The 111,978-nt window shown below is 72.0% G+C and carries 102 protein-coding genes and 8 pseudogenes (2 of these 110 cut by a window edge); 49 read left to right on the plus strand and 61 right to left on the minus strand.

Translation table 11 applies throughout. The features are described 5' to 3' along the window. Positions 1 to 417 carry the 3' portion of a DUF1931 family protein gene (locus FHS34_RS05270; RefSeq protein ID WP_184961651.1) on the plus strand. Its footprint begins 33 nt before the window's first position, so only the last 417 of its 450 coding nucleotides appear in the window; its start codon lies beyond the left edge, outside the window; it ends in the stop codon at positions 415 to 417. A 61-nt stretch (positions 418 to 478) separates the two neighbouring features. Then, positions 479 to 1,045: a type 1 glutamine amidotransferase domain-containing protein gene (locus tag FHS34_RS05275; RefSeq protein WP_184961653.1), complete on the plus strand. Its 567-nt coding sequence runs from the start codon at positions 479 to 481 to the stop codon at positions 1,043 to 1,045. 129 nt (positions 1,046 to 1,174) lie between these two features. On the opposite strand, the gene uvrA is transcribed toward FHS34_RS05275, so the two are convergent. Beyond that, positions 1,175 to 3,643: an excinuclease ABC subunit UvrA gene (gene uvrA, locus FHS34_RS05280; protein ID WP_184961655.1), complete on the minus strand. Its 2,469-nt coding sequence runs from the start codon at positions 3,641 to 3,643 to the stop codon at positions 1,175 to 1,177. A 192-nt stretch (positions 3,644 to 3,835) separates the two neighbouring features. On the opposite strand from uvrA, the gene FHS34_RS05285 reads away from it, so the two are divergent. From FHS34_RS05285 to FHS34_RS05320, 8 genes are all read left to right on the plus strand, one after another. Then, positions 3,836 to 4,957 carry a hypothetical protein gene (locus tag FHS34_RS05285; RefSeq protein ID WP_184961657.1) on the plus strand — a complete coding sequence of 374 codons (1,122 nt, stop codon included), beginning with the start codon at positions 3,836 to 3,838 and terminating at the stop codon, positions 4,955 to 4,957. Positions 4,958 to 5,179: 222 nt separating this feature from the next. Then, positions 5,180 to 6,355 carry a glutathione-independent formaldehyde dehydrogenase gene (locus FHS34_RS05290; RefSeq protein WP_184961659.1) on the plus strand — a complete coding sequence of 392 codons (1,176 nt, stop codon included), beginning with the start codon at positions 5,180 to 5,182 and terminating at the stop codon, positions 6,353 to 6,355. 156 nt (positions 6,356 to 6,511) lie between these two features. Continuing rightward, on the plus strand, positions 6,512 to 8,686 hold the full coding sequence (locus tag FHS34_RS05295) for an FUSC family protein (RefSeq protein WP_184961661.1): 2,175 nt from the start codon (positions 6,512 to 6,514) through the stop codon (positions 8,684 to 8,686). A gap of 215 nt (positions 8,687 to 8,901) precedes the next feature. After that, positions 8,902 to 9,330 (plus strand): Tn3 family transposase, encoded by a 429-nt coding sequence (locus tag FHS34_RS41870; RefSeq protein ID WP_221508592.1) that lies wholly within the window; start codon positions 8,902 to 8,904, stop codon positions 9,328 to 9,330. A gap of 40 nt (positions 9,331 to 9,370) precedes the next feature. Next, a complete protein-coding gene (locus FHS34_RS05305) occupies positions 9,371 to 9,580 on the plus strand; it encodes a ferredoxin (protein ID WP_184961663.1) in 210 nt (69 codons plus the stop codon). Beyond that, complete coding sequence (locus FHS34_RS05310; RefSeq protein WP_184961665.1) at positions 9,570 to 10,946, plus strand: NAD(P)/FAD-dependent oxidoreductase; 1,377 nt, start codon at positions 9,570 to 9,572, stop codon at positions 10,944 to 10,946. The genes FHS34_RS05305 and FHS34_RS05310 overlap by 11 nt, the downstream gene beginning before the upstream one ends. Before the next feature lie 35 nt (positions 10,947 to 10,981). Continuing rightward, complete coding sequence (locus FHS34_RS05315; RefSeq protein ID WP_184961667.1) at positions 10,982 to 12,199, plus strand: cytochrome P450; 1,218 nt, start codon at positions 10,982 to 10,984, stop codon at positions 12,197 to 12,199. A 146-nt stretch (positions 12,200 to 12,345) separates the two neighbouring features. Continuing rightward, positions 12,346 to 13,500 (plus strand): Gfo/Idh/MocA family oxidoreductase, encoded by a 1,155-nt coding sequence (locus tag FHS34_RS05320; protein WP_184962828.1) that lies wholly within the window; start codon positions 12,346 to 12,348, stop codon positions 13,498 to 13,500. 81 nt (positions 13,501 to 13,581) lie between these two features. On the opposite strand, the gene FHS34_RS05325 is transcribed toward FHS34_RS05320, so the two are convergent. Beyond that, a complete protein-coding gene (locus tag FHS34_RS05325; RefSeq protein ID WP_184961669.1) occupies positions 13,582 to 14,457 on the minus strand; it encodes an LLM class F420-dependent oxidoreductase in 876 nt (291 codons plus the stop codon). 199 nt (positions 14,458 to 14,656) lie between these two features. Between FHS34_RS05325 and FHS34_RS05330 the strand changes: the two are divergent. From FHS34_RS05330 to FHS34_RS05345, 5 genes and pseudogenes are all read left to right on the plus strand, one after another. After that, a pseudogene (locus FHS34_RS05330) lies at positions 14,657 to 15,163 on the plus strand (zinc-binding dehydrogenase); the annotation flags it as partial. A gap of 77 nt (positions 15,164 to 15,240) precedes the next feature. Continuing rightward, a complete protein-coding gene (locus tag FHS34_RS05335) occupies positions 15,241 to 15,858 on the plus strand; it encodes an NADPH-dependent F420 reductase (RefSeq protein ID WP_184961673.1) in 618 nt (205 codons plus the stop codon). Positions 15,859 to 16,029: 171 nt separating this feature from the next. Next, positions 16,030 to 16,188: pseudogene (locus tag FHS34_RS44030) on the plus strand (zinc-binding dehydrogenase); the annotation flags it as partial. A gap of 27 nt (positions 16,189 to 16,215) precedes the next feature. Further along, complete coding sequence (locus FHS34_RS42220) at positions 16,216 to 16,914, plus strand: zinc-binding dehydrogenase (protein WP_225817530.1); 699 nt, start codon at positions 16,216 to 16,218, stop codon at positions 16,912 to 16,914. A 622-nt stretch (positions 16,915 to 17,536) separates the two neighbouring features. After that, entirely contained in the window at positions 17,537 to 18,208 is a 672-nt protein-coding gene (locus FHS34_RS05345) for a response regulator (protein WP_225817531.1), read from the plus strand. 32 nt (positions 18,209 to 18,240) lie between these two features. Here FHS34_RS05345 and FHS34_RS42225 read toward each other — a convergent pair whose 3' ends face one another. Continuing rightward, positions 18,241 to 19,449 carry a sensor histidine kinase gene (locus FHS34_RS42225; protein WP_184961677.1) on the minus strand — a complete coding sequence of 403 codons (1,209 nt, stop codon included), beginning with the start codon at positions 19,447 to 19,449 and terminating at the stop codon, positions 18,241 to 18,243. Between the two features lie 257 nt (positions 19,450 to 19,706). Between FHS34_RS42225 and FHS34_RS05355 the strand changes: the two genes are divergently transcribed. Further along, positions 19,707 to 21,908: an MMPL family transporter gene (locus FHS34_RS05355; RefSeq protein WP_184961679.1), complete on the plus strand. Its 2,202-nt coding sequence runs from the start codon at positions 19,707 to 19,709 to the stop codon at positions 21,906 to 21,908. Between the two features lie 88 nt (positions 21,909 to 21,996). Then, the gene (locus FHS34_RS05360) at positions 21,997 to 22,320 is read left to right on the plus strand and encodes a hypothetical protein (RefSeq protein WP_184961681.1); all 324 of its coding nucleotides are present in this window, start codon (positions 21,997 to 21,999) and stop codon (positions 22,318 to 22,320) included. Positions 22,321 to 22,354: 34 nt separating this feature from the next. On the opposite strand, the gene FHS34_RS05365 is transcribed toward FHS34_RS05360, so the two are convergent. From FHS34_RS05365 to FHS34_RS05410, 10 genes are all read right to left on the minus strand, one after another. Next, positions 22,355 to 23,014: an alpha/beta fold hydrolase gene (locus FHS34_RS05365; protein ID WP_221508593.1), complete on the minus strand. Its 660-nt coding sequence runs from the start codon at positions 23,012 to 23,014 to the stop codon at positions 22,355 to 22,357. Positions 23,015 to 23,342: 328 nt separating this feature from the next. Beyond that, positions 23,343 to 23,888: a DUF3455 domain-containing protein gene (locus FHS34_RS05370; RefSeq protein ID WP_184961684.1), complete on the minus strand. Its 546-nt coding sequence runs from the start codon at positions 23,886 to 23,888 to the stop codon at positions 23,343 to 23,345. A 211-nt stretch (positions 23,889 to 24,099) separates the two neighbouring features. Continuing rightward, complete coding sequence (locus FHS34_RS05375) at positions 24,100 to 24,900, minus strand: polysaccharide lyase family 7 protein (RefSeq protein WP_184961687.1); 801 nt, start codon at positions 24,898 to 24,900, stop codon at positions 24,100 to 24,102. A gap of 74 nt (positions 24,901 to 24,974) precedes the next feature. Further along, the gene (locus tag FHS34_RS05380) at positions 24,975 to 26,144 is read right to left on the minus strand and encodes a mandelate racemase/muconate lactonizing enzyme family protein (protein ID WP_184961689.1); all 1,170 of its coding nucleotides are present in this window, start codon (positions 26,142 to 26,144) and stop codon (positions 24,975 to 24,977) included. Next, positions 26,135 to 27,112, minus strand: coding sequence for a D-2-hydroxyacid dehydrogenase (locus FHS34_RS05385; RefSeq protein WP_184961691.1), 978 nt, complete (start codon positions 27,110 to 27,112; stop codon positions 26,135 to 26,137). The genes FHS34_RS05380 and FHS34_RS05385 overlap by 10 nt, the downstream gene beginning before the upstream one ends. Continuing rightward, on the minus strand, positions 27,109 to 28,107 hold the full coding sequence (locus FHS34_RS05390; protein WP_225817532.1) for a hydroxyacid dehydrogenase: 999 nt from the start codon (positions 28,105 to 28,107) through the stop codon (positions 27,109 to 27,111). The genes FHS34_RS05385 and FHS34_RS05390 overlap by 4 nt, the downstream gene beginning before the upstream one ends. Next, positions 28,104 to 29,336, minus strand: a complete 1,233-nt coding sequence (locus FHS34_RS05395) for a hypothetical protein (protein WP_184961693.1) — start codon at positions 29,334 to 29,336, stop codon at positions 28,104 to 28,106. Before FHS34_RS05395 ends, FHS34_RS05390 begins: the two co-directional genes overlap by 4 nt. A 5-nt stretch (positions 29,337 to 29,341) precedes the next feature. Continuing rightward, a complete protein-coding gene (locus tag FHS34_RS05400) occupies positions 29,342 to 30,220 on the minus strand; it encodes a carbohydrate ABC transporter permease (protein ID WP_184961696.1) in 879 nt (292 codons plus the stop codon). Next, positions 30,220 to 31,098, minus strand: a complete 879-nt coding sequence (locus tag FHS34_RS43335) for a carbohydrate ABC transporter permease (protein WP_184961698.1) — start codon at positions 31,096 to 31,098, stop codon at positions 30,220 to 30,222. Before FHS34_RS43335 ends, FHS34_RS05400 begins: the two co-directional genes overlap by 1 nt. A 195-nt stretch (positions 31,099 to 31,293) precedes the next feature. Beyond that, positions 31,294 to 32,757, minus strand: coding sequence for an ABC transporter substrate-binding protein (locus FHS34_RS05410; RefSeq protein ID WP_184961700.1), 1,464 nt, complete (start codon positions 32,755 to 32,757; stop codon positions 31,294 to 31,296). 290 nt (positions 32,758 to 33,047) lie between these two features. Here FHS34_RS05410 and FHS34_RS05415 point away from each other — a divergent pair, with 290 nt between their 5' ends. Together FHS34_RS05415 and FHS34_RS05420 are read left to right on the plus strand one after the other, a co-directional pair. Further along, on the plus strand, positions 33,048 to 33,863 hold the full coding sequence (locus FHS34_RS05415) for a sugar phosphate isomerase/epimerase family protein (protein WP_184961702.1): 816 nt from the start codon (positions 33,048 to 33,050) through the stop codon (positions 33,861 to 33,863). A gap of 131 nt (positions 33,864 to 33,994) precedes the next feature. Then, positions 33,995 to 35,086 carry a LacI family DNA-binding transcriptional regulator gene (locus FHS34_RS05420; protein WP_184961703.1) on the plus strand — a complete coding sequence of 364 codons (1,092 nt, stop codon included), beginning with the start codon at positions 33,995 to 33,997 and terminating at the stop codon, positions 35,084 to 35,086. 50 nt (positions 35,087 to 35,136) lie between these two features. Here FHS34_RS05420 and FHS34_RS05425 read toward each other — a convergent pair whose 3' ends face one another. Continuing rightward, positions 35,137 to 35,808: a TetR/AcrR family transcriptional regulator gene (locus FHS34_RS05425; RefSeq protein ID WP_184961705.1), complete on the minus strand. Its 672-nt coding sequence runs from the start codon at positions 35,806 to 35,808 to the stop codon at positions 35,137 to 35,139. A gap of 180 nt (positions 35,809 to 35,988) precedes the next feature. On the opposite strand from FHS34_RS05425, the gene FHS34_RS05430 reads away from it, so the two are divergent. From FHS34_RS05430 to FHS34_RS05460, 7 genes are all read left to right on the plus strand, one after another. Beyond that, on the plus strand, positions 35,989 to 38,271 hold the full coding sequence (locus FHS34_RS05430; protein ID WP_184961707.1) for a glycoside hydrolase family 3 C-terminal domain-containing protein: 2,283 nt from the start codon (positions 35,989 to 35,991) through the stop codon (positions 38,269 to 38,271). Beyond that, complete coding sequence (locus FHS34_RS05435) at positions 38,268 to 39,695, plus strand: MFS transporter (RefSeq protein ID WP_184961709.1); 1,428 nt, start codon at positions 38,268 to 38,270, stop codon at positions 39,693 to 39,695. The genes FHS34_RS05430 and FHS34_RS05435 overlap by 4 nt, the downstream gene beginning before the upstream one ends. A 50-nt stretch (positions 39,696 to 39,745) precedes the next feature. Further along, the gene (locus FHS34_RS05440; RefSeq protein ID WP_184961711.1) at positions 39,746 to 41,755 is read left to right on the plus strand and encodes a glycoside hydrolase family 3 protein; all 2,010 of its coding nucleotides are present in this window, start codon (positions 39,746 to 39,748) and stop codon (positions 41,753 to 41,755) included. Positions 41,756 to 41,834: 79 nt separating this feature from the next. Then, positions 41,835 to 42,659, plus strand: coding sequence for an SGNH/GDSL hydrolase family protein (locus tag FHS34_RS05445; protein WP_184961713.1), 825 nt, complete (start codon positions 41,835 to 41,837; stop codon positions 42,657 to 42,659). 147 nt (positions 42,660 to 42,806) lie between these two features. Continuing rightward, positions 42,807 to 44,438, plus strand: coding sequence for a beta-N-acetylhexosaminidase (locus FHS34_RS05450; RefSeq protein ID WP_184961715.1), 1,632 nt, complete (start codon positions 42,807 to 42,809; stop codon positions 44,436 to 44,438). Between the two features lie 184 nt (positions 44,439 to 44,622). Then, positions 44,623 to 45,375, plus strand: a complete 753-nt coding sequence (locus FHS34_RS05455; RefSeq protein ID WP_225817533.1) for a cation:proton antiporter domain-containing protein — start codon at positions 44,623 to 44,625, stop codon at positions 45,373 to 45,375. Between the two features lie 131 nt (positions 45,376 to 45,506). Beyond that, positions 45,507 to 46,394: a helix-turn-helix transcriptional regulator gene (locus FHS34_RS05460; RefSeq protein ID WP_184961717.1), complete on the plus strand. Its 888-nt coding sequence runs from the start codon at positions 45,507 to 45,509 to the stop codon at positions 46,392 to 46,394. 110 nt (positions 46,395 to 46,504) lie between these two features. On the opposite strand, the gene FHS34_RS05465 is transcribed toward FHS34_RS05460, so the two are convergent. From FHS34_RS05465 to FHS34_RS05490, 6 genes and pseudogenes are all read right to left on the minus strand, one after another. Further along, entirely contained in the window at positions 46,505 to 47,491 is a 987-nt protein-coding gene (locus FHS34_RS05465) for an SDR family NAD(P)-dependent oxidoreductase (protein WP_184961719.1), read from the minus strand. Between the two features lie 103 nt (positions 47,492 to 47,594). Further along, on the minus strand, positions 47,595 to 47,798 hold the full coding sequence (locus FHS34_RS42230) for a hypothetical protein (protein WP_225817558.1): 204 nt from the start codon (positions 47,796 to 47,798) through the stop codon (positions 47,595 to 47,597). Between the two features lie 160 nt (positions 47,799 to 47,958). Beyond that, a pseudogene (locus tag FHS34_RS42235) lies at positions 47,959 to 48,137 on the minus strand (NADP-dependent oxidoreductase); the annotation flags it as partial. A 99-nt stretch (positions 48,138 to 48,236) separates the two neighbouring features. Then, entirely contained in the window at positions 48,237 to 48,641 is a 405-nt protein-coding gene (locus tag FHS34_RS05480) for a nuclear transport factor 2 family protein (protein ID WP_184961723.1), read from the minus strand. 43 nt (positions 48,642 to 48,684) lie between these two features. Further along, positions 48,685 to 49,599 carry an LLM class F420-dependent oxidoreductase gene (locus FHS34_RS05485; RefSeq protein WP_184961724.1) on the minus strand — a complete coding sequence of 305 codons (915 nt, stop codon included), beginning with the start codon at positions 49,597 to 49,599 and terminating at the stop codon, positions 48,685 to 48,687. A 229-nt stretch (positions 49,600 to 49,828) separates the two neighbouring features. Beyond that, positions 49,829 to 50,731 (minus strand): helix-turn-helix transcriptional regulator, encoded by a 903-nt coding sequence (locus FHS34_RS05490; RefSeq protein ID WP_184961727.1) that lies wholly within the window; start codon positions 50,729 to 50,731, stop codon positions 49,829 to 49,831. Between the two features lie 337 nt (positions 50,732 to 51,068). Between FHS34_RS05490 and FHS34_RS05495 the strand changes: the two genes are divergently transcribed. Beyond that, the gene (locus FHS34_RS05495; protein ID WP_184961729.1) at positions 51,069 to 51,977 is read left to right on the plus strand and encodes an MBL fold metallo-hydrolase; all 909 of its coding nucleotides are present in this window, start codon (positions 51,069 to 51,071) and stop codon (positions 51,975 to 51,977) included. A gap of 149 nt (positions 51,978 to 52,126) precedes the next feature. Then, positions 52,127 to 52,702 (plus strand): annotated as a pseudogene (locus FHS34_RS42240) (TIGR03086 family metal-binding protein); the annotation flags it as partial. On the opposite strand, the pseudogene FHS34_RS42245 reads toward FHS34_RS42240, so the two are convergent. Further along, a pseudogene (locus FHS34_RS42245) lies at positions 52,640 to 53,011 on the minus strand (DNA helicase); the annotation flags it as partial. The pseudogenes FHS34_RS42240 and FHS34_RS42245 sit on opposite strands and share 63 nt — an antisense overlap. Here FHS34_RS42245 and FHS34_RS05505 point away from each other — a divergent pair. Continuing rightward, positions 52,966 to 53,613, plus strand: coding sequence for a hypothetical protein (locus FHS34_RS05505; RefSeq protein ID WP_184961733.1), 648 nt, complete (start codon positions 52,966 to 52,968; stop codon positions 53,611 to 53,613). The pseudogene FHS34_RS42245 and the gene FHS34_RS05505 sit on opposite strands and share 46 nt — an antisense overlap. A 235-nt stretch (positions 53,614 to 53,848) precedes the next feature. Next, a complete protein-coding gene (locus FHS34_RS05510; protein ID WP_184961735.1) occupies positions 53,849 to 54,283 on the plus strand; it encodes a hypothetical protein in 435 nt (144 codons plus the stop codon). A 478-nt stretch (positions 54,284 to 54,761) separates the two neighbouring features. Here the strand turns inward: FHS34_RS05510 and FHS34_RS05515 are convergent, their stop codons facing one another. Both FHS34_RS05515 and FHS34_RS05520 read right to left on the minus strand, forming a co-directional pair. Then, positions 54,762 to 55,940, minus strand: a complete 1,179-nt coding sequence (locus tag FHS34_RS05515; RefSeq protein ID WP_184961737.1) for an acyl-CoA dehydrogenase family protein — start codon at positions 55,938 to 55,940, stop codon at positions 54,762 to 54,764. Between the two features lie 126 nt (positions 55,941 to 56,066). Then, positions 56,067 to 56,438: a four-helix bundle copper-binding protein gene (locus FHS34_RS05520; protein ID WP_184961739.1), complete on the minus strand. Its 372-nt coding sequence runs from the start codon at positions 56,436 to 56,438 to the stop codon at positions 56,067 to 56,069. 155 nt (positions 56,439 to 56,593) lie between these two features. Here FHS34_RS05520 and FHS34_RS05525 point away from each other — a divergent pair, with 155 nt between their 5' ends. Next, entirely contained in the window at positions 56,594 to 56,959 is a 366-nt protein-coding gene (locus tag FHS34_RS05525; protein WP_225817534.1) for a DUF6479 family protein, read from the plus strand. A gap of 54 nt (positions 56,960 to 57,013) precedes the next feature. Here FHS34_RS05525 and FHS34_RS05530 read toward each other — a convergent pair whose 3' ends face one another. The 14 genes and pseudogenes from FHS34_RS05530 to FHS34_RS05595 form a co-directional block, all read right to left on the minus strand. Next, positions 57,014 to 57,469, minus strand: coding sequence for an RpiB/LacA/LacB family sugar-phosphate isomerase (locus FHS34_RS05530; RefSeq protein ID WP_184961741.1), 456 nt, complete (start codon positions 57,467 to 57,469; stop codon positions 57,014 to 57,016). Positions 57,470 to 57,580: 111 nt separating this feature from the next. Continuing rightward, a complete protein-coding gene (locus FHS34_RS05535; RefSeq protein WP_184961743.1) occupies positions 57,581 to 57,775 on the minus strand; it encodes a hypothetical protein in 195 nt (64 codons plus the stop codon). Between the two features lie 201 nt (positions 57,776 to 57,976). Continuing rightward, a complete protein-coding gene (locus FHS34_RS05540) occupies positions 57,977 to 59,227 on the minus strand; it encodes an ANTAR domain-containing protein (protein WP_184961745.1) in 1,251 nt (416 codons plus the stop codon). 132 nt (positions 59,228 to 59,359) lie between these two features. Then, positions 59,360 to 59,809, minus strand: coding sequence for an STAS domain-containing protein (locus FHS34_RS05545; RefSeq protein WP_184961748.1), 450 nt, complete (start codon positions 59,807 to 59,809; stop codon positions 59,360 to 59,362). Between the two features lie 342 nt (positions 59,810 to 60,151). Continuing rightward, positions 60,152 to 61,162 (minus strand): glycosyltransferase family 9 protein, encoded by a 1,011-nt coding sequence (locus tag FHS34_RS05550; protein WP_184962833.1) that lies wholly within the window; start codon positions 61,160 to 61,162, stop codon positions 60,152 to 60,154. Between the two features lie 509 nt (positions 61,163 to 61,671). Beyond that, positions 61,672 to 63,096 (minus strand): PfkB family carbohydrate kinase, encoded by a 1,425-nt coding sequence (locus FHS34_RS05555; protein ID WP_184961750.1) that lies wholly within the window; start codon positions 63,094 to 63,096, stop codon positions 61,672 to 61,674. A 365-nt stretch (positions 63,097 to 63,461) separates the two neighbouring features. Then, positions 63,462 to 64,106, minus strand: a pseudogene (locus FHS34_RS05560) (D-sedoheptulose-7-phosphate isomerase); the annotation flags it as partial. After that, positions 64,103 to 65,335, minus strand: a complete 1,233-nt coding sequence (locus FHS34_RS05565; RefSeq protein WP_184961752.1) for a glycosyltransferase — start codon at positions 65,333 to 65,335, stop codon at positions 64,103 to 64,105. The pseudogene FHS34_RS05560 and the gene FHS34_RS05565, both read right to left, overlap by 4 nt. After that, entirely contained in the window at positions 65,332 to 66,294 is a 963-nt protein-coding gene (locus tag FHS34_RS05570; RefSeq protein WP_184961754.1) for a glycosyltransferase, read from the minus strand. Before FHS34_RS05570 ends, FHS34_RS05565 begins: the two co-directional genes overlap by 4 nt. Further along, complete coding sequence (locus FHS34_RS05575) at positions 66,291 to 67,301, minus strand: glycosyltransferase family 9 protein (RefSeq protein ID WP_184961755.1); 1,011 nt, start codon at positions 67,299 to 67,301, stop codon at positions 66,291 to 66,293. Before FHS34_RS05575 ends, FHS34_RS05570 begins: the two co-directional genes overlap by 4 nt. Continuing rightward, positions 67,298 to 67,855: a D-glycero-alpha-D-manno-heptose-1,7-bisphosphate 7-phosphatase gene (locus FHS34_RS05580; RefSeq protein WP_184961756.1), complete on the minus strand. Its 558-nt coding sequence runs from the start codon at positions 67,853 to 67,855 to the stop codon at positions 67,298 to 67,300. The genes FHS34_RS05575 and FHS34_RS05580 overlap by 4 nt, the downstream gene beginning before the upstream one ends. After that, positions 67,852 to 68,847, minus strand: coding sequence for a glycosyltransferase family 2 protein (locus FHS34_RS05585; RefSeq protein ID WP_184962835.1), 996 nt, complete (start codon positions 68,845 to 68,847; stop codon positions 67,852 to 67,854). Before FHS34_RS05585 ends, FHS34_RS05580 begins: the two co-directional genes overlap by 4 nt. Continuing rightward, the gene (locus FHS34_RS05590; RefSeq protein WP_184961757.1) at positions 68,847 to 70,481 is read right to left on the minus strand and encodes a carbamoyltransferase family protein; all 1,635 of its coding nucleotides are present in this window, start codon (positions 70,479 to 70,481) and stop codon (positions 68,847 to 68,849) included. The genes FHS34_RS05585 and FHS34_RS05590 overlap by 1 nt, the downstream gene beginning before the upstream one ends. 32 nt (positions 70,482 to 70,513) lie before the next feature. After that, positions 70,514 to 71,521 carry an NAD-dependent epimerase/dehydratase family protein gene (locus FHS34_RS05595; RefSeq protein WP_184961759.1) on the minus strand — a complete coding sequence of 336 codons (1,008 nt, stop codon included), beginning with the start codon at positions 71,519 to 71,521 and terminating at the stop codon, positions 70,514 to 70,516. 476 nt (positions 71,522 to 71,997) lie between these two features. Here FHS34_RS05595 and FHS34_RS05600 point away from each other — a divergent pair, with 476 nt between their 5' ends. Further along, positions 71,998 to 72,561 (plus strand): hemerythrin domain-containing protein, encoded by a 564-nt coding sequence (locus tag FHS34_RS05600; RefSeq protein ID WP_184961761.1) that lies wholly within the window; start codon positions 71,998 to 72,000, stop codon positions 72,559 to 72,561. A gap of 183 nt (positions 72,562 to 72,744) precedes the next feature. Here FHS34_RS05600 and FHS34_RS05605 read toward each other — a convergent pair whose 3' ends face one another. Then, positions 72,745 to 73,089 carry a DUF3040 domain-containing protein gene (locus FHS34_RS05605; RefSeq protein ID WP_184961763.1) on the minus strand — a complete coding sequence of 115 codons (345 nt, stop codon included), beginning with the start codon at positions 73,087 to 73,089 and terminating at the stop codon, positions 72,745 to 72,747. Positions 73,090 to 73,478: 389 nt separating this feature from the next. After that, positions 73,479 to 74,333 carry a helix-turn-helix domain-containing protein gene (locus FHS34_RS05610; RefSeq protein WP_184961765.1) on the minus strand — a complete coding sequence of 285 codons (855 nt, stop codon included), beginning with the start codon at positions 74,331 to 74,333 and terminating at the stop codon, positions 73,479 to 73,481. Between the two features lie 435 nt (positions 74,334 to 74,768). Here FHS34_RS05610 and dhaK point away from each other — a divergent pair, with 435 nt between their 5' ends. The 3 genes from dhaK (at position 74,769) to FHS34_RS05625 (ending at position 76,835) form a co-directional block, all read left to right on the plus strand. Next, positions 74,769 to 75,761 carry a dihydroxyacetone kinase subunit DhaK gene (gene dhaK / locus FHS34_RS05615; RefSeq protein WP_184961767.1) on the plus strand — a complete coding sequence of 331 codons (993 nt, stop codon included), beginning with the start codon at positions 74,769 to 74,771 and terminating at the stop codon, positions 75,759 to 75,761. Between the two features lie 62 nt (positions 75,762 to 75,823). Then, positions 75,824 to 76,432, plus strand: coding sequence for a dihydroxyacetone kinase subunit DhaL (gene dhaL, locus FHS34_RS05620; protein ID WP_184961769.1), 609 nt, complete (start codon positions 75,824 to 75,826; stop codon positions 76,430 to 76,432). Then, positions 76,425 to 76,835: a PTS-dependent dihydroxyacetone kinase phosphotransferase subunit DhaM gene (locus tag FHS34_RS05625; protein ID WP_184961771.1), complete on the plus strand. Its 411-nt coding sequence runs from the start codon at positions 76,425 to 76,427 to the stop codon at positions 76,833 to 76,835. The genes dhaL and FHS34_RS05625 overlap by 8 nt, the downstream gene beginning before the upstream one ends. Before the next feature lie 115 nt (positions 76,836 to 76,950). Here FHS34_RS05625 and FHS34_RS05630 read toward each other — a convergent pair whose 3' ends face one another. Then, on the minus strand, positions 76,951 to 77,736 hold the full coding sequence (locus FHS34_RS05630) for a glycoside hydrolase family 75 protein (RefSeq protein ID WP_184961773.1): 786 nt from the start codon (positions 77,734 to 77,736) through the stop codon (positions 76,951 to 76,953). A gap of 466 nt (positions 77,737 to 78,202) precedes the next feature. Here FHS34_RS05630 and FHS34_RS05635 point away from each other — a divergent pair, with 466 nt between their 5' ends. Together FHS34_RS05635 and FHS34_RS05640 are read left to right on the plus strand one after the other, a co-directional pair. Continuing rightward, the gene (locus tag FHS34_RS05635; protein ID WP_184961775.1) at positions 78,203 to 79,174 is read left to right on the plus strand and encodes a fibronectin type III domain-containing protein; all 972 of its coding nucleotides are present in this window, start codon (positions 78,203 to 78,205) and stop codon (positions 79,172 to 79,174) included. 300 nt (positions 79,175 to 79,474) lie between these two features. Continuing rightward, positions 79,475 to 80,050, plus strand: coding sequence for a hypothetical protein (locus FHS34_RS05640; protein WP_184961777.1), 576 nt, complete (start codon positions 79,475 to 79,477; stop codon positions 80,048 to 80,050). A 166-nt stretch (positions 80,051 to 80,216) separates the two neighbouring features. On the opposite strand, the gene FHS34_RS05645 is transcribed toward FHS34_RS05640, so the two are convergent. After that, the gene (locus tag FHS34_RS05645; RefSeq protein ID WP_184961779.1) at positions 80,217 to 80,792 is read right to left on the minus strand and encodes a PadR family transcriptional regulator; all 576 of its coding nucleotides are present in this window, start codon (positions 80,790 to 80,792) and stop codon (positions 80,217 to 80,219) included. A gap of 46 nt (positions 80,793 to 80,838) precedes the next feature. Continuing rightward, positions 80,839 to 82,854, minus strand: coding sequence for an NADPH-dependent 2,4-dienoyl-CoA reductase (locus FHS34_RS05650; protein ID WP_184961781.1), 2,016 nt, complete (start codon positions 82,852 to 82,854; stop codon positions 80,839 to 80,841). 161 nt (positions 82,855 to 83,015) lie between these two features. Here FHS34_RS05650 and FHS34_RS05655 point away from each other — a divergent pair, with 161 nt between their 5' ends. Then, positions 83,016 to 83,438 carry a tautomerase family protein gene (locus FHS34_RS05655; protein WP_184961783.1) on the plus strand — a complete coding sequence of 141 codons (423 nt, stop codon included), beginning with the start codon at positions 83,016 to 83,018 and terminating at the stop codon, positions 83,436 to 83,438. A 16-nt stretch (positions 83,439 to 83,454) separates the two neighbouring features. Here the strand turns inward: FHS34_RS05655 and FHS34_RS05660 are convergent, their stop codons facing one another. Continuing rightward, positions 83,455 to 83,829 (minus strand): hypothetical protein, encoded by a 375-nt coding sequence (locus FHS34_RS05660; RefSeq protein ID WP_184961785.1) that lies wholly within the window; start codon positions 83,827 to 83,829, stop codon positions 83,455 to 83,457. Between the two features lie 190 nt (positions 83,830 to 84,019). Then, positions 84,020 to 84,901 (minus strand): hypothetical protein, encoded by an 882-nt coding sequence (locus FHS34_RS05665; RefSeq protein WP_184961787.1) that lies wholly within the window; start codon positions 84,899 to 84,901, stop codon positions 84,020 to 84,022. A gap of 334 nt (positions 84,902 to 85,235) precedes the next feature. Here FHS34_RS05665 and FHS34_RS05670 point away from each other — a divergent pair, with 334 nt between their 5' ends. Further along, positions 85,236 to 87,314, plus strand: a complete 2,079-nt coding sequence (locus tag FHS34_RS05670; RefSeq protein ID WP_184961789.1) for a SpoIIE family protein phosphatase — start codon at positions 85,236 to 85,238, stop codon at positions 87,312 to 87,314. Between the two features lie 19 nt (positions 87,315 to 87,333). On the opposite strand, the gene FHS34_RS05675 is transcribed toward FHS34_RS05670, so the two are convergent. Both FHS34_RS05675 and FHS34_RS05680 read right to left on the minus strand, forming a co-directional pair. Next, a complete protein-coding gene (locus FHS34_RS05675; protein WP_184961791.1) occupies positions 87,334 to 88,125 on the minus strand; it encodes a putative protein N(5)-glutamine methyltransferase in 792 nt (263 codons plus the stop codon). Positions 88,126 to 88,477: 352 nt separating this feature from the next. Beyond that, a complete protein-coding gene (locus FHS34_RS05680) occupies positions 88,478 to 89,539 on the minus strand; it encodes an ABC-2 transporter permease (RefSeq protein WP_184961793.1) in 1,062 nt (353 codons plus the stop codon). Between the two features lie 126 nt (positions 89,540 to 89,665). Between FHS34_RS05680 and FHS34_RS05685 the strand changes: the two genes are divergently transcribed. Beyond that, on the plus strand, positions 89,666 to 90,064 hold the full coding sequence (locus FHS34_RS05685) for a MarR family winged helix-turn-helix transcriptional regulator (protein WP_221508652.1): 399 nt from the start codon (positions 89,666 to 89,668) through the stop codon (positions 90,062 to 90,064). A gap of 4 nt (positions 90,065 to 90,068) precedes the next feature. Here FHS34_RS05685 and FHS34_RS05690 read toward each other — a convergent pair whose 3' ends face one another. Further along, the gene (locus FHS34_RS05690; RefSeq protein ID WP_184961797.1) at positions 90,069 to 90,839 is read right to left on the minus strand and encodes a GNAT family N-acetyltransferase; all 771 of its coding nucleotides are present in this window, start codon (positions 90,837 to 90,839) and stop codon (positions 90,069 to 90,071) included. Between the two features lie 238 nt (positions 90,840 to 91,077). Between FHS34_RS05690 and FHS34_RS05695 the strand changes: the two genes are divergently transcribed. The 6 genes and pseudogenes from FHS34_RS05695 (at position 91,078) to FHS34_RS05720 (ending at position 95,730) form a co-directional block, all read left to right on the plus strand. After that, on the plus strand, positions 91,078 to 91,683 hold the full coding sequence (locus FHS34_RS05695; protein WP_184961799.1) for a sulfite oxidase-like oxidoreductase: 606 nt from the start codon (positions 91,078 to 91,080) through the stop codon (positions 91,681 to 91,683). Beyond that, positions 91,676 to 92,431: a ferredoxin reductase gene (locus FHS34_RS05700; protein WP_184961801.1), complete on the plus strand. Its 756-nt coding sequence runs from the start codon at positions 91,676 to 91,678 to the stop codon at positions 92,429 to 92,431. Before FHS34_RS05695 ends, FHS34_RS05700 begins: the two co-directional genes overlap by 8 nt. Before the next feature lie 442 nt (positions 92,432 to 92,873). Further along, positions 92,874 to 93,458 (plus strand): Rv1733c family protein, encoded by a 585-nt coding sequence (locus FHS34_RS05705; RefSeq protein ID WP_184962837.1) that lies wholly within the window; start codon positions 92,874 to 92,876, stop codon positions 93,456 to 93,458. 204 nt (positions 93,459 to 93,662) lie between these two features. After that, positions 93,663 to 94,631 carry an acetylxylan esterase gene (locus FHS34_RS05710; RefSeq protein WP_184961803.1) on the plus strand — a complete coding sequence of 323 codons (969 nt, stop codon included), beginning with the start codon at positions 93,663 to 93,665 and terminating at the stop codon, positions 94,629 to 94,631. Positions 94,632 to 94,666: 35 nt separating this feature from the next. Next, a pseudogene (locus FHS34_RS05715) lies at positions 94,667 to 94,819 on the plus strand (EstA family serine hydrolase); the annotation flags it as partial. Between the two features lie 155 nt (positions 94,820 to 94,974). Beyond that, positions 94,975 to 95,730, plus strand: a complete 756-nt coding sequence (locus FHS34_RS05720; RefSeq protein WP_184961805.1) for a GntR family transcriptional regulator — start codon at positions 94,975 to 94,977, stop codon at positions 95,728 to 95,730. Here FHS34_RS05720 and FHS34_RS05725 read toward each other — a convergent pair. The 3 genes from FHS34_RS05725 to FHS34_RS05735 all read right to left on the minus strand — a co-directional run bounded on the left by FHS34_RS05725 (position 95,708) and on the right by FHS34_RS05735 (position 97,774). Then, entirely contained in the window at positions 95,708 to 96,472 is a 765-nt protein-coding gene (locus FHS34_RS05725; RefSeq protein WP_184961807.1) for a class I SAM-dependent methyltransferase, read from the minus strand. The two genes, FHS34_RS05720 and FHS34_RS05725, sit on opposite strands and share 23 nt — an antisense overlap. Positions 96,473 to 96,580: 108 nt before the next feature. Beyond that, positions 96,581 to 97,039, minus strand: a complete 459-nt coding sequence (locus tag FHS34_RS05730) for a hypothetical protein (RefSeq protein WP_225817535.1) — start codon at positions 97,037 to 97,039, stop codon at positions 96,581 to 96,583. Positions 97,040 to 97,171: 132 nt separating this feature from the next. After that, positions 97,172 to 97,774, minus strand: a complete 603-nt coding sequence (locus FHS34_RS05735; protein ID WP_184961809.1) for a PadR family transcriptional regulator — start codon at positions 97,772 to 97,774, stop codon at positions 97,172 to 97,174. A gap of 72 nt (positions 97,775 to 97,846) precedes the next feature. On the opposite strand from FHS34_RS05735, the gene FHS34_RS05740 reads away from it, so the two are divergent. Beyond that, positions 97,847 to 98,245 (plus strand): nuclear transport factor 2 family protein, encoded by a 399-nt coding sequence (locus FHS34_RS05740; RefSeq protein ID WP_184961811.1) that lies wholly within the window; start codon positions 97,847 to 97,849, stop codon positions 98,243 to 98,245. 31 nt (positions 98,246 to 98,276) lie between these two features. Here FHS34_RS05740 and FHS34_RS42250 read toward each other — a convergent pair whose 3' ends face one another. Together FHS34_RS42250 and FHS34_RS05750 are read right to left on the minus strand one after the other, a co-directional pair. Then, positions 98,277 to 99,209 carry a hypothetical protein gene (locus FHS34_RS42250; RefSeq protein ID WP_225817536.1) on the minus strand — a complete coding sequence of 311 codons (933 nt, stop codon included), beginning with the start codon at positions 99,207 to 99,209 and terminating at the stop codon, positions 98,277 to 98,279. A gap of 106 nt (positions 99,210 to 99,315) precedes the next feature. Next, positions 99,316 to 100,572, minus strand: a complete 1,257-nt coding sequence (locus FHS34_RS05750) for a cytochrome P450 family protein (RefSeq protein ID WP_184961813.1) — start codon at positions 100,570 to 100,572, stop codon at positions 99,316 to 99,318. A gap of 398 nt (positions 100,573 to 100,970) precedes the next feature. Between FHS34_RS05750 and rho the strand changes: the two genes are divergently transcribed. Together rho and FHS34_RS43720 are read left to right on the plus strand one after the other, a co-directional pair. Continuing rightward, the gene (gene rho / locus FHS34_RS05755) at positions 100,971 to 102,119 is read left to right on the plus strand and encodes a transcription termination factor Rho (RefSeq protein WP_184961815.1); all 1,149 of its coding nucleotides are present in this window, start codon (positions 100,971 to 100,973) and stop codon (positions 102,117 to 102,119) included. A gap of 239 nt (positions 102,120 to 102,358) precedes the next feature. Next, positions 102,359 to 103,102 (plus strand): annotated as a pseudogene (locus FHS34_RS43720) (D-alanyl-D-alanine carboxypeptidase family protein); the annotation flags it as partial. Positions 103,103 to 103,113: 11 nt separating this feature from the next. Here the strand turns inward: FHS34_RS43720 and FHS34_RS43725 are convergent. The 9 genes from FHS34_RS43725 to crcB form a co-directional block, all read right to left on the minus strand. Continuing rightward, the gene (locus tag FHS34_RS43725) at positions 103,114 to 104,577 is read right to left on the minus strand and encodes a glycosyltransferase 87 family protein (RefSeq protein ID WP_308288300.1); all 1,464 of its coding nucleotides are present in this window, start codon (positions 104,575 to 104,577) and stop codon (positions 103,114 to 103,116) included. Between the two features lie 14 nt (positions 104,578 to 104,591). Then, positions 104,592 to 105,983: a polyprenol phosphomannose-dependent alpha 1,6 mannosyltransferase MptB gene (gene mptB / locus FHS34_RS05765; RefSeq protein WP_184961820.1), complete on the minus strand. Its 1,392-nt coding sequence runs from the start codon at positions 105,981 to 105,983 to the stop codon at positions 104,592 to 104,594. A 160-nt stretch (positions 105,984 to 106,143) separates the two neighbouring features. Continuing rightward, positions 106,144 to 107,082, minus strand: coding sequence for a glutaminase (locus FHS34_RS05770; protein ID WP_184961821.1), 939 nt, complete (start codon positions 107,080 to 107,082; stop codon positions 106,144 to 106,146). 50 nt (positions 107,083 to 107,132) lie between these two features. Beyond that, positions 107,133 to 108,542 (minus strand): aspartate ammonia-lyase, encoded by a 1,410-nt coding sequence (gene aspA / locus FHS34_RS05775; protein WP_184961824.1) that lies wholly within the window; start codon positions 108,540 to 108,542, stop codon positions 107,133 to 107,135. Between the two features lie 116 nt (positions 108,543 to 108,658). Further along, positions 108,659 to 109,675 (minus strand): asparaginase, encoded by a 1,017-nt coding sequence (locus FHS34_RS05780; RefSeq protein ID WP_184961826.1) that lies wholly within the window; start codon positions 109,673 to 109,675, stop codon positions 108,659 to 108,661. Between the two features lie 41 nt (positions 109,676 to 109,716). After that, on the minus strand, positions 109,717 to 109,872 hold the full coding sequence (locus tag FHS34_RS05785) for a hypothetical protein (RefSeq protein WP_184961828.1): 156 nt from the start codon (positions 109,870 to 109,872) through the stop codon (positions 109,717 to 109,719). After that, on the minus strand, positions 109,869 to 110,600 hold the full coding sequence (locus FHS34_RS05790) for a FadR/GntR family transcriptional regulator (protein ID WP_184961830.1): 732 nt from the start codon (positions 110,598 to 110,600) through the stop codon (positions 109,869 to 109,871). The genes FHS34_RS05785 and FHS34_RS05790 overlap by 4 nt, the downstream gene beginning before the upstream one ends. Before the next feature lie 114 nt (positions 110,601 to 110,714). Then, positions 110,715 to 111,551: an undecaprenyl-diphosphate phosphatase gene (locus FHS34_RS05795; protein ID WP_184961832.1), complete on the minus strand. Its 837-nt coding sequence runs from the start codon at positions 111,549 to 111,551 to the stop codon at positions 110,715 to 110,717. 75 nt (positions 111,552 to 111,626) lie between these two features. Continuing rightward, positions 111,627 to 111,978, minus strand: partial view of a fluoride efflux transporter CrcB gene (gene crcB / locus FHS34_RS05800; protein WP_184961834.1) — the 3' portion only. It continues 23 nt past the right edge of the window; the window shows 352 of its 375 coding nt (coding positions 24-375); its start codon lies off the right edge, out of view; the stop codon is at positions 111,627 to 111,629.

Raw genomic sequence — 111,978 nt, forward strand, 5'->3', positions numbered from 1 at the left:
TTCTTCCGCGCCGCCGCAAGCCTCGACGTGGACAGGAACGACCTGAAGCGGTACGGCGATTTCGTCGACGCCAAGCTCTACGACCTCCTGGTCGTCGGCCAGGCGTCGGCCAAGGCCAACGGCAGGGACACCGTCGAACCGTGGGATCTACCGATCACCAAGGGCCTCCAGGAGAGCATCCACCGGTTCCGGCGGCTCGACGAGGAGGTCGAGCTGAAGCCGATCCTGGAACAGCTCGCCGCACACCCTCCCCTCGACAGGACGCCCACCCAGGAGGCCGAAGAGCGCTACCCCGAGATCATCGGCGGTCTCAGCGTCGCTCTCGCCGAGACGTTCAAGATCCTTTATCCGGATGTCAAGAACCCGCAGACCAGTCACTGGGAGGCCGTTACAGCGGTGTTCGACCGGCTGCTGTAGCAGTCGCGCCCCGGTGCACCGCGCCGGCTCGCGACCAGCGACTCGTGAAGGGAGCCGTACCATGACACAGGAACTCCTGGGGATGCGGGTGGGGATTCTGGCCACTGACGGCGTCGAGCGCGTGGAGCTCGATCAGCCGCGCGGTGCGCTGCACGGCGCGGGGGCGAAGACCGAGATCGTCTCGCTCCGCCACGGCGAGATCCAGGCCCGCCAGTTCGACCTCAACGCGGCCGGAACCTTCCCCGTGGACCGCCTGGTCGCCGACGCCTCCGTCGACGACTACCACGCCCTGCTTCTGCCCGGCGGCACCATGAACCCTGACCAACTGCGCATGGACCGCGACGCGGTGCAGTTCGTCAAGGACTTCATGGCCAGCGGGAAACCGGTCGCATCCATCTGCCACGGCCCGTGGACCCTGGCGGAGGCCGACGCCGTGCGCGGCCGCCGCCTGACGTCCTGGCCCAGCATCCGCACCGACCTTCGCAACGCCGGCGCGGAGGTCGTCGGCGACCAGGAGGTGGTCGTCGACGGGCAGCTGGTCACCAGCCGCGGTCCGGCAGACCTGCCCGCCTTCTGCGCCGCCGTCGTGGAGCAGTTCGCCCGGGCGCACCACCCCGTGCCCGGCTGACCCGGCGGCCCGGTCGCGGGCGGTGCGAGGTGCGATATGCCCGCCACAAGCGGGAACGCGCCATGGCGACGCGCACGACTCTGCGGCCCCCGGACCCGGCTGCCCCGTGCTCAGCCCCTCGCGCTGTCGTCAGGAGCGCGCCAGCCGGGCCGCGAGATAGGGCGCGGTGGCGCTGCGGCGGGCCTTCGCCACCTTGGCCGGCGGGCCCGCCGCGACCACCCGCCCGCCCGCGTCGCCGCCGCCCGGACCGAGGTCGACGACCCAGTCGGCGGTGGCGATCGTGTCCAGGTCGTGCTCGACGAGGACGACCGTGTTGCCGGCGTCGACGAGCCGGTGCAGCTGTCGCAGCAGCAGCGCGATGTCCGAGGGGTGCAGCCCCGCCGTCGGCTCGTCGAGCAGGTAGAGCGCGTGCCCGCGGCGGGCTCGCTGCAGCTCGGTGGCCAGTTTGATGCGTTGCGCCTCACCGCCGCTGAGTTCCGTCGCGGGCTGGCCCAGCCGCAGGTACCCCAGCCCCACCTCACGCAGCGTCTCCAGACTGCGGGAGGCCGCCGGAACGGCGGACAGGAACTTCGCGGCGGCGTCGACGGACAGCGCCAGTACCTCCGCGATGTTCTTGCCGCGGTAGGTGACTTCCAGCGTTTCGGCGTTGTACCGGGCGCCTTCGCAGGTCGGGCACGGCGCGTAGGTGCCGGGCAGGAACAGCAGTTCCACCGCGACGAATCCTTCGCCCTGGCAGGTCTCGCACCGCCCTTCGGGCACGTTGAAGGAGAACCGCCCGGCCGAGTAGCCGCGCGCCCTGGCTTCGTCCGTCGCCGCGTACAGCTTGCGCACCGCGTCGAACATTCCGGTGTACGTGGCCAGGTTGGACCGGGGAGTCCGGCCGATGGGCCGCTGGTCGACGAGGACCAGCCGGTCGAACGACTCGACCCCCGACGCGTCCTGGACGTCGACCTCCAGCTGTGCCTCGTCGGGCTCCTCGGGGACGAGTCCGAGGTGGCCGCGGACGACCTCGGCGAGCACCTGCGTCACCAGCGTCGACTTCCCGGAACCGGACACGCCCGTCACCGCCGTCAGTACGCAGAGCGGTACGCCGACGGACACGTCGTGCAGATTGTGGCGGGAGACGCCGCGCAGGTGCAGCCAGCCGTGCGGTGTGCGCGGGCGGTGTTCGAGCGGCTGGGCGCGCCCGAACAGGTACTGGCTCGTGGCCGACTCCCCGACCCGCTCAAGACCGGCGACCGGGCCGCTGTACAGCACGCGTCCGCCGCCCTCGCCCGCACCGGGGCCGATGTCGACCACCCAGTCCGCCCGCCGCACGACGTCCATGTCGTGCTCCACGACGAACAGCGAGTTGCCCGCCGCCTTGAGGCGGTCCAGCACCTCCAGCAGCGGTTCCGCGTCAGCCGGGTGCAGGCCCGCGGAGGGTTCGTCGAGGACGTAGACGACGCCGAACAGCCCCGAGCGCAGCTGGGTGGCGATCCGCAGGCGCTGCGCCTCGCCGGGTGACAGGGTCGTCGAGCGGCGCCCGAGGCTGAGATATCCGAGGCCCAGGTCGAGCAGTACGTCGATCCGCGCGACCAGATCGCCGCAGATCCGGACCGCGACCTCGGTCGTCTCCCCGGATCGTGCGGTCGCCGTGGTGGCGTCGGCCTCGGACCGCCCCGCGACGGGCCGCAGCAGCGCCACGAGCTCGGTGAGCGGCATCGCGTTGATCTCCGCGATGGAACGTCCGGCGAAGGTCACCGCGAGCGCCTCGGGCCGCAGTCCGCTGCCGTGACAGGCGGGGCAGGGCACACTCCTGACGAACCGGAGCGCCCGTTCGCGCATCTTCTCGCTCTTGGAGTCGGCGAGGACGTGCATGACGTGCTTGCGGGCGCTCCAGAACTTGCCCTGATAGCCCCAGTCGACGCGGTCCTCCTCCGGCTCGATGTACACCAAGGGCTGCTCGTCCGTGTACAGCAGCCAGTCCCGGTCCTTCTTCCTGAGCCTGCGCCACGGCCGGTCGATGTCGATTCCCAGGCCGCTCACGACACTGCGCAGGTTGGCGCCCTGCCAAGCGCCCGGCCAGGCGGCGATCGCTCCCTCGCGGATGCTCAGCGAGGGGTCCGGGACGAGCAGGTCCTCGGCGACGTCGTGCACGACGCCCAGTCCGTGGCATTCCGGGCAGGCGCCGGCCGCGGTGTTGGGGGAGAACGACTCGGCTTCCAGCCGTGCGGCCCCGGGCGGATAGGTGCCGGCGCGGGAGTACAGCATGCGCAGCAGATTGGACAGCGTGGTGAGGGTGCCGACCGTCGAGCGCGAGCTGGGGGCCCCGCGTCGCTGCTGCAGGGCCACGGCCGGTGGCAGTCCGGTGATCTCCTGCACATGCGGTGCGCCGACCTGTTGCAACAGCCTTCGGGCGTACGGTGCCACGGACTCGAAGTAGCGCCGCTGGGCCTCCGCGTAGAGCGTGCCGAACGCGAGCGAGGACTTGCCCGAACCGGAGACGCCGGTGAAGGCGACCATCGCGTCCCGCGGAACGTCGACATCGACGTTCCGCAGGTTGTTCTCACCGGCGCCCCGGACATGCACGAAGGGGTCGGCCGCGTCCTTGTCCACCGTTCCTGATTACCTGATCGCGCCGCGAACCGCGCGACAGGCGCCGTCACCCGGGCCCCGCTCCCGGGGAACATCCGCCCCTACCGCCTGCACCTGCCGGCAGGGGCCAGCCAGCGTGTCACGCGGCGTCGGCGTCACCTCGGGGGCATCCTGTGGGCACTCGCGATCGCGGGGTGGCCGGCGAGAGGGAGCATGCGGGTGTCGTCTCAGGGCGTTACGGTCGTGGCTCTTCTGGCCGATCCGGACGCGCCCACGGACATCGCGCAGCGCATGGCCCGGACGCTTCCTGACCGGCTCGCGGACAGGTCAGGCCCGGGACGACGGTTCGACGTCGAGGTGGTCAGCGAGCCCTTCACCGCAGGGACCGAGGACCTGGCCACCTTGACGCGCCGGATCATGGACCGCGCAAGTGCGGAGAGCTGGGACATCATCGTGGCCCTCACCGACCTTCCGCTCCACTCGCATGGGCGCAAGCTCGTGGTGGATCTGAGTCACGAACACGGCCTGGCGCTGCTGTCTCTTCCCGCGCTGGGAGGCTTCCGGCTGCAGACAAGGGCCCGGCAGGCCGTGGAAGAAGCCGTGCTCAGCCTGGCGGGCCCGCAGGCCACCGGGCCTGAGGGGCCTTCGGGAAGCCAGCCGCTGCGCGGGCCCTTCACCGGTCGTCTCGCCCCCATCCATCCGGGCCAGGTCGGTGAGGAGGAGATCGCCGATCTGCGGTACGTCGTCAGTGGACCGCGCGGTTACCTGAGGGTGCTCGGCGGTATGGTCCGCGCCAACCGGCCGTGGCGCTTGGTGCCGGGCCTGTCGAAAGCCCTGGCGGCCGCGCTCGCCACGGGAGCGGTCGCCACCGTGAACTCCACCATCTGGAACCTGGCCACGTACCTGAGCACGCCACGCCTGGTGATCGCCATGGTCGGGTCTGTCGCGCTCATGATCGGCTGGCTGATCGTGGACGCGAACCTGTGGCATCGAACGGATGAGGTTTCGCCGGAGGCGAGGAAGAGGGCGCGTCTCTACAACACCTCGACGGTCGCGACCGTGGGCATCGGGGTGATCGTCTGCTACGCGGGACTGGTGGTCATCAACCTGGTGTGGGCGCTGTTCATCCTCAACGGCCGGGTGTTCGCCTCCACGACACGAACCCCGCTGCACGCCGCGGAGTACTGGACGCTGTCCTGGTTCGTCGCTTCGGTCGCCACGGTGGGCGGCGCGCTCGGATCCGGTCTGGAGAGCGACGAGGCGATCCGGGCAGCCGCCTACTCCAAGCGCGAACAGGAGCGTCGCAGCATGCTGGAGGACGACCGCGGTGACTAGCGGGTGTTTCGCCTCGGGGGCCGACGGGGACCCGCACGGCACGCCGCCGGAGCGCCGAAGCTCCGCCCGGCGGGGCCTACAGCAAGACGACGACCGTTCCATCCCCATCCATGTGAACGGCCCCCAGAGGCGTGCCGGAGCACCGGCCCCCGTCGCACTTCCGAGAGTCAGGCTCTCTGCGCCTTCCCATCACCGCCGTACTGCGACATCAGGGAAGCCACCATGAAGGCAGCGGTATACGAAGGCCCGCGAACGGTCACCGTGAAGGACGTACCGGACGCGAAGATCGAACACCCCTGCGACATCATCGTCAAGATCACCACCACCAACATCTGCGGTTCGGACCTGCACATGTACGAGGGCCGCACCTCGTTCGAGTCCGGCCGCACCCTGGGACACGAGAACATGGGCCAGGTCGTGGAGGTCGGCTCGGCCGTCCGCAAGGTCCAGGTCGGCGAGTACGTGGTCCTGCCGTTCAACATCGCCTGCGGCTTCTGCAAGCAGTGCGAGCAGGGCCTGACCAACTACTGCCTGACCATGCAGCCGGAACCGGCCCTCGCGGGAGCCGCCTACGGATTCGCCGACATGGGCCCCTACCAGGGCGGCCAGGCGGAGCTGCTGCGCGTGCCCTACGGCGACTTCAACGCGCTGCGTCTGGGCGAGGACGCCGCCGAGCGGCAGACCGACTACGTGATGCTCGCCGACATCTTCCCGACCGGTTATCACGCCACCGAGATGGCCCATGTCAAGCCGGGCGACCAGACCATCGTCTTCGGGGCCGGTCCCGTCGGCCTGATGGCGACCTACTCCGCCCTCCTCAAGGGCGCAGGGCGCGTCTGGACGGCCGACCACCAGCCCGACCGGCTGCGCAAGGCGGAGGAGATCGGGGCCATCCCGATCAACACCGCCGAGCAGAACCCGGCGGAGGTCGTCAAGGAGGCCACCCTCGGTCTGGGCGCCGACAACGGCTGCGAATGCGTCGGCTACCAGGCACACGACCCCCAGGGACACGAGGACGCCAGCCTCACGCTCAACGGACTGATCGACTCGGTCAGGTTCACGGGCGACATCGGTGTGGTGGGCGTGTTCCTGCCCCAGGACCCCGGCGGCGCGGAGGCCCAGGGCGAGCTGGAGGCCCAGGGCAAGGTCCCGATCGACTTCGGCTTGATGTGGTTCAAGGGCCAGCGCATGGGGACCGGGCAGGCGCCGGTGAAGAGGTACAACCGGGCGCTGCGGGATCTGATCGCCGGCGGGAAGGCGAAGCCGAGCTTCGTCGTCTCCCACGAGCTCAGCCTGGACGAGGCCCCCACCGCCTACGAGCACTTCGACGCCCGTGACGACGGCTGGACCAAGGTCGTCCTGCATCCGAACGGACACGGCAACGGCCATAAGCGGTAGGAGACCCAGGGCCGCCGTGCCCTCTGTTTCCCTCGGACCGGTCCGGGGGACGGGTGGCGATCTGCCCGTCCGCCGGACGGGGCCGGGGGCGATCGCCGCGCCCCGGCCGGGCCTGAACCAACAGCGATTGCCCGCGCTCCGGCCAGGCGGACACGCGTGACGTGGCTGCGGGCCTTCGGGGAGGTCGTGCGATCCGGGCTCACGATCGAGGAGACGCGGCTGGAGCCCCTGCTCGCGCTGCGCACGGCCGCCGGGGTGGCGATCGTCATCGGGCCGACGCTGTGGCTGGTCTCCCCCGCGTATGCCGCGTCCGCCGCGCTCGGCGCCTACTCCGCGGGTGGGGCCACCTTCCAGCGCAGCTGGCGTCCGCGCAAGGTGGTCGCGCTCGGCGCGGGCGCGGGTCTGGCGCTCAGCACCTCCGTGGGCTACCTGGCGGCGGGGCGACTCGTGACGTTCCTGCCTCTGCTGGCCGTATGGGCCTTCGCCGCGGGGATGGCGTGGGCCGTCGGATCGACCGCCGGGATCGTCGCGGCGACGACCGTGGGCAGCATGCTCGTGACCGTCACCTTGCCCACGAGCGTCGGGCGAGCCCTGGAGCACGCCGGGGTCATCGCACTCGGAGGCGTGACGCAGGCCGTGCTGATCCTGCTGTTCCCGATCCGGCGTTGGGGGGCGCATCGTGACGCGCTCGCCGACGCCCTGGCCGCCGTGGCGGACTACGCCCGCCGGTTGCGGCACGACCCGACCGCCCCGTTCGACCCTGAACCGTTGATGACGGCCCGGGACGCGGCCGCCGTGACGCCGTCACAGGCCCGCACCCGTCCCTCCGTCCTCCACGGCCCCCGGGGACTCGCCGAGCGCATTCGGCCGGTCGTCGCCGCACTCGCCGACCCGGACGTCGGCGCCCCGGCGGAGGGACCCGGGCGGGACCGCGCGCGGGAGTTGCTCGACGCGGCCGCCGACGTCCTGGACGCGGCCGCCCGTTCGATCCGCCGCGGCACTCCCGCCGAGGTGCGGCCCGAGAGCATGGACGTCCTGCGGGTCGACGAGGAACACGAGGTGCTGGAGGGCCCCGCGCGGCAGGCCGCCGAGCGGCTCGTGGAACTGCTCGGTGAGGCGTTGGAGATCGCCGGGAGCGGCTGCGCGCGCGGGACGACGCCCACGCCGCCCGGCCCCGCCGGCGCCCGGTTGCTGGTGCGCCCGACCCTGCACCGGCTGGTCCCGGTCGTCGTCCGGGCGGTCCGCCGTGAGACCCGCCGGGACTCCCCCGTGTTCCGGCACGCCGTCCGCCTGGCGGCGGTGGCCACGCTCGGCTATCTGATCGCCGCCCGGCTGCCCCTGGGCCACGGCTACTGGGCGCCCATCGCCTCGGTGATGGTGATGCGGCCGGACTTCCACCGGACGTACGCGCGTGCGGTGGCCCGTCTCGCCGGGACCCTGGCGGGGGTCGCGCTCGCCACCGGGGTGGTGCGGGCCCTGGGCCCGGACGCCCACGTGTCCGCCGCGCTGGCGGTGGTCTCGGCGGGCCTGTCCTACGCGCTGAACCGTACCGGGTACGCCTACTCCCAGTGCTTCACCGCCGCGTACGTCGTCTTCCTGCTCGGCATGGGCGGCCAGGCATGGGAGCAGACGGTCCCGGAGCGGGTGGTGCTCACCCTGCTCGGCGGGGCCCTGGCCATGCTGGCGTACGTGGTGTTCCCCGCATGGGAGACACCCCGGCTGCCGGGCCGGCTCGCGGACTGGCTCGCCGCCAACGGCCGCTACGCGGCCGCGGTGCTCCGCGACTACGCCGAACCGACCCGGGAGCATCACGCCGACATGCGCCGGGCACTGCTGGAGAGCAGGGAGGCACGTGCCGCCTGGCAGGAGGCATACGACCGGGCGAGGCAGGAACCGGTCCGCCCCAGGGGTCTGACGTCGCGCGAGGCGCAGGAGGCGCAGGAGGCGCTCAAGGGGTTCGGCCGGGCGGCGATGCTCATGGAGAGCCACGTCCCGCGGGCCGACAGCCGTTTCGTCCCCGAGGCGGAGCGATTCGCCGAGGCCCTGGAGACGGACACCGCGAAGGCAGCAGTCGCCGTGCGCGAGCACAGGAATCCGGAGTGGGGACGCGTGGAGGAGGCGTTCCACGCGTGGGAGGACGCCGCCGGCAACGGGAGCCCGGTCGTGCGGCGCGAGGCGGAACTGCAAAAACGGGCCCTGGAGGACCTCGCGACAGCCGTGAGCCGCACCCCCCTGGAACGGGACGTCGGCTCTGCTCGCGAGGAGCAGCGGGTGCGGGCCGCCGTGGCGGCGGAAGGTGACGGCTCAGGACCCGTGCACCGGGGTGGCTGACGAAGTCGGCCACGGGGAGCGCCTGGCCTCCTGGAGCGGCGAGCATACTCCCCGCCACGTCGGGCGCCGCCACACGTACGCCGCTGTCGCCATCACGAGGATTCGGCCCACCCAGGTGCGGCGGTGACGCCGTTTGGAGGTACCGGATCAGCAAGATGGTTGGCACTTTGGTACAGCGCAGGTCACAAGGCATCTGACGGAAAACCGCGCATCCCATGGCGACAGTCGCTCGGTACGCAGATCCTTCGGGACCTTCCAGCGCTCGGAGTACGCCGAGCGACGTCAGCACGACCAGGCACAGCGTCAGCGACCCACCGAAGACGCCACCGCCGTCCAGGAACGCCGGGCCCCTCCTGGGCCGTGCGGTACGCACGGCGTTCATCTGCGACTACCTCGCCGACGCGGAGCTGCGGCGCGAGATCAACAACGGGCTCCAGGTCGTGGAGAACTGGAACTGCGCAAACCACGACCTGTTCTACGGCAAGAGCGGTGATCTGACCGGCTCCGACAAGGAGTCCCAGGAGGTGTCCATGCTCGCCCTGCACCTGCTCCAGTCCGCGTTGGTGCACGTCAACACCCTGCTGCTTCAGGACATCCGTCCCGACGGAGTAGCCGGGCGAGCGCCTGGAGTATTCCGGGCCTAGAAAGAGACAGGGAGCTCAAGGCGACGGAGGAGAGGCTTGGATGCGGCTCGTCGTGGACCTCACCCGCTGCCAGGCGTACGCGCAGTGCGTGTTTCTCGCACCGCGGATGTTCGAGCTGCACGGCGAGGAAGCGCTGCTGTACCGCCAGGAAGTCCCGGAAGACCAGCTGGAGCGCGTGCGTCAGGCCGCTGCGGCGTGTCCGGTCCAGGCAATCCTCGTGGGCGAGGCGGTGAGCGCCGGTGCCCGGTGACCTTCGGGAAGGCCGGATCGTCATCGTCGGCGCTTCGCTGGCCGGGCTGCGGGCTGCCGAGAAGCTGCGCGAGGAGGGCTTCACCGGCTCGCTGACCGTAGTCGGGGACGAGCCCCACCCGCCCTACGACAGGCCGCCGCTGTCCAAGCAGGTTTTGCTCGGCATGTCGGCGGCGGGCACCACCGGGCTGCCGATGCGCCGCGACCCGGACGCCGACTGGCGGCTCGGAGTGCGCGCCACGGGGCTCGACCCGGTCGGCCGTCAGGTCCTGCTGGCCGACGGCGAGTCGTTGCCCTACGACCGGCTGCTGGTCGCCACCGGAACCCGGGCGCGGCCCTGGCCCCAACGGGAGCAGGCCGCCCTGGACGGAGTCTTCACGCTGCGCACCCGTGACGACGCCGGGCGCCTGGCCGAGCGGCTGGCCGCCGGGCCGCGCCGGGTGCTGGTCATCGGCGCGGGCTTCACCGGCTCGGAGATCGCCTCGGCCTGCCGGGAGAGGGGCATCGAGGTCACGGTCGCAGAACGCGGCACCGCACCGCTGGTCGGCGCACTCGGCGGCACACTGGCGAAGCTCGCAGCCGGCCTGCAGCGCGCCCACGGCGTGGACCTGCGCTGCGGAGTGACGGTCACCGCGCTGCGCGGCGACAAGGCCGGCCGGTTCACCGGAGCCAACCTCTCCGACGGCAGCCACATCGACGCCGACGTGTGCGTCATCGCCCTGGGTGCGGTCCGCAACGTCGAGTGGCTGGCGGATTCCGGGCTGGCGGCGGGCCCGCACGGGGTCGCCTGCGACGCGGGGTGCCGCGCCTTCGACATGTACGGGATCGTCACCGACGACATCTTCGTGGCCGGCGACGTCTCCCGCTTCCCCCACCCGCTCTTCGACTACCAGATGCTCTCCCTGGAGCACTGGGGCAACGCGGTCGCGCAGGCCGAGGTGGCGGCCCACAACATGGTCAGTCCCGGGCCGCCGAGGCGCCCCCACCTCGCGGTTCCGGTCTTCTGGTCGAGCCAGTTCGGGGTCAACATCAAGTCCGTGGGCGTCCCCACCTACTCCGACCAGGTGGTCATCGCCCAGGGCTCACTCAGTGAACGCCGGCTGGTGGCGGTCTACGGCTACCGGGGCCGCATCACTGCCGCCGTCACCGTCAACATGGCCAAGTGGCTGGAGTACTACCAGGAGCTGATCGAGACCGCCGCCCCGTTCCCGCCCACGCCCGGCGCTGCCGACGGCCACCCGCTGGTGACCGAATTCGCGCTCCCCTCCGACGTACCGGATCCGCAGGGACTGTCCCACGGCCCCACCGTCGCGCTGACCGGTCACCTGCCGGACCGCCGACTGGCCGTGGTCCGGCCCGCCGGCTGACCCTTCCGCCCTTCCCTGCCCCGAGGAGCCCGCCGATGGCTGTCGACACCCTGCTGGAGCGGATCACCGATTACGCCAACCGCCCCGACCCCTACCCGCTGTACGCGGAACTCCGTGAGGCGGGCGTGGCGCGGCAGACGGACGGCAGCTACCTGGTCGGCGGGTACTACGACATCGTCTCCCTGTTCCACAACCCACGGCTCAGCTCCGACCGCCGCAACCGCGCCGGCACCTACAGCGGCCTGCCGGCGGAAGAGGAAGAGTCCCACCCTTTCATCCGGCTCGACGACCCCGAACACCACAGGCTGCGCAGCCTGGCCACACGGCCGTTCGGTCCTCCGCACAGTCCGGGCCGGATCGACGCGATGCGAGACGAAATCACCCGGATCACCGACGAACTGATCGAGTCGCTCCAGGGCCGTACGCGGATCGACATCGTCGACGACTTCGCCTACCCCCTGCCCGTCACCGTCATCTGCCGACTCCTCGGTGTGCCGCGCGAAGACGAGCCGACCTTCCGCGAGTGGTCCAACGCCATCATCGACTCCGTCGACATCCGGCCCGGCGAGGACCTCACCAAGCGCCAGCAGGCCGGCCATCAGGCCCGAGCGCAGATGGGCCGCTACCTGGTGGACCTCGCCGAGCAGCGCCGCGGCCACCCGGGTGACGACATGCTGTCCGCGTTCGTCAACGACCCCGGCCCGGCCGGAGGGCTCACCCGCGAGGAACTGGCGGCCACCGCAGTGCTGTTGCTCGTCGCCGGACACGAGACCACGGTCAATCTGATCACCAACGGCGTACTCACCCTGCTGCGCCACCCCGACCAACTGGAGCGCCTGCGCCGCGAACCCGACCTGCTTCCCGGCGCGGTGGAGGAACTGCTGCGTTACGAGCCCCCGGTCCATTTGCTGGACCGCACGCCCCTCACCCACATCGACGTCGCGGGCACGACCATCCCCAAGGGCGTACCCGTGGTGCTCGCCCTGGCCTCCGGCAGCCGTGACCCCAAGCGGTTCCGCGACCCCGACCGGTTCGACCCCGCCCGCCGGGACAACCAACACCTCGGCTTCGGCAGCGGCGTCCACATCTGCTACGGCGCACCCCTCGCCCGCATCGAAGCCCAGATCGCCCTGGGAGCACTCCTTCCCCATCTCACCACCGCAACCCTCCTCGAAGACCCTCCCCCCTACCGCCAGAGCGCCGTGCTGCGTGGCCCTCGGCACCTTCCCATCGAGCTGGCCCCGTCGCCGTAGACGCAATGCTCCGCCTCGCCGTGGCGATGGAACCGGGGAGGCACGAACGGCAGGCCGATCGACTTGTAGCTGACCCTGTTGCTCGGACCGTGTCCTCTATGGCACGGGCCAGGTGAGAGAACGTGACCGCGAACGCTGGGGTGCACATGACGTCCACTTCCCCTCATCGGGAGCCGATCCGCGTCGGTGTCGTAGGACTGAGCGCGAGCGGCGGGTGGGCGGCCACCGCCCATGTGCCGGCACTGGCCGGGCTCGACGGATACGAGTTGCGGGCGCTGAGCGCCAGCAGCACCGGATCCGCGCGTGCGGCCGGCGAGAAGTATGCGGTGCCGCTGGCCTTCGGCAGCGCGGAGGAGCTGGCCCGCAGTGAGGAAGTCGATCTCGTGGTGGTGACGGTGAAGGTTCCGCATCACCTGGAACTCGTCCGACCCGCGCTGGAAGCGGGGAAGATGGTGTTCAGCGAGTGGCCGCTCGGTGCCGACCTCGCGCAGGCCGAGGAGCTGGCCGACCTCGCGCGGCGCAGGGGTGTGCTCACGGCTGTCGGCCTGCAGGCCCGGTCGGCTCCGCCGCTTCGGTATCTGCGGGACCTGGTCGCCGACGGCTACGTGGGGCGGGTGCTGTCGACCAGCATGCTCGGGTCGGGCTGGATCGGCGGCGCCACCTACGACGACAACTATGCATACGTGCTGGACGTCACGAGCGGCGCCACGCTGCTGTCGATTCCCTTCGGGCACTCGGTCGACGCATTGACCATGGTGCTCGGAGAGTTCCGCGAGGTGTCGGCTCACATCGAAAATCTGCGCCCCGAGGTCACCCACGTCACGAGCGGAGCGGTCACGGCCAAGACCGCAGAGGACCAGATCGCCGTCACCGGGGTGCTGGAGTCGGGGGCCGTAGCCGCAATGCACATCCGCGGTGGGACATCCCGCGCCACCGCGTTCCACTGGGAGATCAACGGCACAAAGGGCGATCTCGTCATCAAGGCCGACCACGCTCAGTGGTGGTACGGGGGCCTGCGGCTGTACGGCGCCCGGGGACAGGACGGCGCCTTGGCCGAGCTACCGGTTCCCGCCCGCTATCAGCGGTCGCTGACGCGATGGACCGAGCGATCCACCGAGCCCGCCTGCAACGTCGCCCACGCGTACGCGCTCCTGCGCGACCAGATCACCGGGAACCTTGCGCCGGACGAGGACGGCGTTCCCGACTTCCGGCACGCCGTCCGGCGCCACCGCATGCTGGAGCGGATCCGAGAGGCGGCGCGCGCGGGCCGTAAGGTCACACTCGCAGAGCAAGGCGCGTAGGCCCCGAAGTGGGTCAGGTCGGGAGCTCGACCGTTTCACCCTCGGCGACGATGACCACGGTTCCGGTGTTCTCCGAGACCGTTATCCCAATAGAGAAGCGAGCCTGCGCCATTCCTCCCTCGGGAGCTTGTCCGTGTGGGTGCCGATGAGTACCTGGAGGGCCACGTGATCCGCGCCTGCCTGGTGGAAGGTGTCGATGCGGTCGCGGATGCGGTCCTCGTCGCCCCAGGCGAAGACCGCGTCGATCAGGCGGTCGCTGCCGCCCTCGGCCAGGTCGTCCTCGGTGAAGCCGTGCCGCAGGAAGTTGTTGGTGTAGTTCGGCAGGGTGAGGTACATGGCGAGAGTGTCGCGGGCGATGGCGCGGGCACGGGCCGGGTCGGTCTCCAGGACCACCTTCAGCTCCGGGGCGAGCAAGGGGTCCTCGCCGAGGATCTCGCGGGCCTGGGCGGTGTGTTCGGGGGTGACCAGGTAGGGGATGGCGCCGGCCGCCCGATCGCCGGACAACTTCAGCATCTTCGGGCCCAGCGCGGCCAGCACCCTGCTGCCGGCGGCGACGCCGGCCTCGTCCAGTTCGTCGAGGTAGCCGGTCATCGCCGCGTACGGGCGGCTGTAGTCCTTCACCAGCGGGCCGTGGCTGACGCCGAGACCCACCAGATAGCGGCCCGGGTGCGCCGATTCCACCTCGGCGAAGCCGACCGCTGTCGTGGCGGCCTCCTGCTGCCAGATGTTCAGGACGCTGGTGCCGACGACGATGCGGCGCGTCGCCCCGATCAGCGGAGCGGCGTGGTCGGCAGTGCTGTTGTTGCCGAGCCAGATGGCGCCGTACCCGAGTTCCTCCAGCTCGGCCGCGACCTCGTCAAGTTCGCCGCGCCGGGCCGGGTCCTCCGAGCGCAGTTCGATGCTCCAGGCGCCGTACCGGCCGACGCGCTGCTTCAGGGGGCCTGTGGTGTCGCTCATCGGGTGTTTCCTCCGGGTACTGGCTGTGCCGTGATCATCACGTCGGCCCAGTGGGTGACGTGTCCGGGTTCCTCGTGGTCGCCGTGCGCTGCGGTGAGCTGATCGACAATCTTCAGTCCGCGGCCGTGCTCGGCGGGGGTGCCGCTGGCTGCCCAGTCGCCGTCCGTGATAGAACGCGGCGAACAGTGGGGTCGGCCGTTCCATCATCGCTTTCGCCAAGGAACGCGGACTTCGCACGATCAACATCGTCCGCCGGGAGAAGCTGGTCACCGAGCTCGAAGAACTGGGCGCTGACATCGTGCTCGTCGATCACCCCGACGTGGCCGCGCGGGTGCGTGCGATCATCGGTGACGATCCGGTGCTGCTGGGACTCGACGGTGTCAGCGGAGAGGCCACTTCACTGTTGCTGGACGTGTTGACCGAGGGCGCCCTGCTGGTGATCTACGGCTACATGAGTGGCGAGCCCTTCACCCCCGACCAGGCGGTATTGCGAGCGAAGATCACCACAACGGAGTTCTGGATGTACGAGGACACGTATCTGCCCCGTCATCCGGCTCTGAGCGCAGAGTCCGCGCAACTGGTCGCCGACGGCAGGCTGACGTTGCCCTCCGCTCCCGTCTACAGAGCCAAGGACTTCGCCAAGGCTCTCGCGTACCTGCGTAAGAACGGCAAAGTGCTCTTGGACTTCAACCCCCACCGCGTGTAGCAGCCGACGAACGAAGGCACGCACGAGCCGGTGTGGGGCAACCGGGCGGTCTTCGTACACGATCAAGGATCAGCACCATGACCACACACAGCACCATTGGCGTACTCGGCGCAGGAGAGGTGGGCCAGGCGGTCGCCGGCCAGGCCATCCGCCACGGCCACGAGGTGGCCATCGGCAACAGCCGGGGCCCGGAGACCCTCGAAGCACTCGTGGGCAGGCTTGGGCCGAAGGCTCACGCAGTAACGGCCGAGGCAGCGGCCAGGCCGGAGCTCGTGTTTCTCTCGGTGCCGTTCTTCGCCGTGCCGGAACTGACCGGCCTCACCGACTGGTCCGGAAAGATCGTCATCGACACGACGAATCAGTTCGCTGCGGCCAACCCCTGGCGAGGCAGGTACGACGTCGGTGACCTCACGGGCAGCGAGTGGGTCGCCGAGCACCTTCCCGGCGCTCGGGTCGTGAAGGCTCTCAACACCCTGTTCGCCCCGTTCATCGCCGCGGACCCCCGGCATGCCGAAGGGCGGCAAGTGGCCTTCTACGCGGGTGACGACAACGATGCGAAGGCAATCGTGGCCGGATTGCTGGGCGAATTCGGATTCGCCACCCTGGACCTCGGCGGCCTGCGCGAGGGCGGGCGACTGATGCAGTTGGACGGTGCCCTCAGTGCGAAGCACTTGCTGCTGCAGGACGTCGGCTGACGCCCTGGCCGAGCTCTGCGCCTACCCGTCGTACGGGAGGAGAACCATGAACCGTCGTGTCGTCTACGCCCGTGGGGGGGGCTGCCCGCCGACGTCCTGACCGTCATCGAGGAGCCGGAGCCGGCCGCACCGAACGGCGGTCAGGTCCTCATCCGGACCACTGCATTCCCTGTGCACCCTGGTGATCTGCAGGCCGTCGAGGCCTACTCGGGGAAAGGTGCACAGCAGGTTCCAGCCGGCGTCGAGGCCAGGGGCGTGGTGGAGGCAATCGGCCCACATGCGCGTGTGGCCCCAGGTGTCGAGGTCGGCGGGCGCGTAACGGTCTTCCCTCAGCCAGGTGCGTGGTCCCAGTGGATCGTGGCGGATGCCGAGGTGGTCGTCGCCGTACCGGCGGAGCTGTCGGACGAGGTCGCCGCGCAGATGCTCGTGAATCCACTCACCGCGGTCATGCTGCGCCGCGAGGCTGAGGAGCACCAGGCCATCGGATACGACGGTGTTCTGGTGCAGACCGCTGCGGGCTCGTCGGTCGGGCGGCTGGTGACCGGCATGTGCGACGTTCATGGCCTCGGTCTCATCAACGTCGTCCGCAGCGACCGAGGCGCCGCCGCACTGCGCAAGCGATTCCCGGACGTTCCGGTCGTGTCGACAGAGCATCAGGGCTGGGCCCAGGAAGTCCGCCGGGCAGCCGTCGGCCCCCCGGTGAGCGTCGCCTTCGACCCGATCGGCGGGAAGCTGACGGAGAGCCTTCTGGACCTGTTGGCACCGGGCGGGAAGCTGGTCAGTTACGGGCAGATCGCCGATGAGCCGTTCTCGGTGCACGCTTCGACGCTGCTGCACAAGTCGCTGACGCTGCAGGGCAAGAACATCGGTCGGTGGCTCTCCGAGGTCTCCGCCGAGTGGCGGGCCTCCGACATCGCCGCCGCCAAGCTGATCGCGCTGGCCCTCACGGACCAGTTCGAGGTGGCGGCCACGTACGGCCTCGGTGAACTGGCCGAGGCCGTCGAACACGCAGTACGGCCCGGCAAGGTCGGCACCGTCCTTGTCCGCCCTCGCTAGCCGCCACCGACCGGGCGGGTACATCGCGCGTCCATCGGCAGTTCTTCTCTGATCAGGCGCCGCTTGCGTCTTCACGCTCTGCGCGTCGACCACGGCCGCGGTCGGCCGTGCGCTGCGGCCGTGAGATCGGGGGACGCGTTGACGATCTCCCGCAGATCGTGCGCACGGATCGCCGTTCCACGCCCGGTCCGCATCCGCATCGCCGATCAGGCGGCGAAGACCGGCTCGATCAAGGCCCAGCGGGCATCGGACACGTCGCTGCGGTACGGACGAGGGCTCAGTCCGACCGACGGTCGCCTCTACGCAGGGAGCGGCCGGACGCGGGGCTCGTGGTCCAGCCATGGACATATGGTAGAGATCTTTTCTCCTCCACTTCCGGAATGCGGAGCGCTGATGATCGAAGTCCACGAGGCCCGCTGCGTGCGCGCCACCGCGGAGATGCCTCCCCAGGCTGCGCGCGCAGCAGGATCGAGGGCGGAACCGTGGGCCCGTCCGTGGCACCTCGCAGACCGCGGCGGCCGCGACCATGCTGTGGATCGCGGCCGCTGCGCGTCTCACCTTCGTGTTTCTTGAAGGCACATTCCACATCCCGGCGGCGGAGGGTGACAGAAAGGTACTGCGTGTGACCGATGCACTGATCGACGTGGTGATCGCGGACGACCAGGAACTGGTACGGGCCGGCTTCGAGATGATCCTCGACGCCGAGCCGGACATCCGTGTCGTGGGCGTGGCACGCGACGGTGTCGAATGCGTGGAGCTGGCCCGTCGGCTGAAACCCCAGGTGGTTCTGGTCGACATCCGCATGCCCCGGTTGGACGGGCTGGAGGTCACCCGCACGCTGGCGGGAGGGCGGACCGGCGAACGCGCGCCGAGCGTCGTCGTCGTCACCACCTTCGACCAGGACGACTACGTACGGGACGCTCTCCGGTTCGGCGCGTGCGGGTTCCTGCTCAAGGACGCCTCCCCCGCGCTGCTGGTGGAGGCCGTACGGGCGGCATCACGCGGGGACGCGCTCGTCTCGCCCGGTGTCACCGTCAGACTGCTGCGGCAGCTGCAGGCCGGCACCACCGGGGAAGGACGCTCGGAGGCAGCCGGGCTGAGCGTGCGCGAGACGGAGATCATGCGGCTGGTGGCCGTGGGCCGCACCAACCAGGAGATCGGCGACGAGCTCTTCCTGTCGCTGTCGTCGGTGAAGACCTACCTGGCCCGGATCCAGGCCAAGACCCGGGCGCGCAACCGGGTGGAGGTCGCCGCCTGGGCGTGGGAACACGGCGTGGTCACGTCGCGGCCCTGACGAGACGTCGACCGTCGCCGGCCGGCAGACGCTCACTGTGGTGGACCCACAAAGGAGTCTGTGCGCGACCTGGGGATGCTCGCCCGGACCTCCCACTGACCGGAGATCCCGGCACCGGCCGAGAACGTCCCGTCGAGTGCCTCGACGCGCTCTCGCAGCCCGATGAGCCCCAGCCCGCTCCGGCCTCCCGCCGGACTGCCGGAGCGGCGCTGCGCCGCGCCGTTGGTCACCGTGACATGGAGCCAGTCCGGGTCGGCGTCCAGTCGTACGACCACGCGCTCGCCCGGAGCGTGGCGGTGCACGTTGGTCAGGGCCTCCTGGACCACGCGGTACACGGACATCTCGATCTCCGGGCTGAACCTGCTCGTCCGCGCCTGAGCGGTCGCCTCGAGGCGCGCCGCGGGTGCGTCCGCCTGCCGCCGTGAGAAGTCGGCGACGAGTTGCCCGAGTTCCGAGAGCAGGTCGGCGGGACGCTGGGCCGTGTGGCTCTCCTCGCGCAGGACGCGCACCAGGCGGCGCATCGACTCCAGGGTCTCCGTGCCGGACCGGGCGATCGCCTCCAGGGCCGGAGGGACCTTCTCGGGTGCCGTCGCGCACACCGTCCGTGCCGCGTTGGCCTGCACGATGATGCCCGTCATGTCGTGAGCGATGAGGTCGTGCAGGTCCCGGGCCAGGGCGAGCCGTTCGGCCTGCCGCACGCTCTGTACAGCGCGCTGTCTGCGGGCCTCCAGCGCGCGCAGGGAACAGCCGATGAGGACGCACAGTGCGAGCACGACCGTGAGTACGTAGCCGCCGCCCACAAGGGCGGACAGTGAACGGAAGCGCAGCGGCAGCATCAGCACGGCGACGGCCAGGAGGGCGCCGGTCCAAGCCGTGGTGCGGGTGGACCTCGTCTCGGCGAGCACCCGCACGATCAGGATCAGCAGCGCGAGGGTCTCCAGGAAGCCCCAGTCTCCCGTGCGATTCGGCACGACCAGGGACGCACAGGTCAGCGCGATGGACATGACAGCGATGCTCAGCGCCCGGGGCGTGAGCGAGGGCAGCAGGCGTGTGCCGGGCAGGGCCAGCACGGCCAGCGGACCGGTGACCAGCATCGGCAGCCATCCGGTGGCCGTGCTCGGCCACTGGGGTTGACGCAGCAGCACCATGAGGTCGCCCACCCACGTCAGAGCCAGGGCCAGCAGCGCCGCCGCGGTGATGAGGCGCCGGACCCCCGGCGAGAAGGGAAGCTTCCAGTCCACGTGCACCAGCTTAGGAAGCCGATCCGGTCCCGTGGTGTCGGTCATCCGGCCGACACCGGGCGGCACAGCCCATACCCACGTCTGACGCGATCGCGGTGCGGGTCACTGGAGCATGGATGCAGGGCCACCGGCGTTCCCCCGCGCCGGTGCCCCGGGCCCGCCGACGGCGACGGGCCCCGCGCGATCCGGCGCCGCTCCTGGACCTCGCCGGTGAGCGCGCCACCTGCCCTTTTCTCATTTCGGAGCTCGTCTTCCTCATGGCTACATTCCTGCACCGGGTCGGCCGGGGTGCCTTCGCACGCCGCTGGCTGGTTCTGCTGCTCTGGGCGGTTGTGCTGGGCGTCGCAGGCGCCGCGGCGGCCAACAGCAGCGGCACCGGCAACTCGAACATCACCCTGCCCGGCATCGAGGCGCAGAAGGCCTACGACCTGCTCGGCAGGAAGTTCCCCGCCGCCAACGCCGGCGGGGCGAGTGCCCGTGTCGTCGTCCGGGCACCGCACGGGGAGAAGCTGACCGGCAGCGGCTCCGAGGCGGAGGTCAAGGCGCTGCTGAAGGAGCTGCGGGACTCCTCTCCGCGGGTCGCCTCGGTCACCGACCCCTTCACCGGCCAAACCGTCAGTGCCGACCGCACCACCGGCTACACCCAGGTCACCTACAAGGCCAAGCCGGGCGATCTGACCGACGCGGACCACCAGCACCTCGACGACGCCCTCGGCAAGGCCCGCGACAAGGGGCTGACCGTCGAGGCGTCCGGCAACGCGCTCGCGCCCGCCGCGTCCAGCAGTTCTTCCGAGGCCATCGGTTTCGTGCTGGCGGCGGTGATCCTGGTCATCACCTTCGGCTCGCTGAGCGCGGCCGGGATGCCGCTGCTGACCGCCCTGGTCGGCGTCGGCATCACGATCAGCACCCTGACGGCGCTGACCAGCGCTCTCGACCTGAACACCAGCACCTCGGCGCTGGCGAGCATGCTCGGCATCGCGGTGGGTATCGACTACGCCCTGTTCATCGTCTCCCGCTACCGCTCCGAACGGGCGGCGGGATACGACGCCCGGGAGGCGGCCGCCCGTGCGAACGGCACCGCGGGCTCCGCCGTGGTCTTCGCCGGTCTGACCGTCGTCATCGCGCTGACGGGCCTGGCCGTGGTCAACCTGCCCGTCCTCACGGCCATGGGTCTGGCCGCCGCCGGTGCCGTCGTCGTCGCCGTGCTGGTCGCCATCACCCTGGTCCCGGCGCTGCTCGGCCTCATCCCCGAACTCGTGCTCGGGCGCGCGCGCAGCAAGCCGAAGAAGCCCTCGAAGACACCGCTGGGCGAACGCTGGGCTGCCTTCGTCCTGCGCCGCCCCTGGAAGGTGCTGCTCGTCGCGACGGCCGGCCTGATCCTGGTCGCCCTGCCCGCGGCCAAGCTCCAGCTGGGCCTGCCCGACGACGGTTCCCAGCCCGCCTCCACCACCCAGCGCAAGGCCTACGACATGCTCGCCGAGTCGTTCGGCCCCGGCTTCAACGGCCCGCTCACGGTCGTTGTCAACGACGCGGCCCCGGCGAAGACGGAGCAGGCGGTCAAGGAACTCACCGGCAGCGTCAGCAAGCTGAAGGACGTGGCCGCCGTCGCTCCGGCCGTCTACAACCCGGCCGGCGACACGGCGATCATCACCGTGATCCCCAAGAGCGCGCCCGCCAGCGAGACCACCAAGAACCTCGTCCACACCATCCGCGACCGGGCCGCGGACACCCGCGCCGCCACCGGCGCCGAGGGTCTGGTGTCCGGCACCACAGCCCTGAACATCGACGTCGCCACGAAGTTCGCCGGCGCGATCGTCCCCTACATGCTGCTGGTCGTCGGCCTCGCCTTCCTCGTCCTCATCCTCGTCTTCCGCTCCCTCCTGGTGCCGCTCAAGGCGGCGCTCGGCTTCCTGCTCTCCGTCCTCGCCGCCTTCGGCGCGATGGTCGCGGTCTTCCAGTGGGGCTGGTTGAAGGGTCTGTTCGGGCTGGAGACGACCGGTCCGATCCAGAGCCTCGTCCCGATCCTCGCCGTGGGCATCGTCTTCGGCCTCGCGATGGACTACCAGGTCTTCCTCGTCACCCGGATCCGCGAGGCGTACGTCCACGGGGCCGAGCCGCGCGAGGCGATCACCGAGGGCTTCCGGTACAGCGGGAAGGTCGTCACGGCCGCCGCCCTCATCATGACGGCCGTCTTCAGCGGTTTCATCGCCGGCGACGAGGCGTTGATCAAGTCGCTGGGCCTGGGCCTGGCCGCGGCGGTCGTCTTCGACGCGTTCGTGGTCCGCATGACCATCGTCCCGGCGGTCCTGGCCCTGCTCGGCCACCGCGCCTGGTCCCTGCCCGCCTGGCTCGACCGCCGGCTGCCCCACGTCGACATCGAGGGCGAGAGACTCGCCCGTACCTCCCCCGCGGCCGGCGAACCCGATGTGACGGAAGCCGGGTTCACCAGCATCCACTGACCAACCGGACCGATGCGCCCGCACCCGTGTGCGGGCGCATCGCCGTGCAGCCGCCGGAAACACCCGAGGAACCACCCTGGAGAGACGCATGCGCAAAGGCCCGATCCTCACCCTTGCCACCGTGATCGCTCTGCTGGCCCTGTCCCAACACGCAGGCAAGCAGACGGCCGAGTTACCGGACTTGCACGGAATGACCCTGCGCAGGGCACAACTGACGGCCCGGGAGGCGGGATTCCGCCAGCTCGCCGGTGAGGACGCACTCGGCCGCCACCGCGTCCCCCTGGCGGGCACGCACTGGACGGTCTGCTCACAGCAGCCACCGCCCGCACGCCACGGCATCACCACACTGGTCACCGTGCGCGTCGTGAAGACGAACGAGAGATGCCCGAACCCCCTCACGGTCGGCCGCTGATGATGCGACGGTGGCCCCTGTGCCTGACGGGGACTCAGTTCTTGGCGCAGGCCTGCAGAATGAGTCTGCTGATCACTTCCGGGTGCGTCACCAGTGACAGGTGGCCCGCGTCGACCTCGACGGTCGTGGCCTTCATACGCCGTGCCATGAAGCGCTCGAGCTCGGGGTTGATGGTGCGGTCGTTCTTCGAGACCGCGTACCAGGTCGGCTTCTTGTGCCAGGCGGCGACACTCGTGGTGGGTGGAGCGACGGCCAGCGGCCCCTGGGCCGCGTAGAGCTCCAGAGCCTGCTTCCTGGGCACGCCGTTCGCGAAGTCCCGGAGGAACGCCGACTGGCTCAGGTACTTGAAGCCGTCCGAGGTGATCACCCCGGAGTTGACCGGAGGGGTGGGGAACTTCGCGGCGAGCGCGGCGAAGTCCTCGCCGGCTTCCGGGGCGCGGGCGGCGACGTAGACGAGCCCGGTGACGTTCCGGGCGAGCCCGATCTGGGAGATGACCGTGCCGCCGTAGGAATGTGCGGCCAGAACCGTGGGCCCGTCCAGCCGGGAGAGTGCGAAGTTCGTGGCGGCGACATCGTCGGCGAGAGAGGTGAGCGGGTTCTGTACCGCGATGACGTTCATTCCCGCCGCCTGCAGCATCGGGATGACCTTCGACCAGGAGGAGCCGTCCGCGTAGGCACCGTGCACGAGCACCACATTGCGTACTGCGGACTTGCGGCTATGGGTTGCCGCCCGGGCTGCCGGAGCTCCGGAGAGCGTCGTTGCCGCCACTCCCGCGCCCAGAGCAGTGAACCGACGACGACTGATCTCCATGATTATCGTCCCTTGCTTGTACGCATCCGCTCCTGCAACACGCTCCGCGGAACGGAAAGAGGGCGGATGGCCGATGCCCGTGCTCGGACTGGTCCCGAGGCAGCACCGGTACGCATTGCCCTCTATGGAATAATTTACCCGAGAATGCCGGTCACCGCCGAGGCTGGGACCGACCACGGACCCCTCATCGGCGGCGATGGCACGGACCGCGCTACTGAGCAGGCGCGTAGAACACGTACGTGGCGGCGTACGGCACCCCGACCTGCGCCCCTTGGGCACATGATCCGCTGGGGGCAAGGCCTCCTCGCGTGTTCAGCCGCTGAACGTAGGAGACGGAGCCGAAGACACCGCTGCCGCGGGTGGCCGTTGCCTTGAGCAGCAACTCCGGAACCGCGTGGTCGCGGGGGACGCTGGCGCCGGGCACGGCCGCGGCGTTGACCGCACTGCCGTCCACCGTGGAGACCCACACCGGCCCTCGTGAGTGCAGGGCCACGGGCCGGTGGTACCGGTCCCGGGAATCGGACAGAGTGGCGGCCGGCTCGACGAAGGTCCAGGCGTTGTCGGTGCACGCGTAGGTCTGCACGCCCTGCGCGTCGAACTCGGCGATCTTCTCGTTGCCGGCCGGTACCTGCAACGGCACCGGTATGCCGGTGGCCGGACCGGCCGCCGCGGCACCGGTCATCGCGGCTGCGCTGGTGATGACGGTCCCGATGATCAGCGCGACGCGCTTGCCGAACAGCATCAGACATGACTCCATGTGGAGAGGGGGAGGTCGGGAGGCTTCAGAAGGGTGGCCCGCACGGACGACCTTCGGTCGCCGCTCCCAGGAGCCTACGAGTCAGTCCGCTGTTCGCCCCCGGCCGCGGATGATCCGTAAGGATTGCGAAAGGTCTCCGCGCCGGTCAACGAGCCGCGGTCACTGGGTGGTTGGCGTGCTCCCCGGTGACCGCGGGCTCACTGCCGGACGATCAGCTGTGCGTCACCTTGACGCCGTACAGGGCGACTTCGGAGTAGTTCGAGTCGTCGCAGGGCGAGGAGTTGCCGCAGTTCGCCTGCGTGTAGTCGCCGGCCTTGAAGTAGCCGCTCTTGAACTTGGCGGTGACGGTGGCCTTGAGCGTGCCGTTGTAGTAGACGTCGACCTTTCCGTCGTGGACCACGAACTTCCCCTGGAAACGGTCGCCCAGCTTGTAGCTGGAGGTCACCAGTTTGTAGTGCGTGGTGTTGTAGGAGGTGATGTAGAGACTGGTCCCCTCGAGACGGAACGACGTGACGTCACTCTTGGAGTCGTGTATCTGTCCGGCCATCACGTGCGGCTTGACCTGCGGGAGGTGCGTGATGGCCTCGTCCACGACCATCGTGTGGGTGCCGGACGTGGAGGACCAGCTCGCCGTCGAGGACCCGGTCGCCGTCATCTCGCGCAGTTCCGACCGCGGGTAGCCGGTGTTGCTGGTGGTGGCGCCGTTGACCGCGGACCGCATCAGGATCGCGTCGCAGCTCGCGGCCGTCGTGAACCAGGGAGCGTTGTCGTACGTCGACAGGGCGGGCTGCCTGATCTCCAGAGGGTCGCCGGAGCTGTCGGGGACGGGGAGTTGGAGCTTCCATGCCGTGCTCAGTCCGATGGCCGACGCCGGCGCCGGGCAGGCGGTGGACTGCGTGGGAGCGGCCGACGCGCTCTGCACCGAGGCCAGCAGGCCGGCGGCGAGTGCGGGTGCGGCGGCGAGGACGAGGGCGCGGCGGGGAGTCCTGCGCGCTCGTGCGTGCTGCTTCATGTGCGGCTCCTTCGTGTGCGGGCCACGAGGGCCCGGTGGGGGTGTGGAAGGGTTGCGGTGCCCGCCGCTGCGGCTCAGCGGGCGAGCTCTCGTACGATCCCTTCGTCGATGCCGATACCGAGGCCGGGGCCTGACGGCACCTCGGCCACCCCCGCGCGCACCTGGATGACGGAGCCGGTGGCGTAGGGGCTGCTCAGGAACTGCCGGCCGTTGAGGTCGGCGGGGGCGATCAGGTCGTGGGCCGCGAACAGGTGCAGGGATGCGGCGAGGCCGATGTCGGACTCGGTCAGCCCCGACCCCATGAGCGCCACGCCGCAGTCCTCGGCCAGCTGGCACTGGCGCAGCGCCAGGGTGAGGCCGGCGCAGCGCTGCACCTTGGCCACCGCGATCCCGATGGCCCCCCTGCGGACGAAGGCGGCGAGGTCGCTCGGGTGGCGCAGGCTCTCGTCCACGGCGATCGGGACCGGACTGAGGTCCCGCAGTCGGCGCAGTCCCTCGATGTCGTTGGCGGGCAGGGGTTGTTCGAGGGCCGCCACGTCGAGCGGTTCCAGCAGGCGGGCGAGGCGCAGCGCGGAGTCCTGGGTGCCGTCCTGGTTGGCGTCGACGATCAGGCGGGCATCCGGGGCGGCCTCCCGTACGGCCTTCACCCGGGCGACCTCGGCGGAGATGTCCGGTCCGGACGCGAGTGCGGTTTTGATCTTGAAGTGACGGTACCCATGGGCCCGGCCCTCGGCGACGGACTCCGCGAGCGCGCCCGGATCGGCGCCCATGGCGATCCAGCACAGCTCGACGCTCTCGTGGCGACGGCGCCCCCACAGCCGGCCGAGACTCACGCCGCGGGACCGGGCGAGTGCGTCGTGCCAGGCGACGTCGAGGGCGGCGCGTGCCAGCGGCATCCCGGTGGACCAGCCGCGACGGATCGTGCGATCACAGGCCCGCACCAGCCTGTCCAGGTCCCACAAGGGCAGACCCGTGACGGCGGGCACCAGGTACTGCGTCAACGTCGACACGATGGACTCGGTCGTCTCGTACGTCCAGGAGGGGATGGGCGTCGCCTCGCCCCATCCCGTGCTGCCGTCCGAGGCCGTCACCTTGACCAGCACCCGGACGGCCGGGCGTCCCCGGGCGGTCACTCGGCCGCCTGCGATCGTGAAGTCCCGCAGCGTGGGCAGGGCGACCGTGAACGTCTCGACGCGCTCGACGGTCACGGCGGGCGGGGTGTCGGCTGTCGGCGTCAGAACCATTGCGTCTTGTCCACCGCGTTGATCAGCGGCTGTCCGGCGGCGAACCGCCGCGCGTTGTCCACCAGCACCTGGAGCCTGCGCTCCGCGGCGTGCGGTCCGGCACCCGCCACGTGCGGGGTGATCAGCGCCCTGGGGTGCCGCCAGAGCGGATGATCCGGCGGCAGCGGTTCCCGCTCCAGGACGTCCAGGGCAGCGCCTCGGATCCACCCCGTGTCCAGGACCGCGATCAGGTCGTCGAGGCGGACGGTGGGGCCGCGGCCCACGTTGACGAGACAGGATCCGCGTTTCATCGACGCCAGCCGCGCCGCGTCCATCAGCCCTTCCGTCCGAGGCGTGTGGGGCACGGTGAGGATCACGACGTCCGCCTGCGGGAGCACACGGTCGAGGTGTTCGGGTGGATGCACGCGGTCGAATCCGGGTGGCGGTGCCGTCACCCGGGGGTCGACGCCCTCCACACGCGTGCCGAACGCGGCGAGCAGCCGCCCTGTCTCGGCGCCGACCGCGCCCGCGCCGACGACGAGCACCCGCGCCTCGCCGAGCGGCACGATGGCGTCGTCCGACCAGTCCGGTGCCCAGGTGGCGGCCGCCTGGTCGCGCACATAGCGCGGGAGCTGTCTGGCGAGGGCCAGCACCAGCGCCACGGCGTGCGCGGCGACATGGTCGGTGTAGGTGTCCCGCATGTTCGTCACCTCGACCGGATGACGTACCAGCGCCGGATGGTAGAAGCCCGGCGGTGGCCCTGCCTGGGGGGCTTGCAGCCACCGCAACCGGGTTGCGGCGGCCAGGAGTTCGGGGGTGAGGCTGCCGTATGCGGCGTCGGCGTGGGCGAGCGCGGCCGCGAGGTCTTCGGCGCCCTCGGGGCAGAGGACCTCGATCCCCGGCACGGCGTCGGCGAGGATGCCGGGCCAGGTCCGCGTCTCGTCCGGCCGCGGGGGGATCATGACCAGGGTGAAACCGGCTGTGCTCATGCGGCGTGCTCCATCGCGTCGGCGACCACCTCGTGCCGCAGCGGGCGTCCGGCGATGTACCGGGACAGTTCCTCGGCCATGGCCTGGCCGAGCATGCGCCGTTCCGGACCGAGGCTCCCGGCGAGATGGGGAGTGACCACCACGTTGTCCAGTTGGAAGAGCGGGGAGCCGTCGCGGGGTGGTTCGGGGTCCGTGACATCCAGTACGGCGAACAGATCCGGCCGCTCACGGAGTACGGTCACCAATGCCGCCTCGTCGACCAGGCCGCCGCGCGCTGTGTTGACGAGCGTGGCATCGAGGCGCATGGACCGCAGCAGTCGTGCGTCGACCATGCCTCGGGTCTCGTCGATCAGCGGAGCGTGCAGACTCACGACGTCGCATTCGGCGAAGACACGGTTCAGCGTGGCGGGTTCGACGCCCAGTGCACGGGCGTCGGAGTCGGGCACGTACGGGTCGTGGGCCAGGACGCGTACGCCGTGCCGCAGCAGGAGTCGCGCGGTGGCCCGCCCGGTGGCGCCGAGGGAGACAAGCCCGACGGTGGCTCCCGCCGTACCCGGTTCACTGAGCCGAACGGCTGCCGACCGGGTACGGCGCGCGGTGAGGACGTAGCGCCAGCCGTGCTTGAGGGCGTACAGGATCTGGGAGAGGGCGAAGTCGGCGACCTTGTCGGCGATCACCGTCCCGGCGGACGAGATCCGTATTCCGCGCTCCCAGGACGCGTCGGTCACCAGGGGGCGCACCGATCCGGCGGCGTACAGCACGAGCCGGAGCCTCGGCGCGCGGTCCAGGAAGTCGGCGGTGAGCCGGGGGGCACCCCAGCCGGTGACGAGTACTTCGACGTCCCGCAGGGTTGCCGCGGAGAGGTCCTCCGCGGCGCACGGCGGCTGCTCGATGGTCAAGTGGTGTTCGATCTCGATGCGTTCGTCCGGCCCGTAGACGTCGTCGAAGCGGGCCGGATCCATCACGTACAGTCCGGTGAGCGGCTTGTGCGTCACGCTGCTCCCTCCGCGGTCGCTGTGGTGATCGTGTCGATGGGGGTGACTGCCGCCTGTGCCTCGGCCGTGCGCAGAGCACGCAGCCGGGCGGGGGAGGCGAGACCCGCGTGGTAGTAGCGAATGGCCCGCGCTCCGGCGGCCCGCAGCCGAGCCACCCTCCTGGCGAGGTGTGCCGGGTGCTCCTCCAGTACGGACACGTTGGCGATGACCGGCCGGGTGCTGTCCCGCACCGCGTCCTTGACGCGGGCCACCGCCCGGTCCTCGTCGTCCCAGCATTTGACGACGAAGCCCGTGGCCCGGCCGGCGAACCGGTCCAGCGCGAGACCGCTGTCGGGTCCGATGGCCTGCGGGTCGCCGTCCGCCATCAGGAGGATCTCCCGGCCGGACGCGACAGCGGCGATCTGCCGCGTCAACTCCTCGATCACGGACTGCCGGTGACGCAGCAGGGCACCTGCGGCCTGCTCCCCCAGCGACTCGGTGAGCAGCCGCGGGGCCCGGACTCCGGCACGCATCTCCGCGTCGACGGTGCGACGTGTCGCATGTGCGACAGCGACGGGGTCCGCTCCGGCGGACTCGATCCCCTTGCGGCAGGCAGGGCACAGGCAGACCGACAGAAGGGTGCGACAGCCTCGGCTCAGATCGGCGCCGGCTGTCTTCTCATGGTGGCTGCCATGGTCGAATCCCAGCCATCCGCAGGCCTCCAGCATCAGGGCCGGAACCTCCGCGGCGTCGTAGCGTTCGCAGAAGGCTCGGATCAACCGGACGGCGTAGAGGGCGACTTCGGGTTGCGCAGGGCACAGGGCGTAGCCGTAGCGCTCACCGAAAGCGTTACGCACCGTCAGATCGGGTGCGCGCTCCCCCATCGCCGTGCTGTGCGTGAGGACCAGCCACGCCTCGACCCGCAGTCCCTGGCTCCGCAGCGCCGAGGCCGCGGTGCCGAAGCGGTCCGGGGTGTCGACGGCCCAGGCGGGCGCAGCCGGTACCAGGCGCCTGTGCCGCCACCGGTCCGGGACGAGCGGGAAGTACGCGGCGGCGTGCGTGGCGTGCACGATGCGGTGGACGGGATGGTACGGCGTCATGGCGCGCACCGAGTGGTAGGCGGCCTGCAGGACCACCGCGCCCACGCCGAGCGCGGCGATACGTTCGGCCGCGGCGGGGTCGCCCACCAGGTCCCAGGTGTAGGCGAAGACGCCGTCGGGATCGGCGGATCCGAGCGGCTCGGTCGTCACGTGGCTCACTCCTTGGTGGCGCCGGCCAGGCCGCGCACGAAGTAACTCTGGAAGAAGATGAAGACGATCAGCATCGGAATGACGGACAGGGTCATTCCGGCGGCGAAGCCGGTCCAGTCCACGGAGTGCTCGCCCTTGAACGACAGCATTCCGACGGCCAGGTTCTGCAGGTCCGGCTGGCCGAGTGTGAACACCAGCGGGATGTTGAACTCGTTCCAGTTGGTGATGAACTGGAAAATGACGACCACGGCGATGACGGGCTTCGCCAGGGGCAGGACCAGCCTGAAGGTCCGCAGGAAGCCTGCCCCGTCGAGCTTCGCGGCGTCGAAGAGGTCCTTCGGTACGCCGGAGAAGAATCCGACGAAGAGAAGGACATAGAGGGCGCCCGCCGCACCGGACATCGCCAAAACGACGCCGGCCCGCGTGTTCAGCAGGCCGAGCCGGTCGACCAGGACGAACTGCGGGATGATGATGGAGGCCACCGGCACGAACAGGGTGGCCACGATCAGGCGGTGCAGCAGTTTTCGTCCGGGGAATTCGTAGCGGGCCAGAACGTAGCCGCACAGGGCCGACTTGAACAGTTCGATGAGGGTGGATGCGACCGCGTAGAGAACCGTGTTGAAGAGGTACCGGGAAAACCCGGCGTCCACCCACGCCCGGCGGAAGTTGTCGAAGTTCCACTGGTCGGGTATGAGGCTGGCGCCTCCTGTGAACAGCCCGTTCTGGGTCTTGAAGGCCCCCGCGACGATCCACAGGAACGGATAGACCCAGACCAGACCGACCACGATCAGCAGGGGCAGAGCCACGAGGTTGGCCCGGGCGGGCCTGGAAAGACGCACGGAGCGGCGGGGGGCCGAGGGCGTGCGGAGTTCGGGACGGGACATCAGACTCCGTACTCCTTCCGCAGTCTCTGCGCCCTGCGGACGAAGAGGCCCTGGCTGGTCACGAGGACGAATGCCATGACGGAGAAGAGCAGCGCGGCAGCCGAGGCGTATCCGTAGGCGAAGGGCAGCGAGCCGAATGCCTGCCGGTAGATGAAGTACGAGACCACGTAGGTGCTGGTGCCCGGGCCACCACCGGTGAGGGTGACGACGAGCCCGAACACATGCATCGCGTTGACCAGGGCAAGCATCACGATCACCACGGCCACGGGCCGGATCATGGGCAGGGTGATGCGCGTGAGCTTCTGCCACTCGCTCGCCCCGTCGAGGGCTGCGGCCTCGTACAGTTCGTCGGGCACGTTCTGCAGCGCCGCCATCCAGTAGATCATGTACTGCCCGAAGACCTGCCAGACGGAGATCAGGATCAGCGCCAGCAAAGCGGTCCAGCGGTTGGCGAAGACATCGGTCGTGCCGTCGGTCAGGCCGAGCCCGTGCAGCGCGGAGTTGAGCGCGCCGTTGGACGGGTTGAGCAGATAGGTGAAGACGAGGCCGGCCATGGCCACGGGAATGATCAGTGGCGCGAAGAAGACCGTGCGCAGCGCCTTCTTCGCCCGCAGCCACTTCCTGGTCATCACCAGCGCGGCGAGCAGGGACAAGGGCAGCTTGATCAGGGTCGTGCCGATGGCGAACAGCAGGGTGTTGACGACGGCCTGCCAGAAGAGCGGGTCGCCGAGCAGACGGCTGTAGTTGTCGCCGCCGACGAACTGCTCGGGCGGGCCGGTGCCCGACCACTCGAAGAAGGAGTAGTAGACGGTCGCGATCAGCGGCCAGAGCGTGAAACCGAGGTAGAGGAGGAGGAACGGCCCGAGGAAGGCCGCCACCCATAACCGGTCACGTCCACGGGCACGCTCCCGGTTCCCCTCGGGTGGTCTGCCGGGCCGGCTTCGGAACGCCGCTCTCCGTGGGCGGGCGGCAGTGGTCGGGGCGGCGTCGGGCGGTCGCGGGCCGGTGGGCGCGAGAGTCATAGGAGGTCCTTTGCGGTCCTTGCTGACGTCCGGTGTCCGGGGCGAGAGCGGCTACTTGGCCGGCCGGTAGTCGGAGGTGTACGACCAGTCGGGGAAGGTGAAGCAGTCGAGGGAGACCTTCAGTCCCTGGGCCGCTTCCTGCTTCAGCTGGTCCGTGAGGGTCTTCTGCCGTGCGGCGACGATCCGTTGGGCCTCGGGCCGAAGTGACGTGCCCGAGTTCAGGGCCCCGGACATGGCCTCGTACTCCCAGGTGGGCCGCTCGCCGATGGCTTTGACGTATGCCTTGGACTTCACCAGGTCGGGGCACTTGGCGACCGGGAGGGGCAGCTTGACCCGGTAACCGGGCTCGTCGGCGATCTTCGTGATCCGCCGGATCGCGGGGTCCGTGATGTAGCGGGCGTTGTCCGCGAAAGCCAGCGTCCCGAAGCCGTCCTTGAGGTACTCCTTGGCGAAGTAGCCGTCGGGCCGCGTCATCCAGTCGAGGAAGGTCCACGCGGCCTTCGACTGTTTGCTCTTCGCGCTCACCCAGTACTTGTTGCCGTCCGGCTGGCTCCAGAGGGCACCCTTCGAGCCGTCGTCCGGAACGGGATGGGGAGCCACGGCGTACTGGTCGGACTTCATGCCGAGGGAGGTGAGCACCGAGGGCAGCCAGGTGCCGTCCATCATGATGCCGGCCTGTCCCGAGGCGAACTGCTGCCGGGAGAAGTTCTTGTCGTTGGTGCCGGGCGCCAGGTAGCCGTCCTTCTTGAGCTCCTGGATGAACGCGAACACCTTCTGCGCCTGCGGTTCGGCCAGCGAGAACGTGCCCTTGCGGTAGTCGAAGAACCAGTCGTTGAAGGTGTACTCGCCGGCGGCGAGGGCGTAGAAGATGCGCTGAAAGTCGACGTCCTTGGTGGGTGCGGCGATGCAGTAGGCCTTGGTCTCGGCCTTGATACGGGCACAGGCTGTCTTCAGGTCGGACCAGGTCTTCGGGGGCGCCGCCGTGTCGAGTCCGGCGTCGGCGAAGACCTTCTTGTTGAGGAACATGTAACCGGGACCCCAGTAGGTGCTCTCCGAGAGAGGGAACCCGTAGGTCTTCCCGTCGAGTTGGTTGACCCCGTTGACGAACGAGCCGGCCGGCCACCGCTCGGTGAAGCTCGCGGGCAGCGCGGAACCGCCGTCGAGTGGCTGGATCCACTTCTGGTCGAGCAGTTGCGACATGGCCAACGGGCCGTTGTCGCTCCAGTAGAAGATGTCCGGGCCCTGGCCGCTCTGGAACGCCAGCGGCAGCGTGCGCTTGTACTCGTCCTGGGAGATCGACTGCCACTGGACGGTGATGTCGGGGTGCTGCCGGTGGAACTCCTCGGTGACCTTCTTGTGGAAGTCGGTCTGCTCCGCGGAGTAGTCCCAGATCTTCAGTGCGGTGCCCGAAGAGCCTGAGCCCCCGCCGCACGCCGCGAGCAGCGGTGCCACCACCACGGATGCAAGCGCCAGCCTGCCGATCCGGGATGTTCCCGCGCTGCGTCCTGTCCCCATCGTCGGCTCCTGCTCTGTCGGGATCGCGGCTCTGTCGGCCCTCGGTGACACACGGGGCCGAAGCGCGGATGACGTTAGGGCGCATCACCCGGGCTAGCAAGCGTTTTCACGAAGTCATGCTTCCCGGCTGACCCTGATGGCGTGTCATGAAGCGCCTCTGAACAGGAAGTTTTTGGCACTCGACGACCTTCGAAGAAAGTTAGGTATAGCTTGAGGGAGCGCTTTCACAGATTTCTCGCCGGGTACCGGGAGCCTGGGCGGGCCCCCGGGCCGCCGGAAGGGAGTACGTCGTGCAGGTCCTCGTCCTCACCAAGCCGTTCGGGTCGCTGCCACCCGAGAACCTCGCCGACCAGCTGGCCAGGGCCGGGGCGGACGGCGCGGATCTGCTGGTCAGGGACGGGCAGACCGTCACACCCGCCACCCCGCGGCGGATCAGCGAGACGGCACGAGCCCTACGCGGCAACGGACTTGAACTCGGCCTCGTCAGCACGGATCTGACCGCGGCGGGCAGCGAGGCCGAACGCATCGTCGGGCATTGCGCCCAGGCGGGCGTACGACTGCTGCGCCTCGGCTTCTACCGGTACGAGGCGGGGTCGGACCACGCCTCCGGCCTGGACCGGGCCCGACGCGACCTCGCGGGCCTCGCCGAACTGGCCGCCCGCCACGGCGTACGGCCCGTACTCGCGCTGCACCACGGCACGTTGCACCCCTCGGCCGCCCACGCGATGCGGCTCCTGGACGGCCGCGACGACGTCCGCGTGCTGCTCGACCCGGGCAACCAGGCCAAAGAGGGAAGCGAGGACCTGCGCCTCTCCCTCGACACGCTCGGCGGCCCGGACCGGGTTGGCTGTGTGGGCGTGAAGAACGCGGTGTGGGAACCGAGTGGGCCGAGTGGCGGCTGGAACTGCCGCTGGCAGCCGCTCGCCGACGGCGGAGTCGTCCCCTGGCCCGTGGTCCTGTCCGGTCTCGCCACACTCGGCTACACCGGCCCGCTCTCCCTGCACGTCCACTACCCGCCCGACGACCCGTTCGCTGCGGTCCGTCGGGACCTCGCCCACCTGCGCGGACTACGGACCGCGGCGGGCATACCGCCGTCGGCCGGCTGAACGACGAACTACGCTGACGTGAGACCAAGGGCGACTGGGAGCTGGGTTTGGCGACTTCGAACGTACCGGGGACGAGGGGGAACCCGAGATCCTCGGCAGAGCGGGCTTTCCCTTCGGACGGTGTCGGCGAGATGCCGGAATCGCCCGGTTCGACGAGCGGTTCCCCCGCGAGGAAAGGCGCGCGGCAGCGGCGCGTCACGATCACCGACGTCGGGGCGGCGGCGGGGGTGTCGACCTCCACGGTCTCCCGCGTCCTCAACGGCACGGCCCGGGTCGATCCCGAGCTGGTGCGCCGTGTGCAGAGCGCCGTCGCCGAACTGGGCTATCGCCCCAACGCCGCTGCCCAGGGACTGGCCCGCGGCGAGGCCGGCGCCATCGGTGTGCTCGTTCCCGACCTCTCCAACCCCTATTTTCCCGATGTCCTGAAATCCATCTCCGCCGTGGCCCGCTCGCACGGACGGCGCGTGATGGTGATGGAGTCGGACGAGGACCCGGCGAGCGAGCCCGAACTCGCCGAGGACCTGATGCGCTGCTGCGACGGCGTCCTGCTGTGCTCCCCCCGCATGGACCGCACCGCGCTCCTCGATCTGACCCTGCGCGGCCATCCCCTGGTCCTCGTCAACCGGATCGTCCCCGGGCTGAGCACCCCTTCGATCTCCGCCGACTTCTACGGGGGGATGACCCTGGTCTGCGGTCACCTCACCCAGCTCGGGCATCGCCGGGTGGCCTATCTGAGCGGCCCGGAGTCGTCCTGGGCCAACGCCGAACGCCTCCGGGCCTTCGATGCCGCGGCGGCCTTCGGCCTGGACGTCGATGTCGTCCCCTGCGGCCACACGGCGCGGCAGGGCTACGAGGCCGCCGGCACCGTGCCCGACCGCGGTGCCACGGCTGTCGTCGCGTACAACGACCTGGTGGCGCTAGGTGCGGTGGCCGCTCTGGAGGAGTCGGGTGTGCGGATCCCCGACGACATGTCGGTGATCGGCTGCGACGACATCTCCCTCGACGACCTGCCCGCCTCGCGACGGCTCACCACGGCCTCGCTGGCCCGGCACGAACTGGGGCGGCAGGCCGCCCAGCGGCTGGAAACCCTGATGACCGTCGGCGGCGACACCGAGCCCCTGTACATCCCCATGGAACTCCGGGTACGCCACACGAGCGCGCCACCGGCTCTCCGGCCGTCCCGCCCCGCCACCGCACCGCCCGGACTCTCCACGGCCGACTGAGGCCCACGGCAGTTCACCGACGTGAACCACTCGGGGCCGGGAGGCCTTGGTCAGTCGGTCCCGGTCGTCAACACCCCTTCCCAGACGCGCAGTTCGGCATCGATGAGCCGCGCGAACAGAGGCATTTCCTGTGAGATCGCCGGGCTGTTCGCACACCGCTGCGCCAGGCCGAAAACCGCGTTCGTGCACGCGATCGTCGTCTCGAGCGCGGGGAGCGCGGGGTCGATGGAGCCGTCCCGCTGCCCTTGCTCGAACGCCGAGAGGGAGTCCTCGAGGAGGGACACCGTGAACGCGTCGTAGGCCTCACGGTCGGGCGCCGGGATGTGGTCCTTGACCGCGAAGTCGACGAAGCTGATGAAGATCATCCACTGGGGATGCTTCGAGGCGAAATCCGTGATGGCACGCAGCTGGGCCATGAAGCGGCGCAGACCGGGCTCCGGCCGCGGCTCCGGCTCGGCCCGCATCTCCTTGAGGATCATCTGCTGCGCGTACATGAGAGCCGCCTCGATCGAGGCGAAGTACTTGTAGTACGTCTTCCGGCTCATCCCGACGGCACGCACGAGGTCGCTCACGTTCGCCGCGGCGAACCCCCGGCCGGCGACCAGTTCGATGAGCGCGTTCGCGATGTCAACCCGCTGCTGCTCGCGAAAGGCCTCCAGCGCGGCCGTGTCGCCGCGCTCCCCCGGACGGCCCGTCGGCGCGACAGCGTCCACCTCGGCCACGTCACCCTCCTTGACAGCTCGATTCGACCGAATCTAGCATCCGAGGGGTGGTAACAAGGTGTTACCACCGATCTCACCAGGTGCTATGCCGCTCTGAGCGTTGTGTTGCCCCCTCTCCTCAGAGCCCCTGAACGTCCTGCCATTTCTCTGCTGAGCCGCCGAACGAAATGGGCTGAATCCATGACGCCACCGAGCAGCACTTCGGACGACACGACGTCCGGGCTCCTCGCACAGCTGACGACCGACGAGAAGATCGCCCTGCTGTCGGGCGCCGGATACTGGAGGACGGTCGGATACCCGGAACGCGGCATCGCCGCGTTCACACTCAACGACGGTCCGCACGGCGTCCGGGCGGTCTCCGCCGACGACCACCTCGGGGCCTCGAACGCCGCCACGGCCGTCTGCTTCCCCACTGCCTCCGCGCTGTCCTGCAGCTGGGACACCTCCCTCGCCCGGGCCCACGGCAGCGCGCTGGCCGCCGCCGCGCGTCTGGCGGACGTGGACGTCGTCCTGGGCCCGGCCATGAACATCAAGCGCACGCCCCTGGGCGGCCGCAACTTCGAGTACTTCTCCGAGGACCCCTGCCTGACCGGCCGTCTCGCCGCGGCAGTGGTCAGCGGCGTCGAGTCGGGCGGGGTGGGCGCGTCCCTCAAGCACTTCGCGGTGAACAACCAGGAGTACGACCGGTTCACGATCAGCGCGGAGGTCGACGAGCGCGCCCTGCGCGAGATCTACCTACGCGGGTTCGAGATCGCCGTGACCGAGGGGCGGCCGGCGACGGTGATGTCCGCGTACAACGCCGTCAACGGAGTGCCGTGCTCCGAGAACCACCGGCTGCTGACCGGGATCCTCCGCGAGGAGTGGGGCTTCGACGGCCTGGTCGTCAGCGACTGGGGCGCCGTGCAGGACCGGGTGACCGCCCTCAGGGCGGGACTCGACCTGGAGATGCCGGCGTCCCAGGGGCTGGGCGCCGCCGCCATCGGCGCCGCGCTGAAGTCCGGCGAGCTGAGCGAGGAGGACGTCGACCGCGCCGCAGCCCGCGTCGTCGAGCTGGCCGCCCGCTTCGCACGCGAGGACCGCCCCGAACCCGTGACGACGAGCGAGGCCGAGCTGGCGGACATCGCCCGCACCATCGCCCAGCAGTCGATCGTCCTGCTGCGCAACGAACGCGGCACCCTCCCGCTGAAACGCACCACAGCCGTCGCGCTGATCGGCGAGTTCGCCGAGAACCCCCGCTTCCAGGGCGGTGGCAGCTCGAACGTCCAGGTCGCCTCGTTCACCACCGCGCGCAAGGAAATCAGTCGTTTCCTCCCCTCGGACCAGGTGCTCCATGCCCGCGGATGCGAGGGCGAGGAGATCGACGAGGCGCTGCTCGACGAGGCCGTGGAGGTCGCCGCGCAGGCCGATGTCGCGTTGCTCTTCGTCGGACTGACCGAGATGACCGAGTCGGAGGGCTTCGACCGCGAGACGCTGTCGCTCCCCGCCTCCCACCTCGCCCTGATCGACCGGGTCTCCGCGGTCACCCCACGCACCGTCGTGGTCCTGCACAAGGGTTCCGCCGTCGACATCGCGTCCTGGCACGACAAGGCCGACGCGATCCTCGACCTCAACCTCGGCGGCCAGGAAGTCGCCGCGGCGGCCCTCGATGTGATCTTCGGCGACGTGAACCCCTCGGGCCGCACCAGTGAGACCGTCCCGCTGCGGCTGGAGGACACCCCGGCCCACCTGGACTACCCGGGCGGACTGCGCCGGGCGCACTACCGGGAGAGCATCTGGGTGGGGTACCGCTACTACGACCGCCGGAAAATGCCGGTCGCCTATCCGTTCGGGCACGGCCTGAGCTACACCGACTTCGCGTACGCCGACCCGCGTGCCGTCGTCCACGACGACGAGAGCGTCACCGTCGAGGTCGCCGTCCGCAACGTGGGCGAACGCGACGGGTTCGAGGTCGTGCAGGTGTACGTCCACGACGACGTCAGCAGCGTGGCGCGCCCGGAGCGCGAACTGCGCGGGTTCAGCAAGATCTGGATCGCCGCCGGCGAAAGCGTCACCGCACGCATCGAACTCGATCGCCGGGACTTCGCGTTCTGGGACGAGCACCGCGACCGCTGGACGATCGAGAGCGGCGCCTTCACGATCGAGATCGGCAGCTCGTCCCGCGACATCCGCGCCCGCGTCGGCGTCGACCTGGCCGGCGACGCCCCCACCGCGGAGATCATCGACCGGCACACGCCGGTGCGGTACTTCCTGGGCGACCCCGAATTCGCCGCCGTCATCGAGCAGTTCGTGTCCTCTTACCCGATGTTCGGAGGCGACTTCGACTCGCTTCCCCCGCTGGCCCGGCGCATCGTCACCGAAACGATCAACGGCATGCCGCTGGAGAAGCTGCGCCTGGTCTCAGGAGGTGCCTTCTCCGAGGACGCCATCGCCTCGGCGATCGCCCGGCTCACCTCCCTCCGATGACAGCCCCCGCGCCGTTGCCCGACGCGGCGACACCAGCCGGCTCGACGGTGGCTGTGCGCTACCGGCCCGGATCACGAGCCATACGCAGGTACACGTTCCTGTACGCCCTCGCCACTCTCGGCGTGGTCCTGTTGTTCGGGTCGGCGGCCGTGCTGCTGCCGCTGCACGTACAGGAACTGGAGTTCCCCCGCTTCTTCACCGGAGCCGACGCGCACCTGAGCCTGCAGAGCCTGGAGGATCTGAAGAAGCAGGTCGATGCGGGCAAGGTGTCCCCGACCCCGCATCAGGAACGGCTCCTGACCCTGCTCGACCGGTTCAACTCGTCGCGGGCGACCCGGCTGTCGCTCGTGACATCGGTCGCCGTGTTCGTCACGATGCTGATCCAGCCGGTCATCGGCCTGTTGTCGGACCGGACCCGGTCGGCATGGGGCCGCCGCGCACCGTGGATCGCCGGCGGCGCGATCGCGGGCGCCGCGCTCATCGCGCTGTTTCCGCTCGTGCCGGACATCGCGGTGCTGGTCGTCCTCTGGTCCTTGGTACAGATGGCTGCGAACGTCGTTCAGGGTCCGCTCAGCGCCACCGTCGCCGACCGGATTCCCGAGGACCGTCTCGCCGGCGTCTCCACGGTCACCGGCATGGTCGGGTACTTCGGTGCGATCGTCGGAGCGGCCGTCACCGGAACCCTGTTCACCGTGATGGGGCTCGCCGCGTACTTCCCGCTCGCAGTCGCGCTCGCGCTGGGAGCGGTGTCGTTCGTGTGGTTCGCCCGCGACCGGTCGTCCAGGGACCTGGTCGTCGAGAGGCCGCGGCTGCGCAGCTTCCTCTCCTCGTACGTACTGGCGCTCGGTGACCGGGACTACCGGTGGGCGTGGATCGCGAAGGTGCTGCTGTTCATCGGCTACGGCATATCGACCGTGTACGCGGTCTACATGCTGCAGAGCTACGTGTCGCCCGGGCTGTCGGTGGACGATGCCGCGAAGACGGCGCCGCTGGTGCAGGTCGCGGGTGTCCCCGGTGCACTGGTCGGCATGGCCGTCTGCGGCCGGTGGTCCGACCGGATCGGCCGGCGCAAGCCGTTCGTGGCAGCCGCGTCGCTCATCATGGCCGGATCCTTCCTCATCCCGTTCGTGTGGCCGACGCTGCCCGGGATGTTCGCCCAGGCGATCGTGGGCGGACTCGGGTTCGGCGTGTTCATCGTCGTCGACCAGGCACTCTCCATCGACGTGTTGCCGGACCCCGACGCGGTCGGCCGCGACCTCGGTCTGGCGACACTGGGCGGAAACCTCGGCCAGGCCGTCGGCCCCCTCCTCGCCGGCGCGGTCGTCGCCGTGTTCGGCGGGGCGTACGGCCCCATCTGGCCCTTCGCCTGTGTCCTGGTCCTCATGGCCGCCTTCGCCGTGCTCCCGATCAAACGCGTGCGCTGACATCTCGCCGCTGCACTCCGCTCCACTCCAGCCAGAAAGGGCACTCCCTCATGACCGGCACCGAAACCGGTATCCGATTCCCCTATCAGGACCCCGGCCTCGACGTGGACCAGCGGGTCGCCGACCTCCTCGCCCGGATGACCGTGGAGGACAAGGCCGGCCTCATGTTCCAGCCGGTGGCCACGATCGGAGAGCTCGACGCTCCCGGCATGTTCGGCATGCCCTCGACCCGCGGGCTGCTCGACAAGCACATCAACCACTGCAACATCCTCCAGGTACCGACCGCGCGCGGCCTGGCCGAATGGGTCAACGCCGTCCAGGCCGAAGCGCGCAGGCAGCCGTTGGGCATCCCGTTCACCGTCTCCAGCGACCCCCGCCACTCCTTCGCGCACAACCCCGGCACCGCCATCATGGGCGGCACGTTCTCGCAGTGGCCGGAGATGCTGGGATTCGGCGCGCTCAACGACCCGGAACAGGTCGAACGCTTCGCCGACACCGTCCGCCGCGAGTACCTCGCCGTCGGCATCCGCCTGGCTCTGCACCCGCAGATCGACCTCGCCACCGAGCCGCGCTGGTGTCGCGCGAGCGCGACCTTCGGTCAGGACGCCGAGATCGCCGGCCGTCTCGGTGTGGCGTACGTGAAGGGCCTGCAGGGACAGCGGCTGGGCACCGAGTCGGTCGGTGTCATGGCCAAGCACTTCCCGGGCGGCGGCCCGCAGAAGGACGGCGAGGACCCGCACTTTGCGTACGGCAAGGAGCAGGTGTATCCGGGCGGACAGCTGGAGCTGCACCTGCAGCCGTTCCGCGAGGTGATCGCCGCGGGTGTCGCGCAGATGATGCCCTACTACGGAGTCCCCAGCGGCATCGGTCTGGAGGAGGTGGCGTTCTCCTTCAACAAGGAGATCATCACTGATCTGCTGAGGGAGGAGCTCGGCTTCGACGGAGTCGTCTGCACCGACTGGAGCATCCTCTCCGAGCGGCCCTGGGGTGTGGAGGAGCTGACCTTCGAAGAGCGCATGCTGAAGGCTCTGGACGCCGGCATCGACCAATTCGGCGGCGAGTTCACGCCGGAGGTCCTGGTCGGGCTCGTCCGGGCCGGCCGTGTCCAGGAGTCGCGGCTCGACGTGTCGGTGCGACGGCTGTTGCGGGACAAGTTCACCCTGGGGCTGTTCGACGACCCGTTCGTGGACGTCGAACGGGCCGATCTTCTGGTCGGCACCGCCGAGGCTCGCGAGGCGGGCCTGGCCGCCCAGTCCGCCGCCCACACGCTGCTGGTCAACGCGGACGGCGCGCACCACCTGCCCCTGCCGAAGCTGATCAAGGTGTACGCCGAGGGTGTCGACCCCCTCGCGTTCGCCGGGCGGGCCGATGTCGTCGCCGAGGCGGCCGAGTCGGACGTGGCGGTACTGCGCCTGGTCGCGCCGTGGGAGCCGCGAGGCGGTTTGGAGGGCCTGGAGTTCTTCATGCACGCGGGGGATCTCGGATTCCCCGACGAGCGGATCCGGCACATCCGCGAGATCGCCGAGCAGGTCCCCACCGTCGTCGACGTCTATCTGGAGCGTCCGGCGATCCTGACACCGTTCAAGGATCTCGGTGTGACGCTGATCGCGAACTTCGGCGCGAGCGACGAGGCATTCGCCCGGGTCCTGTTCGGCGAGGCCGAACCCCTGGGCAGGCTGCCCTTCCAACTGCCCTCGTCGATGGAGGCGGTCCGGTCCAGCAGGCCCGACGTGCCCGGCGACACCCCGGACCCGGCCTTCGAGTTCGGCGACGGCCTGAGCTACGAGAACTGGCGACCCTCCCCGCCGCCCACCGACGACGACCGCGCGAAGACCACGCTGACCCGCGCCGACGGGCTCGACCTCGCAACCGTCACGCTCGGCGCCGTCATGGACGACCCGGCGGCCGGACCGGTCCTCGCCGAGGCCCTTCCGATCCTCCACCACCTGCCGATGCTCGACATCATGCGCAGCCTGCCCTTCAGTCACGTACTCGGCCTGGTCTCCGACGACCTCGGCCCGGACGCCGTCGAAGCCCTCAAGGAAGTCCTCAGCAAATGACTGCCCACGGTCAAGAAACAACACCCCCGCACGGCCACGGCCGGCTGCGCCCGCCGCGACGGGGACGGGAGGCCATGCGATGACAAGTGACAACCCGACCGACCCACGAAGCCGATTCAAGATCGCCCTCGACGAGAGGTTCTCGAAGCCGATCGGCCCCCGCGCCCACGCCGCTCGCCCCAGTGGTCATCCCGTGCTCGTGTGCGCGGGTGACAGCATCACCCAGGGCGCGGGGGGCTCGAACTGGGTACACCAGGTCGCCCGGACCGTTGCTCCAGCGATGACCTGCGTCAATGCCGGCGTCGGCGGCAACGTGGCCTGGAACCTGCTGGCCCGCCTCGACGAGATCATCGCCTGCCGCCCCATCGCCGTGACGGTGCTCATCGGCACGAACGACGCGCTCGCGCAGATCTCCGCCACCTGGTCCGACTCGTCCGTGAAGCACCAGCAGCTTCCGCAGCACCCCACCGCGCAGTGGTACGAGGACAACCTGCGACGGATCGTCGACCGGCTGAAGTCGGAGACGACCGCCGACATCGCCCTCATGTCGCTTCCGCCGCTGGCCGACGCGGTCGACGGCAGATGGCACGACCTCGTCGCTCCCTACAACGCGATCATCCACGAGGTCGCGACGGAGGCCGGGGTGCCGGTCCTGCCCGTCCACGAGCGCGTCACGACCCTCATCACCGGCGAGCCGGCCAGGCCATGGGACGGAACCAGAAAGCTCATGGGCATGTCGTTGTTGCGCAGGCTGGCTCTGCGGCAGTCCTGGGACACCATCGCCCGGCACCACGGTTTCACCACCACCCCGGACGGAGTGCACCTGAACGAGCACGCGGCCGCACAGGTCGCCGCACTGGTCACACAGTTCGTGAACGCCGCGGTCCAGGCCAGGAAGGCCTGATCCGACCGGTCCGGCGAGGGACCGCCGACGGCACCCTTCGCGACCGGCCGTCCCACCGGTCGGCCTCCTGCTCGGCGGCACACCCGTGCCTGCCGGACTGCGGGAACGGCCAGGTCACACCCATCCCGTCTACTCGTCAGGAATCTCATGAGCCTTCCTCTGATCCCCGCGCCCGCCACGGCGACCGTCCATGAAGGAACGCTGCTCGTCAGCGAGGCCCTCGGCGTCGTCGCGTCGGGTGAGCTCTCGGACGCAGCCGCGCGATTCGTGGCGGACGTCCGGACCGACTCCGGCATCGCCCTCACCTCCGTCCCTGGGGCAGCGACCGCCCACGGCCCCCACATCACACTGCTGATCGACAAGACCGATATCGACGACGTCGCACCCGCCGCGGGCCTGCGGGCCGACGGCAAGGCGATCACCGGCGACGCCGACGAACGGCATGGCCTGGAGATCACCAGTGAGGGCGCGCGCGTATGGGGCCCGACGCCCGAGGCGGTGCACCGCGGGCTCACCTCGCTGCGGCAGCTCATCGCCGCCCATGCGCAGGACGGCACCGCCGCTCTGCCGGCCGTCCGGATCATCGACGGTCCCCGATTCGCCTGGCGCGGACTCTCCCTTGACGTCGTACGGACCTTCCACGGACCCGACGTGATCCGCCGGGTCGTCGACATGTGCTCACTGCACAAGGTGAACGTGCTCCACCTCCACCTCACCGACGACCAGGGGTGGCGGATCGAGGTGCCTTCGCGGCCCACGCTGACCGAGGTCGGTGCCCGTGGCGCGAGCGGCGACCGTCCGGGCGGCTACTTCTCCCGCACCGAGATGGCCGATCTCGTGGCCTACGCGGCCGAGCGCTTCGTGACGGTGGTCCCGGAGATCGGCATGCCCGGCCATGCCACCGCAGCGATCAGTTCCTGCCCCGAACTCGCGCCTGCAGAAGCCCACTCCGTCGACCTCGGTGACGGGACCAGCTTCGGCCTCGACGGCCTCGACCCCGCTCGAACCGAGACGTGGGCGTTCGTCGAGGACGTCCTCGACGCCGTGATCCCGCAGTTCCCGCACAGCGCGTATGTGCACATCGGCGGGGACGAGGCGTACATGCCCGACGAGGTGCACGCCGCGTTCGTCGGGCGGGCCGCCGAGCTGGTGCGTGCCCGAGGCAAGCGGGTGGTCGGCTGGCAGGAGATCGCCCGCGCCTCCCTCAGCTCCGCTGACGTGGTGCAGTACTGGATGGAGGCGGCCGAGGTCGAGGCCACCATCGCCGGCGAGGCCCTGAAGCAGATGGCGCCGCCGGAACTGCTGCCGATCCTGATCGGCAACCTGAAGAAGGCGCAGCACGACGTGCCCAGCGCACTCGCCCTGGGCACCCGGCTGCTCATCTCCCCCTCCGCCTGGTTGTACTTCGACCGGCCGCACGCCGACGCGTCGTCCGACGCGGCTCAGGAGGAGGCGCGAGGGCGGGTCGGCATGCCGCTGTATCCCGCGAAATCGATCCGTGCCGGCCTCGAATGGGACCCGGTCGACGACACACCGGGAGTGGAGAGCGACGCACAGATCGCGGGCGTCGAAGCGGCCATGTGGTGCGAGACCGTGGAAACCCGGGACGAGCTCGAGTTCATGCTTCTCCCTCGCCTCAGCGGCCTGGCGGAGAAGGCATGGGCACGGCGGAAGCCCGCCGACTGGAACGACTACGCCGCCCGCCTCGGGCACCAGTCCGCCCTCTGGCAGCGGCGCGGCTGGAACTGGCTCCGCTCAGTGGAGATCGACTGGGCGTAGAGGTCCCATGCCCTGGCCGCCCTCATCCAACCGTCGATGAACAGTGCCGCCCTCGCCGCATGCCTGCTGGCCATCGTCACCTGCGGCCTGCCCACCCGCGTCAAGCAAGCCGCCTACGCCGCAACCGTTGGCAGCAGCTGGACACTCGCCTCTCGGCTCCGCGGTACGGTGGGAGATGTCGTGGATGTCGCATGCCGTGGTCACCGCACTGCTGGTCGCAGGCGTGGTGATCGCCGTTCGTCTGCTGTGGCTGTACTCGGTGCCCTACCTTCTCCGTGCCATCGACCGCCGCCCCATCCAGCGCACGCTGCGCTCCGGCGCCCGGGAAAGATTCCCCCTCGCCTGGAGCGGGGTGCGCGGGGCCGTGTCACTGGCGGCCGCCCTCAGTGTCCCCGCCACCACGGCCGCGGGCCGGCCGCTCGCAGGACACGGCCTGCTGGTCTTCACCGCCGTGGCCGTCATCCTGCTCACCCTGGTCGTCCAGGGCACGACCATGCCCGCGGTGATCCGATGGGCCGGACTGCGCGGCGACCTCGACGAGACCACCGAGGAACGCCGCGCCCATCGTCAGATCGTCACAGCCGCGCTGGAAGCCCTTCCCGACCACGCCGACCGCCTGGATACGCCGCCGGAGACCACCGACGCCATCCGGAGCGAACTGCGCCAGTACGCCGCCGAGGACCCAGGACCGTTCGATGCCGGACCCGGCGTGCGGTCCGGGCTCGAACTGCGCCACACCCTGATCGGCGTCAAACGCAGCGCCCTGATCCGCCTGCGCGACCAGCGCACCATTGACGACATCGTCCTGCGCCGGCTGCAGTCGGTCCTGGACAACGAGGAAATCAGGATCGAGCTGGCCCTGCGTGCCTTCTCCGACCGACCGCCCCCACCACCCGACGGCACGGCCGCTCCGAGCGGCAGGGCGCCCGGGGCGTGACCGGCCGCGTCCAGTCCTGGGACCTGGTCTTCCGCCGGCAAGCAGCCGCGTCGCGCACGCCCTGCTGAACCTGGGTCTGACTGGTCCACCTTCAGCACCCGTGACGCCGTCGTGGTGGTATCACTGGATGCATGGACCAAACCGGCGAGCTCGGTCACTTCCTGCGCTCGCGCCGAGCCCGGCTCCGTCCCGATGATGCGGGGGTCGCCTTCGGCGGCGGCGCGCGCCGGGTGCCCGGACTGCGCCGCGAGGAGGTCGCGCGCCTGGCCGGGGTGAGTACGGACTATTACGCCCGTCTCGAACAGGGCCGGCACCCCCACGTCTCCGAGACCGTGCTGGAGGCAGTGGCCCGCGCCCTGCGCCTGGACGACACCGAACGCGGCTACCTCTTCGAACTCGCCCGGCCCAAGCCCCCCGGCCCGGACAGGCGCCGTCCGGCCCTGGTACCGCGCGTGCGTCCGGCGGTCCACCAGATGCTGGACGTCCTGAACGATGTCTCACCAGCCCTGGTCCTCAACCACCGCAGCGACGTCCTGGCGGTCAACCATCTTGCCAATGCGCTGATCACCGACTTCGACGCACTGCCGTACCGCGACCGTAACTTCGCCCGGTTCGTCCTGCTCCACCCCGCGGCGCAGGACCTGTACCAGGACTGGGACCAGGTCGCGGAGGCGTTCGTCGCCAGTCTGCGTCTGGCCGCCGGGCGCCATCCCGACGACCGCCTGCTGAACGAACTCGTCGGGGAACTGTCCATCAAGGTTCCCGGGTTCTCCAACTGGTGGGCCGGGCACGGTGTGGACCAGTGCGCCCACGGTACCCGGCGCCTCCTTCATCCCGTGGTCGGCGAACTCACCCTCTCCTACGAGATTCTGGCCCTGCCCGCCGACCCTGACCTGAGTATCTGCCTCTACACCGCGGAGCCTGGTTCCGCGTCTGCGGAGACGCTGCGCATGCTCGCCAGCTGGAGTGCCCCGACGTGCGTACGGGGGCACGGCTCTTCCGAGGCACCCTCAAGTTGACTTCCAAGGACCGCCCGGGAGTTTTGGCTCAAGTGCGAGCTACGGCAGCCCCCCTTCCGCCGGTGGCGGTGGAACGGATGCCACGAGTTCGGTGCTGCTCTTGTGAGTGCTCATGCGCCCATTGCCGCGAGGGACAGTTCCCACAGGCGGTCGGCGGCGTCCGGGTCGAGCGCGTACGGGGCCACCCCGCCGGCGGAGGTTCCCACGGCCTGGAGCGTCAGCTTCTCCGCCTCGTTGTTGTCCTCGAAGTAGCGGCCGCCAATGCCCTCCAGCAGGGGTGAGGCCGCGACCAGCACGCTGGTCGCGGCGCCCTGGGGAATCGTCTTGAACCGGAACGGCGCGCCCTGGATCGAGCCGAGTTCTCCGGCCGCCTCGGCGGCGCGCAGCTGTGTGAATTGTTCCGGATCCATGTAGCGCGACAGGTTCGTTCCCAGGATCACGCCGGGGTGGACGGCGTTGGCGGTGATCCCGTCGGCCGCCCAGCGGCTGGTCGCTTCGACCGCGAAGAGAACGTTGGCGGTCTTGGACTGCCCGTAGGCGAGCCACGGGTCGTAGGGACGGGCGGTGAAGTTGATGTCGTCGAACCCGACGGGCGAGGCGTGGTGGCCGCGGGAGCTCAGCGACACGATGCGCGCGTTGCCGGCCGCCGTGAGCGCGTCGTGCAGGCCGAGCGCGAGCGCGAAGTGGCCGAGATGGTTGGATGCGAACTGCAGTTCCCAGCCGTCCGGAGTGCGTTCGAGCGTGGGCAGCGCCATCACGCCGGCGTTGTTGACGAGGATGTGCAGGGGCCCGGACCAGGCACTCGTGAAGGCGGCGATCGACGCCCTGTCGGCGAGGTCGAGCCGGCCGACATGGACGGCGTCGTTTCCGGTGGCCTTGCGGATGTCGGTGGCGGTCTGCTCGCCGGCGTCCGTGTTGCGGACCGCGAGGGTGACCGAGGCGCCGGCGCTTGCGAGGGCGCGGGCGGTCTCGGCGCCGAGCCCCGAAGCGGCGCCGGTGACGACCGCGTGCTTTCCGGTGAGGTCGACACCTTCGATGACCTCGGTGGCCGTCGACTCTTCTCCGAAGGGGGTGCGGATGGGCTGGGTGGTTGTCATGATCTCAATTCCTGGTCATCGGTCGGTTGCTTTTCCCTCGCCTGAACACGTGAGGGAGGCGGTCCGGCACACCTGGTGCAGGCACGCCGGGGGAACGGGGAGCTCACGCCCGGTGCTCGAGTCCGAGGACGAGCTTTCCGGTGTTCTTGCCAGTGAGAAGGCGTCTGAGCGTGGCCGGGAACGTCTCGATGTCGCCGTGCACCGTGTCCTCCAGGCTCGTCAGCCGGCCGTCGGCCAGCCAGTGCGACATCTGTTCCATGGCCTCGGGATACCGGTCGGCGAATGCCGGGACAGCGACGCCTGCCATCGACGCGCCCCGGTACAGCAGGGAGCCCGAAGTAGGCGGTCATGCCGGTCATGCCCAGGACGCCGAGATACGCCGCGAGCGACCGGCCCTCCTCGGGGTGCACTTTGCAGATCCCGGTTCCGTCCGACAGGGCGAACTCCTGCACGCAGAAGGTGCCGTGGACGAAGTCGCCCTCCGCGAAGCCGGGGTGGCGGGAGCCCACAACCTGCTCGATCGTGATCGCCCGCATGACCGCTCCGATCTCCACCGGAGTGACGTGTCCTGCGTTCATCCAGCGCGCATGGCAGGGGCGATCGACAGGTGTGTGACCTTCACCAGGAACTCGCCGCCGCCGGGCACGGGGACGGGTGTCCGGACGAGCTCGAGGTCGGAATCGTCGAAGGGGCCGGCCGGGCGGGCCTAGAGGCGGAACTGGCGATTGGTACCGGTCGTCCCGGCTCACCCCGCCCGGTCGGGCGGGAAGTGGTCACCGAACATCGGGAGGCCGCTTGCGGACTCAGCGCGGCTCGCCTCGTCCTCCCAGACATCCCAGTGTTCGGTCAGTCTGCCGTTCTCGACGTGTACGACATCGGCCACGACGGCGGCAGCGTCGCCGGTGCCTGAGTACCGGCCGTAGAGCATCACGTAGTCGCCCTCGGCGACGGCGAGCTGGTTGTCGTAGCGCAGGGTGGCCGGCAGCGCGCGGACCAGGTCGAACAGGCCCTCCCGCCCCGGCGGGATGTGCCGGCTGTGCTGACGGTAGTCCTCTGACCAGAACTCCTGTGCGGCCTCGTAGTCGCGCTTGCCGAAGAGTGTGTCGAAGGCCGTCAGAACGAGCTCTCTGTTCTGCTCGGGTGTGGACATGCGGTGCTCCAGAGGATGGTGGTGATGCGTGCTCCGGACGTCGTCACGTGTGCGGCTGCGCACTCTTCGCGGTGACGCCGGTGAGGTCGGCGAGATGGCGCCACCGGGTGAGCGGCGGGATATCGCCTTTCTCGCCGGTGACGAGCTGCAGGGCCAGGTGGTCGGCGCCGGCGGTGTGGAACTCGGTCAGACGCTTGCTGATCGCGTCGTCGGTGCCCCAGGCCACCAGGGAGTCGACCAGGCGGTCGCTGCCGCCGCCGGTGAAGTCTTCCTCGGTGAAGCCGAGGCGTTCGAAGTTCGCGGTGTAGTTGGGCAGCCGGAAGTACAGGTCGAGGAAGTCACGTGCGACGCCACGTGCCCGGACGGGGTCGCTCTCCAGCACCACGGTGACCACGGGAGCCAGGAGCGGTCTGTCACCCAGGGCCTCCCGGGCCCGCTCGATGTATCCGGGGGCGACCAAGGCGGGGTGGGCGCCGGCAGCCCGGTCGCGGGCGAGACGCAGCATCCTCGGTCCGAGCGCCGCGAGGATCCGGCGGTCGGCCGGGACGGGGACCGCCGCGTCGTCCAGGGCGTCGAGGTAGCCGACCATCGTGGAGTATGGCCGCTGGTAGTTCTGGGCCAGCTCCGCGTGGCTCGCGCCCAGGCCCAGGAGGAACCGGCCGGGATCAGCCTCCTCCAGCTCGGCCCGCTGCCGGGCCACCGTGCCGGCGTCCTCGTTCCAGATGTTGAGGATGCCGGTGGCCAGGGCGATGCGTCCGGTGGACCCGGCCAGCGCGGCAGCGTGGCGCACACTGCTGTTACCCCCGAGCCAGATCGCGCCGAAACCCAGGTCTTCCAGCCCGACCGCCGCGCGTTGGCGCTGGTCCTGAAGCGCCGGGTCTTCGGAGCGCAGTTCGTGGCTGAAGATTCCGAAGCGGCCCAGGGACTGCTGGGGTGCGGTGCAAGGCGGAGAGTCCATCGTCTGTTCCTCACTGGAACGAACGCGTTATTCGTGCTGCGGTTAGGTGCGTGTGGACCTTCCCTGGTCAGGAGGGGTGTCATGCCGTGCCCTGCACTGGTCGGGCCGCCGTTGCCGCGACTCGGCCGAGGGCCTGGAATGCGGCCTCGCCGATGGCGAACCCGGGCGGTGTCCTCGCGGCGTGGCGTCGGACGCGCTCGACGGCTTTCACGACCTCAACTCGTAGTCATCAATCGGCTGTCTGTTCCTCATCAGTTGGACGGTGCCTGGGAGGGGCGGCCGCGTGTGTGTTCGTCGGCGTGGTCCAGCTGGCGAGCAGGCGGAGTGTTTCCGCGGAGGCGGAGCCGGGTTCGGTGGTGTAGAGCACGATGCTCTGGTCAGGGTCAGCGGGCAGGGCCAGCGTTTCGTAGGAGAGGGTGAGTTCGCCGACCACGGGATGGTCGAGGCGTTGGGTGCCGTGGGCGCACTGGTCCACGCGGTGACCGGCCCACCAGGCGGAGAACTCGGGCACCTTGATGGACAGCTCCCCGACGAGTTCGTTCAGCACGCGGTCGTCGGGATGGCGTCCGGCGGCCAGACGCAGGCTGGCGGCGAAGGTCTCCGCGACCTGGCCCCAGTCTGTGTACAGATCACGGGCGGCGGGGTGGAGCAGGACGAATCGGGCGAGGTTGCGGTCACGGTGCGGCAGTGCGTCGAAGTCGGTGATCACCGCCTTGGCCAGGTGATTGGCGCCCAGGACGTCACTGCGGTGGTTGAGGACGACGGCCGGCGAGACATCGTTGAGGACATCCAGCATCTGATGGACCGGCTGCCGCACGCGTGGTGCGCGGACAGGACGGCGCCGGCCGGGTGTCCTGTGCCGGGCGAGTTCGAAGAGGTAGCCACGCTCGGTGTCGTCCAGGCGCAGGGCGCGGGCCACTGCCTCCAGCACCGTCTCCGAGACGTGGGGGTGCCGGCCCCGTTCGAGACGGGCGTAGTAGTCCGTACTCACCCCGGCCAGATGTGCGACTTCCTCGCGGCGCAGTCCAGGCACCCGGCGCGGTCCGCCGCCGAAAGCCGCCCCCGCGTTCTCGGGACGCAGACGGGCTCGGCGCGAGCGCAGGAAGTCACCCAGTTCGCCGTTGTGGTTCATGCGGCCAGTGTGCTCCCCATGGCGGCGTGACGGGCCGGTGAAGGTGGACCAGTCAGACCTAGGTTCAGCAGGGCGCCCTTGGAGCGCCCACACACACGCAAAGCAGGTCATGCTGACTGAAAAGCGACGACCTTCTCCGGCGAGCAAGCCAGAGGACCTCCCTGCACTGGGGCCGGGGAAAGGAGCGGCTGTCCCGCACTGGCCTGCTGTCGCCTCGAAGACCACGCTGCCGCAGGCCCGGCCCGAGCCGGCCCTCACACGACCCCTGGAACCCCATCACAAGCCACCCTCCGCCCCCGTCCCCGTCCCCGGCGCGGGCCACCCAAAGGAGATTGCCATGACCAAGTTCGCGCCCGTACCCGACTTCGCCCTGGGCCCGGACATCCCGGAGTCCGGGTATGCCGTCAGGGACCTGGGCGGCGGTGCCTACTTCGTCACCCAGGGGATGATCAACACGATGTTCGTGGAGACGAACACCGGTGTCGTCCTCGTGGACGCCTCACCATTCCTGGGGGACAAACTGCTGGAGGCGATCGAGTCGGTCACCCCCAAGCCCGTCACCCACCTGATCTACAGCCACGCGCACGCCGACCACATCGGGGCAGCTCACCTGCTGAAGCGGGACGACCTGAAGATCATCTCCCATGAGATCACCGGCGAGTTCATCAAGGAGGTCAAGAACGACGACCGGCGCCCCCTGCCCACCGAGACCTTCAGCGGCCGCCGCAAGGAGATGGACATCGACGGGGTACGGTTCGTCCTCGACTACACGGGAGACTGGCATCAGGCCGGCAACCTGTTCATCCACCTGCCGGAGCTGAAGCTCATGGGAGCGATGGACAGCTTCACTCCGAAGAACGCGCCGTTCTTCCGCCTGTACTTCTCCGCACACGTGCCCGCGTACTTCGACGCCATGGACCAGTTGCTGGAGTACGACTACGAGACCATCGTCACCGGCCATATGGCTCTGCCTGGTACACCCGAGGACGTGGCGACGAACCGGGAGTACATCCGGGACCTGCGCGCCGCTGCTTCCGAAGCACTGCGCACAGTCGACATGAGGGAAGCCTCGGCCGCCGCCAAGGTGCCGGCGAACAACAAGCAGGCGGAAATCAAGGTCTGGATGGACGCGGTCACCGCCCGCGCGGCCGAACTCATGCCGTCCTGGGAAAAGCGCCTGGGAGGGACCGACATCTTCCTCTCCGACAACCTCAACGCCACCGCGTGGAGCGTCTTCATCGACTAGAACGACGCCCTACGAATGAGGGGCGAACCGCTGTGATTGCGTTCGCAGTCACGCACCAATCGGTGTTCCCGACTCCGGAACATCATCCAGCAGCCACCGCATTGGCATCACCCGCCCTCGGCGTGGGGCGTGAGAAGGAGGGATGCCACATGCTGCCAGCTACGAGGGTAAAGCAGTTGGCGCAGAGTATCGATCTGGTCGTGGAGGCTGTTCATACTTCACCGGTCGACCAGTACCACAGCCCGACGCCGTGTTCGGCGTGGACGGTGAAAGACCTCGTCAATCACATCGCCATGATGCTCCTGATGACGAGAGACGCGGGCACCCGCACGGCATCGGATCCGAGCCTGCTGACCGCGAACCCGGTGCCCCTCCTCGCCGGGCGGCCGGAGTCCGAGTGGGCGTTGCTCGTGGCCGGCAGTGCGGAACCGGCGGCCAGGGCCTGGTCCGAGCCGGCAGCGTGGGAGGGAGAGGCCAGCCTCGGTGAAGCGCGCATGCCTGCGACCGCGCTCGGCGGGATCCTGATCGCCGAATGCGCCGTCCACGCCTGGGACACGGCGGCAGCCACCGGACAACGGCTCACCATTCCCGCATCCTTGGCCGAAGCCACGTTCGCGACATACTCGCGTGAAGCACCCCGCATGCGCAGCCTCGGCCTTCTGGGTACGCAGCACGGTGTGCGACAGGGTCCTGGGGCCGATCTCGTGGTCACCGATGCGGATGGGCGATCTGATGCCGAGGGCCCGCCCGGTCCGCCATGCGGGCTGGCGGGGGCTGCTGAGACGGCGAGCAAAGCGGTGGCCGACAGCTGCGTAAGCCGTTGCGTGCGCGGTCTTGCAGAGCACGGAACGCGGGAAACGGGCGGCGGCGTCGTTGGCAATGTCCATGTTGAACGCAAGGTAGCGGCCACGGCGTCCAGTACTCGCGGCAAGCAGGCCTAGCGCAAGAGTGGCTCTCCGCCCACTTCGACGACCTGTTGTCCCACTGGGTGCACCACACCGACTGGAAGGTGCGGCACCTGCGGCGCGTTTCAGCGCTCAAGCTCGCGGAGATGAGTGGCGGGGGCACCTGGCCCGATTGCGCGAAGACTCTCCGCATCCCGTGGAACACCGCGCAGCAGTCCCTCAAAGTCATCCGGCAGGAGTTGACTTCACGGGATCTGTGGTCGGACTTTGAGCGGTCCGTCGAAAGTGTGGCCAGCCAACTGGACCGGGGCACGGATCGTGTTCACTACGGGCGACGCCGGGAGCTTCTTTCGTCCTGGCAGGTTCCGGCTGGTGACTGGGCCGAACTGTGCCGCGATCTCGAGCAATTCGGCCAGGGGGCCACCTCCCCCACCTCTGACACGGCGACCGTGCTGATTTGGACTCATGTCACTCAGGGCGATCACCTTCACAGCCCAATGCTCGGCGCCCTGAGGGAATCGGGTTGCAGCACCCAGCGTCTGGTCGCGTCGATCAACCAGCTCCGCACCCCCGCCAACCGCAAGGGCGGCAAACGCGAGCTTCTGCGCCGTCTCGAAACGTACTCCGACCTCCTCGCCACCGCCTGCGACCGGGGCGTTGCCTCGTTACAGACTGGCAGCCTCGAAATCGAGGTATCTGCTGCACACCTGCGCAAGGTCAAGTCCCCGTAGGAGTGGGCAACGTACGCCGGGGTTCGGTGGCAGGTCTTCCGCCGACGCCCCGGGGCGAACGGCGATCACATCCTCGCGCGGTCTCGTGTCGTCGCGTCCGGTACCGACGGAGCGCCGGAGTAGATCAGGTCTCCGAGTTCGTCTGGGTTGCGGCGGGCTCGATCAAGCGACCGGGGCTGACGCCGACCCCCTCGGCCAGTGCCGGAATCGTGACCGTGGCGCTGCAGGCGACGCGATGGTCTGGTCTGGTCTCCGCCAGGCAGAGCGGCTCACCGCCCAGTACGGTGCGGACCTCGGCACGGTGCTGACGTGGGCCGAAGCCACCCAGGCCGATCACCTCCTGTGCCCGCGCCTGACCACCTACTGCGGCGCGGTCAAGCAGCCAAGGACGCCAAGGACACTGATAGAGGAGCTCTCCCAGTTCTTCACTCCCGGCAACCAGCGGGTAAGCCGCCTCGTGCTCCGGCACCGGATCGCACGCTTAGGTACGGCCGAGCCTCGTTCCGCCTCCTCCGCACCCTGTTCCTTCTCCGATCATGACCTGGGGGACCAAGATGCCGATAACGTGGTGAGCGACGAAGTCGTGCAGGTCGGCGGCGATCGCCAGGCGCTGCTGGCGGCGGTTCTCGCTGGCGGCGCGGTGCGGCGGTGGTCGAGGGAGCACAGATAGGCCGCAAGGCCGGCCACCAGACCGATGAAGACCGGGCCGCCGACCATGAAGCCGAGGATGCCGCCGTCCTTGAGCGAGTGCGAGGAGCGGACCGGCGTGAACAGCAGGGCGACGCCGTTCAGCGTGCCGCACACTACGGCCCACAGCGGCCGGCAGTGTCACATGGCGATGAAGAGCAGGGACAGCAGGATCGCGATCTCGCCCGGGCCGAGGACGTCGGCCACCGCCGATTGACACAGATGGGCGGCGAGGGCGCCCACGGGATCGCGCTGGCGCCGTTCAACATCCCGAACGCCGGCGACCTCAGTATCGGCCGCCGCCTCAGCCCCGCACGGCATAGTTGCGCTGGCCTGTAGGAATTAGCAGGTCAGCGGACCCAGGACGCAACAGGCCAAGCCCATCGCGCGTCAGGCCAAGCGCTCCGCATAGTGCCAACTATCCCGCTTTTATGCCAACTAAAAAGCCTCGTCACAGCTCGCTAACGCCGTACGCGCGGCATTCCCAGGCCGATCCAGGAGATGATCTCGCGCTGGATCTCGTTGTTGCCGCCGCCGAAGGTGAAGATGACCGCCGAGCGGTAGCCGCGCTCCAGTTCGCCGTGCAGGACGGCGCCGGCCGAGCCCTCCTTCAGCGGGCCGGCCGCGGCGACGATCTCCATGAGCCAGGCGTAGGCGTCGCGGCGGGCCTCGGAGCCGTAGACCTTGACCGCCGAGGCGTCCTGCGGGGTGAGCGTGCCGTCCTGGACGGCGGCGACCATCTGCCAGTTGAGGAGCTTGAGGGCGTCGAGCCGGACGTGGGTGCGGGCGAGCAGCCGGCGCACCCAGGCGAGGTCGGCCACCCGGCGGCCGTCGGCGAGCTTCGTCTCGCGTGCCCAGCGCTGCACGTCGTGCAGGGCGCGGATCGCCATGGTGCCGTGGGCGGCGAGGGTGACGCGCTCGTGGTTGAGCTGGTTGGTGATCAGCCGCCAGCCCCCGTTCTCCTCGCCCACGCGGCGGGAGACGGGGACGCGGATGTTCTCGTAGTAGCTCGCGGTGGTGTCGTGGGAGGCGAGGGTGCGGATGACCGTGCAGGAGTAACCGGGGTCGGAGGTCGGCACCAGGAGCATGGTGATGCCCTTGTGCGGCGGGGCCTGGGGGGCGGTGCGCACGGCCAGCCACACCCAGTCCGCCGTGTCGCCGTTGGTCGTCCAGATCTTCTGCCCGTTGACGACGTACTCGTCCCCCTCGCGTACGGCGCGGGTCCTGAGCGCGGCGAGATCGGTGCCCGCGTCGGGCTCGCTGTAGCCGATCGCGAAGTCGATCTCACCGGCGAGGACGCGGGGCAGGAAGTACGCCTTCTGCTCGTCGGTGCCGTACCGCATGATCGTCGGCCCGACCGTGTTCAGCGCCATCAGCGGCAGGGGCACGCCGGCCTGCGCGGCCTCGTCGAAGAAGATGAACTGCTCCATGGCCGTCATCCCGCGTCCGCCGTACTCCTCGGGCCAGCCGACGCCGAGCCAGCCGTCCGCGCCGAGCCGGCGGATGGTCGCGCGGTAGAACCGCTTCTGCGCGGCCGGGTCGGCGTACCGGGCGTAGGCGTTGTCCGGAACCAGCTCGGCGAAGTAGGCACGCAGCTCTGTGCGCAGCCGCTGCTGCTCGGGCGTGTGGTCGAGGTGCACGGCGCCTCCAGGCTCCCCAAGGGCGGTCCTGACGGCGCACACCGTAGAACGTGTTTCAGAAATTGTGAATGCCGGGGCCGCGGCGAATCGGGCTCCCCGGCCCGGCGACCGCCGTCCGGCGGCGGCTCACTTGAGCATCTCCAGGAAGTCCGCGCAGGCGTCGGCACAGGTCCGGCAGCTGACCGCGGCCGACTCGGCGCCGGGATGCTCGTCGAAGGCGCGGGCGCACTCCAGGCAGATCGAGCGGCACCACTCGACCCGGACGCGGATCCCGTCCTCGTCCTGCCGGTTCTCCTCGCAGAGCACCCGGCAGGTGGCGTCGCACACCTCGGCGCACATGATGCCCAGCCGGCGCACCCGCTCCTGGTGCTCGGTGCCGTCCGGATCGACGAGGCTCGCCCTCACGGCACAGGCCCGGGCACACTCCGTGCACGCCTGCGCACAGGTGAAGCGGTCCTCCAGGAACCGGTAGAGCTGCTGGGAAGTCGGCGATGTCACACCGTGCGGGTAGCCGGGGCGGGCGGCGACAAACCACCGCCTCGGGGCCTTGTGAAACGACCGGGCCGGAACTCCGGGGGGCCGTCACCTCGCATAACCCCCGGTAACCCATAGTGTCCGGATTCGTCCGGGTATGGGGTGGGTATTCCTGTCCTATGAACACCGCATCGATGCAGTTGGCCGCGGCGAGCGGCCTGATGAGCCTCGTTCTGTTCATCGTGGCCGTGGGCCTCCTCGCGCTGCTCGCCGGCGGCTTCTGGATGACCTCCCGCGTCAAGTCCCAGGAGTCTCCGCGGCCCCGGCCCGAGGAACAGCCCAAGATGCCGCCGGGCGGACCGGTGCGCGAGGTCCAGGAGAACAGGGAGTCCGCCGAGGTGCCACGGGTCGCCAAGGGCGAACGCCCACTGACCCCCTACGACCTGACCAACATGGACAGCAAACCGAGCGCGTCGAAGGACCGCCCGCGCTGGAGCAAGGGCTCCAGCGGCTCCTTCGGCGGCGGCGGACTGGGCGCCCACTGAGCCCCTGCCCGTCCGTCTTCGCCGACCCGGCCCGCGCCGGACCGCCGTACGCCCCTAGGGATCGTTCCGAGGGGCGTCCAGGCGGCCGACGCGGGCCATGTTCTGCCGGTCCTCCGGGTCCTGGCTGGGCTCGGCCGTGAACCAGGCGTCGAGGATCTCCGTCAGCAGCGGACCGGAGGTCAGCCTGAGACTCAGGGCGAGGACATTGGCGTCGTTCCAGCGGCGCGCGCCGTCGGCCGTGCCGGCGTCCGTGCACAGCGCCGCGCGTACGCCCGGCACCTTGTTGGCCGCGATGGACGCGCCGGTGCCGGTCCAGCAGCACACCACCGCCTGGTCGGCCGCGCCGTCGGCCACGTCCCGGGCGGCGGCCTCCGAACAGACCGCCCACCCCGCGTCGGCGCCCGGCACCAGCGCGCCGTGCTCGCGGACGTCGTGGCCACGGCGCCGCAGCTCCGCGACCAGGAGGCGGGCGACGGGTTCGTCCATGTCGGAGGAGACGGAGATCCGCATGTCAGGAGCGTAGCGCCCGGCCCGCGGGTCTGCCGGGACACCCCGCACATGGCGAACGGCCCCTGAGGGCCGTTCGACAGGCGTCGCGCCCGGTCAGGGGCGGTGGACGGATCAGGGATGGTCGGGCCGCTGGGCCGGCGGCACCCCTCCGCCCTCTCCCCCGCCCTTGGCGCCCTTGTCCGAGCCGTGCGGGCGGGCGCCCGCGTCCTGGCCGGCCCGCTGGCGGGCCTTCAGCTCGCCGCTGTCCTGCGGGGTGGCGCCTCCCTTGTCACTGCGCCGCTGTTCGGGCTGCTGCGGATTGGACATGCGCCGGACTCCCTCCGGGTGATGCGTGCTGCGTGCGGGGTCCGGGTTCCCAGGGCGACGCGGGTGACGCACGCCGGCGGCGGATCGGCGCGCACCGCCGGTGGACCGGTCCACGTCGACGGGTCGGCGGCTGTCGCGGCCGGGCGGTGCGAGGGGGCCGCGGGGGCGGCCTGGGAGCGGGACCGGCGACGCGGCCGCGGGTCAGCACGCGGAGCGGGTCAGCGCGCGGTGGAGGTGTTCGAGGGCGTCCAGGAGCACCGTGCGGTGGTACCAGCTCAGCCAGGCCGCCGTGTCCGAGGCCAGCAGGGCGAACGCCTCGGACTGCGCGGCGGTCGGCCGGTGGCCGGCGTCCGGCCAGTGCACGCTGATCACGCCGGTGCACGAGCCGGCGGAGGAGAGCACCGGGACGCTGTGCACGGCACGGGCACCGGTCGCCAGCAGGACACGCCGGCAGTCGTCGGAGAGCAGCGCGTCCGCGGCGACGTCGGCGACGCCCACCTGCCGGCCCCGGGTGCGGGCCGCCGCGTCGGCGGTGCCCTCGTCCCGGCCCCGCACGAGCTGGTCCAGGAGCACGTCCGCGCAGCCGTAGTGGGTCTCCAGCATGAGGGCGTTCACGGCCGCGTCCACGAACTGCACGTACCCGGCGGGCGCCCGGCCGATGGCCAGCGCCTCGTGCAGGACGGCGTCGGTCATCTGCCGCCGGTAGCGGGGGTCCCGGCCGCCACGGGCCAGGATCCGCAGCTGCGGGACGGGCAGGCAGCGGCGGCCGGGGAACCACACCTCGCCGCTCGGGGGCCGGGCCACCACCACGGCCGAGACGAGGACGCGCAGCGGCACGTTGAACCGCTGCGAGACCTCGCGCAGCACCCGGAAGGCGCTGCCGGAGTCCGGCAGGCCGTAGCGGACCATGAGCGCGCCCTGCGCCATGCCGATCACCGGCGCGGTGCGCACCCGGGCGCGCAGCGCGCGGACCTCCTTGTGCAGGTCCTCGTAGGAGGGCCGCAGCGGGTCCGCCATCTGCGACCGCCAGGCGGGCAGCTCCTCCACCCGGGAGGCGGCGCGGGCCAGCTCGCGCAGCGCCTCGTCGAGGGTGGCGTACAGCTGGACGCCGGTCAGGCGGGCCAGGTGCACCGCCTCGCGCACCCCGGGCCGGGCGCGCACGATGATCAGGTCCGGACGTCCGGAGCGGCTCCGCGTCGTCTCGCTGAGCGTACGGAGCACGGCGGCGCCGCCGAGCTGCACGTGGGCCATGTCGAGCACGGGGCGCAGCCCGGCGCGGTCCGCCTGCTCCAGGTGTCCGCGCAGCTCCTCCGACCAGGCCCGTACGCCATTGGCGTCCAGGCTGCCGGACATGCGCAGCAGCAGGGCGCCCTCGGCGGGCAGTCCCTCGACGACGGAGGACTCGATGACGAGGCGAGCCGGAGCGGCCGGCCGGCCGGAAGAGGGTTTCATCGCATCACCCAGACAGGACGTCCCGAAGAAGTGGCTCGGCCCCTTCCTGACCTTGGCACCACCTTGCACGGTAGGCGGCCCGCCCTCAACCGCACCATCCACCGCGCCGGGCGGCGACGGCGCGTCCGGCGGTCACCGGCCGGGGCCGCCGGGGTCCGCGGGCGACGGTCCGCGGGCCGCCAGGGCCCGCAGGGCCAAGTCCAGGGAGGCGTGCACGCGCAGCCCCGGCAGACCGGCCGCGGCCAGGGTCTCCCGCACGTGCGGCCGGGGCTGTACGACGGACAGCGCGCGTCCGGAGCGGGCGAGGTCCCGGGCCGCCCGGGCCAGGAGGTCCGAGGCGGGGCAGGCGAGGTACACCTCGGTCAGGTCCAGCAGGGCGTGTTCGCCGGCCCGGCCGGCGTCCGCGAGATGTGCGGCGAGGGCCTCGGTGAACCGCCCGGCGTTGGAGGTGTCGACGGTGCCCCGGGCGGTCAGGACGCTGGTCCCGCCGAGCCCGGTGCGGTGCTCGCGCACGGTCCGCAGCAGCAGGGGGGCGGGGCCGCCGGGGTGGACGCGGGCGGGGGACGGCTGACCGATTTCCATGGGAACGGCCTTCCTGGGGCGGGGCGGAAGGATCGGCCGGCCGCTTCTTGACCGGGGGTTCACTGTGCCCTCGCGCCGATGCCGGACGCAACGACGTCTCCGGGCGTGTCGTACCGCCCGGATACTCGGCCGGCGTACCGCCGTACGGGTGACTCCCGGGTGCCGAAGGCCCCCGGCCGACGCCCCCACCACCTCCCGCCGCTTGTCCGGGGATTGGCAGATGTGTGCCAGGAGATGCAGCGAAAGGTGCAGGTCAGCGGAGGGGTGCGGTGATGAAGGGTGGTCCACATCTGCCAATCACAGCTCTTGTGTGAGCTGATGGACTGGGGGGCCTACGGTCCGTCAGGGGGCGGCGTGTGCCGGGGTGGCCGGCCGGCGATGGCCGCGGGGGGCCCGCAGGAGCATCAGGCAGGCCGCGGCGACCTCGCCGGTGCGGATGCGCAGCAGGCGGGTGTCGGGAGTGCGCCCGTGCGGGTCACCGGGCGGGCCGGGCTTCCACAGGGCCAGGTGGTCCGGGCCGGGCGGCGGCCCCCACATACGCGGGGAGACGGGCCCGAACAGGGTGACGGAACGGGTGCCGTGGGCCACCGCGAGATGGGCGAGGCCGGTGTCGCCGCTGAGCACCAGGGAGGCCTCGGCGACCAGCGCGGACAGCTGACCGAGCGGCAGGCCGCCGGTCAGCAGGTCGTGATCGGGCTGACCGCCGCGTTCGGCGACCGAGCGGACCAGGTCGTCCTCGCCGGGTCCGCCGGTGAGGATCACGTGGTGTCCGGCGGCGCGCAGGCAGCGGACGACGGCGGCGAACCGCTCCCCCGGCCAGCGGCGGGAGCACGCGGCCGCGCCGGGGTGCACCACGACCGCGCCCGGGGCCGGGGACGGTGTGGCGGGCCGGGACAGCCGCAGGTCCCGGGGGTCGGCCGGGATGCCGTAGGCGCCCAGGAAGGCGCACCAGCGGTCCCGTTCGTTGGCGTGGGCGAGCCAGGCCGGGCCGTCCGGGCAGGCGTGGGCGAGGAGCCGGCGGGGGTGCAGGGCGGCCAGGGCGTCGCGGCTCTCGGGGCCGTTGCCGTGCAGGTCGACGGCCACCTCGGGCGGCGGGCCGGGCCAGTGGGAGAGGTCCGGCACCGCGCGGCCCGGCGCCTCGGCCGCGAGGACGGCGTCGACCGCGCCGGTGGTCAGGGCCAGTTCGGTGAGGCCCGGCGGCTGGGCGAGGATCAGCTGGTGGCCGGGGAAGGCCCGGCGGATCCCGCGCAGCGCGGGCACCCCGGCCAGCAGATCGCCCAGCCCCAGCGCCCGCAGGACGAGGACCCGCGGAGCCCAGTCGCCGCGCTTCCCGCCCCGGCCGGCCGCGCCCACGTCACGCTCCCGCCCACCGCCTGCCGCCGCCTCGCGCTCGCGCTCGCGCCGACCGGAAGCCACCGCCGCACGCCGTCGCCGGTCGGGTGCCGGCGCCTCGCGCTTCCGCCCATCGGCAGAGCTCACCTCGCCCCTCGGCCGGTCGGAAACCGCCGCCCGGCGCCTCTGCCGGTCGGCCGCGCTCGCCTCGCGCTTGCGCCGACCGGGAGCCGACACCTCGTGCCTCGGCCGATCAGGGACGGTCACCTCGCCCTTCCGCCGGTCGGCAATCGCCGCCGTGCGCCTCTGCCCGTCGGGTGCCGGCGCCTCGCGCCTGAGCCCATCGGCCGCGCTCACCTCGCCCTTCCGCCGGTCGGGGGCGGTTACCTCGCGTTCCCGCCGGCCGGCCTTCGCCGCTTCGTGCTTGCGTCCGTCGGGTGCCGTGACCCTGTTCTTCCGCCGGTCGGGGGCGGTCGCCTCGTGGTTCCGGCGGGCGGCCGCCGTCTCGTGCTGCTGCGGGTCGAGGGAGGTCACCGCGTGTGTCCTCCGGTCGGTGCGGGGGCGAGGGCCGCGCGGCGGGCGAGGCCGGTGGTGGAGCGGCCGTCGAGGTAGGGCAGCAGCAGGACCTGCCCGCCCCAGCTCTCCACCAGCGGCTGTTCCGGCAGCGAGGCCCGGGCGTAGTCGCCGCCCTTGGCCCAGATGTGCGGCCGGAGTTCGCCGAGGATGCGCTCGGGGGTGTCCTCGTCGAAGACGGCGACGGCGTCCACGCACTCCAGGGCGCGCAGTACCCGCACCCGGTCGGCGGCCGGGACGAGGGGCCGGCCGTCGCCCTTGCGGCGGCGCACGGAGTCGTCGGAGTTGACGCAGACGACGAGGCAGTCGCCGGCCCGGCGGGCGGCCTGGAGCAGCGCGACGTGCCCGGCGTGCAGCAGGTCGAAGCAGCCGCCGGCGGCGACGACGGTGCCGCCCGCGGCCCGGACCCGGGCGGCGGTGCGCACGGCGTCGGCGGTGGTGTCGCCGTCGGCGGTCGGCTCTGCGGCCGTCTCCGGCTCGTCCGCGACGGCTACCGCCCGGGCGCCGCCCTCGGCGACGTAGCGGGTGGCGGCGTGGACGGCGGCCCGCACGGCGGCCTCGGTGACGGTGCCGTCGGCGAGCAGACCTGCGGCGGCCGCGGCGAACCGGTCGCCGGCGCCGCAGGGGTCGCCCGTGGCGGCGGCCGGGGTCGGTACGAGGAGCGGGGTCTCGCCGTGCGAGAGCAGTGCCCCGCGCTCGCCGAGGGTGACCGCGACGGCCTGGGCCCGCCAGGCGCGGACGAGGGCGCGGGCGTCCCGGGCGGCGGTGCGCAGCCCGGCCGGGTCGGCGGTCTCCCCGCCGTCGTCCAGCTGCCGGGCGAAGGCGCGGGCCTCCTGCGCCGAGGGGGTGGCCAGACATACACCGGGGACCGGGGACCGGCCGCGTACGTGGGGGTCCCAGACGATGGGCGCCGCCGTGTGGGCGAGCGCGTCACGCAGGACGTCGGCGGTTCCCCGGCCGTAGTCGGCGACGAGGACGCCCCCGGCCGCCGCGACGACGGCCACCGCCTGGGGCGTCGCCTCGTGGGCGTGGCCCTCGCCGTCGTCGAGGCGCAGCAGCGGCCGGTCCCCGGCCATGACACGGGTCTTGCTGCTCAGGGTGCCCTCCAGCGGCACCTCGACCAGGCCGACGCGGTCGGCCAGCAGCTCCCGCAGGGTGTCGCTGGCGGCGTCGGTGCCGAGCGCGGTGACCAGGGTGACGGCACGTCCGTCGGCGGCCGCGAGGCAGGCGGCGAGGGCCGCACCGCCGGGCCGGGAGCTGCGCCGGGTGCCGTGGACGACGGGTACCGGCGCGTCGGGGGCCAGCCGCTCGGCGCGGCCGCACAGGTCGTGGTCGAGCAGGGCGTCCCCCACGACGACCAGGGGCGTCTGCGAGGCGGTCATGCGTGTCCCTTCCTGGGCGCCCCGGACGCGCCGGACGACGAACCGGTCGCCCCGGGCGGAACGGAGGTGCCGGACGACGAGCCGGACGTGCCGGACCCGCCGGGCGCCCCGGAGGTGCGGGGTGCGCCGGTGGTGCCGGACGACGCCCCCGGCGCGCCGGCCCCGCCGGGCGTCGCGGGCGTCCCAGGTGTCCCGGAAGCGCGCGGCTTCCCGGAAGCGCGCGGCGTGCCCGGGGTCCCGGGCGTGCCGGACGCGAGCCGGCCGACGGAGCGGGCGCGACCGACGAGCCGGCCGACGACCCCGGGTCTGCCGTCGGTGACCGAGTTGCCGTCCACGACCGGCCTTCCGTCGGCCGTCAGCTTCCCGTCGGCCACCGGCGTCCCGTCCGTTCCGCCGGTGTCGGTGCGGTCGGCGGCGGCGGTGCCGCGTTGCACTGCCCGGTCGAAGGCCTCGCAGAGCATGTGCACGGCGACCAGGTGCAGTTCCTGGACGGTGGCGGCGACGGGGGCGTCGACGCACAGCGCGTCGTCCGCGCCGAGCTGCAGCGGGTTGGGCGGCCGCCCGGTCAGCGCCCACACGGTCATCCCGAGCCGGTGCGCGCGGTCGGCGGCGGCCAGCAGGTTGGCGCTGGCGCCGCTGGTGGACAGCAGCAGGAGCACGTCCCCGGGGCGGCCGTGGGCGGCGGTCTGGCGGGCGAACACCTCCTGGACGCCGTAGTCGTTGGCGATCGCGGTGGTGGAGGAGGTGTCGGCGTGCAGGGCGACCGCGGAGAACGGCGGGCGGTCGTCGCGGTAGCGGCCGACGAGTTCGGCGGTGAGGTGCTGGGCCTGCGCGGCGCTGCCCCCGTTGCCCGCGACGAGCAGCCGGGCGCCCGCGCCCAGCCGGCGGGCGAGTTCGGTGCCCCAGCGCTCGATGAGCGGTCCGCTGTCGCGGAAGGTCTCCAGGGCCCGTATCAGGTCGTCGCAGTGCGTCGTGTCCAGGAGGGACTTCGTGCCGGTCACGGTCTTCATCGGACGACCCCCGAGAGCGAGCGGATCGAGGACACCTCGCCGTACACGCCGGCCACGCCGTCGGCCACCCGGTCCCAGGTGTAGTGGGTGAGGACCCTGTTACGGCCGGCCGTTCCGTACCGGGCGAGCCGGCCGGGGTCGGCGAGGAGGGCGCGCACGGCCGAGCCGAGGTCGTGGTCGTCGTCGGCCGGGACCAGGAGGCCTGTGGTGCCGTCCACGACGGTGTCGAGCTGGCCGCCGACCGCGGTGGCGACCACCGGCGTGGCGCAGGCCATGGCCTCCAGGGGGACGATGCCGAAGGGCTCGTACAGGGGCAGCGACAGCACGAGGTCGGCGCTGGACATCAGCCGGGGCATACGGGCCCGGCCGACCCCGCCGAGCAGGGTGACCCGGTCGGAGACCCCGTACTCCCCGGCGATGCCGTACAGGCGCGCGGCCTCGGGTTCGGCGCCCAGCAGGTCGGTCTCGGGGCCGCCGGCGACGAGGAGTTCGGCGTCGGGGATGCCGGCCAGGGCGCGGATGGCGCGGTCGAAGCCCTTGCGGGGCACGAGCCGGCCGACGGCCAGCAGCCGCCTGCGGGCGCCGGGCGGGCGGTTGGGGGCGACCGGCGCGAACTGGTCGGGGTCGACGCCGCAGGGCACGACGCTGATCCGGTCCTCCGGCAGCCCCATCGCCTTCAGCTCGGCCACCTCGTCGCTGCAGGTGGCGATGATCCGGGCGCACTCGTGACCGATGGCCTCCTCGACGGCGAGGCGCTGCGGCGGGCTGGTGTCGGCGGCGCCCTGGTAGCGCTTCTTCACCGTGCCGAGCGCGTGGTAGGTGTGCACGACGGGGATGCCGAGGTCGCGGGCGCCGGCGAGGGCGGCGAGGCCGGACATCCAGAAGTGGGAGTGCACCACGTCGGGCGGGCTGTGTCCCCAGTGCCGGGCCAGGAAGTTCCCGAACTCGGGTATGTGCGGAAGGAGTTCGTCCTTGGGGACGGGCGCGGGCGGTCCGGCGGGCACATGCACCACCTGTACGCCGTCGATGAGGGTCACCCGGTCCGGCAGGCCCGCCGAGTCCCGCCGGGTGTACACCGTGACCCGGTATCCCTTTCTGGCGAGTTGCCGGGCGACCTGCGCCACGTACACGTTCTGGCCGCCCGCGTCCGGTCCGCCGAGCGCGGCCAGTGGGCTGGCGTGCTCGGAGACCATGGCGACGCGGCCGGCGGTGTGCGGGATGCGGCTCATCGGGTGACCTCCTTGATCAGGCGCTCCCAGTCGTCGAGGAAGCGCCGTTCTCCGTAGCGCGCCCGGGCCGCGGCCCGGGCGGCCGCGCCGGTGCGGCGGGACAGCTCGGGCTCGGCGAGGAAGGCCCGTACGGCGTCCTCCAGCACGTCGAGCCGGTTCGAGACCACCCCGGCGTCGTCGGGTACCGCCTCCCGGACCTCCGTGGTGTCCAGGGCGACCACGGGCATGCCGAGGAACATGGCCTCCAGCAGGGACAGGCCGAGCGAGGTCCAGCGCACGGGGTGCAGATAGAGGCGGCACCGGGCCATCTCCCGGTGCAGCTCGCCCTGGGGCAGGTCCCGGGTGCGGCAGCGCCCGGGCGGCAGGCCGAGGTGGCCGGCGAGTCCTTCGGTGCGCATCCCGAAGACGTCCAGGGGCGCGGACCGGGCGAACCGGGACAGCAGGTCGGTGCCGGTCGTACGGCCCCTGCGCACGGGCTCGTTGACCACGACGGCCGCGCGCCGTTCGGTGCCGGTCCACAGCGGGCCGGGGTCGACGACGCCGTGCTCGACGACCTCGGTGGGGGCCCGGCCGTTGTCCCACATCAGCCGGTTGAAGTGGGTGACGTGGACGACCGGGATCCGCGACTGGGCGGCCAGCGCGTGGAGTTGCCGCTCGGGTGACTCGTCGGGGCTGTTGTGCTCGACGTACACGGCGGGCACGTCCACGCCGGGGCGGCGGCCGGTCCAGCGCAGGGCGAGGTCGAGTTCGTGCGGGCGCTGCAGGACCATCAGGCCGATGTCGGCGTCCCACAGTTCCCGGGGGGTGAGTTCCCGGGCGGAGGGCGGCCAGTCCCAGGTCACCGCGCGGCCGAGGCCGTCGGGTCCGCGGTCCTCGGTGACCGGGAGGAGGTAGGTGTGCGGGCCCCGCACGAAGGCGGTGAGCCAGGATCCGTGCACGTGCCAGACGAGGATGTTCATGACTGCCGCTCCTGGATGAGCTTGTGCACCGCGCGCACCACGTCCTGTCCGGTGACCTCGTCCAGGCAGGGGTGGCCGGGCACCGGGCAGGTGAGCGCCCGGGTGTCCGCGCACGGCGCCGACTGGTCGCCGAGCAGGATGACGGGGACGCCGTACGGCGCCCAGCGGCCGGCCGGGACCACGGGCGCGAACAGCGACACGACGGGGGTGCCGACGGCGGCGGCGAGATGGGCGGGTCCGGTGTTGGCGCTGATCACGACCTCGGCGGCGCGCAGTACCCCGGCGAGGGCGCGCGGGCCGGTCCGGCCGCCGAGGTCGACGGCCGTGTCGCCGCTGATCCGCCGGGTGAGGGCGGTCTCACCGGGGCCGCCGGTGACGACCACGCGGTGCCCCGCGTCGGCGAGCAGGGTGACGGCCTCGGCGCAGCGGTGGGGGCTCCAGGCGCGGGCGGGGGCGCTGGCGCCCGGGTGCAGGACGACGTAGGGGCCGTGGCCGGTCAGGCCGGTGGTGTCGGGGGGCGGGAGGACGCGCAGGCGTCCGTCGTCGCCCGGGGGTGGCGGGAAGCCCATGGCCGTCGCGGTGTCGAGGGCAGCCTCCGCCTCGTGCCGGCCGGCCGCCCTGCGGTGGCGCACGTCGAGGAGCCGGCCGGGGTGGTCGGCGCTGTCGGCGCCGATCCGGCCGACGCCGGCGAGCCGCAGCAGCAGGGCGGTGGGCAGCGGGCTCTGGTGGAACGAGGTGAGGATCAGCGCGGTGTCGTGGGACCCGGCGCGCAGTCGCGCGAGCAGGGTGTCGACGTCCTCGCGGGTGACCGGGGGCGGGTCGAAGCCCTCCCAGGGCGCCTCCCACACCAGCACCTCGTCCACGCCGGGCAGCAGCCGGGCGGCGTCCGCGCCGCGCGGGCCGCACAGCAGGGTGACGTGCGTGCTGCGGGCGGCGACGGCGCGTACGGCGGGGCCCGCTAGCAGCACGTCACCGAAGCTGTCGAGCCGGACGACGAGGCTTCTCACGAGGGCCCCCTCGCCGCGGTCGCGCTGTCCCGGGGCGCGCCGAGAGCCCTGCGTACGGCGATGAACGGATCGGGGGCACTCTGCTCGAGGAAACGTTGCACCTCCGCCGGGGCGGTGGCCGCGTTCGGTACCAGCACGCCCCGGGCGCCCGCGGCGCGGGCGGCCAGCACGTCGGCGGCGATGTCACCGATCACCAGGCACGCGGCGGCCGGTACGCCGAGCCGGGCTGCGGCGGTACGGATCAGGCCGGGCCGGGGCTTGCGGCATCCGCAGCCGGCCTCGGGGGTGTGCGGGCAGAACACCCAGGTGTCCAGCCCGCCCAGCAGCGCGTCGGCGCGCGCGTTGACGGCACGTACCCGCTCGGCGGTGAGCAGTCCGCGCCCGATGCCGGACTGGTTGCTGACCACGCCGGTGGCCAGTCCGTGGGACCGGGCCAGCGCCACGGCCTCCGCGGCGCCCGGCAGCAGCCGGACCCGGTCGGGGTCGCCGTTGTACGGAACGTCCGCCACGAGGGTGCCGTCGCGGTCGAACAGCACCGCGGCCACGGTGGTCATCCGGCACCGCCCAGCGGCCGGGCGTGCCGGTGGCGGACCACTCCGCGCACCCAGTGCCGCACCGCGAGGGGCGGTATGAGCACGCTGGTGCCGAGCATCCCGGCGATCTCCCGGCCGGTGCGCGGGCCGGGCAGGATGCGGGCGAGGGCGAACTCGGCGGTGCCGAGCGTCCACAGCGCCGCGCAGGCGGTCGCGGCCCGGCGCCGTCCGGTCAGGGCGCAGGAGGCGGCGGCGAGGGCCGCGCCGGTGACCGCCAGATGGCGGCGCAGCCGGCCGCGGGGCGCCTGGGCGCGGTCCCACCAGTCGCGGCCGTGCAGCCGCTTCATCAGGGCGTCGTCGGCGTTGCCGCGCTGCGCGGGCAGCGAGGCCCACCAGTGGGCCGGACGGACCGGGTGCCGGGTGATCCGCGCGCCCCGGACCAGGGACCAGCCGGCCCGCCGCACCCGCAGGGCGAGGTCGGCGTCCTCGCGGAAGGCGCGCGGGAAGCGTTCGTCGAAGCCACCGGTCCGTTTGAGCGCCTCGGTGCGGTAGGCCATGTCGGCGGTGGCCCAGGCGGCGTTCTCCAGGCCCTTGGTGGTGCGTTCCCAGTCGGTGGGCCGGCGGTCCAGGGGCAGGGGGACACGCAACTGCCCCTGGACACCGCCGACCTCGGGCCCGGCCGCGCGCAGATCCTCCGCGAGCCGCCGGGACCAGTCCGGCAGGACCTGGACGTCGTCGTCCAGGAAGACCGTCCAGGGCGTACGGACGGTGCGCCAGCCGGCGTTGCGGGCGGCGGCCGGGCCCTTGCCGCCGGTGGCGAGGGTGCGCACCCGGTCGAGCAACTGCCCGGCCGGCTCCAGCGGCAGGGCTCCCTCGGGTGCGGGCCGGTCGTCCACGACGATCACCTCGTGCGGTGGATGGCCGTCGGCCGCGCCGAGCGCGCGCAGACACTCGGCGAGGCAGGGGCGGCCGATCGTCGGGACGACGACGGTGTAGGCGGGCGCGCCGGTCATCATGCGAACGCCTTTCCGCGGCGGATCGCGAACGGGCCGAGCACCAGCAGGTCGACGGGGGCCGAGCCGAAGCACTCCAGGGCGTCCCGGGGGTCGTCGGCCATGGGCCGTCCGGCCGTGTTGAGGCTGGTGTTGACCACCACCGGCAGTCCGGTGCGCCGCTCGAAGCCGTCGATCACACGGGCCACCAGGGGTTCCTGGGCGCGGTCCACCGTCTGGACGCGGGCCGTGCCGTCGACGTGCACCACGGCCGGGATGCGGGCCCTCCAGTCGGCGGCCACGTCGTGCACGAACAGCATGTGCGGGCTGGGCAGCGGCCCGTCGAAGATCTCGGCCGCGCGCTCGGCGAGCACCATCGGCGCCACGGGGCGGAACTCCTCGCGCCCCTTGACCGCGTTGAGCCGCTCCAGGTTGCCGGCCTTGCCGGGGTGGGCGAGCAGGGAGCGGTGCCCGAGCGCGCGCGGCCCGTACTCGCTGCGTCCCTGGAACCAGGCCACGATCCCGTCGGCGGCCAGCACCTCGGCGGCCGTCTCGGCGATGTCGGCGGGCCACTCGTACGGTACGGCCGCCCGTTCCAGCCACGCGCGCAGCTCGGCGTCGCTCCAGCCGCGTCCCAGGGCGGCCGTCGGCATCGGCTCCAGGGTGTCCTTCTGCCCGGCGACGTGCGCCGCCGCGCCCAGGGCCGTACCGGCGTCGCCCGCGGCGGGCTGCACCCAGACGTGCCGGAATCCGCTCTCGCGCCACAGCCGGGTGTTGGCCACGCAGTTCAGGGCGACGCCGCCGCCCATGGTGAGCGCGTCCTCGCCGGTGCGTTCGTGCAGCCAGCGGGCGAGGGCCAGCATGGCCTCCTCCAGGCACAGCTGGGCGCTGGCGGCGAGGTCGGCGTGGTCCTGGCTCCAGGCGCCGCCGGCCGGCCGCGGCGGGACGAGGTCGGCCCAGGGCACCGGGCGGGCCCGGAAGCCGCCCGCGTCGTCGGCCCGGACGTACTCCCGCAGCCGGCCGGCGAAGCGCGGGGTGCCGTAGGAGGCGAGCGCCATCACCTTGAACTCGTCGCTGCTGCGCAGGAAGCCGAGGTGCTGGGTGAGGTCCTCGTAGAACAGGCCGAGGGAGTCCGGCAGTTCCTGGGTGGCGAGGACGGTCAGTTCCCGGTTGGTGCAGCGGCCGGCCAGGTGGGAGCCGCACTCGCCGCGGCCGTCCAGGACGAGGACGGCGCAGTCGGGGTACGGCGAGACGGGCCCGGCGGAGGCCGCGTGCGCCACGTGGTGGGGGACGAACCTGACCTTGGCCGGGTCGAGTCCGGGCAGCGCCTCGGCGAGGAAGTCCGGTGCCTTCCGGGCGTACTCCTGGCGCAGGTGGTCCCAGGGGTCGTGCAGGCCCATGCGCTCGGCGGGGCGGGCGAGGGAGGGGTCGTAGGAGTAGGCGACGGCGTCCAGGTCCGACGGGGCGAGGCCGGCCCGCTCCAGGCACCAGCGGGCCGACTGCTCGGGCAGCTCCCAGGCGGAGAAGGGGAGGGGCCGCTTGCCGTGCTTGCGGCGGGAGAACCGCTCCTCCTCCGCCGCCGCCACGACCGTGCCGTCGGTGATCAGGGCGGCGGCGGGGTCGTGGAAGAGTGCGTTGATACCGAGGACGTGCATGCGCTGTCTCCAGGGCCGGGGACGGGCGGGGGTCAGGACTGCGGGGCCGGGTCCTGCGTGCGCGGGACCGGTTCCGGGGGCAGGGCCGCGAAGTAGGCGATGGTCTGCTTCAGGCCCTCCTCCCAGGGGACCTGCGGCGACCAGCCGAGCAGTTCGCGCGCGAGGGTGGTGTCGGGGCGGCGCCTGCCGGGGTCGTCGACGGGCCGGTCGACGAACGCGATCGGGGAACGGGAACCGGTGAGGGCGACCACCCGGCGGGCCAGCTCGGCGACGGTGATCTCGTCGCTGCCGCCGATGTTCACCGGCCGCAGGGACCTGCTCGCGGCCACCCGCAGGACGCCGTCGACCGTGTCGTCGACGTAGCACAGCGAGCGGGTCTGGCCGCCGTCGCCGGTCACCGTGAGCGGCTCGCCGGCCAGGGCCTGGCAGATGAAGGTGGGCACCGCGCGGCCGTCGTGGGCCCGCATCCGCGGCCCGTAGGTGTTGAACAGGCGCACTATCCCGGCGTCGGTCCCCCTGGTGCCGGCGTGCGCGGTGACCAGGGCCTCGGCGAACCGCTTGGACTCGTCGTAGACGCTGCGCGGCCCGATGGGGTTGACGTTGCCCCAGTAGCCCTCGTGCTGCGGGTGCACCTGCGGGTCGCCGTACACCTCGGAGGTGGAGGCGAGGAGGAAGCGTGCGCCGTCGCGCTCGGCGACCGCCAGGGCGTTGCGGGTGCCGAGGCTGCCCACGTCCAGGGTCTCCAGCGGCATGCGCAGGTAGTCGGCGGGCGAGGCCGGGCAGGCGAAGTGCAGGACGAGGTCGTACGGGCCCGCCAGCCGCTCGGGGCACGCGGCGGCGGACACGTCGCAGTGCAGGTAGCGGAAGCCGGGCCGGTCCTCCAGGTGCGCGACGTTCTCGCGCCGCCCGCAGGCCAGGTTGTCGGCGCAGTCGACTTCGACACCTGAATCCAGCAGCCGCTCGCACAGATGCGAGCCGAGGAAGCCGGCGCCGCCGGTCACGAGGGCGCGCCGCCAGGAGAACGGTGTGTCACCAGTCATGAGACGGTTCCCTTCGTCGTCCATCGTCCACGTCGTGGCGCTCCGGCGTACGCGCCGTCGGCGCACCCGGGAAGGCACCGCGCGGGCGCTCGGCGCAGGCCGCGTCGGCCGGGCCCGGCATCGCCGGGCCGTGGGGAGAGGGGAAGAGGCCAGGGCGTGGGTCCCGCTGGTCCGGAGGACCACCCTGGTGGGCCGCCACTGGCTGGACGGCACTGGCCGGGAGGGTTCCCGTGCCAGTTGGTTTCACACGTTGGATTCTTATTCTCCGGAAACACCAGGACTCGCGCTACTCAGGCCTCTCCAGTACCACGGTGGTGACATTCCCGCACGTCAGACGGGTCGGCGACCGTGACGTACAGGCTCGCGGACGCCCGGCCGGAGTACCCCGGCCGTGTAGCGCGGCGAGGCCGGGGCACTCGGCGCGGCGACGGCCGGCCGCTCATGGGCCGCCGCGTTTCACGCAGGAGGTAACGACAATGGGTCACGGCGGAAACGTCATCCAGGAGCTGACCACCGACCACCGCGAGGTCGAGGAGTTCTTCGGCCGTATCGAGGCGCTGCCGTCCGGCTCCAAGGAACGCAAGGATCTCTGCGACCAGGCCACGATCGAGCTGGTCCGCCACTCGGTCGCCGAGGAGGCCTATCTCTACCCGGCCGTGCGCGAGCACCTCACGGGCGGCGACGCCCTGGCCGACAAGGAACTCGAGGACCACGCCAAGGCCGAGCAGATCATGAAGGACCTGGAGGGCTGCCAGGCCGACGATCCGCGGTTCGACACGCTCATGACGCAGCTGATGAGCGAGATCCGGTCCCATGTGGCCGACGAGGAGCAGAACCTCTTCCCGCAGCTCGAGGCGGCCTGTCCCCCGGACGCGCTGATGGACCTCGGCGACAAGGTCCGCCGGGCGAAGAAGATGGCACCTACCCGCCCGCACCCGTCGGCACCGGACACTCCCCCGGCCAACAAGCTGCTGGCCCCCGGCACCGGCCTGGTCGACCGGATGCGCGACGCGCTGTCCGGGCGGGGCAAGTCGAGCTGACCCGGCGGCCGGGGCACGGAGGAGGACGGGTCCGCCGGCCGCCGGGCCGGGGAGCTGTCGGCCGCTGTGGCCCGTCCGCACGGAGGGTGCCGCCCGGTTCGTACGCCGGACGGCACCCTTCGTGTTCAGAGGCAGCCGTGAACCTCGCGCCTTCCAGAGGCAGCCGTGGACCTCACACCGGGTTCAGAGCCACCGGGTGATCCGGGCGCCGGGGGTGGGCCGGGGGCGGGGGCGGGCCGCGCGGCACAGCAGCCGGAACGCCTGGAAGAGCGTGAGCGGCCACAGCAGCGCGAAGCACCACAGCAGCGCGGGGTCCGAGGTGCGCAGGCCCATGACGGCGACGAACACCGACGAGACCCCCAGCAATAGCACCGCCACCGGCAGCCAGACCCCGGGCCGCGCCACGCCCATACGGCGCGCGAACCGCCGGTCCTGCCAGAGGCTCGCCTCGATCTGCAACAGCGCGAGCCGCTCGCCCGCCGACAGCCGTACCTTGTCGTGCATCTCCCACATCTCCCACTCGTCCACGGCGACGCCACCTCCTCGGCCGGTCGGCGGCCTCCCGGTTCCGGGCCACCGAGTTCCCCGGACGGCCCGGCCGATGCGGCGCAGCAAGGAGGTGAGGGTCATGCCCCGGAGCCGGGGATCGCCCCCCCCCCGAGGAGCCACCGTGACCAAGTCCACCGACGGGAAGCCGTCCGAGGAACACCCCCTGTGGCCCTGGGTGGTCCTGGTGGCCGTGGTGGCCGGGGTCGTGATCGTTCTCGTCAACATCCTCATGACGGCGTGACCACGTGACGGCGAGACGGCGAGACGGGTTGATCGCGGGACGGCGTGAAGGCGCTTGCGAGTCGGGCCTGCCCAGGCCGGTCTTCCCGGGAGGCGGGTCCTGTGGGGGCGTCAGGCGCTGCCGCGCCTCAGGCGGTTCCGGTGTCCGCCGATGTGGTGCTACGCGCCTCGCCGGCCTCCCACGATCCGAGTGCCTCCAGCGCGCGGGCCGACGCCGAGCCCGGCTCGGCGTGATAGACCGCCAGGATCTGACCGCCGGAGTCACTGATCGGCAGCTTCTCCCGGCGCAGTTCGAGCAGTCCGGCCCGGGGGTGGCGCAGCCGCATCGTCCCTCCGGCCAGCGGGGTGACGTCGTGCCGGGCCCACAGCCGCCGGAACGTGTCGCTGGCCAGCGACAGCTCACCGACGAGCCGGACGATCCGCGGGTCGTCGACGTCGCTGCCCACGGAAGTGCGGAAGCCGGCGACCATGCCCCTGACCGCCTGCTCCCAGTCGGGGTGAAGGTCCTGCTCGGCGGGGTCGAGGAAGAGCGCACGCAACCGGTTGACACCGGGCCTGATGTTCGGCGACACGGCGGTGGCCAGCCGGTTCGCGGCGAGCACGTCGAACATCCGGCTCTCCACGAACGCCGGGAGGTTGATCGTGTCGAGGAGTTGCCGGATCCCGAGCGGCACCACCTCGCGGCGCGGGCGCCGGGGTGCCGGCGGGCGGGCGGTGGTCAGGCTCAGCAGGTGCTCCGTGGCGGTCGCGTCCAGCCGGAACACCCGTGCCAGGGCCTGCAGCACCTGCGGCGACGGGTTGCGGTCGCGGCCCTGCTCCAGACGAAGGTAGTAGTCGGCGCTGATCCCGGCCAGGGTGGCGACCTCCTCCCGGCGCAGTCCGGGGGTACGGCGCACACCCACGACCGGCAGCCCCGCGTCCGCCGGGTCCGTCAGCTCACGGCGGGCCCGAAGGTACTCCCCCAGCGCGTTCGGCCTGCTCATGCCCACGATCCTACGAGCCGGACGAGAGCGGTGCCTGGTCCTGTCACCCCCAGGATGAGCGGGGCACGACCGGGTCCGCCCCGGGAGCGGAAGGCGGTACGCGTGCGGGGCGGGGGCCGCGTCCGGCGCGTGGGGGCGCGGTCGCCCAGGCGGGGAAAGCCCGTACACGCCTCGAACCACTCCTGCCCGCGGCGCACATGACCTTCGCTGCCGCAAGGCCGATACTGAGGAGCAAGGCTCTGTCCACCTGCCCCACGGCGCGCTCAGGGGGGACCCGATGAACCATCGGCCAAGCCGGCGTTCGGTCGGCATCAGCACCGCCGGAACCCGCTGCGGGCTGCCCCGGACCGCCAGGATCGACGGCCGGCCGCACCCGGCCTGAACAGGAAAGACACCGGTCAGGGGCTCACCTGCTCATCCTTCTGGGAGATAGGCATGAAGATGCTGATCAACGTACCGGAGACGGTCGTGGCGGACGCGCTGCGCGGCATGGCGGCCGCGTACCCCGACCTGAACGTGGACGTCGAGAACCGGGTGATCGTCCGCCGGGACGCCCCCGTGGCCGGGCAGGTCGCTCTCGTGTCGGGCGGTGGCTCCGGGCACGAACCGCTGCACGGCGGGTTCGTCGGCCCGGGCATGCTCTCCGCCGCCTGCCCCGGAGAGGTCTTCACCTCTCCCGTGCCGGACCAGATGGCGCGCGCCGCGGCCGCCGTGGACAGCGGCGCGGGTGTCCTGTTCGTCGTGAAGAACTACACCGGTGACGTGCTGAACTTCGACATGGCGGCCGAGCTGGCCGAGGACGAGGGGATCCAGGTCGCCAAGGTGCTCGTCAACGACGACGTGGCGGTCACCGACAGTCTCTACACGGCCGGCCGGCGGGGTACCGGCGCGACGCTCTTCGTGGAGAAGATCGCGGGCGCCGCCGCGGCCGAGGGACAGCCCCTGGAGCGCGTGGAGTCCATCGGCCGCCAGGTGAACGAGAGGTCCCGCAGCTTCGGTGTGGCGCTCAGCGCCTGTACGACCCCGGCCAAGGGCAGTCCGACCTTCGATCTGCCCGACGGGGAGCTGGAGTTGGGCATCGGCATCCACGGTGAGCCGGGCCGGGAGCGGCGGGCGATGATGACCTCGGGGGAGATCGCCGACTTCGCGGTCAACGCCGTCCTGGAGGACATGCCGCCGAGCAGCCCCGTCCTGGTGCTGGTCAACGGCATGGGCGCGACCCCGCTGCTGGAGCTGTACGGGTTCAACGCCGAGGTGCAGCGGGTGCTCCGCGAGCGCGGCGTCGCCGTGGCCCGCACCCTCGTCGGCAACTACGTCACCTCCCTCGACATGGCGGGCGCCTCGGTGACGCTGTGCCAGGCCGACGAGGAGCTGCTGCGGCTGTGGGACGCGCCGGTGCGGACTCCGGCCCTGCGCTGGGGAATGTGATCCGGAGCAGCGACCTCCGGTCCCGCCGCAAGACCAACAGCCCTACCACGCAAGGAGATCCAGTGCTCGACGCCGATTTCTTCCGCCGTTGGATGATGGCGGTCGCCGCATCCGTCGACCGCGAGGCGGACCGGCTCACCGCCCTCGACTCGGCCATCGGGGACGCCGACCACGGCAGCAATCTGCAGCGCGGGTTCACGGCCGTGGCGGCCACGCTGGAGAAGGAGGCGCCGGACACCCCGGGTGCCGTCCTGACCCTGGCCGGGCGGCAGTTGATCTCGACGGTCGGGGGCGCGTCCGGGCCGCTGTACGGCACCCTGCTGCGCCGGACCGGCAAGGCGCTCGGTGATGCCGCCGAGGTCGACCAGGAGCAGCTGGCCGCGGCGCTGCGCGAGGGCGTGGACGGGGTGATGAAGCTCGGCGGGGCGGCGCCCGGCGACAAGACCATGATCGACGCCCTGGTGCCGGCCGTGGACGCGCTCGCGTCCGGGTTCGCCGCCGCGCGGACCGCCGCGGAGGAGGGCGCAGAGGCCACCACGCCGCTGCAGGCCCGCAAGGGCCGGGCGAGCTATCTGGGCGAGCGCAGCATCGGCCACCAGGACCCGGGCGCGACCTCGTCGGCGCTGCTGATCGCCGCGCTGGCCGACACGGCGGAGGCGGACGGTGAGTGAGGAGAAGCTGGTGGGGATCGTGCTGGTGTCGCACAGCGCGGAGGTGGCCGCCTCGGTCGCCGAGCTGGCCAAGGGCCTGGCGGGCGGGGCGACCGCGGTACCGGTGGCCCCGGCGGGCGGCACCGAGGGCGGCACGCTCGGCACCAGCGCCGAGCTGATCTCGGCCGCGGCGGCGTCGGTGGACCGGGGGGCGGGGGTGGCGGTGCTCACCGACCTGGGCAGCGCCGTGCTCACGGTGAAGGCGCTGCTCGCCGAGGGGGACGAACTGCCGGACGGCACCCGTCTGGTGGACGCGCCGTTCCTCGAGGGCGCGGTGGCCGCGGTGGTCACGGCCGCCGCGGGTGCCGACCTGGACGCGGTCGAGGCCGCGGCGACGGAAGCCTACGGCTACCGGAAGGTGTGACGCTTCCGGAGATCCGGCACCGGGAGGGGACAGGGCGGGTGGCGGGAACCGGTGACAGCCGGTGCCGGTGCCCATGTGGCGGTCTTGGTGAGGCGGCGGGGGTTACGGGTGGGGGTCACCTCTTCCGGATGAAGAGTCTGGCCAGCCGTTCCCCCTCCGCCTCCGCCGCCGCCCGGTCCTGGATGGGGCGGACATGGGAGTCCCGGAAAACGATGTAGGTCACGCCGGAGGGCACCCCGCCGTCGAGCGGGTCGGGCCGGATGCCGAGGCGGCGGGCGGTGTCGTACGAGGCCTCGCCGATGATGTCGCGGGGGCCGGTGTCGCCGACGACCGCGTACTGCACCTTGTCGTGGTAGACGACGGCCGCCACCGAGCCCCCGCGTACGCCGGACGACAGGAAGTTCCAGCGGCGGCTGGGGGCCGGCACCACGACGTAGGGCAGCCTTTCGGCGCTCAGGTGGCGGCCGTCGGACTGCTGGAACGCGGTGGTGTCGGCGAAGACCGGGTCGGTGCGGCGGTTGCAGCGGGCGGAGGGCCGGCCGTCGCAGTCGATGTCCAGATCGGCCTTCCAGAAGACGGCGTCGCGGGTGCCGCAGACGCGGACGGTCGCCCGGCTGTCCGCGTCGGTGCGGTACCGGCCCCGGGACACCTGGCTGCACGCGCCGGCCCTGGCGAGCAGGTCGGCGGCGGTGACCGCGCCTTCTTCACGGGTCACGGGCCGTACGGGCGGCGGCACGGCGGTGGCCGGGGCGGGCACGGCGGTGGCCGGGGCAGGCACGGCGGTGGCCGGGGCAGGCACGGCGGTGGCCGGGGCAGGCACGGCGGTGGCCGGGGCGGGCACGGCCGCCGGGGCGACCAGGGCGGCGCCGGCCGCGGCCAGCGTCAGCGCGGGGACACGCACGATGAGGGACCCTCCGCTGGGGACAAAAGGGACAATGCAGGACACTGTGCTGCCGGATGGGGCATTCGGCCACGGCTGCCACCGCTAAGGGGCCGGATGGAGCAGCCCTTGACACCCCATGAGGGGAGGCGGGGCCGGATGGAGCACGCCCCCGACACCCCGTCAGGCGAAAGCGGGCGGAGGTGGTTCACGGGGCGGCGACGGGAACAACAGGGGCCGGGGATCCGGAACGTGCACCGGACCGGACCCCCGGGCCACCCGTGCCGGCGCGGGATCGGCGACGACAGCGTGTCCGCGCCTCAGGCATGAACTCCCGTTCCCTACAGGGCAGTTCAGCCGCGGAGAGCCAGCATACGTAACGCCCGGGACCGGTCATCAACGCGGCCCCCTTGCTGTGGCCGTGCCGGCCGGGCCATATTGGTCCGGACCTTTACGTGATGCCGAGGCCGTCCGGGAGGGCAGTGCCGTGCGACGCGTTCCCCCTCCGCTCGTCCTGGCCTGCGGGGCGCTGCTGCTGGTCGTGTCCTGCGGCTGGAGCCGGGCCGACGACGGCGAGGGCCGCATGCCGGGCGCACCGGCCGGGGTCACCGCCGCGGCGGGCAGCGCCACGAGCGTGCACGTGATGTGGAACGCGGCGCCCGACGGCTCCGGCGTCCGCTCCTACGAGGTCTACCGCGGCACCACGAAGGTGGCCGAAGTAGCGGGTGCGCAGCACATGGTGGACGTCACCAGGCTCAGGCCGTCCACCAGGTATGCGTTCACCGTGCGGGCCCGGGACACCATGGGCCGGCTCGGACCGCCCAGTCAGGCGGTGCAGGCGCGCACGCCGCCCGTGACGGCGGCCGACCGCTCGGCTCCGACCCGGCCGGGGCGGACCACCGGGCGGGTCGTGGGCAGCCGCGCGGTCCAGCTGTCCTGGGGCGCGTCCCGGGACGACCGGGGCGTGGTGTCGTACGACGTGTACCAGGGCGGAGCGAAGATCCACAGCGTCGGCGGGAACCAGACCGCCACCGTCGTCACCGGGTTGCGCCCCGGCGGCCGCTACGTCTTCACCGTGCGGGCCCGGGACGCCGCCGACAACCTGTCCCCCGCCGGCGCTCCGGTCCGGCTCACCACGCCGGGCAGCGACGACGGCCGGAACACGGCGCCCACCGGCTTCACCGCCGCCACCCGCCTTTCCGGCGGCGCCTACTACATCGACCTCGCCTGGGACCCGCCACCGGCGGACGGTGTGATCACCGAGTACCAGATCCAGCTGGACGGCACCACGGCCACCTCGCTCGTCTGGGGCGGCACGCCGCCGCGCGGCCGGGCCCACCACAGCTTCTACGCGGGCGCCTCGGCCGGGGAGCGGCACCGGGTACGGCTACGGGCGCGGCTGCCCGACGGCACCTGGGGCGGCTACTCGGCCGAGCGGACGGTGACCACGGGCGGCTGACGGCGGCACCGTTCCACCGCGGGCCCGCCGGCGGTCCCCGGCACCGGCGGACCGCCCGCAGAACCCCCCGGCCGAGGACCGGGCAGCCACCGCGTACCGACGGAGCGACAGCAGCCCCCTGCCGGCGGGCCGTCGGCGGACGCCCTGCACCGGACGCGGGAACCCGTCACCTGACCGGGTCCCTCCCGCGTGCGCCCGTGCCCGGCGGGGCGTTGGCTGCGTTTGAGGCAGCACGGGCGTTTCCCGACCCTCGGCGGCGCATGGGACGTACCGCCAACCGTGCCGCCGGAGGGCCAGCCCATGCACAACTCGCGACTCCTGCTCCGCTCCGGCCTGACCCTGGCAGCCGCCGCCGCGCTCCCGGCCGCGCTCGCCGGGCCGTCCGCCGCGGCCTCGGGCATCTCCGTCAGCACCACCGGCACCACGGTCTCGGTGGTCACCAGCGCGTGCACCCAGATCAACGGCAGCTGGGGAACCGCGGCCCTGCTCACCAGCAGCCAGGCGAACTTCTCCCAGGGCCGGCAGACGCCCCTGGCCGGCACGTCCGTGAGCCAGTCCGCGGCCTGGACGGGGGTGAGCCCCGGGACGTACACCGTGGTCGTGGTCTGCTCCAGCGGCAGCACCGCGGGCAGCCAGTCGGTGGTCGTCTCCGCGTCCAGCAGACCGACGATCGCGACGACGTCCAGGGCCAGCGCGGCTCCCGCGACGACGACCGGGGCCGGCGCGGCTCCGTCCCGGGGCGTGATGGGCGGTCTCGGCGGCGCCGCCCGCGACTACGGCCCCCTGACCCTGGGCGTCGGCGCGGCCCTGGTCGGCGCCGGGGTCGTGGCCACGGGCTGGGTCCTGCGCCGCCGCTCGAAGCCGTACCGGCTCTGAGCGTCCGTAGCGGTTCAGGGGCGGACCACCACCGGCAGTTCAGTGGCGGACCACCACCGGCACCGGAGCGGACGTACGGCCCCCGAAGGGGGAGGTACCGGCTCCGGTGCCTGCGCGCCGATGCCGATGCCGAGGCGGCGTAGGGCTCCTGCGCCTGCGTACCGGATCAGCGCGCGTCGTCCGCTCCGCTCCCGTTCCCGTCCGCCCCGGGCAGTTCGCCGAACTCCGTCAGGGCGTGGGTCAGCCACTGGGTCCAGAAGGTCTCCAGGTCGATCCCCGCCCGCAGGACCAGGTGACGCAAGCGGTCCTGCGGGGCGTCCCGGTCCGGCGGGAAGTCCCGCTCCTCGATCTCCCGGTACTTCGCCAGCTGCCGCCGGTGCAGCTCCAGATGACGGCTCAGGTCGGACTCCAGGCCCTCCGTGCCGACCACGGCCGCCGCGCGCAGCCGCAGCAGGAGCGGGTCCCGCATGGTCTTCGGGTCCTGCGCGGCGGCGGTCCAGCGGGCCAGTTCGGCGCGGCCCGCGGGCAGGACCTCGTAGCTCTTCTTCTGCCCACGGGCCGGCTGCTCGGCCGGCAGCGTGCGGATGAAGCCCTCGGCCTCCAGTTTCCCCAGCTCGCGATAGATCTGCTGGTGCGTCGCGGACCAGAAGTAGCCGATCGACTTGTCGAACCGGCGGGTCAGCTCCAGTCCCGACGACGGCTTTTCCAGCAGGGCGGTGAGAATCGCGTGCGGGAGTGACATGGGCTCATCCTAGGGAGGGGCTCGTCCCGGGGACGGGCCCCGGCCGTCACAGCGCCGCCGCCAGCTCCGTACCCTGCTTGATCGCCCGCTTGGCGTCCAGCTCGGCCGCGACGTCCGCGCCGCCGATCAGGTGCGTGCTGCGTCCGGCGGCGACCAGCTCCTCGTACAGGTCGCGGCGCGGCTCCTGGCCGGTGCAGAGCACCACCGTGTCGACCTCCAGGACGGTGCTCTCCTCGCCCACGGTGATGTGCAGGCCGGCGTCGTCGATCCGGTCGTAGCGCACGCCCGGCACCATGGTCACGCCCCGGTGCTTCAGCTCGGTGCGGTGGATCCAGCCGGTGGTCTTGCCGAGTCCGGCGCCGACCTTGGTGGACTTGCGCTGGAGCAGGTGGACCTGACGCGGCGGCGCCGGCCGCTCGGGGGCCGCGAGGCCGCCGGGCGCCTGGTAGGCCGTGTCGACGCCCCAGTGGCGGAAGTACGTCTCCGGGTCCTCGCTCGCCTTGTCGCCGCCGTCGGTGAGGTACTCGGCGACGTCGAAGCCGATGCCGCCGGCGCCGAGGATCGCGACGCGGTCGCCGACGCGGGCGCCGTCGCGCAGCACGTCGAGGTAGCCGACGACGCGGGGGTGGTCGACGCCGGGGATGTCCGGGGTGCGCGGGGTGACGCCGGTGGCGACGACGACCTCGTCGAAGTCGGCCAGGTCGCCGGCCTCCACCCAGGTGTCGAGGCGGACGTCGACGCCGTGGGCGTCGAGCTGGTGGCGGAAGTAGCGCAGGGTCTCGTCGAACTCCTGCTTGCCGGGCACCTTGCGGGCGACGTTGAGCTGGCCGCCGATCTCGCTCGCCGCGTCGAACAGCGTGACGTCGTGGCCGCGTTCGGCGGCGCTCACCGCACAGGCCAGACCGGCCGGTCCGGCGCCCACGACGGCGACGCGCTTCTTCAGCCGCGTCGGGGACAGCACCAGTTCCGTCTCGTGGCAGGCGCGCGGGTTGACCAGGCAGGAGGTGATCTGGAGGTTGAACGTGTGGTCGAGGCAGGCCTGGTTGCAGCCGATGCAGGTGTTGATGGCCTCGGGCGTCCCGGCGGCGGCCTTGGCGACGAAGTCGGGGTCGGCGAGCATCGGGCGGGCCATCGACACCATGTCCGCGTAGCCCCCGGCCAGCAGCTCCTCCGCCAGTTCGGGGGTGTTGATGCGGTTGGTGGTCACCAGCGGCACGGACACCTCCCCCATGATCTTCTTGGTGACCCAGGCATAGGCGCCGCGCGGCACGGAGGTGGCGATGGTGGGGATGCGGGCCTCGTGCCAGCCGATGCCGGTGTTGATGATCGTCGCCCCGGCGGCCTCGACGGCCTTGCCGAGAGCGATCACCTCCTTGAGGGAGGAGCCGCCCGGGACCAGGTCCAGCATGGACAGCCGGTAGATGATGATGAAGTCCTCGCCGACGGCCTCCCGCACCCGCTTGACGATCTCGACGGGGAACCGCATCCGGTTCTCGTACGATCCGCCCCAGCGGTCCTCGCGGTGGTTGGTCGGGGCGGCGATGAACTCGTTGATCAGGTAGCCCTCGGAGCCCATGATCTCCACGCCGTCGTAGCCGGCCTGCCGGGCGAGGCGGGCGGCGCGGGCGTAGTCGTCGATGGTCCGCTCGACGTCGGCGTCGGTCATCTCGTTCGGCACGAAGGGGCTGATCGGGGCCTGGAGGGCGGTCGGCGCGACCAGGTCCTTGTGGTAGGCGTACCGGCCGAAGTGCAGGATCTGCATCGCGATCCGTCCGCCCTCGCGGTGCACGGCCTCGGTGACGGTCCGGTGCTGCTCGGCCTCCGCCTCGGTGGTGAGCTTGGCGCCGCCCTCGTAGGGCCGTCCCTCGTCGTTGGGCGCGATGCCGCCGGTGACGATGAGGCCCACTCCCCCGCGTGCGCGGGCCGCGTAGAACGCCGCCATCCGCTCGAAGCCGCGCTCGGCCTCCTCCAGGCCGACGTGCATCGAGCCCATGAGCACGCGATTGGGCAGGGTGGTGAAGCCCAGATCGAGCGGGGTCATCAGGTGCGGGTATCGGCTCATCGGGCCCTCCGTGCGCGGTGTCGTCGCCTCTTGTTGTAGAGGAAGCAGCACTCTTTATGCAACTAGTTGCACAACCGCCGGGGGGTGACTCCAGCCACTCTGTAACTACTAGTATGTACACTCAGTTGAGCCCGAACAGCCGCCTGGAAGGACGCCCTGCCATGCCCTTCGTCCGCATCGACACTCTCGGTACCGACCCCGCCCGTCTCGACGCGCTCGGCCAGGCCGTCCAGGACGCGCTCGTGGAGAGCCTCGGCATCCCGCCCGAGGACCGCTTCCAGGTGCTGACCGGCCACGACGGCGTGACCGGCACCCTGCGCCACGGCGACTACCCCGGCATCCACCGCGACGACTCGCTGGTGTTCGTCGCGATCACCCTGCGGGCCGGACGCGACGCGGACCTCAAGCGGGCGATGTACCGGCGGATCGCCGAGCTGGTGCACGAGCGCACGGGCACCGAGCCGCGCAACGTCTTCGTCACCCTGACCGAGAACGGTTCCGCCGACTGGTCCTTCGGCCACGGGCTGGCACAGTACGCCCCGGCCGACGGCGAGCCGGCCGGGGCGCTGCCCGAAAGGCCCTAGGCCTCTCGTTCGCGGTTCAGCGGCTTTCCAGGCGCAGGTGCAGGTCCCGCTCCTGGTCGCCGGAGGCCGTGCAGGTCTCCTGCACGGTGAACATCGAGTCCAGGGTGTGGCGGAACCGTTCCACCGCCCAGTAGCTGCCCTGGACGTCCGCCTGGACGGGCGAGTCGAGGTGGACCGGCGGGCAGCCGGGCCCTCGGGCGTCCGCCACGTCATAGGTGCCGAGCCACACCATCGGACGGGTCTCGTGGAGCTGCTGGGGCACTTCCTCGGGAGCCCGGTCGGAGGCGAAGCAGGCGCTGAGCGCTTCGAAGACGAGCCGGGCGTCGTCCTTGGAATATCCGCTGATCTCCACCGAGACGGTTTCCGGATGCGACCGCTCCGTGTCTGCCATGATCGCTCCTTTCGTGGCCGCGCTGCGGTGGAACGGGGGTACCCCGCCGAACCGCGTCCATCCCCAGCAAAGCACCACCGGACGCCGCGCACACCTCAGCCGCACGCGATCCGCGGCCTTCGGCCGCGCTCGCGGGCCCGGGCCTCGCGCGGCCGTTCCGGCCGTGCGCGTGCCCGCTCCCGGCCGGCCCTCAGCCACGCGAGAACTTGTACGTCTTGCTGTCCGTGAGCACACAGAAGCCGGGGGACACCACGATCACGCGCAGGATGCCGCTGCGGCGGTCGTAGTCGATGCCCTCCGCCTCGAAGGCGCCCGAGCAGGAGCTGCGCAGCGGCAGCTGACGCAGGGCGGTGACGTGCCCGGAGACGTCCGCCGTGCCGTTCGGCGCGGCCGAGAGGTCGATCTGGAGCAGCGGCTTGGTGAGGCCGAAGAGGCTGCCCTCGGGGTCGTCCGAGGAGCACAGGAGGGTGGCCGGGCCGGAGAAGTCGCAGCCCTGGACGTCGCGGACCGCGTGGTCCAGGCGGACGGCCGAGACCTGCGGGAGGTTCGCCGAGGGGGAGGTGGACGGGTTGACGCCCGGGGTCGGGAAGACCAGCAGGCGGGTCATCGTGCCCCACTCGCCGGACAGCATCCACTGGCCGTCGGGCGAGACGGCGGCCCAGGAGTTGTTCAGCGCCTCGCCCGCGCCGAGCGTGTGGACGTACTCCGACCAGGCGCCGCCGGGCGCCTGCACGCGGTACATCTTCGAGTTGCCGGAGTCCCGCTGGTAGGGCTCGATGTAGTAGCCGTTGTACGAGGCGTCGGGGTCGCCGACGTGGTTCCAGCCGCGGCTGGAGACGCCGAAGGGGATCGTGCCGATGCCGGTGTACCGGTTGGGGCTGTTCGCCGGGACCTCCACCGAGGCCAGGCCCTGGCTCTCGGTCAGCGGGTCGGCGCGGTCGGAGCCGGTCTCCGTCCAGGTGCCGGCCGCGCCGGCGGGCGGGGCCGCGGCGAGGGACACGACTGCGGCGGTGGCGAGGGTGACGAGTCCGGCGAGGACTGCGTGACAACGTTGCCGGGTGGACGCGGGCATGGCGGACTCCTCGAAGGGGTGGTGAGTACGCGGGGTGCGCGGGCGGGGACACTCGGTCGGCGGACAGTCTGGCGTGGCGCGATAGTCATGTACAGGCCAATGCAGCAACATGAGCGTGAACTCTCACGGTCCGCGGGACGGCGCTGTACGGTCTCGGCAGGAGCCCCCGCGGCGCCCCACCGGCGCGGCGACTTCGGCGACGCCCGCGGCCGTGTTGAGAGATGGTGGAGACAGACGGCGAAGGCGTCGGAGAGTCGGGTGTGAGCGCGATAGAACAAGGGGAGTCGGCACGGGGGACGACGTGCCGTGCGAACGGGCGAAGGCGGTGCGTGGCATGAGTGCAGCCGAGGCTCCGGTGGCGGAGAGCGGCGAGCCGGCGCGCGGTCCGGTGCGTCCCAGCGGCCTGCTCGACGTGCTGCGCGTGGCGTCGGTGGTGCTGGACACCGACGGCCGGATCGTGCTGTGGAGCCCGCAGGCGGAGGAGCTCTTCGGGTACACCGCGCAGGAGGCCCTCGGCCAGTACGCCGCCCGGCTGATGGTGCACGAACGGCACATCCAGCAGGTCGGCAAGCTCTTCGCCGACGTGATGCGCACCGGGCAGAGCTGGGCCGGCGGCTTCCCGGTGCGGCACAAGGACGGCACGACCCGTCTGGTGGAGTTCCGCAACATGCGGCTGCTGGACGACCGGGGCGACGTCTACGCGCTCGGGCTGGCCGCCGACCAGTCGACCGTACGGCGGCTGGAGCAGGACGTGGCGCTGTCCGAGCGGATGGTGCAGCAGTCCCCGATCGGCTACGCCGTGCTCGACACCGACGTGCGGTTCGTCTCCGTCAATCCGGCCCTGGAGAGGATCAACGGCGTGCCGGCCGCCGACCACGTGGGCAGATCGCTGCCCGAGGTGCTGCCGCTGCTGAACGCCCAGGCGCTGGAGGCGGCAGCCCGGGGGGTGCTGGAGACGGGGGTGCCGCTGATCGGCGGCACGCTCGTCGGCCGTACCCCGGCCGACCCGGACCGGGACCACACCTGGTCGCACTCGATGTACCGGCTGGAGGACGTCCTCGGCAACGTGCTCGGGGTGGCCGTGTCGCTGGTCGACATCACCGAGCAGCACCGGGCCTCCGTGGAGGCGGAGGCCGCGCGGCGCCGGCTCGCGGTCATCGCCGACGCCTCCGCCCGGATCGGCACGACGCTGGAACTGGAACGCACCGCCTCCGAGCTGGCCGAGGTCGCCGTGCCGGAACTGGCGGACGTGGCGGCCGTGGACCTGCTGGACGCGGTGGTCGAGGGCCGGCCCAGCACGCTGGGCCCCTCGGAGTCCGCGGTGATCCGGGCGCTCGCCCTGCGCCCGGAGGAGGGCTCGGACGCCGTACGGGCCGCCGACACGCCCGGCCAGATCGCCCGGTACGCGCCCGACCGTCTGGTCACCGAGTGCGTGCGCACCGGCGAGGCGGTGCTGGTGCCGCAGGTGAAGGACGAGGACCTGCCGCGCATCGCCCGCTCCGCCGAGGCGGCGGTGCTGCTCGGCCGGGCGGGTCTGCACTCGTACCTCGCGGTGCCGCTGATCGCGCGCGGCCAGGTGCTGGGCGCGCTCGATCTCAAGCGCACCCGCAACCCGGCCCCCTTCGACGAGGACGACGTCCTGCTGGCGCGCGAGCTGGCCGCCCGGGCGGCCGTGCAGATCGACAACGCGCGCTGGTACCAGAACGCCCGCAACACCGCGCTCACGCTGCAGCGCAGCCTGCTGCCCAGTCATCCTCCGGTCACCACGGGTCTGGAGGTGGCCTCCCGCTACCAGCCGGCCGGCGCCACCAGCGAGGTCGGCGGCGACTGGTTCGACGTCATTCCGCTGGAGGGGGACAAGACCGCGCTCGTCGTCGGTGACGTGATGGGCAGTGGGGTCAGCGCGGCCGCCACGATGGGCCGGCTGCGCACCGCTACGACCACCCTGGCCGCCCTCGACCTCGATCCGGCCCGGCTGCTGGAGCACCTGGACAAGACGACCTCGGCCCTGGACCACTCCATCGCGACCTGCGTCTACGCCGTCCACGACCCGCATCTGCGCCAGTGCCGGATCGCCAACGCGGGCCATCTGCCCCCGGCCCGGGTACGGCCCGGCCGCCCGCCGGAACTGCTCGACCTGCCGACCGGCGTGCCGCTGGGGGTGGGCGGGGTCGGCTTCCTCACCGTCACGGTCGACTTCGAACCCGGCGACGAGCTGGTGTTCTACACCGACGGGCTGGTGGAGACCCGCCGCCATTCGCTGGACGAGCGCCTGGCCTTCCTGCTGTCGCTGCTCGACGACCCCGCCCGCCCCCTGGAGGATGTCTGCGACCACCTCCTGCGCACGCTGCACCACCCGGACAACCACGACGACGTGGCCCTGCTCATCGCCCGGGCGCAGCACCTGCCGTAGTCGCCGCGCGCGCCCGGGTTCACGGCGAGGGCCGTACGCCGATCACGACATGGGCGTGCAGCTCGTGCGACACCGCCAGACGGGTCGTCAGGCCCGCGGCGGTGAACGTCTCCACGGCCGCCCGGGCCTGGCGTTCGCTGGTCTCGGTCAGCAGGCAGCCGCCGGGGGCCAGCCAGTCGGTGGCCCCGGCGGCCACCCGGCGCAGCACGTCGAGGCCGTCGGCGCCGCCGTCCAGCGCGACCAGCGGCTCGTGGTCGCGGGCCTCCGCCGGGAGCAGGGCCACTTCGGCGGTGGGGACGTAGGGCACGTTGGCCGTCAGGACGCCCACACGGCCGCGCAGGGCCGGGGGCAGGGCCTCGTACAGGTCGCCCTGGTGGGTCCGGCCGCCGAAGGCGGCGAGGTTGCGGCGGGCACAGCGCACGGCGGCCGGGTCGATGTCGGCGGCGTGCACCTCGGCGCCGTCCAGGGCATGGGCGAGGGCCGCGCCGAGCGCGCCGGAACCGCAGCACAGGTCGACGACGACGGTCGCGTGCGGCGCCGCCGCCAGCGCCTGGTCGACCAGGAACTCGGTACGACGGCGGGGGACGAACACCCCTTGTTCCACGGTGACGCGCAGCCCGTGGAACTCGGCCCAGCCGAGGACCTGTTCGAGCGGCAGTCCGGCGGCGCGCCGGTCCACCATGCCGGCCGCCTCCTCGGGGGTACGGGCGGTGGCGAGGATCAACTCGGCCTCGTCCTCGGCGAAGACGCAGCCCGCGGCGCGCAGCACGGAGACGATCGCGGGCAAGGTGAGCGGTGCGGGAGCGGGCATGGAAGCCGAAGCCTTTCGGGAGCGCGAGAACGTCAGGGCGCTCCCGCGGTCACCGCTGCCGGTGTACCGCGTCGTCACGAGAAGAGAGCACCCCGGCCGACACAGCGGTGATGGTTCCCACCTCCTCGCACAGGGGCCGCGAACGTCCGCGGCCGCTCGGGCACTTTACCCCACGGCCCGGGCCGCCGGTGATCCGCCCGAGGGCGGCACTCGGTCCCGTCGCCCGGGCCGTTCGGCGCCGCGCCGCCCTGGTGGGCGTTCCGGTCCGGGGTGCCGCCGCGCCGGCCACGGCGTGACGGCCGGCCGGCGAACCGGCCCCCGTGCACGCCGAGTCGGGATGCCGGCGCAGGCTTCAGACGGCGACCGTCTCCTCCAGCTCCTCCTCCGCCTCCTCCGTGGCGGCCGGCCGGGCGTCGCGCTCGGGCTCGGGCCGGGGCCGGGCGGCCGCCCGGTGGGGGCGGCCGGTGCGCTCGTAGAGGGCGGCGGCCGCGGTCAGCACGGCGCCGGCCAGCAGCCACACCGCGAGGGTCCACACGTGCCGGGCGAGGCCGTCGCCGTCGAAGTACAGCAGGCTGCGCAGGCCCTCGACGAAGCCGGCACCGTTCCAGAAGGCGTGCAGGGTGCCGAAGAACCCGTTCTGCAGCTCGGGCCGGAACAACCCGCCGGAACTGGTGAAGTTCAGCATCACGAACAGCACCATCATGGTCAGGGTGGTCCACCGCTTCAGGAACGTGTGGAGGCCGACGCCGACGACGAGGATGCCCGCCGAGTACAGCCAGGCCATGCCCCACACGCCCGCGAGGTCGTGGTGGGCGAGGTGGAACACCGGCCCGGCGAGCACCGCGCCGATGCCGCTCACCACCGCGGCGACGCCGACGGCGAGCAGCGCCCGGACCCGCATCGCGAGACCCGCACCCGCGGCGCCGAGCGCGGCGACCGAGGCGTAGGAACCGATGCTGACCGCGATCAGCAGGAAGAACAGGCCCTGCCCGGTGGGGTCGTCGGCGACCGGCTCGGCGACGTCGGTGACCGTCAGCGGCAGGCCCTCGGCGGCGGCGACGGGCGTGAACACCTTCTCCACGGCCGTGGCGCCCATGTCGGAGGCGGCGCTCGCCACCAGCAGTTCGGGGGCGCGGGTGCTCGGCACATAGGCGCCGGTCACCTCGCGGGACCTGAGCAGGCCGACGGCGTCCGCGCGGGTGGCCACCGTACGGACGTCGAGCCGGTCCCCCGCGGTGTCCTTGACCGTCTGTGCGAAAACCTTGGCCTTCGGGGCGCTGCCGACGACGGCGACCGGCAGGTGGTGCGGCTCGGGGGTGACGAACGCCCCCATGTAGGCGAGCCCCATGCCCAGGCACATCAGCAGCGGGGTGATCAGGTGCATGAGCACATGGCGCAGTGCCGGTGACCTCATCGTGCGCGGCCCTCCAAAGGTTGGCTTATACAACTCTCACTTCAAGTTGTACTATACAACTACACCGTCGGAGGAGGAATTCCCGTGAGCGCAGCGGAGTCGGCCGTCGAGACGATCCAGCGCGAGATGACCATCTTCGCGCGCCGGGCCCGCGCCTCGGCGGGCCGCATGCACCCCGAGCTGTCCCTGGTGTCGTACACCCTGCTCGGCCATCTGGAGGAGCGCGGCGGCTGCCGGGCCACGGACCTGGCGGCCCACTACGCCCTGGACAAGTCCACGGTGAGCCGCCAGGTGGGGACGCTGGAGCGGGCGGGCCTGATCGAGCGCCGGGTGGACCCGGAGGACCACCGGGTGCAGGTTCTGCACCTGACGGAGGCAGGGGAGGAGATCCTCGCCCAGGTCACCCGCAGCCGCCGGGCCGCCTTCCGGGAGCGGCTCGCGGACTGGCCCGCGGACGACCTGGTGCGGTTCGCCGCCTACCTGGAGCGGTACAACGCGGGGCCGGCTGGCGCCGACACGGAGTGAGGGCTCACCCGGGCTGCGGCACCGGCACCGCCGCGTGGCCGCCCGCCAGCCGTTCCGGCGCCCGGACCTCCAAGAACGCCGTGCGGCGGCGCAGCCGGAAGCCGAGGGACTCGTACAGCCGGATGGCGCCCGTGTTCGCGGCACTGGCGTGCAGGAACGGCGTCTCACCGCGCTCCCGGATGCCGTGCGCGACCGCCCGGATCAGGCGGGTGGCCAGCCCCTCGCCGCGAAAGGCGGGGTCCGTGCAGACGGCGCTGATCTCGGTCCAGCCCGGCGGGTGCAGCCGCTCCCCGGCCATGGCGATCAGCGCCCCGTCCCGCCGGATGCCGAGGTAGGTGCCGAGCTCCACGGTGCGCGGCAGGAACGGTCCGGGCCGGGTGCGCGCCACCAGGCCGAGCATCTCGGGGACGTCCGCCGGCCCGAGGCGGACCGCCTCCGGGTCCGGTGCGGCGGCGAGGCCGTCGTCCACGAGCTGTACGCCCTCGGCCCGGAAGGTGGTCTCCCAGCCCTCCGGGACCTCCCCGCGGAAGCCGGGCAGCGGGGCTCCGGCGCCGGGCCCGGCCAGCGCGGCGAGGTCCGCCCAGTCCCGCGCGTCCGGGTCGTCGGGCAACGCCAGCCACGGCGAGACGTCGACGGGGTAGCGCAGCACCCGGCCGCGCCGCTCGGCGAAGTGGGCGTGCGGGCCGGTCAGCGAGGCCAGGGCCGGGTTGTCGAGGACGTGCGGAACGCCGGCGGAGGTCCGGCCGGGGCCGCCCGGGCCGCTCACGACGGTCATGCGGCCACCTCGATCACGGCCTGGGGAACGTACGCCTGGGGCATCCTCGTCTCCTCACTTCCCTCGCGCTTCACCGGCGCGTCTCGCGCGCTCTCGCCGGCGCGCCGGGCGCCGGCACCGATCGGCAAGGAGCGGCGACGGGCCGCTATTCCCGGGCCCGGACAGAGTTCATACGGCCGCAACGAAGGGGGCGCCGACCAGGGACGGAGCACCCGGTTCGGCAGCGTACGGTTGAAGCATGAACGTCACGCGAGGCTTCTCGGGCCGCCCGCGCGTCCACGACCCGGGACTGCCGCCCGGGCAGTACGACGCGCGCGAGGACTGGCCCGTCCTGTCCGCCGAGGTCACCCCGGACCTCGCGGCCACCGACTGGTCCTTCCGGATCGACGGCCTGGTCGAGCGCCCGCACACCTGGGACTGGGACGCCGCCCACGGGCTGCCCGCCTCGGCGTACGAGGGCGACATCCACTGTGTGACCGGCTGGTCGAAGTTCGGCGTGCGGTTCGGCGGCGTCTCGTTGGACGCCTTCCTCGCCGTGGTGCGGCCACATGGGTCCGCCACCCATGCCCTCGCCTACTCCCACACCGGGTACACCACCAACCTGCCGCTCGCCGACCTCACCGGCGGGCGGGCCTGGATCGCCTGGGAGTACGACGGCGCACCGCTGCCGCCCGAGCACGGCGGCCCGGCGCGGCTCCTCGTGCCTCATCTCTACTTCTGGAAGAGCGCCAAGTGGATCGCGGGCATCACGCTCCTGGACCACGACGAGCCGGGCTTCTGGGAGGGCAACGGCTACCACGCGCGGGGCAACCCCTGGCAGGAGCAGCGGTACTCCGGTGACTGAGACGACGACTCCCGTGACGCGGTTCGCGGTGCCCGGGCGGATCGCGGTGAGCGGCGAGGCGGCGACGGTGTGGCAGACCGCCACGCTGACGGAGATTCGCCGCGAGACGCCGCACGCGGCCACGTTCCGGCTGGCGGTGCCGGCCTGGGCGGGACACCTGCCGGGCCAGCACCTGATGCTGCGACTGACCGCCGCCGACGGTTATGTGGCGCAGCGCCACTATTCGATCGCGTCGGCGCCGGACGACTCCGGGCACATCGAGCTGACCCTGGACCGGGTGCCGGGCGGCGAGGTCTCCGGCTGGTTCCACACCGTGGCCCGGCCCGGTGACACGATCGAGGTGCGCGGCCCGCTGAGCGGCTTCTTCGCCTGGCCGGGCGACCGGCCGGCGCTGCTGCTGGGGGCCGGCTCCGGCGTCGTGCCGCTGATGTCGATGGTGCGGCACCACCGGGCGCGCGGCCTCGGCCTCCCGCTGCGGATGCTGGTGTCGGCACGCAGCCCCGAAGAGCTGATCTACGCGGCCGAGCTGGGCGCGGAGACGACGCCCGTGTTCACCCGCAGCGCTCCGCCCGGGGTGGCGGTGGGACGTATGACGGCCGCATATATAGCGCCGCTCCTGGCCGAGCAGCCCGCCGGTGGGTGGGAAGCCTATGTGTGCGGATCCAACGGGTTCGCCGAGCACGCCTCCCGGCTGCTGGTCGCGGCGGGCCAGCCGGTGGAGCGGATCCGGATCGAGCGGTTCGGCTGAGCGCTCGCAGCGGAACCGGGCGCTCCGCTGAGCGTTCGCTTCCCGGTCGAGCGGCCCGGCCTGGCGGTCACCGCCGGATCGAGCGGCCCGGCCGAGCGCTCGCGTACCGGTCGCGCCGTCCCGCCGGGCGATCACCTTCCGATCGAGCGGTCCGGCCCGGTGATCACCTCCCGATCCGCCACTCCGGTCCAGCGGTCACCTCCCGGTCGAGCGGCTCGGGCGAGCCTCCGGGTCGCGGGACGGAGCCCGGCGCGCGATGGTGGGGCGCATGGCGTGTGCTGTGCGCCATATGGGCCGGAACTAGCGGTTCGCGGCATGCGCGAGGTGCTCCGTACGGGGTACGAGACGGGTGTGGACGCTCGTGCGCGTGAGCGGCGGGGGCGGCGGACCGGCGATCCTGCGTTCCCGTCTCTCCGGCTCCGGCGGTGGCGAGGAGGTGGACATGCGTACCCGGGTGCAGGGCTGGCGCTGGCGGCGCAATCCGCTACGGCGCCGGTCGGACGTCGTGGAAGCGTGGACGGTGCTCGTGGTCACCGTCCTCCTGTTCGTCGTCGCGCCGCTGGTCGGGGTGGCCGCGGGCCTGCACGCCCATGACCGGGCCCGGGCGCTCGCCGCGGAGCAGCGGGCCCAGCGCCACCAGGTGCGCGCCGTGGTGGTCGGCGACCCGCCCGAGCGGCGGTCCCCGCTGGAGGAGGACCGCCGGCATCCGTACCGCGCCCAGGTCCGGTGGACCGAGCCGGGCAAGGGGGTGCGGACGGCGTGGGCCCGGGTACCGGCGGGGGCCCGTGCCGGGGAGCCGGTCCCGGTGTGGTTCGACTCCCGCGGGCGCAGTGTGGCGCCGCCGCCGGACGACGCGGCCGTGTGGCAGCACGCGGTCACCGTGGGGCTGTGCGCGGCGGGCGGTGCGGCCACCGTGGTACTCCTCGGCCGCGTGCTGGAGCGCCGGATCGCCCTGCGCCACCGCCTGGCCGAGTGGGAGCGGGAGTGGGCACGGACGGGACCCCGGTGGACACAGCCGCGGACGTGACGCACGGGTGACCCGATCACCGGAGGGACGACGGGATGGCGGACGCCCTCCCGGAGCAGGCACCCCCTCACCACCGGACCGGTACATGGGCGGTTCGGAGCGAACGACCGGAAACGGGTTCGCCCCCGCCGTGACCCTGGCGAGTCATCCGATCACCCTCGTACCGTGGGGCGACACGCACTTCCTTCGCAAAGGCGGTTGCTGATGGCCCGGTTCGATCTGCCCCTCGACGAACTCCGCGCGTACCGCAGCGAGTCCACCGAGCCGGAGGACTTCGACGCCTTCTGGGACAAGACGCTCCAGGAGGCCCGCGAGCACGAACTGGACGCGCGTTTCGAGCCGGTGGAGACCGGACTGAGCGCGGTCGAGGTGTACGACGTGACGTTCGCCGGGTTCGGCGGCCATCCCGTCAAGGGCTGGCTGCGGCTGCCCGCCGGGACCACGGAGCCGCTGCCGCTGGTGGTGGAGTTCCTCGGCTACGGCGGCGGGCGCGGTCTGCCGCACGAGAACCTGTTGTGGTCCGCGACGGGCCGGGCCCACTTCCTGATGGACACGCGCGGACAGGGCAGCGGCTGGGGTGCCGGTGGCGACACGGCGGACCCGGTGGGCGCGGCGCCGGCGTACCCCGGGTACATGACGCGGGGTCTCGACGCGCCCGAGAACTACTACTACCGACGGGTGTTCACGGACGCCGTGCGTGCGGTCGAGGCGGCCCGCTCGCACCCGCTGACCGACGCCACGCGGACGGTGGCGATCGGCGGGAGCCAGGGCGGCGGCATCTCGATCGCGACCGGTGCCCTGGTGCCCGACCTGGTCGCGATCGCTCCGGACGTGCCGTTCCTTTGCGACTTCCCGCGCGCGATGACGCTGACCGACCGACCCCCGTACCGGGAGATCGCGCTGTTCCTCAAGACGCACCGCGGGCGCTCGGAGGAGGTGCGGCGCACGCTGTCCTACTTCGACGGGGTGCACTTCGCGGCCCGGGGCCGGGCGCCGGCCCTGTTCTCGGCGGCCCTGGAGGACGAGACGTGCCCGCCGTCGACGGTGTTCGCGGCGTTCAACGCGTGGGCGCACGAGCACAAGGCGATCGAGGTGTACGACTTCAACGATCACGAGGGCGGCGGCCCCTTCCAGGAGGCGCTGAAGCTCCGCTGGCTGCGCTCGTACGTCTGAGGCCCGTCGGCAGTACACCGGCGACGCGGCGTCCCGGTTTCGGCCATGACGGGTTCGGCGGCTCCTGTGGGCTCGCCGACCCGGAGACAGGCGTGTCACTGGGCTACGTCATGAACCGGATGGGGCCGCGCATCGCCGGTGATCCGCGCAAATCAGCACTGGTCGACGCCCTGTACAGCGCCCTGTGAGCGCGTGGCGCGGCGCCCGGTGACCGCCGTGCGCGCGGGTGTGTATTTCGGTCGAACCGGCATACCACCCTTCCCTTGTGGTTTAGACCAATGCTAATTGTGGTCGCGCAACGAGCCCGTACGACTACGTCTTGTCACCGACAGGAGGGCGCGGCATGGCCCGCACCACCCCGCTCGATCCCCCGCTCGACTCCCCGCCCGACGACGACCGGCCCCTGTACGGACGGATCGCGGCACTGCTGCTCGACGAACTGCGCGACGGCACCGTCCCGCCGGGTGAACGGCTGCCGGGCGAACGGCACCTGGCCGCGCACTTCGGCGTCAGCCGGGAGACCGTCCGGCAGGCACTGGAGGTGCTGCGCCGCGGCGGACTGGTCGCCACCGACCGACGGGGCAGCCATGCCACCCTGCCCGGCCGGCCGGTCGAGGCGCCGGAGTCGCTCACCTTCCCGGTGGGCGCCCGGTCGGCGGACCCGTGCGCGGTCGACCGGTCCACGGTGACCTGGGAGCCACCCCCGCCGGAGCACGCGCAGGCGCTGGGCCTGGCCCCGCACCGGCCGACGCTGGTGCACCACTACCTTTCGGCGACCCCGGACGGCCGGTCGCTGCGGACGGCGCTGACGTCGTTCTCGCCGGTGGCGCTCGCCGAGGTGGCGGAGCTGGCCCGCTACCGGGGCCGGGCCGACGGGGCCACGCCCGCACAGCTGCGGCGGGCCTACGACTGGATGCGCAAGGCCGGGCTGGCCTTGCACCACCGGGACGCCATCACCCAGGTCGGCGACGCCTCCTCGGTGCGGGTGACCCGGCGCGTGCACGACCAGTACGCCCGCCCGCTGGAGATCACCGATCTGGTGGTGGACGCCGAACGGGACACACTGGTCTACGAATTCACCCTGCCCGCCGCGGGCTGACCGCCGCGGCCGGCGGGCCGGCTCTGCGCGCCACCACCAGCCTGCCGTGCGGGCTGCCGTCGGCCCGCCGGCCGAACTCGGGCAGCACGCGCAGTTCGACCGCGAATCCCGCCCGCTCCAACTCCGCGATCATGGCCCCGAGTCGCAGGGCCCGGTAGTACATGACGAACGGGGGCCGCCACAGCGCGTTGCGCACCCGCATCGCCGCGTCGAAGCCGAGCAGCAGCCAGAAGGCGGGGTGTGCGGGGCCGGGCGGGGCGAACACGGGGAAGGCGAAGCGGCCTCCGGGCCGCAGCACCGAGTGGACCTGGGCACACAGACCCGGCAGCTCCCGGGGCAGGAAGTGGCCGAACGCCCCGAAGGAGACGACGAGATCGAAGGCGGCCGTGAACGGCAGGGCCCGGGCGTCTCCGCGCACCCAGGCGACCCGCGACTCCCCCGCGGGCGGTACGCGGCGCCGGGCGACGTCGAGCATGCCGGCGCTGAAGTCGACCCCGGTGACGCTGCGGTGGCACAGTCCGGCCAGCGGCCGCGTCCCGGCCCCGGTGCCGCAGCACAGGTCGAGTCCGTCCGCGAACGGGCCGAGCGGCGCCAGCGCCTTCGCCACGGCGTCCAGCACGTCGTCGGGGGTCCGGAAGGGGGTGTGGTCGAACTTCGGCGCGAGCAGGTCGTAACCGCGCTCGACGGACGACAGCGCCTGCACGGTGAGTTCGCGGAGGGTGGGGCCTGCTGGACCGAACATGCCCTCACCCTATGACGGCCGCGCCGGCCTGCGCGGCCCGCTCGGCTGAAGGGGCCCGCCCGGCCGGCGGGGCCGTGGGAGCGCGGCGAGCCGCCGGTGCGGCCGTCGTCAGCCGAACGTGTCGTGGCAGAGCCGCGCGATCTCGGGTGCGGCCACGCCGTCCGCCTGGCGGCACAGGTCGCGCATGTGCACGGACGTGGGCGGCCGGGAGGCCGGGCGGGTGCGGGGGGACGGACGGCGGTGTACGGGCGGCCGCCGTTCCGGGTGGTGACGGCGCACCGGCGGGGCGGCGGGCGCCACGGCCCGGGGAGGCGCCACGGGCACCCGTCCGCGGACCGGCTCGGGGCTCCGCGCGGGCCCGGCCGCCGAGCCTGCCGGACGCCCGTGGCCGGTACGGACGAGCGCCGCCCGTGCGGAGGGCTCATCCGACGGGACCCGCAGGACCGACGGTCTCGCCGCCGGATCCGGCGGCGGGGTGGCGTCGGGCGTGGGACGGGAGGCGACGGTGGTGCAGCCGGCGACGCTCACCAGCGCCGCCACCAGCAGGGGAAGAAGTCGGCGAGACACCCGCCCACTGTGCCGCAGCGCCCGCGGTGACGGCCCGTGTCACGCGGCATGACCACCCCGACGAGCGATCGACGGGGCTGACGCGTCAACCCGCCGTGACGGACCGGCCCTCCGGCCGATGTGCGGGTTCCGTCACCGCTCCGCCGCGGGCAGGTCGCGGGAAGGCCGGGGGGAGGCGACATCGCCGCGCCGCTCCAGGACCGTCAGGACGCGCTCGCACCAGCGCAGGTTCTCCTCCTCGAAGGCGATGCCGGCCATGAGGGTGAGGTACGGCCCGACGCGGTCGGAGACGCGCAGGAACTCGTCCTCCGCGCGCCCGTCGAGCAGACTCTCGCGCACCCGCCGGTAGCGGTCGAGCTTGCCGCGCGCCCAGCCCATGCGCTCCTCGATCAGCTCCCTGGTGACCCCGGAATCGCCCCCGTCCATGGCCTGGACCTTGATGAGGAGTTCGTCACGGATGGCGGTGGGCCGCTTGGGCGGCTCGGCGGCGAACGCGTCCAGCTCGGCCCGGCCGGCCTCGGTGAGCGTGAACATCCGCTTGTTCGGCCGGCGCTCCTGCTGCACCGTACGGGCCTGGACCAGCCCGTCCTGTGCGAGGCGCTCCAGTTCCCGGTACAGCTGCTGCGGGGTGGCGGGCCAGAAGTTCGCGAGCGAGACGTCGAACGTCTTCGACAGCTCGTAGCCCGAGGCCTCGCCCTCCAGCAGGGCGGCCAGAACGGCGTACTTGAGCGACATATGGACAGGCTAGCAGTCGTTGAATAATCTCATCCGCACCTAATCAATTAATTGACTATGTGAGGTGGTCCGATGCGCGCGTTCCGTGAGGCCGTCGAAGCCGGCGACCCGGCGGCCGTCGAGGCACTGCTGGCCGAGGACGTCGTCTTCACCAGCCCGGTCGTCTTCAAGCCGTACCACGGCAAGGCGATCACCGCGGCGATCCTGCGCGCGGTCGTCCAGGTCTTCGAGGACTTCCGGTACGTCCGGGAGATCGGCGACCCGGACGGCACGGATCACGCGCTGGTCTTCCGCGCCCGGGTGGGCGACCGGGAGCTGACCGGCTGCGACTTCCTGCACGTGAACGAGGACGGCCTGATCGACGACTTCATGGTCATGGTCCGTCCGCTGTCGGGCGCGCACGCCCTCGCCGAGGCCATGGGCGCCCGGTTCGAGCAGATCGCCGAGGAGGCGGCGGCACGACCGGCCTGAGCGGCCGCGCCGTGCCCCCGCACCACCGGGGTCACTTCTTCAGGCGCTCCAGCGTGCTCTTGGTGTCGGCCTTCAGCCAGCCGGTCACGTCGGTGAGCGCGGGCGGGTCCTTGTCCTCGTCGTACGAGGACAGGTAGGAGCTGTAGCTCATCATGTACGTCACCCAGCCGTCGCGGACGGCGAGCGTGGCGTACCGGGAGCCGCTGGAGGAGCCGTTCGTGGTGTCCTGGGTGACCAGGTAGGCCTCGTCACCGATGCCCTCGACCGGGTCGACGTCGTAACCGGTGTGGCTGTCGCCGTAGTTCTTCCAGGTGGCGGTGAACTCGGGCCCCGGGTCGGTCTTCCTGTGCAGGTCCAGCTGCAGGGTCAGATAGGCGTCCGAGTACGTCGAGCCGGACTTCTTCAGCCCCACGCTGCAGTAACTCTCGTCCAGCGCCTTGTCCTTGAGCGTGGTGTGCGTCGGCGAGGAGCCGGTCTCGGAGTACTCCTCCTTGAAGGACGAGTAGTCGGCACCGGCGCACATGTCGGAGGGCGCCGAGTAGCCGCGCAGGTCCGCGCTGTCACCCTTCCCGCCGAGCAGGAGGACACCGCCCGCCCAGGCGGCGGAGGCCACGACCGCGCCGACGGCGGCCCACAGCACCGCCCGGCCCGCCCCTCCGCCGCCACCCGCCGGAGGGGCGGGCGGCACGGGCCCGTACGGGTACGTCTGCGCATAGGGATTCCCCGGCTGCGCCATCCCCGGCTGTCCCTGCGGTGGCATCCCCGGCTGTCCCTGCGCGGGTGCCGGCTGTACCGGCGGCTGACCGACCAGTGTGGGCTGCGCGTAGAACGCTCCCGCCGGAGGTGACTGCGGGTTCGGGTACGGATAGGCCGTGGGCTGCGGCGGGACGGCCGGGTGCGCGGACTGCTGGGGCTGCTGAGCAGGCTGGTCGGCCGGCGGCGGGGACTGCGGTGGCGTGGACATGCCGTGAAGATAGTACACCTTGGCGGTCAAGTCCCCCGTCGTCCGGGATCGTTATGGTCTGCGGACTTCTGTTACATATCCCTGACGATATGCCGGCTCGCCGGGTTCAGGAACCGTGCGGCACGAGCCGCACCGGCAGACTCCGGACGCTGTTGCCCACGAATCCGGCGTGTGGCGCCAGTTCCGCCTCGGGCACGGCCGGCCGGAGCCCGGGGAAGCGGGTGAACAGCCGCTCCAGGGCGACCGTGGCCTCCAGCCGGGCCAGCGGCGCGCCCAGGCAGAAGTGCGCGCCATGGCCGAGGGACAGATGGCGTACGGCTCCGGGCCGGCCGGCACGGGTGACGTCGAAGCGGTCGGCGTCCGGGCCGTGCGCCGCCGGATCGCGGCCGGCCGCGGAGTAGCCGGCGAGCACGGGCGTGCCGGCGGGAATCGCCGTGCCGGCGACCGTCAGGTCCCGCACGGGGTAGCGGAACGGGAAGTAGCTGACCGGCGCGTCCCAGCGCAGCGTCTCCTCCACCGCGTCCGCCCAGCTCGCCTCGCCCGCGCGCACCAGGGCGAGTTGCCGGGGGTGGGCGCACAGGGCGCGCACGGCGTTGGTGATCAGGTTGAGGGTGGTCTCGTGCCCGGCGATGATCATCAGCAGCAGGGTGCCGATCAGCTCCGGCCGGCTGAGCCGGTCGCCGTCCTCGTCCCCGACGGCGATGAGCGCGCTGGTGAGGTCGTCACCGGGCCGGGCGGCCTTGGCCGCGGCGATCTCACCCAGGACGGCGACGAGTTCGCGGTTGGCGGCGACGGCGTCGGCGGGTGCGGTGTCGGTGGCCACGACCTGGCTGCCGAGGTGATGCAGCCGGTCCCGGAACTCGACGTCCACCCCGAGGAGTTCGCAGATCACGCCCATCGGCAGGGGCAGCGCGAAGTGCCGGCGCAGATCGGCGACACCGCCGTCCGCGGCGGCGGCGCGTGCCAGGCCGTCGAGCAGCGACTCGGTCAGTTCCTCGACACGTGGCTTCAGGTCGGCCACCCGGCGGGGCGTGAACGCGCGGGCGGCCAGGGAGCGCAGCCGCCGGTGGTCGTCACCGTCGGCGGTGGTCATGCCCGGGACGGTGGCGAACGTCAGCAACGGCCAGCCCTCGGCGATCCTCCCCTCGCGCAGGGCGGTGAAGTGGCGGGCGTTCTTGGCGACTTCCGGGTGCTGCAGGAACTCCTTCAGCGCCTCGTGCCCGAGTACGGCCATGCCCCCGATGCCGCCGGGCAGCTCGACCGGGGCGACGGCGCCCTGGGCCAGCAGCCGCGCGTTGACTGCGTGCGGGCAGCCCCCGGCGGGGTCCAGGCGGTACGGGAGGCGGGCGGGTGAGGTCTCCACCGGTTTCTCCTGACATTCCCCTGACAAGACGATCGATGGTAGGCCCGGCCGGGGCAGCATGGAGAGGCGCTCGTCGGGGCCGCCGGGAACAGCCTGGTCCGGCGCCTTGTTCGGGAAGTGACGGACACGGCGGACCGTCGAGTGGTATCGTGCCGTCAGCACTTGTGTACGCCCATCGTGGGCGCCGGTGCCAGTTTCCTTCCTTCCGCTGATTCGCTCGCCGTTCTCCCGGATGTTCCGGCTCCCGGCGCGTCAGCTTCCCGGCACCACCTCATGGCGGACTTTCCCCGCCGTACCCGAGGCGCCGTTCCCGCCGCCCGGAGGCAGTCACCGGTGTGCCTCCCGCTCGCGGCCTCTCCCTCCCTCTTCTCTCGTCCGTCCGCGAAAGGACCCCTCCCATGACCACCACTCTCGAACACCCTCCCGAGGTCCGGCAGGCCCCGGCCGCTCCGCTCGTCAGCGGCGTCCTGGACGTCGACACGCACGGGAAGGGGCACCTGAGGGCCGCGAACCTGCTGCCCTCCCCCGCCGATCCCCAGGTCCCGCCGGCACTGATCCGACGCCACGGACTGCGCAAGGGCGACCTGGTGGAGGGCGTCCGGGGCGGACCGCGTGCCCTGACCGAGGTCGCACGCGTGGGCGGACGCGCCGCCGGCGAGCTGCGCTCCCGGCGGCACTTCCGCGATCTCACCCCGCTCCACCCGCACCGCCGGCTCCGCCTCGAACACCCCGCCGCCGGACTCGCCGGACGGGTCACCGATCTGCTCGCGCCGGTCGGCAAGGGCCAGCGCGGTCTCATCGTGGCCCCGCCGAAGAGCGGCAAGACCGTGTTGCTCCAGCGGTTCGCCGCCGCCGTGGCCGGCAACCACCCCGAGTGCCGGCTGCTGGTCGTCCTGCTGGACGAGCGGCCCGAGGAGGTCACCGAGATGCGCCGCTCGGTGCGCGGCGAGGTGTACGCCTCCACCTTCGACCGGTCGCCCAAGGAGCACATCGCCCTGGCAGAACTGGTCGTGGAGCGGGCCAAGCGCCTGGTGGAGGCCGGTGAGGACGTCGTCATGCTGCTGGACTCGCTGACCCGGCTGTGCCGGGCCCACAACAACGCCTCGGCCTCCGGCGGCCGCACCCTCAGCGGCGGTGTCGACGCGGGCGCGCTGCTCGGACCCAAGCGGTTCTTCGGCGCCGCGCGCCAGGCCGAGGAGGGCGGCTCGCTCACCATCCTCGCCACCGCCCTGGTGGACACCGGCTCCCGTGCCGACGGCTACTTCTTCGAGGAGCTGAAGAGCACGGGCAACATGGAACTCCGCCTGGACCGGGAACTCGCCGCCCGCCGCGTCTTCCCCGCCGTGGACCTCGACACCACCGGCACCCGGCGCGAGGAACTGCTCCTCACCCCGGCCGAGTTGGCGGCCGTGCACGGTCTGCGCCGCGCCCTGCGCTCCCGGGAGACCGGCCCGACCGCCCTGGAGACCCTGCTCGAACGGTTGCGCGACAGCCCCGACAACGCCGCGTTTCTGCGGCGGATCCGGCCCACCCTGCCGGCCGGCTGACGCCCCCTCCTAGAGGGGCCGGGTGCGGCATACGGGTTGCCCGGCAACCCGAACGGCCCGGGCGGCGTGGTGCATACTGCACCAATTTGTACGTTGATCATATGGTCACCGGATTCTCTTATCGCGCGGCAGTGTCGGCCTGCTCCCTCTGTGTGGCGGGCCTGCTGGTGCTCACGCCGGCCGCTGCCGCCACCGGACCCCGGGCCGGGGAGCCCGCTCCGCCCCGCCCCCGGGCGGCAATGCCCGGGCCGTCCCTGCTCTACCGGTCCGGCACACAGGTCCGGCCGCACCAGGGCACGCCCGAGGTCCCCGAGGTCTCGGCGCTCTCCTGGCTCGTGGCCGACACGGACACCGGCGAGGTGCTGGCCGCCGCCGACGCACACCGCGAACTGCCGCCCGCGAGCACCCTGAAGACCCTGTTCGCGCTCACCGTGCTGCCCGTGCTGCCCAGCGGGCTGCAGCACACCGTGCGGTACGAGGAGCTGGCGGACGTGGGCGAGGGCAGCAGCCTGGTCGGCGTCGAGGAAGGGCACACCTACCAGGTGGCCGACCTGTGGCGCGGGGTCTTCCTCAGCTCCGGCAACGACGCCGTGCACGTGCTCGCCCGGCTCGGCGGCGGCTGGGAGGTCACGGCCGCCCGCATGCAGGACAAGGCCCGCACGCTCGGCGCCCTGGACACCCATGTGGTCTCCCCGGACGGCTACGACGCCCCCGGCCAGGTGTCCTCCGCCTTCGACCTGGCCGTGTTCGGCCGGGCGGGGCTGCGCAACCCCGACTTCGCCCGCTACTGCTCCACCGCCCAGGCCCGCTTCCCCGGTGACGGCTCGTCGTTCCCCATCGAGAACACCAACCGGCTGCTGACCGGCGAGGACGGCGTGACACCGTACCCCGGCCTCATCGGGATCAAGAACGGCTACACCAGCAACGCGGGCAACACCCTGGTGGCCGCCGCGCAGCGGGGCGGGCACACCCTCGTGGTGAGCGTGCTGAACCCTCAGGCCGAGGGCGGATTGACCGTGTACGAGGAGGCCCGCGCGCTGCTCGACTGGGGCTTCGCGGCGGACGGACAGGTGGACCCGGTCGGCTCCCTCGACGGACTGCGCCCGCCCTCCCGCACCGACGCGTCCGCCGCACCGGTGGCAGCGGCCGGGGCGCCGGCGCCCGACGACGACTCGGGCTGGTCCGGCACCGCGGTCGTCGCGGGGCTCTCCGGGCTCGGCGCGGGAGCGGTGGCCCTGGCACTGCGGGCCAAGGGCAACCGGGCGACCCGGGTCTGACCCGTCGGGAGGCGGAGCAGCAGGCCCAGCGAGATCCATGTGTAGATGTTGCCGCCGAGGAACCCGTCGAGGCCGGAGGCGTCGTCGACCCACAGCCACACCACACTGGTGCACAGCACCGCGTAGAGGGCGGCCGCGGTCCGCAGGCGCCCGGCGCGCAGCAGCGCCGCGAAGGACGGCAGCAGCCACACCAGATGGTGCACCCAGGTGATCGGGCTGACCAGACAGGCCGCCGCACCGGTCAGCGCGAAGGCCGCCATCCAGTCCCCGGCCTCGACCGCCCGGCGGCCGCGCCAGGCCCACACGCACAGGGTCAGCAGGACCGCCGTCGCCCACAGCGGGCGGCCGGTCTCGCCGAGCCGGGCCAGGATCCCCTGCAGCGACTGGTTGGAGACGTAGTCGAGGCGGCCCACCCGGCCGGTGTCCCACAGCGCCTCGGTCCAGTAGAAGCGGGAGGCCGCGGGGTCCGCCCAGGCCGCCAGCGCGGTCGCGGCCGCGGCGACCGCCGTGGCCGTGCCGGCCGCCCGTCGGCGCCCGGCGAGCAGCAGCAGGCCGATGAACAGGGCGGGCGTGAGCTTCACCGCGGCGGCGAGGCCGATCCCGGCGCCCGCCCAGCGGCCCCGCCCGATGGACAGCAGCAGGCAGTCGCCGAGGACGAGGCCGAGCAGCACCAGGTTCACCTGGCCGAAGCTGACGGTGTCCCGCAGCGGCTCGAACAGGGCGAGCACGCACAGGCACAGCGCCCACCGGTACCAGCCGTGGCGCCGCCAGTCCGGCCCCGCCAGGATCCGCAGGATCGCCGCGAGCGCGGCCAGGTTCACCAGCAGGGACACCACGATCGCGGTGGTCCGGCCGAGCGGGGCCAGCGGCAGCATGGCGACGGCGGCGAACGGCGGATACGTGAAGCCGTACGAGGTGCCCGGCACCCGGTAGTCGTAGATCCTGCCGCCGTGGTGCGCCCAGGTGTGCACGGCGCCGTAGTACACCCGCAGGTCGAAGAAGCCGCGCAGCAGCGGCACGGTGGCCGTGAACACGGTCACCGCGGCCGCCAGGAGCAGGGCGAGGAGCAGCCGGCCCCGGTCCGTGCGCGGTCCCGGCGCCGCCGGCCGCCCGGGCAGCCCCGGCCCTCTCCCCGGGTCCGCCGTGCCGTGCGGGCCCATGTCGCCGTGCGATCCCCTCATGCCGTGCGGTCCCCTCATGCCGTGCGTCCCGGAACCGGGGCCTGGGCCGCCTGGTGGGCCTGCCACAGGACGACCAGGCCGAGCACACCGCCGGAGACCGCGAGCGCCAGCTGTTCGAGATCGGCGGGGCCGCCGCTGGGCAGCACGGCGAGGGCCAGCACCCCCGCCAGGGCGGCCACCCGGTGCCGTACCGGGGCGCTGGGCGCTGCGGCGGCGATGAGGAACAGACCCCAAAGGACGTACCAGGGCCGGATCGCCGGCCCGAGGACCGCGACCGCGAGCAGGCTCAGGCCCAGCGCGTACACCGGCCGGGGGCGCAGCCGGACCCATATCAGCAGGACCGCGACGGCGGTGACCGCGAGGCCGAACAGGTGCCAGGCCGGGACGGCCAGCGGGGCCAGGCCGCTGTCGAGGCGGGTGAGCAGGGCGCCGGTGGCCCGGCCGAGCAGACTGCTCAGCGCCCAGTTGTGCGGCGAGACCGGGGTGTCCAGGGCGCCGATCCAGCCGTAGCCCGTGCCGGCCGCCGCCGTGGCGGCCACCGTGGTCGCCACGGCGGCGGCCGTCGTGGTCAGGACGGCCGGCAGCGGCGGGCGGCCGGACCGCACCCGCAGGGCCACCACGGCCAGCAGACCGAGCGCGGCCGGCGCCTTGACCAGGGCGGCGAGGGTGACGAGTACGGCGCCGACGGCGGGCCGCCGGCCGGCCGCGACCAGGCCTAGCCCGAGCAGGCCGAGCATCAGGGCGTCGTTGTGGGCGCCCGCGACCAGGTGCAGCAGCACCAGCGGGTTGAGGGCGCCCAGCCACAGCGCCGCGGCCGGGTCGGCGCCGCTGAGCCGGGCCAGGCGGGGCAGCGCCACCGCCATGAGGGCCACGCCGAGCAGGGCGACCAGCCGCATGCCGATCAGGCCCGCGGGCAGTTCACCGCGGGTGAACCCGGACAGGGCGGAGGCCACGGCGAGGAAGGCGGGACCGTAGGGGGCACCGGTGTGCCGCCACATCGGTGCGACCTCGTCGGAGAGCGGGCCGCCGAGCCGGTCCGGACCGCCCGCGTAGACGTCCATGTGCGCGTCGACCATGGCGCCCTGCGCGAGATAGCTGTACACGTCCCGGCTGAACAGCGGTGGGGCGAGCAGCAGCGGGGCCGCCCAGACGGCCAGCACGAGCAGCAGTGCGCGCGGGGTGGGCGGCCGCGGACCGCGCACCAGGCGGCCGAGGAGCGCCCAGGCCGCGGTCAGCAGGACGACGCCGAAGTACACGCCGACCAGGCCGAGCGCCGCCTGCGCCGAGGCGGGCGCCAGGAGGTCCCGGACGGGCAGCGCGCCGGCCGTCTCACCTCCCAGGGCGAGGAAGGCGGTACCGGCCAGGCCCAGAACCTGGCAGCTGCGGAGATCGGCGGGGAACGCCATGGCCAACACTGGCTCAGCGTGTCAACGCCGGGTGGCCGGAAGGAGACGCTCCGCGCTCCTGCGGGCGGCCCGCACGTGACCGGCGTGTGCGGAGTGACGATCGCCGAGGGTCCGGGCGGGTTCCGGGGCCGGCGCGCGGGGCGGCCGCCGGACCGGCCGGTCAGAACACGGAGAGACCGGTGAGCGTGGTGAACCGGTCCAGGGCCGCGACCCCGGCCACCGAGTTGCCGCGTTCGTCCAGGCCCGGGCTCCACACGCACAGCGTGCACCGGCCCGGTACGACCGCGATGATCCCGCCGCCGACCCCGCTCTTGCCGGGCAGGCCCACCCGGTAGGCGAAGTCTCCGGCCGCGTCGTACGTGCCGCAGGTCAGCATGACCGCGTTGACCTGCTTGGCCTGGCTGCGGGTGAGCAGCCGGCTGCCGTCGGCGCGGATGCCGTGCCGGGCGAGGAAGCCGGTGGCCAGGGCCAGGTCGGCGCACGACGCGGCGATGGAGCACTGCCGGAAGTACTGGTCGAGCAGGGCCGGGACGTCGTTGTCGATGTTGCCGTACGACGCCATGAAGTGCGCGAGGGCCGCGTTGCGGTCGCCGTGGGCGGTCTCGGAGGCGGCGACCTCCCGGTCGAAGTCGAGGGCGGTGTTGCCGCTCTCGGCTCGCAGGAAGGAGCGCAGTTCGCCGGCCGCGTCCCCGGTGCGGGTCTGCAGCCGGTCGGTGACGACGAGGGCGCCCGCGTTGATGAAGGGATTGCGCGGGATGCCGTTCTCGTACTCCAGCTGGACCAGGGAGTTGAACGGGTTGCCGGAGGGCTCGCGGCCCACGTGCTCCCAGAGTTCGTCGCCCTCGCGGGCCAGGTCCAGGGCGAGCGTGAAGACCTTGGTGATCGACTGCGTGGAGAACGGCTGCCGCCACTCCCCCACCCCGTACACGGTTCCGTCCAGCTCGGCGACCGCCATGCCGAAGCTGCGCGGATCGCAGGCCGCGAGGGCCGGGATGTAGTCGGCGGGACGGCCGCGCCCGGGGGTGCGGCTGATCTCCTCGGCGATGCGCTCCAGGACCGGCAGGAAGGTGAGGGACGACGTCGTTGTCATGATCGCCATTGTGCCTCCCGGCCGCTCCCGGAGCGTAGTCGTGGTGACGTCGTCGCAGGTCAGGCGGTCGGCGCGGCGCTGCCCGCGACGACCTCGGGACGCAGCAGGTCGGCCAGCCGCTCGGCCGGCAGCAGGCCCTTCTCCAGCACCAGTTCGGCGACACCGCGTCCGGTGACGAGGGCCTCCTTGGCGATGTCGGTCGCGGCCGTGTAGCCGATGTGCGGGTTGAGCGCGGTGACCAGGCCGATGGAGTTCTCCACGGTCGCGCGCAGCCGCTCGGTGTTGGCGGTGATGCCGGACACACAGCGCTCGGCCAGCGTGAGGCAGGCGCTGCGCAGGTGCGTGATCGACTCCGACAGGGAGTGCATGATGACCGGCTCGAACGCGTTGAGCTGGAGCTGTCCCGCCTCGGCGGCCATGGTGATGGCGACGTCGTTGCCGATCACCTCGAAGGCGACCTGGTTGACCACCTCGGGGATGACCGGGTTGACCTTGCCGGGCATGATCGACGAGCCGGCCTGCACCGCCGGGAGGTTGATCTCGCCCAGTCCCGCGCGCGGGCCCGAGGACAGCAGGCGCAGGTCGTTGCAGCTCTTGGAGAGCTTGACCGCGATCCGCTTGAGGACGCCGGACATCTGGACGAAGGCACCGCAGTCCTGGGTGGCCTCGACCAGGTTGGCGGCCGTGACCAGCGGGAGGCCGGTGATGACGGACAGGTGGCGGCGGGCGGCCTCGGCGTAGCCGGCGGGGGCGTTGAGGCCGGTGCCGATGGCCGTGGCACCGAGGTTGATCTCATGGATCAGCTCGACGGCCTCGGCGAGACGGCTGCGGTCCTCCTCGATCATGACGGCGAACGCGGAGAACTCCTGGCCGAGCGTCATCGGCACCGCGTCCTGCAGCTGTGTACGGCCCATCTTGAGCACGTCACGGAACTCGACGGCCTTACGGGCGAAGCTGTCCTGCAGTACAGCCATCGCCTTGAGCAGTCCATGTACCGCGAACACCGTCGCTATCTTGACGGCGGTCGGGTAGACGTCGTTGGTCGACTGACCCAGGTTGACGTCCTCGTTCGGGTGCAGATGCGCGTACTGCCCCTTGGCGTGGCCGAGCAGTTCCAGCGCACGGTTCGCCACGACCTCGTTGGCGTTCATGTTGGTGGAGGTGCCGGCGCCGCCCTGGATGACGTCCACGACGAACTGGTCGTGCAGCTTGCCGGCCCGGATCTCCCGGCAGGCGGCGACGATCGCGGCGGCCTTGGCCGGCTCCAGCAGACCCAGCTCCTCGTTGGCGAGGGCGGCGGCCTCCTTCACGGCGGCCAGGGCGTCGATCAGGTGGCCGTGGGCGGAGATCGGGGTGCCGGTGATGGGGAAGTTCTCCGTCGCGCGAAGGGTGTGGATGCCCCAGTACGCGTCGGCGGGCACGTCGCGGTCGCCCAGCAAGTCGTGTTCGCTGCGGGAGGGCGCGGTCATGAGGATGTGGTCCTCTTTCTGAGTCACAGAGGTGATGGCGCCCCGAGAAGGGGCGCGGGGAATTGTGCGGCCGGCCACGGCCGGCCCGCAGAAACGATTCGTCTTGGGGCGAAGGGCTACGCGCAGGCCGTCAGCGGCAAGGGGTCCAGCGCACGCACGGGCCGCAGACACCCCACCGGCTCTCCACCGCCCAGCAGCGGCTCCCCCGCGAACCCGGTCAGCAGCCCGGGGTCCACGCCCGCGCGTGCGAGCGCGGCCGCCGCGACCGGGATCCGCGCCCGGTTCGCCCCGTCGGCGATCTTCACGGCGACGGCCGTGCCGTCGGGCAGCGCGGCCACCTGGACGCCCTCGAAGCCGTCCTTGGCGAGCAGCCCCGGCACGGCCCGCATGAGCGCGGCGACGTCCCGGCCGGCGCCGGAGGCCAGCTCGGCGTGGTCGCGCATGGCGTCGGCGACCCGGGCCTCGGGAGTGCCCGGCTCGGCGGAGGTGATCCGGGCGAGGGCGCGGGCCAGGCCGTGCAGGGATATGGAGAACAGCGGGGCGCCGCAGCCGTCCACCGTCACCCGGGCGGCGCGCTGGCCGGTCAGGTCCTCGACGCTCTCGGCGACGGCCTGCTGAAGCGGGTGCTTCGGGTCGAGGTAGTCGTCCAGCGACCAGCCGTTGAGCCGGGCGGTCCACAGCATGGCCGCGTGCTTGCCGGAGCAGTTCTGGGCGAGGCGGGACGGCGGCCGGCCCTCGCGGATCCAGGTGTCCCGGACGGCCGGGTCGTACGGCATGTCGGGCACGTTGCGCAGGTCGTCCTCGGTGAGGCCGGCGAGTTCGAGGATGCGCCGGGCGCCGTCGAGGTGGCGCTCCTCGCCGGAGTGGCTCGCGGCGGCCAGCGACAGCAGCGCGCCGTCGAGGGGCAGCCCGGCCCGCAGCATGGCCACGGCCTGGACGGGCTTGAGGGCGGAACGCGGATAGAAGGCCGCCTCGATGTCGCCGAGCTGGAACCGCACCTGGCCGTCGGGGCCGAGGACGACGACGGAGCCGTAGTGGATGCCCTCGACGACGCCGCCGCGGACGAGGTGGGCGACGGGGGCGTGGAGGGGCTCGCGGACGACGGGTGCGTCGGCGGGAGAACTGCTGTGCATCACTGCCTGCATCATGGGGTCGGGGTCGGCCGGAACGCGGGTCACGCGTCGGCGCCGGTGGAGGTTCGGGTCATGCGGGCGCGGGTGGCGTACCGGCCCGCGACCGGTGCCGCGACGGCCGGCGGCGTACGGAGCACGGTGGTGCGTGCGGCGCGTGCGGCGCCGCCGTCGGCGCACCCGGGCTGCTGCTCGCTCACGCCTCGGGCCCGCCTTCCGGCGGGGAGTCCGTCCGCTGGGGACGCACGATGTCGGTGAGGGTCGTCTCGACGCGGTCCAGGTGGTGGCTCATCGCCTCCACCGCGTCGTGCTCGGAACCGTCGGCCAAGGCCTCGACGATCGCCCGGTGCTCCCGGTTGGACTGCTCGCGGCGTCCGCCCAGCTTGTTGAGGAAGGCCGACTGACGCGCCAGCGCGTCCCGGATCTCCTCGATGACCCGGCGGAAGACCGGGTTCTGGGCGGCCTCGGCCACGGCGAGGTGGAAGAGCGTGTCCATCGCGACCCAGGCGGTGGTGTCCGTCTCCCGCTCCATGCGGTCGAGCAGGTGGGCCAGGTGGTCCAGGTTCTCCGGGGTGCGGCGCAGGGCCGCGTAGCCGGCGACCGGGATCTCGATGTGACGGCGCACCTCCAGCAGGTCGCTGGCCGCGTAGTCGCCGAAGGTGGGGTCCTCGACGGTGTTCGCGATGACGAAGGTGCCCTTGCCGGTCCGGGAGACCGTGAGGCCCATCGTCTGCAGGGCCCGCAGTGCCTCGCGCAGCACGGGGCGGGACACCTCGAGGGTGCGGCAGAGCTCGGCCTCGGAGGGCAGCTTGTCACCTATGGCGTACCGGCCGCGCTCGATGGCGTCGCGGAGGTGGTCGAGCACCGCTTCCATGGCGCTGACGCGCCGGGGCACGAGACCACCTGTCTGGCTGTCTGACAGGTTCACGGGTGCGATCCTGCGGGGTGCGGGCAGGAACTGTCAAGGACGGGGAGAGACAGGCACGGGGTGCGGCGCCCGCGTACGGGCATCCGCACCCCGTGGGTGATCAGCGGCGTTCGCTCAGCCGTTGAGCGTGCCGGTGGCGAGCAGGCCGAGCAGGAGCCCGCCGACGACGATCCGGTAGATCACAAAGGCGTTGAAGGAGTGCTTGGCGACGAACTTCAGCAGCCAGGCGATGGAGGCGTAGGCGACCACGAACGACACGACGGTGCCGACGGCCAGCGGGGCGGCGCCGACGCCCGCGCCGAGGGCGTCCTTCAGCTCGTACAGGCCCGCGCCGGTCAGGGCCGGAATGCCGAGGAAGAAGGACAGGCGGGTGGCGGCCACACGGTCCAGGTCCAGGATGAGCGCGGTGGACATGGTGGCGCCGGAGCGCGAGAAGCCGGGGAAGAGCAGGGCGAGGATCTGCGAGCAGCCGACCCACATCGCGTCCTTGAAGGACGTGTCGTCCTCACCCCGCTTGTGCCGGCCCATCTGGTCCGCGGCCCACATCACCCCGGAGCCGATGATCAGCGAACCGGCGACGACCCACAGCGAGGCCAGCGGGCCGTCGATCAGCGGCTTGGCCGCCAGGCCCACGACCACGATCGGAATGGTGGCGGCGATCACCCACCAGGCGAACTTGTAGTCGTGGTGGTAGCGCTCCTCCCGGTTGCCCAGACCGCGGAACCAGGCGGTGACGATCCGCTTGATGTCCTTGAAGAAGTACACGAGCACGGCGGCGATCGCGCCGACCTGGATGACGGCGGAGAACCCGACGACGGACTTGTCGTCGACGGGGATGTCCATGAGCCCTTCGGCGATCTTGAGGTGGCCGGTGGAGGACACGGGGAGGAACTCGGTCACCCCCTCGACTACTCCGAGGACGACGGCCTGACCGACGGAGATGGCACTCATGGGATCCAGTTCTGAGGAGGATTGGTCGACAGTGCTGTAGACAGTACTCACTATGCCCGGCCGGGCGACAAGCGCCTAGGCCCACAGGACGCCGGCGAACCAGGCGCCGGCGAACGCCGCCGCGAGTCCTGCGGCCACACTGGCCACGACGTTCACGGCAGCGTAGATGCCGGAGCCGGCCTCGGACAGCCGCAGGGTCTCGTAGGAGAAGGTCGAGTACGTCGTGAGGGCACCGCACAGCCCGGTCCCCAGCAGAAGCCGCAGCTGGGGCCCGGCCGCCCCGGCGGAGACGGCGCCGGTGAGCAGCCCGAGGACCAGACAGCCGGAGACGTTCACGACATAGGTGCCCCACGGGAAGACCGAGTCGTGACGGGCCTGCACGGCGCGGTCGGTCAGATAGCGCAGGGGTGCGCCGATCACGGCCCCC

This window comes from Streptomyces echinatus (genome assembly GCF_014203595.1).
Lineage (GTDB): Bacteria > Actinomycetota > Actinomycetes > Streptomycetales > Streptomycetaceae > Streptomyces > Streptomyces echinatus.

What these genes read in the sequence shown, in the direction of transcription:
- FHS34_RS05535 (WP_184961743.1), bottom strand. Translation starts at nt 57,775, where the DNA reads ATGTCCAATCCGCAGCAGCCCGAACAGCGGCGCAGTGACAAGGGAGGC.
- FHS34_RS05590 (WP_184961757.1), bottom strand. Translation starts at nt 70,481, where the DNA reads ATGCACGTCCTCGGTATCAACGCACTCTTCCACGACCCCGCCGCCGCC.
- FHS34_RS05385 (WP_184961691.1), bottom strand. Translation starts at nt 27,112, where the DNA reads ATGAGCACAGCCGGTTTCACCCTGGTCATGATCCCCCCGCGGCCGGAC.
- FHS34_RS05355 (WP_184961679.1), top strand. Translation starts at nt 19,707, where the DNA reads ATGGCTACATTCCTGCACCGGGTCGGCCGGGGTGCCTTCGCACGCCGC.
- FHS34_RS05570 (WP_184961754.1), bottom strand. Translation starts at nt 66,294, where the DNA reads ATGAACATCCTCGTCTGGCACGTGCACGGATCCTGGCTCACCGCCTTC.
- FHS34_RS05335 (WP_184961673.1), top strand. Translation starts at nt 15,241, where the DNA reads ATGACCACACACAGCACCATTGGCGTACTCGGCGCAGGAGAGGTGGGC.
- FHS34_RS05645 (WP_184961779.1), bottom strand. Translation starts at nt 80,792, where the DNA reads ATGTCACTCCCGCACGCGATTCTCACCGCCCTGCTGGAAAAGCCGTCG.
- FHS34_RS05430 (WP_184961707.1), top strand. Translation starts at nt 35,989, where the DNA reads ATGACGCCACCGAGCAGCACTTCGGACGACACGACGTCCGGGCTCCTC.
- FHS34_RS05680 (WP_184961793.1), bottom strand. Translation starts at nt 89,539, where the DNA reads ATGAGGTCACCGGCACTGCGCCATGTGCTCATGCACCTGATCACCCCG.
- FHS34_RS05600 (WP_184961761.1), top strand. Translation starts at nt 71,998, where the DNA reads ATGGGTCACGGCGGAAACGTCATCCAGGAGCTGACCACCGACCACCGC.
- FHS34_RS05675 (WP_184961791.1), bottom strand. Translation starts at nt 88,125, where the DNA reads ATGCCCGCTCCCGCACCGCTCACCTTGCCCGCGATCGTCTCCGTGCTG.
- FHS34_RS05420 (WP_184961703.1), top strand. Translation starts at nt 33,995, where the DNA reads ATGCCGGAATCGCCCGGTTCGACGAGCGGTTCCCCCGCGAGGAAAGGC.
- FHS34_RS05480 (WP_184961723.1), bottom strand. Translation starts at nt 48,641, where the DNA reads ATGTCCACACCCGAGCAGAACAGAGAGCTCGTTCTGACGGCCTTCGAC.
- FHS34_RS05640 (WP_184961777.1), top strand. Translation starts at nt 79,475, where the DNA reads ATGCACAACTCGCGACTCCTGCTCCGCTCCGGCCTGACCCTGGCAGCC.
- FHS34_RS05465 (WP_184961719.1), bottom strand. Translation starts at nt 47,491, where the DNA reads ATGACAACCACCCAGCCCATCCGCACCCCCTTCGGAGAAGAGTCGACG.
- FHS34_RS05315 (WP_184961667.1), top strand. Translation starts at nt 10,982, where the DNA reads ATGGCTGTCGACACCCTGCTGGAGCGGATCACCGATTACGCCAACCGC.
- FHS34_RS43725 (WP_308288300.1), bottom strand. Translation starts at nt 104,577, where the DNA reads ATGAGGGGATCGCACGGCGACATGGGCCCGCACGGCACGGCGGACCCG.
- FHS34_RS05490 (WP_184961727.1), bottom strand. Translation starts at nt 50,731, where the DNA reads ATGAACCACAACGGCGAACTGGGTGACTTCCTGCGCTCGCGCCGAGCC.
- FHS34_RS05445 (WP_184961713.1), top strand. Translation starts at nt 41,835, where the DNA reads ATGACAAGTGACAACCCGACCGACCCACGAAGCCGATTCAAGATCGCC.
- FHS34_RS05780 (WP_184961826.1), bottom strand. Translation starts at nt 109,675, where the DNA reads ATGCACAGCAGTTCTCCCGCCGACGCACCCGTCGTCCGCGAGCCCCTC.
- FHS34_RS05650 (WP_184961781.1), bottom strand. Translation starts at nt 82,854, where the DNA reads ATGAGCCGATACCCGCACCTGATGACCCCGCTCGATCTGGGCTTCACC.
- FHS34_RS05565 (WP_184961752.1), bottom strand. Translation starts at nt 65,335, where the DNA reads ATGAGCCGCATCCCGCACACCGCCGGCCGCGTCGCCATGGTCTCCGAG.
- FHS34_RS05290 (WP_184961659.1), top strand. Translation starts at nt 5,180, where the DNA reads ATGAAGGCAGCGGTATACGAAGGCCCGCGAACGGTCACCGTGAAGGAC.
- FHS34_RS05305 (WP_184961663.1), top strand. Translation starts at nt 9,371, where the DNA reads ATGCGGCTCGTCGTGGACCTCACCCGCTGCCAGGCGTACGCGCAGTGC.
- FHS34_RS05555 (WP_184961750.1), bottom strand. Translation starts at nt 63,096, where the DNA reads ATGACCGCCTCGCAGACGCCCCTGGTCGTCGTGGGGGACGCCCTGCTC.
- FHS34_RS05740 (WP_184961811.1), top strand. Translation starts at nt 97,847, where the DNA reads ATGCGCGCGTTCCGTGAGGCCGTCGAAGCCGGCGACCCGGCGGCCGTC.
- FHS34_RS05455 (WP_225817533.1), top strand. Translation starts at nt 44,623, where the DNA reads ATGTCGCATGCCGTGGTCACCGCACTGCTGGTCGCAGGCGTGGTGATC.
- FHS34_RS05795 (WP_184961832.1), bottom strand. Translation starts at nt 111,551, where the DNA reads ATGAGTGCCATCTCCGTCGGTCAGGCCGTCGTCCTCGGAGTAGTCGAG.
- FHS34_RS05320 (WP_184962828.1), top strand. Translation starts at nt 12,346, where the DNA reads ATGACGTCCACTTCCCCTCATCGGGAGCCGATCCGCGTCGGTGTCGTA.
- FHS34_RS05485 (WP_184961724.1), bottom strand. Translation starts at nt 49,599, where the DNA reads ATGGACTCTCCGCCTTGCACCGCACCCCAGCAGTCCCTGGGCCGCTTC.
- dhaK (WP_184961767.1), top strand. Translation starts at nt 74,769, where the DNA reads ATGAAGATGCTGATCAACGTACCGGAGACGGTCGTGGCGGACGCGCTG.
- FHS34_RS05495 (WP_184961729.1), top strand. Translation starts at nt 51,069, where the DNA reads ATGACCAAGTTCGCGCCCGTACCCGACTTCGCCCTGGGCCCGGACATC.
- FHS34_RS05440 (WP_184961711.1), top strand. Translation starts at nt 39,746, where the DNA reads ATGACCGGCACCGAAACCGGTATCCGATTCCCCTATCAGGACCCCGGC.
- FHS34_RS05370 (WP_184961684.1), bottom strand. Translation starts at nt 23,888, where the DNA reads ATGGAGTCATGTCTGATGCTGTTCGGCAAGCGCGTCGCGCTGATCATC.
- FHS34_RS05540 (WP_184961745.1), bottom strand. Translation starts at nt 59,227, where the DNA reads ATGAAACCCTCTTCCGGCCGGCCGGCCGCTCCGGCTCGCCTCGTCATC.
- aspA (WP_184961824.1), bottom strand. Translation starts at nt 108,542, where the DNA reads ATGACCGCGCCCTCCCGCAGCGAACACGACTTGCTGGGCGACCGCGAC.
- FHS34_RS05360 (WP_184961681.1), top strand. Translation starts at nt 21,997, where the DNA reads ATGCGCAAAGGCCCGATCCTCACCCTTGCCACCGTGATCGCTCTGCTG.
- FHS34_RS05690 (WP_184961797.1), bottom strand. Translation starts at nt 90,839, where the DNA reads ATGACCGTCGTGAGCGGCCCGGGCGGCCCCGGCCGGACCTCCGCCGGC.
- FHS34_RS05735 (WP_184961809.1), bottom strand. Translation starts at nt 97,774, where the DNA reads ATGTCGCTCAAGTACGCCGTTCTGGCCGCCCTGCTGGAGGGCGAGGCC.
- FHS34_RS05380 (WP_184961689.1), bottom strand. Translation starts at nt 26,144, where the DNA reads ATGGTTCTGACGCCGACAGCCGACACCCCGCCCGCCGTGACCGTCGAG.
- FHS34_RS05525 (WP_225817534.1), top strand. Translation starts at nt 56,594, where the DNA reads ATGAACACCGCATCGATGCAGTTGGCCGCGGCGAGCGGCCTGATGAGC.
- FHS34_RS05375 (WP_184961687.1), bottom strand. Translation starts at nt 24,900, where the DNA reads ATGAAGCAGCACGCACGAGCGCGCAGGACTCCCCGCCGCGCCCTCGTC.
- FHS34_RS05705 (WP_184962837.1), top strand. Translation starts at nt 92,874, where the DNA reads ATGCGTACCCGGGTGCAGGGCTGGCGCTGGCGGCGCAATCCGCTACGG.
- FHS34_RS05510 (WP_184961735.1), top strand. Translation starts at nt 53,849, where the DNA reads ATGGTCTGGTCTGGTCTCCGCCAGGCAGAGCGGCTCACCGCCCAGTAC.
- FHS34_RS05410 (WP_184961700.1), bottom strand. Translation starts at nt 32,757, where the DNA reads ATGGGGACAGGACGCAGCGCGGGAACATCCCGGATCGGCAGGCTGGCG.
- FHS34_RS05595 (WP_184961759.1), bottom strand. Translation starts at nt 71,521, where the DNA reads ATGACTGGTGACACACCGTTCTCCTGGCGGCGCGCCCTCGTGACCGGC.
- FHS34_RS05710 (WP_184961803.1), top strand. Translation starts at nt 93,663, where the DNA reads ATGGCCCGGTTCGATCTGCCCCTCGACGAACTCCGCGCGTACCGCAGC.
- FHS34_RS05695 (WP_184961799.1), top strand. Translation starts at nt 91,078, where the DNA reads ATGAACGTCACGCGAGGCTTCTCGGGCCGCCCGCGCGTCCACGACCCG.
- FHS34_RS05325 (WP_184961669.1), bottom strand. Translation starts at nt 14,457, where the DNA reads ATGAGCGACACCACAGGCCCCCTGAAGCAGCGCGTCGGCCGGTACGGC.
- FHS34_RS05580 (WP_184961756.1), bottom strand. Translation starts at nt 67,855, where the DNA reads ATGACCACCGTGGCCGCGGTGCTGTTCGACCGCGACGGCACCCTCGTG.
- FHS34_RS05725 (WP_184961807.1), bottom strand. Translation starts at nt 96,472, where the DNA reads ATGTTCGGTCCAGCAGGCCCCACCCTCCGCGAACTCACCGTGCAGGCG.
- FHS34_RS05435 (WP_184961709.1), top strand. Translation starts at nt 38,268, where the DNA reads ATGACAGCCCCCGCGCCGTTGCCCGACGCGGCGACACCAGCCGGCTCG.
- FHS34_RS05585 (WP_184962835.1), bottom strand. Translation starts at nt 68,847, where the DNA reads ATGACCGGCGCGCCCGCCTACACCGTCGTCGTCCCGACGATCGGCCGC.
- FHS34_RS05530 (WP_184961741.1), bottom strand. Translation starts at nt 57,469, where the DNA reads ATGCGGATCTCCGTCTCCTCCGACATGGACGAACCCGTCGCCCGCCTC.
- FHS34_RS05610 (WP_184961765.1), bottom strand. Translation starts at nt 74,333, where the DNA reads ATGAGCAGGCCGAACGCGCTGGGGGAGTACCTTCGGGCCCGCCGTGAG.
- rho (WP_184961815.1), top strand. Translation starts at nt 100,971, where the DNA reads ATGACCACCACTCTCGAACACCCTCCCGAGGTCCGGCAGGCCCCGGCC.
- FHS34_RS05720 (WP_184961805.1), top strand. Translation starts at nt 94,975, where the DNA reads ATGGCCCGCACCACCCCGCTCGATCCCCCGCTCGACTCCCCGCCCGAC.
- FHS34_RS05400 (WP_184961696.1), bottom strand. Translation starts at nt 30,220, where the DNA reads ATGTCCCGTCCCGAACTCCGCACGCCCTCGGCCCCCCGCCGCTCCGTG.
- FHS34_RS05660 (WP_184961785.1), bottom strand. Translation starts at nt 83,829, where the DNA reads ATGGCAGACACGGAGCGGTCGCATCCGGAAACCGTCTCGGTGGAGATC.
- FHS34_RS05770 (WP_184961821.1), bottom strand. Translation starts at nt 107,082, where the DNA reads ATGGCGATCATGACAACGACGTCGTCCCTCACCTTCCTGCCGGTCCTG.
- FHS34_RS05450 (WP_184961715.1), top strand. Translation starts at nt 42,807, where the DNA reads ATGAGCCTTCCTCTGATCCCCGCGCCCGCCACGGCGACCGTCCATGAA.
- FHS34_RS05460 (WP_184961717.1), top strand. Translation starts at nt 45,507, where the DNA reads ATGGACCAAACCGGCGAGCTCGGTCACTTCCTGCGCTCGCGCCGAGCC.
- FHS34_RS42250 (WP_225817536.1), bottom strand. Translation starts at nt 99,209, where the DNA reads ATGTCCACGCCACCGCAGTCCCCGCCGCCGGCCGACCAGCCTGCTCAG.
- mptB (WP_184961820.1), bottom strand. Translation starts at nt 105,983, where the DNA reads ATGGCGTTCCCCGCCGATCTCCGCAGCTGCCAGGTTCTGGGCCTGGCC.
- FHS34_RS41870 (WP_221508592.1), top strand. Translation starts at nt 8,902, where the DNA reads ATGGCGACAGTCGCTCGGTACGCAGATCCTTCGGGACCTTCCAGCGCT.
- FHS34_RS05665 (WP_184961787.1), bottom strand. Translation starts at nt 84,901, where the DNA reads ATGCCCGCGTCCACCCGGCAACGTTGTCACGCAGTCCTCGCCGGACTC.
- FHS34_RS05655 (WP_184961783.1), top strand. Translation starts at nt 83,016, where the DNA reads ATGCCCTTCGTCCGCATCGACACTCTCGGTACCGACCCCGCCCGTCTC.
- FHS34_RS42230 (WP_225817558.1), bottom strand. Translation starts at nt 47,798, where the DNA reads ATGGCAGGCGTCGCTGTCCCGGCATTCGCCGACCGGTATCCCGAGGCC.
- FHS34_RS05275 (WP_184961653.1), top strand. Translation starts at nt 479, where the DNA reads ATGACACAGGAACTCCTGGGGATGCGGGTGGGGATTCTGGCCACTGAC.
- FHS34_RS05685 (WP_221508652.1), top strand. Translation starts at nt 89,666, where the DNA reads ATGACCATCTTCGCGCGCCGGGCCCGCGCCTCGGCGGGCCGCATGCAC.
- FHS34_RS05545 (WP_184961748.1), bottom strand. Translation starts at nt 59,809, where the DNA reads ATGGAAATCGGTCAGCCGTCCCCCGCCCGCGTCCACCCCGGCGGCCCC.
- FHS34_RS05670 (WP_184961789.1), top strand. Translation starts at nt 85,236, where the DNA reads ATGAGTGCAGCCGAGGCTCCGGTGGCGGAGAGCGGCGAGCCGGCGCGC.
- FHS34_RS05285 (WP_184961657.1), top strand. Translation starts at nt 3,836, where the DNA reads ATGCGGGTGTCGTCTCAGGGCGTTACGGTCGTGGCTCTTCTGGCCGAT.